This window comes from Pseudotenacibaculum sp. MALMAid0570, assembly GCF_040151415.1.
Taxonomy (GTDB): domain Bacteria; phylum Bacteroidota; class Bacteroidia; order Flavobacteriales; family Flavobacteriaceae; genus Polaribacter.
This window is the reverse complement of sequence record NZ_JBDKWF010000048.1, coordinates 173,015-288,357: the sequence shown is the minus strand read 5'-3', so window position 1 is coordinate 288,357 and position 115,343 is coordinate 173,015. Positions and strand designations below refer to the sequence as shown.

Genomic DNA, 115,343 nt, shown 5'->3' with positions numbered 1-115,343 from the left:
GAAGAAAACTGGTTTAATAATTAAAGAAATGTTTAAGAAGCTAGAAATTACTTGTGATGAAGCCACAACCATCTGCGATAAAAACCAGTATGGCGAATCAACACTTTGGGAAAAAATAAAGCTAAACATTCATTTTCTGAAGTGCAGAATATGTGCGTTGTATACCAAACAGAACACAACGCTAACCAAGATTTATAAGAAAAAAGCAAAAGAAGATCAAGTAAAAACAACAACACGTTGTATGAGTAATGAAGAAAAAGAAAAGTTGCGAAAAGAGCTTGAAAAACTTAGTGTTTAAATAAAGAAAAACAACATTATAAAACGAAATTTAGTTCTCTAAGTTTCGTTTTTTTATACACTCTCACCAAGGGTTTTGTATTTTAGCGATTGAATACGATAATGAACCAAATGAATTTTTTACCTGAAAAAATAGATCAATATGTTGTCTCACACTCTCAACAAGAACCAGCAGTTTTACAGAAGTTGAGTAAAGAGACTTGGCAAAAAGTATTAAACCCAAGAATGCTAAGCGGAGCCTTTCAAGGAAGAGTTTTGTCGATGATTTCAAAGATAATTGCTCCAAAAAATGTTTTAGAAATAGGAACGTACACAGGATATTCCGCAATTTGTATTGCCGAAGGATTAAAAGAAGGAGGAACAATTCACACCCTAGATAAAAATGAAGAACTTGAAGATCTTCAAAACAAGTATTTTGAAAAGTCGGGCTATAGAGAACAGATTCAACAACACTTTGGAAATGCATTAGAAATCATTCCAACACTGAATGAAAAATTCGATTTAGTTTTTATTGATGCAGACAAATCTAATTACCCAAACTACTTCAATTTGATTATTGATAAAATGAATTCGGGAGGTATTATTTTATCCGACAATGTGTTGTGGAGCGGTAAGGTTATAGAAAAATTAGACCCTAAAGATATAGATACAAAAGCGTTGTTAGAATACAATCATTTACTGAACAATGATAATCGAATAGAAACAGTGGTTTTACCAATAAGAGATGGCTTAACAATTAGCCGAGTGAAATAATTACAGCCTCTTAATAGGACCTGTCATGTCATCAATATTGTCCTTAACCTCACTAATCTCTTTATTGATGTCTTTTGCTAAATCAGTATCAATTCCTTGATCTTTAGCACTCTCATTAATCTCTTTTTTAATATCGTTCGTAGCATTTTTAATCTGACTCATTCCTTTTCCTAAACCTCTAGCAATGTCTGGAATTTTATCTGCACCAAAGAACATAACTACCACTAACAAAATGATAAAAATTTCAGGCCCGCCAATAAATAAAAAAGTTCCCATCATAATCGGTACAAAGATAGTTATTTCTTTGTCAACATCCGTTTGATTTCATTTAACTTCATCAAGGCCTCAATAGGAGTTAAAGCATCAATATTCGTAGAAAGAATTTCTTCTCTAATGTCTTCTAACAAAGGGTCGTCTAGTTGGAAAAAACTCAACTGGAAATCTTCATGCTGCACTTCTTTTAAAGTGTCTTTTACTTCTTCTTGAGCATGGTTCTTTTCTAATTGTGTTAGAATTTTAGAAGCTCTATGAATTACTTGATTTGGCATACCCGCAAGTTTAGCAACATGAATACCAAAACTGTGATTGCTCCCACCAACAACTAATTTTCTTAAGAAAATAATAGTGTCTTTTAGTTCTTTTACAGAAACATTAAAGTTTTTAATTCGCTCAAAAGTTGTGGTCATTTCATTCAACTCATGATAATGCGTAGCGAACAATGTTTTTGCTTTTGAAGGGTGTTCATGTAGGTATTCGGCAATAGCCCAAGCGATAGAAATTCCGTCATAAGTAGATGTTCCACGACCAATTTCATCTAACAACACCAAACTCCTATTAGAAATATTATTCAAAATAGAAGCTGTTTCATTCATTTCTACCATAAAAGTAGATTCTCCCATAGAAATATTATCGCTGGCTCCCACTCTAGTAAAAATCTTGTCTACCATTCCAATTCTTGCATTCTGAGCAGGAACATAACTTCCCATTTGAGCAAGCAGAACAATCAATGCTGTTTGACGAAGGATGGCAGATTTACCCGACATATTAGGCCCGGTAATCATCATAATTTGTTGTTGATTCCTATTCAACACAATGTCGTTGGCAATATATTCTTCACCAATTGCCAATTGCTTTTCTATGACAGGATGACGACCATTTTTAATTTCTATATCAGTACTATCATCTACTATAGGACGCACATAATTGTTTTCGATTGCCAACTTAGCAAACGATAACAAGCCATCCACTTTTGCAATGGTTTGAGCATTTTTTTGAATTGGAACCACAAACCCAATGATATAGTTTACCAGCTCTGCAAAAAGTCGTTGTTCTAACTCCTGTATTTTTTCTTCAGCTCCTAGGATTTTTGTCTCATACTCTTTGAGTTCTTCCGTAATATAACGTTCTGCGTTTACCAGAGTTTGTTTTCTTATCCACTCTTCTGGAACCTTATCTTTATGTGTATTACGAACTTCAATATAATACCCAAAAACGTTGTTAAAAGCGATTTTTAAGCTAGGAATTCCCGTTCTTTCAGTTTCTCTGGCAAGCATATTATCTAAATACTCTTTTCCAGAGTTAGAAACTGCTCTCAAATCATCTAGTTCTTGAGAAACGCCATTAGCAATAGCACTACCTTTAGCAATATTTACAGGAGCATCATCAAACAACGTCTGTGTTACCTTTTCAATTACTTCAGAGCAATCTAGAAACTCACCTCCAATATATTTTACAGAAGTGTTTTTGCTTTGCAAAGCGGCTTCTTTTACAGGAAGAATTGCTTTTAAAGAGTTCTTTAGCAACACTACTTCTCTAGGAGAAACCTTTCCTGTAGCAACTTTTGAAATCAGTCGCTCTAAATCACTTATTTGCTGAATTTGATATTCACAAACCTCTCTAAAAGAATCATTCTCAATAATATACTTTACAAGTTCGTGGCGTTGTTGAATCTCTTCAATATTCTTTAAGGGTAAAGCCAACCAACGTTTTAACAAACGCCCTCCCATTGGAGAAATGGTTTTATCAATAATATCTAAAAGCGTTACGGCATTGTATGCCGTAGAATGGTATAACTCAAGGTTTCTAACCGTAAAACGATCCATCCACACATACAAATCTTCAGCAATTCTACTAATATTTTGAATGTGCTGTAGCTTGTTGTGTTGAGTTTCAGATAAATAGTACAAAACAGCTCCAGAAGCAATAATTCCTTCTGTTAATTCTTCTACTCCAAAACCTTTTAAAGAACTTACCTTAAAATGATTGTTCAGTGTTTCTCGACTGTAATCTTCTTGAAAACACCAATCGTCTAAGAAAAAAGTATAAAAACGATCTTCAAACAATTCTTTAAAACGCTGTTTATTTTGCTTTTGAACTAAGACTTCAGAAGGACTAAAGTTTTGCAGCAATTTATCTACATATTCTTCATTTCCTTGAGCTAATAAAAACTCACCTGTAGAAACATCTAGAAAAGAAACCCCAATAAGACGTTTTCCAAAGTGAACAGCTGCTAAGAAATTGTTAGATTTTGATTGTAAAACTTCATCGTTTAGTGAAACACCAGGAGTTACCAATTCTGTAACTCCACGTTTTACGATTTTTTTTGTGAGTTTAGGGTTTTCTAACTGATCACAAATAGCCACTCGTAAACCCGCTTTGACCAACTTTGGCAAATAAGTGTTTAAAGAGTGATGAGGAAACCCAGCCAAAGCTGTTTCACTTTCACTTCCCGCACCTCTTTTTGTTAAAATAATTCCTAGAACTTCGGCAGCTTTTTTAGCATCCTCTCCAAACGTTTCATAAAAATCACCAACCCTAAAAAGCAAGATGGCATCAGGGTATTTTACCTTGATGGAATTGTATTGCTTCATTAAAGGAGTTTCCTTTTTCCCTTTTGTTTTTGCCAAGTTTTTGGAATTTTTCAGTTAGTTTTACCGTCACTAACAATTAGCGTTTAAAGATAGAACTTTTTATGAGAAAACTACGGAATAATGAACTAGGTAGAATCTCTGTTGATGAGTTTAAACAAACTCAAAAAACACCTATAATTGTAGTATTAGATAACATCCGAAGCCTCAATAATGTGGGATCTGTTTTTAGAACAAGCGATGCTTTTTTAATCGAAAAAATCTACCTCTGCGGAATTACCGCAACCCCGCCTCATAAAGAAATTCACAAAACGGCTTTAGGAGCGACAGAATCTGTAGACTGGGAGTACAAAGAAGATACTCTAAGCTTAATAAAAGAGTTACAAAAACAAAATGTTGTGGTAGCCTCTATAGAACAGGCAGAGCAAAGCACTATGTTAGATTCTTTCACTCCAAACAAAGAAAAAAGATTGGCTTTGGTTTTTGGGAATGAAGTAAAAGGGGTACAACAAACAGTGGTTTCTGCATCAGATATTTGCTTGGAAATTCCGCAATTAGGAACCAAGCACTCTTTAAACATTTCTGTGAGTTGCGGAGTGGTTTTATGGGACCTATTTCAGAAAATGCGTTAATTTTTTTGATTTTATCAATCATTCTGCTAACTTTAAAGAACGTATTCCCCCTCTAATATTAACCCTAAAACGCAAGATTATGGAAAACAAAAAACTTTACAGAGAAACAATGATGATGGACTTTCGTTCTGGCGGAGGTGGCGGACAAGGCGGTTCTGGAGGAAACGAAGGAGGAACTGGCACCGGCACAGGTACTGGAACCGGAAAACCTTAAAAAACCCAAACACCTGAAAAGGTGTTTTTCCTTTTTATGAAACTATTCCCTATAATTTTTTTGATTTCAATTATTTCATTTGGGCAAAACCAAACACCTTCGAATGAAATACGAGATTCTATATTTTACTATTTAAACACCTCAGAAAATCAAACTAATAATTCGCTTAGAGCAATTCGCTTATCTAAGAGTATAAAAAATGATTCTCTATTATTTACTGCTTTGGTAAAGTATGGTTTAGCAGGCTACTCAAAAAAAGACACTACAGTATTAAAGAAAGCTTTCCTAAGTATAAAAGAGCTTCATAAAAAAAACAGAAACCCATATTTTCTTGCCAAAGAACATCATTTTAAAGCTCTTTTTTACAGAATTCAATTTAAACTAGACAGTTCTTACAGTTACTATCATAAGTCAAAAAACATATACAAAAAGATTGGAGACTCTACAGAAGTTGGTAAAAGACTTTTAAGCATGGGTATATGCAAAATGATGAAAAAGATTATGTAGGAGCTCAAAGCACAATTATAGAAGCATTAAGATATCTTGAGCCTCTTGATGAAATAATTAATACTGGAGATTGTTATAATGTTTTAGGAAACGCGTTGGCAAATATTGGAGAATATGAAGAAGCTAGAAATAATTATGTTAAATCAAGGATAATTTTTTCAAAAAGCTTAGATACAATCTTTAAGACAGGTTGGGAATTATATTTAATTAATAATATAGGATATACGTATTTACTTGATAAAAGCTATAAAAAAGCAAAGAAATATTTTGAGGAAGGATTGAAGCATAAAAATATTGAAAATGACTATCCAAACCATTATCAAGTTTTGTTAGGAAACTACAGTGATTGTATTTATGAATTAGGTCAACCAGAACAGACGTTTAAAAATTATAAAGAGATTCTTAAACTGAGAGAATTATCAAACAACTTATATGGACAGAGTCTTTCTCACAATGGTATAGCTTACTATTATGAAAGAGAAGGAGAAAAAGGAAAAGCATTATATCATGCTAAAAAGGGCTATTATATAGCAAAGAAAGTCAATAACAACTACACACTGCTCTCTGCTTTAACCAAGCTGGCCAACCTTACTTCTGGAGAGGAATCTAAAAGATATTTTAATGAATATGTATCTCTGAGTGATAGTTTAAACAATAGAGAACGCTATTTAAAAAACCAATTTGCAAAGGTTCGGTATGAAACTGAGAAAAAAGACAAAGAGAACGAGCAATTAAAAATTGAAAAAGAAGAAGAAGCTAAAGAAGCTCAGCGTCAACGACAGCAAAAAATTATAGGATGGCTTGTTTCTTTGGTTGCTATTTTAGGACTTGGATTTAGTGCTACTTATTTTAGAGCTCGAAGAAAAAAATTAATGTACGAAGCCCAATTGCAAAAAGCCTCTGTTCGAGAAGAAGAACGCCAACAGATTGCAAAATCATTACATGATGAAGTAGCAGGAGATCTGCGAATGCTGCACCAAAAACTATCTAAAACAGATCTAGACATAGAAGCTAAAAGCATTGAAAAAATCAAAGAAAACGTGCGCAATCTTTCGCACCAATTGAGTAGCGTAAGTTTTGAAGAGGTTTCTTTTAAAGATCAAATAATCAACTTAGTTTCGGATGCTTTTTCTCCGAATTTTAGAGTTTCAGTTGAAGGAATTGATGATGTTTTGTGGAAAGAAATTAACAGTCAGATTAAAAGAACTCTGTACTTATGCATTCGCGAAAGTCTTCAGAACACACTCAAATATGCCAACGCAACAAAATTTTTTATCAGCTTTTCGCTAGAAAAGAAAGAAATCCTAGTACATTTGAAAGACAATGGAAAAGGATTTGAGCTAGGAAAGAAGAAAAAAGGCATTGGTTTAAAGAATCTCAAAGAACGTGTTGAGGAGATTCAAGGTTCTTTTCATATCGAAAGCTCAGATCAAGGAACAAAAACAACTGTAAGTATTCCAATAAATGGGAGATAAAATTAGAATTCTTGTTGTTGATGATCATCAGTTGATGATTGAAGGAATTGTGGGAGCTTTGCAACAGCACGGCGATTATGATATTACAACCTGCAATACCTGTGACACCGCTTTTAAAAACTTACAAGAAGCTGAAACACCTTTTACGATTTTATTTACCGACCTTAGTTTTGAAAATCAAACGGATGAAACCGAACTTGATGGTGGTGAAGCTTTGATTCGAAAAATCAAAGAAAATGAGATTGCTGTAAAAATAGGAGTTGTTACAGGTCATACCGAAACCAATCGGGTCTTTAATGTGATTAACAACTTAAATCCAGATGCATATATCTTAAAAAATCACTGTTCTGGCGACGAATTGAATTTTGCCATTCAGCAGATGATGAAAGGCGAACAGTTTTACACGCATGAAATTCACCAAAAAATCATGAAGCGAAATATTGTTCAAATACAAATGGACGAAATTGCGATTCAAATACTGAAAGAACTTCCTAGACAAACCAAGATTGTTAACCTAGAAGGAAAGATAAAAAAATCAGATGGGAACTTTATGAAAATAAGAGCCATTGAGAACAAATTGGCCAATCTTCGAATTGATTTAAATGCAAAAAATAACACAGACCTTGTGTTAAAAGCTAAAGAGCTGGGAATCATCGATTAATCCGCCATCTGCGGAAATCCACATTTTTATCTGCGGAAATCCGCAATGTCACGTCTTTTACTGTTTATAAGTTTGTTACTCTGAATGTTTTTAAAATAATTCAAACAGGGAATATTGCTGGTTACTCTAGGGGACGGTAATCAGAAAAAGGAAAAAGGAAAATGCCTCTCGGTGCAAACTGGGAGGTTTTCTGTTTTTAGAAATGAAGCATCATTTTTGCAATCATAAAGAATAGAAAGATTCCAAAAATATCATTACTGGTAGTAATAAAAGGACCGGTAGCAATTGCAGGGTCTATACCTCTTTTATCAAGAACAATAGGAACAAAGGTTCCAATTAGTGCAGCTACAATAATTACACACATCATAGAAATGGCAACGGTAAAACTTAATTGAGTGTCATAGCCCATTATAACAGAAACTGCAATCAAAAGAACTCCAAGAACAAAACCATTAATTAAGCTTAATCCAACCTCTTTTAAGAGTCGTCTCCATAAACTTCCTTTTACGGTATCGTTTGCTAAACCTTGTACTATAATTGCTGATGATTGTACCCCTACATTTCCAGCCATAGCCGCAATTAATGGAGTAAATAAAAACAGCTCTCCATAACTTTTCATCGCTTCATCAAACCCTTCCATAATAAGAACACTTCCCAAACCACCAAACAACCCTAGAATTAACCAAGGTAAACGAGCTTTTGTTAATTCAAAAATAGTGTCATCGGCTTCAACATCCTCAACAATACCTGCTGCTAACTGGTAATCTTTATCGGCTTCTTCTTTAATCACATCTACCATATCATCAATAGTAATCCTTCCCAAAAGAACAAGGTTGTCATCAACCACAGGAATGGCTTCTAAATCATATTTTCTCATCTTGTTAGAAACCTCATCTAAATCATCGTTGACGTTTACATAATCTACCTTAGGAATATAAACCTCAGAAATAGCGGTTTTTGTAGAAGCAATTAATAGGTCTTTTAAAGACAAACGACCTTTTAGTTTTTCATCATTATCTACCACATAAATAGAGTGAACACGAGTAACCTCTTCTGCTTGAGAACGCATTTCTCGCACACATTTTAACACAGTCCAATTTTCGTTAACTCTTACCAATTCTTTTGCCATTAAAGCACCTGCAGTATCTTCATCATAAGAAAGCAGCTCTTCAATTTCTTTAACATGTTCTTCGTCTTCTATCTGAGACATTACTGCTTCCTGTCGCTCTTCAGAAAGCTCTCCAATAATATCAGCAGCGTCATCGGTATCAAGCTCTTCAACTTCTTCGGCAATTTCTTTAGCTGAAAGGTTTTTTAAGATTTCTTCTCGAACATCATCATCAACATCCATTAAAACCTCAGAGGTTTTTTCGCTATCTAATAATTTGATGATGTATACAGCTTGATCAAAAGAAAGGTCGTCAAGAATTTCAGCAATATCTGCGTGGTGCATTTCTTCAAAATAAGAAACCAATGCAGAATCATTCGCTTCTTCTATATAAGAAGTAACTGTTTCTAAAAGTTCTTTGGTGATTTCAAACGACATGACTTGCGATTTTTTGCGTGAGTTCTATAAACTCATTTACAGACAATTGTTCTGGACGCATCGCAAATATAGTATCTTCTTTTAAGGTATCCGAAAGATTGAAAGATTTTAAACTGCTTCTCAGCATTTTTCTTCGTTGGTTAAACGCTGTTTTAACCACTCTAAAAAACAGTTTTTCATCTACTGGAAGCGAGTAGTTTTTTTTACGTGTTAAACGTATTACCCCAGAGTCTACTTTAGGCGGGGGATTGAATACAGATGGAGGAACTGTAAAAAGATATTCAGCATCAAAAAAAGCTTGTGTAAGAACAGATAAAATTCCATAGGTTTTACTTCCCTTTTTTTCTGCAATTCTTTGAGCAACTTCCTTCTGAAACATTCCAGAAAACTCAGGTACAACATCTCTGTTTTCAATAGCTTTAAAAACAATTTGAGAAGAGATGTTGTAAGGATAATTTCCAATAATAGCTACTTGTTCTCCTTTAAAAAAAGTGGATAAATCTTGTTTTAGAAAGTCTCCTTCTACAATTTGAAATCTTTCTTCAGAAGTATTTAGGTTGATATGTTCTTTTTTAAAATCATCATTCAAGAAAACAACAGATTCTGAGTCTAGTTCCATTACCGTTACTTTCTTAACGTTTTGAAGCAAGTACTTTGTAAGCACACCCATTCCAGGACCAATCTCTAGGATATTATTATACCCTTCACCAACTAAAGAATCTGCAATTTTTTTTGCAATGTTCTCATCGGTAAGAAAATGCTGACCTAAGTGCTTTTTTGCTTTAACAGACATATCTAGTTGCTTACACTTGTAGGATAAAACTCGTTTACAACCTTTAATTCGGTTCTAAATGCGACCATTTTATCGGCAAATCTTCGCATACCATCACTACGAAGTTTAGGAGCATCAACCCTATAGTATTCGTCTAAATCTTCACGGGTTTTTGCTGTGTACTGAACAGAATAAGTAACCCCACCCATTTCTTCTTCTACAAGAACTTGGGTAAGCTTAGCTGAAACAAACCTTCCTGTGCCCAAGACGTCTTGTATATGATCTTTAATCCACACAAGCCACTCATCATGAACACTGTCGTCTATGTTAATAGTTACGTTGTATATATACATACTTATTTAATGCGCTAATTTTAAAATATAATAATGTACCAAATCTTATGGATTCCACTACTACATTGATGATTTGTTTTATTCAACTAGTTGATAGAATCTCCTCTTAATAACCTGTATTTTCTCCTTGCATCTACAAGGTGGATACTAGAAGGATATTCAAAAATAATCTTTTGGTAGTATTCTTTTGCTTTTTCAGGCATATTTAATTCGTTGTTGTACAATTCTGCAACCAGATAGTAGACATCGTCGTTAAGAATTCCTTCTGGATCAAGAGCAACAACCTTTGCTAAGGTGAGTAATGCTTCGTCAAACTTTTTTAATTTGATTAAGATATGAGCTTCTTTAAAAAGAGCTTCGTCTTCAACAGGAAAACCTTGATATTTTGTGTGAATTTTTTTTAGAATAGCTAAGGCTTCACTGTCTTTATTTTGGTAAGCAAGTAAATCGGCTTTGGCATATTCTTTCAATCCAGATGGGATAGAGTCTTTTGGTTCATTATCAGAAATGACTAAAAACAAATCTACAGCATCGTTTGCAATAAGCTGAGTGGTTGAGCCTTTTAAAACTTTTAACTGAGCCATAGCCCATTTAAAATCTCCCTTAAAATAGGAGGTTTGCGCAACTTTAAAACGAGCCTGTTGAGATAGAGGATGATTCTTTAACTTGGTTTGCACTTGAGAAAAGTAAATCAACGCTTTATTAAACTTTCCAGTAAACACCAAAACCTCGCCTATTTTTAATTTGATTCTAGCCTGCTGGAATTTAGATTTAGAAAACCGCAAAGCATTTTCTAGAACAGACTCTGCTTGGGTAGGATTATTCTTTTTAAATGTTAGGAAATCGGCATATTCTATTTGAATCGCAATAGTATTAGAATTAACACCATAGGTTTTTAGCACTTTTTCGAAGTGATTAAGAGCTTTGTCATCTTCTGTTTTTACAGCAATTCTTAACAGAAACAATTCGGCATTCACCTTTTCATCAATAAAGTTTGTGTTTTTTAAAATGAAGGAAAAACACTCTTTTGCCGCCTCAAAATCATTGTCGTTATAAGCTATCTTCCCTAATGTATTCATATTGTCTAAATACTCTGGATTCCTTTTAAACAAAGCCTTCTCTTGAATAAAGGATTTACTGTATTCTTTTTGTTTGGCAAATAACCAACTTAGGAGCTCATTCCAGACATTCTTGGGATTACTAATAGACCTTCTAAGCAAAGATCTTTTTAATGAGATGTTGTTTTTATTCGTAGGGTCGTCTGTAATATATCTGCTAGACAATCGCTGTACAGTTCCAATATAATTTTCGTTTTTGTTAACTAGTTCTATATAGGAATCAAACATTTTTTCAAAATCTCCTTTTTCTCCATAAATCTGTGCAATCTGAAACTGATAGTTTGCATTATTGTTCAATTCCATCGTCTTTTTATAGGAAGCAATAGCGTTATCTAAAGAATTATTTTGTCGAAACATCCGGCCAATAATACCTCCTAAACTAGGATTTGTATTAATTGCGTTTAAAGCAATGTCATATTCTTTTTTTGCCAACTCTAACTTCTGTTGTCTTTCATAATTGTAACCAATTTCAACATGCAAATATTTTTGAGCAGGATTTCTTTCAAGAGTAGATCGCAAAAGATTTTCTGCTTTTTGATATTGATCTGTTTCTTGGAAGCAAGTTGCTAATCTTTTTAGGTAAGTGGTGTTAAAAGGATTCTTTTTAAGCAGAGATTCATAAATCTGAGCAGCTTTTTTATACTCTCCTTGACGAAAATAATCTTCCCCCAACATAAAATTGTTTTGAGAGTAGGATAAACCCGCAAGAAATAAGGCGATTATGAAAAAAAACTGCTTCATATAAAATCAAAGATAGGCAAGATATATGTTAATTTTTTATTAAACCATTATGTTTTGATTCATTGTTTTGTAACATTTTGGCACAATAATTGTCTTAATAGTAAATAACCAATCGAAATTAAAATGAAAGACTTAACTAAACAATACGAAACTGCCAAACAAAACTCAATAGAGTTTATGAGAATGGGACAAATAAGCGACTACTTAAATGCGTTGCTAGAAATGAATAAATACAAAAGATTAATGGTTGCTGTTGCAGCGAATTAATTAATCATATCAAAACCAGTATAAGGAATCAAGACTTCCGGAACTTGAATTCCATTTTCGGTTTGATAGTTCTCCAAAATCCCTGCCAATATTCTAGGCAAAGCCAATGCGCTTCCATTAAGCGTGTGTGCCAATTGACTCTTCCCTTCTTTATTCTTAAAACGTAGTTTTAAGCGATTCGCTTGAAATGTTTCAAAGTTTGAAACAGAACTTACTTCTAGCCATCTATCTTGTGCGGTAGAGAATACTTCAAAATCATACGTTAAAGCAGAAGCAAAAGTAACATCACCACCACACAAACGTAATATTCTGTATGGTAATTTCAATTCCTCTAATATTCCTTTCACATGGTCAACCATTCCCTCTAAAGCATTGTAAGAATTGTCAGGATGTTCTACTCGAACAATCTCCACTTTATCAAACTGATGTAAACGATTCAAACCTCTAACATGAGCTCCGTAAGAACCAGCTTCTCTTCGAAAACAAGGAGTATATGAAGTACAAGCAATCGGGAAATCTTTTTCCTGTAATAAATCTCCTCTAAAAATATTTGTCACAGGAACTTCTGCTGTAGGAATTAAATACAGGTCATCAGCCCCAATATGATACATTTGACCTTCTTTATCAGGAAGAGATCCAGTGCCAATACCAGAAGCTTCGTTTACTAAATGAGGCACTTGATATTCTTCATATCCTGCATCGATATTTTTGTCTAAGAAATAACTGATTAAAGCACGTTGTAATCGAGCTCCCTTTCCCTTATAAACCGGAAAACCAGCACCTGTAATTTTTGTTCCTAATTCAAAGTCGATGATATCGTATTTCTTTGCTAATTCCCAATGAGGAAGAGCCCCATCATGAAGTGTTGGAACCTCTCCATGTCTTGAGATTTCTTCATTGTCTTCATCAGATTGCCCATTAGGAACTGAAGTATGAGGGATGTTAGGAATCTGAAATAGCAAGCTTTGCAATTCTTCTTCAGCAGTATTTTTTTCTTGCGATAATGTTTCTTTTTGTCCTTTAAGCTGACTTGTTTTTTCTTTTACAAGATTTGCTTTTTGAACTTCTCCAGCTTTAAATAGTAATCCTATTTCTTTGGATAGTTTATTGGATTCAGATAATACATTGTCTAAAGAAACTTGAGCTTTTCTTCTTTTTTCATCAGTAGATAAAACCTGCTCAATTAGTTCTTCTGCATTTGCAAAATTACGTTTAGCCAAACCTTGCAAAACGGTGTCTTTGTGATCTCTAATAAACTGAACCTGTAACATAATCGTGTTTCTTAGTTAAGGCGTCAAAGATAAAGTAAGTGAGTTAATATAACAATCTATAGCGTAAGATTGTTTTTAAGAAAAAACATAGAGTTTTCTTTATCTTTTTTAAGTTGAATGATCAAGTCATCAACAGTATTAAATTTTTGTTCTTCTCTAAGAAAATAAAGTAATTCTATCTTCAGAGATTTTCCGTACAAATCACCGTTGTAATCGAAAAAATGAGCTTCTATTGTTTGATGTTTTCCATCCAAAGTAGGCCTATAGCCAATGTTCATCATTCCAAAACAAGTACCAGCATCTTCTAGAATAGCCTTGACAACGTAAACACCGGTCTTTGGAATCAGTTTGTAATCTTCTTTAACATCAATATTAGCTGTTGGAAACCCAATTTTCCCACCTAGTTTTTTACCATTAACAACCGTTCCATTAATCATGTATTGATATCCCAAATATTTATTGGCGGTTTTTAAAAGACCATTATGAAGAGCATTGCGAATTTTTGTTGAACTTACAGAAACATCATCGATATCCTGAGCAGGAATTTCTTCTACATCAAAATCAAAGAGCTGACTATACTCTCTTAATTGATCTATATTCCCTTCTCTGTTTTTACCAAAATGATGATCGTAACCAATAATAAGCTTTGAGGTATTAAGTTGGTTAACTAAGATGTCTCTAACAAAATCTAAAGCAGTAAGCCTTGAGAATTCTTTGCTAAAAGGATGTATAATCAAGGAATCCAGCCCCATTTCTTCTAATAAGGCCGACTTTTCTTTTAATGTGTTTAAAAGCTCAATAGAAACATTTTCTTGTAAAACCATTCTAGGGTGCGGAAAAAAAGTCAATAAAACAGACTCTTTTTTATGTTCCTTCGCAGATTGAATTAGTTTTTTGAGAATTTTTTGATGTCCTATATGAACTCCATCAAATGTTCCTATGGTCACAAAACAATCCTTTTGAGAAATAAAGTCAGAAATAGAATGGACTATGTTCAACTTGAGTAAAAATTTGAGAGCAAAGTTACAATCATAAATGGTATATACCCAATGATTTGAAATAATAAAAATTTCATAAAAAAACCTCTAAAACCCTTGTCATATCTCAAAAAAAAGGCGTTTTCGTTACACAAATCAAAAAAAATTGTATTTTCGTCTGAGTTAACAAATTAATTTACATTATGATAAAAAAGATAATTTTTTTTGCATTTGTAATGTTTAGTTCAGCCGCTATGGTTGCTCAAACAACAATTACAGGAACTGTAAAGGATGCAAAAACGGGGGAGACACTTTTGGGAGCGAATATCAAAGTAACTGGAAAAGCTGTTGGAACTACCACAGATTTTGACGGAAACTTTACGCTGAAAGTGAATGAAACACCGCCTTTTACGATTGAAGTTTCTATGCTAGGATTTCAGACAGTAAAAGTTGAGATTACAAAAGACAAACAGGTAGTTGACGTATCATTGACCGAAAACGCAACAGCTCTTGATGAAGTAGTTGTATCTGCTTCGAGAACTCCTGAAAGAATTTTAGAATCGCCCGTAACTGTTGAAAGGCTTGACGCTAGAGCTATTAAAAACTCGACTGCTCCATCTTTCTATGATGGGTTAGAAAACTTAAAAGGAGTAGACATCAACACAAATAGTTTAACATTTAAGTCTGTAAACACTAGAGGTTTTGCAACATTTGCTAACACAAGATTTATGCAATTGGTAGACGGAATGGATAATTCGTCACCTGCATTAAACTTTGCTATTGGAAACCTTTTAGGGATGTCCGAATTAGATGTAGCTACAGTTGAAATACTTCCAGGAGCTTCTTCGGCTTTATATGGAGCCAACGCGTTTAATGGAATTATGTTCATGACCAGTAGAAGTCCGTTTGACGATCAAGGAATTAGTGTTTCTCACAAAAGAGGGTATACTTCTCAAGAAGCAGCAGGAACCAATGAGTTTACAGAATACAATGCTAGAATGGCCTATGTGTTTTCAGATAAGTTTGCTGCAAAAGCAACATTATCAGTATTAGACGGTACAGAATGGTTTGCTACAGATTATAGAAATACACTGAACGGAAGCTATGTTGCAGGAACCAGAGCTACAGATATCAACTATGATGGTTTAAATACTTATGGAGATGAGGTTTCTACGAATATTAGAGGAGTAGCACAAGCATTGATAGGATTAGGAGTTTTACCTTCGGGAGCAGATGCTTTAGTACCTAGCGTTAATGTAAGTAGAACTGGATATGAAGAAAGAGATTTAATGACTTATAATGCTAGAAGTGTAAAGTTCAACACAGCATTTCATTATAGACCTTATGGAGACGACCGTTTAGAATTGATTTGGAATTCTAAAATTGGTAGAGGAAACACAATTTACCAAGGATTGAATAGATATAACATTGCTGATTTCTTCTTAGCGCAACACAAATTAGAAGTAAGAGGGAAAAACTTCTTTTTAAGAGGTTATATGACTACTGAGGATGCAGGAGATTCTTACGATACTCGTTTTGCTGCGATCAACATCAACAGAAGATGGAAAGATGACAACACTTGGTTTGGAGAATATGTAGGAGCCTTTGTTCAAGGAACATTAGGAGGTTTATTACCAGCACAAGCACATGTATTAGCAAGACAAACTGCTGATACAGGAAGATTGGTTCCAGGAACTCAAGGGTTCCAAGATGCTTTTGATGCTGTTACAGCTGACCCTAATTTAACCACAGGATCTAAGTTTCAAGACCAAACAAAATTGTATCACGCAGATGGAAACTATAATTTTAGAGACATCATTGATTGGGGTGAAATTCAAGTAGGAGGTTCATACAGAAAATACTCTTTGAATTCTAACGGAACAATCTTTACAGATTTTGATGGACCTATTAACTATAGTGAGTATGGGGTTTATACTCAACTTCAAAAGAAGTTTATGGAAGAAGAGCGTTTTAAGTTAACAGCTTCTATTCGTTATGATGGAGCTCAAAACTTTGACGGAAATTATTCTCCAAGATTATCGTTGGCATATGCAGCTGGCGAAAACAAAGAACATAACTTTAGAGGGTCATTCCAAACAGGATTTAGATATCCAACTACTCAAGATCAATATATCGGATTAGATGCAGGTAGAGCCTTATTAGTTGGTTCTGCACCAGAAAACTTAGATAGATATACAAGTTCTCCATTGCCAGTTAGTGGAGGAGGGCAAGCATTTACAGGTTCTGCAACTGTACAGTTATCAGGAAGAAGCGCTTATGAAAATGCTTTCTCTTTAGCTTCTGTAAGTGCAGGAACGCCAACTGCAGTAAATACTCCTTTAGTTGCGCCTGAAAAAGTAACAGCATTTGAACTAGGATATCGTGGAGTACTTGATGTAGAAGGAAGTAAAGTAAGTGTTGACTTAAGTGGATACTACAACTCGTATGAAGACTTTATCGCAACAAGAACTGTTTTAGTTCCTTACTATGGGCAAGCTGGAGACAATGCATTATCGCTTTTAGCGCTCCAAAATGGAGATTTTAAAGCGTTCTCTGCTTACACTAATTCATCAGCTGATGTTACTTCTTACGGAGCAGCAATTGCTATTAATACCAAAATATTAAATGGAATTAACGTAGGCTTAAACTATACTTATTCTAAGTTTGATTTTGATCAAGCATCTGACCCAGATTTTGAGCCTTCATTTAATACACCAGAACATAAAGTGAAGTTGCAAATTGGTAAACAAGAGTTGTTCAAGAACTTTGGCTTTAATGTAAATGTTAGATGGCAAGATGAGTATTTGTGGCAATCTACATTCCATGACGCAGTTATCGATTCTCGTACAGTACTTGATGCACAAATCAATTATACTGTTCCAAAAATCAAATCTGTATTCAAATTAGGAGGAGCTAACTTAACAGGCCAAGAGTACTTTAGTGCGCCTGGTGTTGGAGCAATTGGTTCTCAATATTATCTGTCTTGGACAATTAATAACTAAACTAAAGAAAGATGAAAAAAATTAAATATATATTCTTAATGGCGTTGACAGCAAGCTTTATCGCTTGTGATGTAAATAATGATCTTGATGAAATTCCTGCGGAAGTAGTTGTGTTGCCTACACCTACAGCAGGTTCTGCAGATTTCTCAAATTTTGTTTCTATTGGAGCTTCATTTACTGCTGGGTTCTCTGATGGGTCTGTTTTTTTAGCAGCTCAATCTAGATCTTTCCCGAGCATAATGGCTAGTAAAATGGCTAATGTTGGAGGTGGATCGTTTACGCAACCTTTAGTTAGCGATAATGTGGGAGGATTGTTATTCCTAGGAACTCCGATTTCTAATCCAAGATTGTTTTTCAATGGAGCCGGACCAGCGGTTTTACCAGGAACTCCAACAACTGAGGTTTCCAATATATTAACAGGACCATTTAACAACATGGGTGTACCAGGAGCCAAAAGCTTTCATATGGTAGCGCCAGGCTATGGTAATGTGGGAGGAGTTGGTGTCTCTGCCAACCCATATTATGTGAGAATGGCTTCTAGCCCAGGAGCTACTGTTTTAGGAGATGCCGCTGCGCAAAACCCAACATTCTTTACCATTTCAGAAATTGGAGGGAACGATGTATTAGGGTATGCTACTTCTGGAGGAACAGGAACTGTTCAAACAGGAAATCCAAACCCTATTTCATACGGACCTAATGATATTACAGACCCAGGGCTTTTTGCTCAAGTATTTACTAGTATGGTAACGACAATGACAGCAAACGGAGCGAAAGGAGCTGTGGTTACTGTGCCTTCAATCGTAAATCTTCCGTTCTTTACAACAGTACCATATAATGCTGTGCCATTAGATGCAGCAACAGCAGCTCAATTAAATGCAGCCTATGCTACGTACAATGCAAATTTATTACCCGCTATAACGGGTGCAAATGCTTTAGGAGCATTAGGAATGACTCCTGAAGAAATTGCGGCTGAAGCAGCTAGAAGAACAATCAATTTTACAGCGGGTCAAAACGCTGTTGTAATTATTGATGAAGATTTGACAGACCTTACAGGAATTAATCCATTGCTGGCTAGTATGAGACAAGCTACTGCAGACGACTTTTTAGTACTAACGAGTTCTAGCTTTATTGGAACTACTGTTGGCGGTAACCCTGCATTAATTAACGGAGTTAGTGTTCCTTTAGCAGATAACTGGGTGTTAACTCCAGAAGAGCAAAATAATATTCAAACAGCAACAGATGCCTATAATGCAACTATTATTGCGGTTGGAAACGCTAATGGACTAGCAGTAGTTGATTTAGACGGATTGTTAACGGAAGCAGCAACTTCAGGAACTCAATTTGATGAATTTACAATGACAACTAGCCTTGTGTTTGGAGGAATGGTAAGTTTAGATGGAATTCACTTAACTTCTAGAGGATATGCTCTCATGGGTAACAAGATCTTGGAAGCTATTGATGCAACTTACGGATCTAATTTTGTAGCCTCAGGAAATGTTGCAAAAGCAGCAAATTATCCTACGAATTACCCTCCAGGAATTTAATCTGAAAGAGAATAAATAACAATAAAAAAGCGGCTTACTAGCCGCTTTTTTATTGTTTTACAATACTCTGTAAGTATTTTAAAAGTTCCTCAAATTCTTTTGGAGGGTTGTCATCATCAAAGCCTTGACTCTTATAAGTTGTTCCTTTAGCCGTTATTTCAAGTGTGGCATACATGGCGCCATCAAATTGATGCTTTTTAGAAGGAGCTTCTACCTTATCTATGTTTTCTAGATTAATAGAATTGAGAATGCGATAAATAGTCTTATAGTTTTTTTTATATAGGGTTTTTGACAAGACTTCTTTTTGATTTTGAAAATGCTTTAATTTCCCTTGCTCTAAAATAATTTGTTCAGAACTACCACGGGTATAAGCTTCATAATTTATTTTTTGAAAGGAAGTCATTTCTATAGGTGGCGGACACCCAAAAAGAAACAAACAACAAAAACCTACTAAGACAAATGTTTTTTTCATGAGTTGTTTTTTGTAAATATAAAAAAAGACGCCTAAAAGACGTCTTTTTAAAGTAGTTAGTTGATTTTTAGAGATTAATTCCCTGCAATTGCAGCTCTAGCTCCACCAGAAGCAAAAAGAGCTCTCATACGTGATTTTTGACCTTCTGTAAACATATACATGCAATCATCATTTACGTAATCCATGTAGTTCATTGTCATATCAGTTGAACGACAATGAGAAGTTGGGTACGTTGGGCACCCGTAATTTGGTCTATCAGATCTTGGAGTATCAGAAACAAAATCATCTCTGTTACATCTACCATCTCCCCAGATATGACGTAAATTTAAATAATGACCCACCTCATGAGTTAGTGTTCTTCCTCCGTCAAACGGAGCAGAAACATAACCTGTAGTTCCAAAATACTGAGGAGACACAACAACTCCATCTGTATTAAGATTTCCTCCAGGGAACTGAGCATATCCTAAGATACCCCCACCTATATTACATACCCAAATATTTAAGTGAGTACTAGGGCTCACAGGAGGATAAGCAGCTTTAACCGCATCGTTTGTTCCCCAAGAAGTTCTTGAATCAGAATGTCTAAATACTCCAGCTAATGAAAATGTAATTTCAGAATCAGCAGCAACACCAGCAAACTCAGAAGGAATTTGATTCGCATCGTTGTTAGCTTTTCTAAAGTCGTCATTTAAAACGTTCATTTGAGAATTGATTTGAGTACTGCTAATGTTTTCATTAGAATTGCTATATACTACATGAACGTACACAGGAATATTAACAACACCTAATCCATCATCTCCTCCGGTTCCACCGTCGCCGCCATCGCCGCCGTTACCGCCACCGCCGTTTCCATTTCCATTTCCATTTCCATTTCCCGGTTTTCCAGCAGCTAAATACTTTCTAGTGTTGTATTCTATATCATACATTTTTTTGTACAGATCAGGATCTTTCTCTAGCATTCTGTTTAAAACTTGCATTGAATGACATTGTTTTCCTTCTGTAGGACTTTTATCTGTTCCATCACTGTGAACATAAAAGTCAGACATGTCAATACTTTGTTGAGGTTCAAGTACTGTTTCGGCATCATCTTGACACCCAATAAAAAGAGCAGTTGCAATAAGCAACAAACCATAAACTTTTTTCATTGTTGATTAAATTTAGTTAGTAAATAAGTTAGTTGAATAAAATGTGTTAAAAAAGTTAAAAAACAAAAAGAAGATAAATAAGTCTGTTTAATTTTTAACATATTACCAGCTATTTGTTTAAATTTTTAAACACATCGCAATATGAAAAAAATATTTATTTCTTGCAATACCCTTTATTGGGGATGATTTTCTTCCCCTTTTTTAGGGAGTTGTTAAAGAAAGTTTTGAATTAAGAAAGCATCATTATAGCTTTTTTCAAAGCTTCTATAAAAATGTCTATTTCTTCTTTGGTATTGTAAAAAGCAAAAGAAGCTCTAACAGTACCTGGAATTTGGTAAAAATCCATAATGGGTTGGGTACAATGATGTCCTGTTCTTACAGCAACACCAAGCTTATCTAATATAGAACCAATATCGTAAGGGTGAATTTCACCAACATTAAACGAAATTACAGATGTTTTGTTGGATGTTCCATAAATCGTAACACCATCAATTTCTTCAAGTTTTTTGGTTCCATACTCTAATAACTCTTGCTCATAAGCGGCAATTTCATCTAGCCCTATAGAATTCATATAATCTATAGCTACTCCAAAGGCAATACCGCCACAAATATTTGGAGTTCCTGCTTCAAATTTATGAGGTAACCCCGCATAAGTTGTTTTTTCAAACGTAACGGTCTCTATCATTTCTCCTCCGCCTTGATATGGAGGTAATTTTTCTAACCATTCTTGTTTACCGTACAGAAAACCCATTCCAGTTGGACCACAAACTTTATGAGCGGAAGCAACATAAAAATCTACATCCAGTTCTTGAAAATCAACTTTCATATGAGGAATAGATTGTGCACCATCAATTAAGACAGCAGCACCAACACTATGCGCTTTTTCTATAATCTCTTTAATAGGGTTAATAGTTCCTAAAGCGTTGGAAATATGATTACAAAAAACAAGTTTAGTTTTACTAGATAGTAAGTTCTCATAGGCGTCTATCATCAAAGCCCCTTCTTGATTCATAGGAATTACCTTAAGCTTTGCACCTGTTATTTCGCATAACATTTGCCAAGGAACAATATTTGAATGATGCTCTAAAGCAGAAACAATTACTTCATCTCCTTTCGCAAGCAATTTAGAAAAGCCTGAAGCAACCATATTAATACTGTGGGTAGTTCCAGAAGTAAAAATCATTTCGTATGCTTGACGGGCGTTAAAATGTTTTTGAAGAATAATTCTTGCTTGCTCATATTTATCTGTTGCTTCTTGACTTAACGAATGAACGCCTCTGTGAATATTGGCATTGTAATTCGAGTAGTAATCAACAATAGCATCAATAACTACTTTTGGTGTTTGAGAAGTAGCAGCATTGTCAAAATAGACCAATGGCTTTCCGTTTACCTGACGTTGTAAAATTGGAAAATCTGCGCGAATTTTTTCTACTGGAAACATCCTTGTTGTTTTGTTTTACAAAGGTAGGTTTTGAAACGCAAAATTTACAAGAAAGCAATCATTTAATTCCTATTTTTGTAGGAAATCAAATGGTTTATTATGAAAATCTTAAAGCGAATTCTTCTTCTTTTGGCAGTTACATTGATTCTTGTAGTCATTATTAACTATCCAAAGCTTAATATTTTATCAGGCTTTTCAGCAAAGAGCACAAGTTCTTCTGTGTTTTTAGCGAACAGAACATTAGCTTTTACAGATTCTACCGACAATAATTTCTCGCCTGTAAACTTAGCAACTGATAAAGTTAACTTAGAAGAAAAGTATGCAACATCTTCTGCTTTGGGATTACTTACACGAAAAGCGGTTTATAGAGAAGGTTTGGGAAGTGTTTTGGTTACTAAAGATTACGATTCTAGTAAACAACCATTAACCCCTCAAAGAAATAGGTTAGAGAATAACAAAGCCTACCCTTATGGGAACGTTACTCAGAGAGACACTATTTTTAGTGAAATAAACTATCAGCAACTGAACACAGCTGTAAATTCTCTCTTTAAAGATGTTTATGAAACGAGAGCTGTATTGGTTATTTACAAAGATCAAATTATAGCGGAACAATACGGAGAAGGATTTACTAAAGATTCTCGAATACTAGGTTGGTCTATGACCAAAAGTATTATGAGCACCATATATGGAATCATGCAACATCAAGGAAAGATTAATGTTCAAGACAAAGCTCCAATTTCTGAATGGCAGAATGATGACAGAAAAGAAATAAGCATTCATAACTTACTTCAGATGAATAGTGGTTTAGAATGGGACGAAAATTATGATAAAATCTCTGATGTAACCAAAATGTTGTTTCTAGAAAAAGACATGACTGTGATGCAACGCGAAAAACCGTTAACAGGAAAAATTAATGCTTCCTGGAATTATTCTTCTGGAACGTCTAACTTATTATCTGGAATCTTACGACAAGAATTAGGCTCCCATCAAGAATATTTAGACTATTGGTACAGAGAATTGATAGACAAGATCGGAATGAACTCCATGGTTATTGAAACAGATATGACAGGAAATTATGTAGCCTCTTCTTATGCATGGGCAACGCCAAGAGATTGGGGAAAATTTGGTTTACTCTACTTACACAAAGGAAACTGGGACGGAGATCAGGTTTTTGCTCCTGAATGGACTGATTATGTAGTAGAACCAACGCCTACTTCTAATGGTCGTTATGGAGCACAGTTTTGGTTAAATGCAAAATCTAGATTTCCAGATGTTCCTACAAGCATGTATTTTGCTGATGGTTATCAAGGACAAAGAATCTATATTCTACCTGAGCAAGATTTAGTAATCGTACGGTTTGGCCTAAAAAAATTCAATGAGAACTCCTTTCTAAAAGGAATTCTCACTGCAATAGAATAGTTAATTACTAATTCTATTATGATTGTTGTTGGTTTGCTGGAACAAAAATATTCTTCAAACGATTGATCAATCCTTTCAAGAGGCTAAAGATTGCATCTGAAGAAAACCCTCCAATTAACGCTAATAGACTCTTGTTAAACAGATTAATATCATCTGGGTTCTTAATATATACAGACAAAATTTCTGACATAAAAAGTCCCGCAATAACTCCTAGTAAAATTTGAGCAGCGTAAGAGATGGTATCTTCAGGAACTAAGGTTCCTTTTTTGATAGAGGTGGTTACATCTTTTAACAAAAAGAAAATAACCCCCAAACCAGCTACAGAAGCTAAATATCCTAAATTCAATAAAAGAGATTTCCCATGATTGCTTAAGATACCTTTGTCTAAGGAATCATTATTTACATCGCTTGAATAACTTGTAGCAACAAACATTGCTAGAAAAAGAATAGCTAAAATCATAAGATTCCTTGTTAGTGGAATTTTATTAAAAATAGATTTACCACTACCTTCTTGGTGCATTTTCTTAGTAAACTCTATAGACTTTGGTGTTGCAGGAGCTACATTTTCACACAATAGGTTGTGTGCATTAATTAAGTCATCAACAGTGCTATCTTGAATCAAAGCATTTACCTCTGTGTTTACAGTAATGCCATTATAAACAGCAAAACCTAACATATTATTGATTTCAGTACTCATTTCATAAATAACATCCTGAGAAATTCCTGGGATATCCGGTCCTTTAGGAGCGGCTTTAGTAGTCTTTTTTGTAGTGGCTGCAGAAGCTGTTGTTGTTTTAGCAGTTGATGTACTTTTTGGTGTTGGTGTAGGGGTGTTTTTCGGTGTTGGTGTATTAGTAGTTGCCATAAGGAAAAAGTTTAGTCCTTAAAAATACAGAGAGGTAAAAACAAAAAAACAGGTATTAACACCTGTTTTTTTATTTATATGTTTTTACGTAATCTAAATATCGAAACCAATATTCACATTAAGTTTGCTGGCAATAATTCGTGTAATTCTTTCTTTTACTTCAGGAATTTTAACACTTTCTAATACTGTATTTGCAAAGGCATACATTAATAGAGCTCTCGCTTCTTTTTTAGGAATTCCTCTTTGTTGCATGTAAAACAATGCTTGGTCGTCTAACTGACCAATTGTACATCCATGAGAACATTTTACATCATCAGCAAAAATTTCTAATTGAGGCTTTGCATTTATGGTAGATTTATCACTCACTAAAACATTGTTGTTTTGCTGATAAGCGTTTGTTTTTTGAGCTTCTTTCTCTACAATTACTTTACCATTAAAAACACCAGTAGAACGTTCATCATAAATTCCTTTGTAGTCCTGATGACTTTCGCAATTAGGTTCAATGTGATGTACTAATGTATGATGGTCTACATGTTGTTTTCCTTCAATAATAGTAACTCCTTTTAAAATCGAGTTGACATGTTCTCCTTTTTGGAAGAAATTAAGATTATTTCTGGTAATATTTCCTCCAAAAGAAAAGGTGTGAACTGAAACCGTACTTTCAGATTGTTGTTCAATAAAGGTATTATCAATCAATGAAGCTGTAATCTGATCGTTTTGTACTTTGTAATAGTCAACAGTAGCGTGCCTATCAGCAAAAATTTCAGTTACAGAGTTTGTTAAAACCGCATTCTCTGTCAAACTTTGATGGCGTTCAATAATTTGAACATGTGCATTTTGTTCTACAACAATTAAGTTTCTAGGCTGAACCATTGTAGAGCTCTCTGAACCAGTTGTAAAATTGATAATCTGAATGGGTTTTTCAACTTCAGTGTTTTTTGGAATGTGAATGTAAGCCCCTTCTTTTGCAAAAGCAGTATTCAAAGAAGTTAAATTGTCTTGTTTTGCAGCTTTATTAAAATAATTCTCAATAATAGCCTTGTATTTTGACTTTGTTAATGCTGAAGACATTAAGCATACATCAATAGCATCATGAGTAGTTTCTGAGAGAAACGAGCTGTATTTACCATCGATAAAAATAACCTTATAGGTGTCAATATCGTGAATAAAAAACTTCTTAACATCAGCCAAGCTTACTGCTTTTTCCTTATCAGGAAAGATGCTGTAATCTTCTTTTAAAATCGAGTTTAAAGAAGTGTATTTCCAAGCCTCCATTTTTTTTGTTGGAAAGCCAACTTTCTCAAAATTCTGAAATGCTTTTGATCGTATTTCATGAATATCAGAGTTGATGTTTACGCCATCTTCAAAAGCAACATAAGAAGAAACTAATTTTTCTTTTAAATCCATCTGATAGTTTTATGAGACAACTTCTTCTTTAATCCAATCGTATCCTTTTTTCTCAAGCTCAAGAGCTAAAGAAGCATCCCCTGTTTTTACAATTTTACCATCGTGTAACACATGTACAAAATCAGGAACGATATAATCTAACAGACGCTGATAGTGAGTAATTACGATTACAGCATTGTCTTTAGACTTTAATTTATTGACTCCATTTGCTACAATACGCAACGCATCAATATCTAAACCAGAATCGGTTTCATCCAAGATGGCTAACTTTGGCTCTAACATCGCCATTTGAAAGATCTCATTACGTTTCTTTTCTCCTCCAGAAAACCCTTCATTTAAAGAACGCGACAAGAACTTTCTATCGATTTCTAATAACTCAGATTTTTCACGAATCTTTTTCAACATATCTTTCGCTGGCATTTCTTCTAAACCTCTTGCTTTTCTAGATTCGTTGATTGCAGTCTTTATAAAGTTGGTAACTGTAACACCTGGAATCTCTACGGGATATTGAAACGACAAAAAGATTCCTTCATGAGCTCTTTCTTCAGGAGCTAAATCACTAATATCTTCGCCATCTAATTCAATATTTCCTTCAGTAACTTCATACTCTTCTTTACCAGCAACAATAGAAGCAAGTGTACTTTTTCCTGCTCCGTTTGGCCCCATAATAGCATGAACCTCACCAGCATTAACTTTTAAATTCAAGCCTTTTAATATGGCTTTCTCTTCTACTTCAGCATGTAAATTTTCAATCTTTAGCATGTCTCCTTAATTTATTTTTGATTTACATATTTTTTAATGCGAACAAAATCAGCAGGCGAGTGCTGAATGAACACATTTGCGTTTTTCTCTTTTGCGAAAGCCTCAAATTTATCCATGCTTTCTAAAGTTTGTTCAACGTTATAGTTAAACGATGGAACTCCACGAGTTGCTCTATTTTCCTCAAAGTGATAAAGATCACCTGTTAGTAAAATAGGTTGTTCTAAACCTAAATCAACATACAAAACTTGATGACCTACAGTATGACCAGGCATCGATTTAATGATAACGGTACCATCACCAAAAACATCATAATCTCCGTTTAATTTTTGAACCTTATCTAAGTCTTTTACCGCGGGATCAATTTTTGTTGAATCTCCACGAACTGCATTGTACTCAGATTCTTGAACCAACCAAGTAGCGTCTTTCATTAGGTTGGCATGTCCTGTATGATCGAAATGTGAATGCGACATCGCGAAATACGTAAAGTCTTCTATTTTAAATCCAATAGAAGCTAATTGGTTTTTTAATGAATCAGGTCTTCTTACAGTAAACGCTCCAGGAGGCGGAGTAATGGGTTCTGCTAAAACTAATTGTTCTGGCAAACCAGCATCCCACATTAAATTCCCCTTTGGATGCGAAATCACATAATAGGCATCTGTAAATTGTTTTGTTTGACCTGTATATGTTGAGTCTTGAGAAAACAAGTCTAGTTTGTTAACTAAAATTTGACCGCCTTCAAGCGCATACAACTTTACCTTAATTGTTTGTTTTTTTTCAGCGTCTTTACAACCAATAAGGCTAACAGCTAATAAAAGGAAAAGAATTTTTTTCATGGTTAGTTTTTGTTTATCCGACACTACCTTCTAAGCTAATTTCAAGAAGTTTCTGAGCTTCAACAGCAAATTCCATCGGTAATTTATTTAACACCTCTTTACTAAATCCATTTACAATCAAAGCAATGGCCTTTTCTGTATCAATTCCTCGTTGATTACAGTAGAATAATTGATCTTCACCAATCTTACTAGTTGTTGCTTCGTGTTCTATTTGAGCGGATTTATTTTTAGATTCTATATAAGGGAATGTGTGGGCACCACATTCATTTCCCATCAATAAACTATCACATTGTGAAAAGTTTCTTGCATTTTCTGCTCGAGAATTGATTTGAACCAACCCACGATAGCTATTTTGAGATTTTCCTGCCGAAATTCCCTTAGAGATAATTGTTGATTTTGTGTTTTTTCCAAGATGAATCATCTTAGTTCCGGTATCTGCTTGTTGGAAATTATTAGTTACAGCAATAGAATAGAATTCTCCTACCGAATTGTTTCCTTTTAACACGCAGCTTGGGTATTTCCAAGTTACGGCTGACCCCGTTTCTACTTGAGTCCAAGAAATTTTTGCATTGTTTTCACACAACCCTCTTTTAGTTACAAAATTGAAAACACCACCTTTACCTTCGCTATCTCCAGGGAACCAGTTTTGAACCGTAGAGTATTTTATTTCAGAATCATCCATAGCGATTAGTTCAACCACTGCTGCGTGTAACTGATTTTCATCTCTTTGAGGGGCAGTACAACCTTCTAAGTAACTTACATAACTTCCTTTATCCGCTACAACTAAAGTTCTTTCAAACTGACCAGTTCCTCCTTCATTAATTCTAAAATATGTAGACAATTCCATTGGACATCTCACTCCTTTTGGAATATAACAGAAAGAACCATCAGAGAATACAGCTGAGTTTAATGCGGCATAGAAGTTATCTTTTGGCGGAACTACAGATCCAATATATTTCTTTACCAATTCTGGATATTCTTGAATTGCCTCAGAAATAGGCATAAAGATAATTCCTTTTTCTGCTAAGGTTTCTTTAAAAGTAGTTGCAACAGAAACAGAATCCATTACAATATCTACGGCAACATTTGCCAATCTTTTTTGCTCTTCTAAAGAGATTCCTAGTTTTTCAAAAGTAGCTAACAATTCTGGGTCCACTTCATCTAAACTATTTAGTTTAGGCTTTTGCTTTGGCGCAGAATAATAGGCAATGTCTTGAAAGTTAGGTTTTTTATATTGAACGTTTGCCCATTCAGGCTCTTCCATTTCAGACCAAATTCTAAAAGCTTCAAGTCGCCATTCAGTCATCCATTCTGGTTCATTTTTCTTTTTAGAAATAGCACGAACAATATCTTCATTCAACCCTTTTGGAAAGGTTTCACTTTCTATATCAGTATAAAAACCATATTCGTATTCTTTGGTTTTTAATTCTTCTCTTAAATCATCTTCAGTATACTTACTCATTTTCAGCTATCAATTATCAATGAACAATTATTTATTAGAGAGAGAAACTTTCTCCACAGCCACAAGTTCTATTCGCATTAGGGTTGTTAAATACAAATCCCTTCCCGTTTAGACCTCCTGAATATTCTAGAGTAGTTCCTACTAAGTACAAAAAACTCTTTTTATCTACAATGATTTTCACATTGTTATCTTCAAAAATCTTATCGGTTTCAGACTGATTTTTATCAAAGATTAAATCGTAAGAAAGCCCAGAACAACCACCACTTTTTACGCCAACGCGAACAAAATCGGTAGTTGCATCAAATCCATCATCAGTCATTAATTCAATGACTTTCTTTTTTGCTTGATCAGATACTTTAATCATAATTTATATAGATTAAATCTAAATTGTGGTTGCAAAGATACGATATAAGTCTGAAACCACCATCCAGACTTACATTAGAATGATTTATTTTGCTATTGTAGAAATTGATTAGTTCTGAAAGGCAGGATTGTTTACAAAATCGTTGTCTGTTAGGGTCAATAAAAAAGCCTTCAAATCTGCTTTATCCTGGGCAGAGAGCTGTACTCCTCCTTGACTCACCTTTTTCATCAAAGGGTCTATTGTTGGAGAGTTTTTTAAGCCCTCACTATAATGATTGATGACTTGTTCTAAAGTAGTAAATCGCCCATCATGCATATAAGGAGCGGTAAAGGTTAAGTTTCTAAGCGAAGGAGATCTGAATTTACCGTTGTCATTTGGATCTCCAGTTACAGCCCCTAAACCAAGATCTGTAAATGTTTCGTCTAAACCGTTATTATGAAAATCGTTGTCTGTCCACAAAGGATTGTTGTCACTTCCATGGCAATGAAAACAATCGCCGCGATCTTCATCCATAAATACATTGAAACCATTGAGTTCTTCTGGAGTTAATTGTGCGTTTCCTAATAAGTATTGATCGAATTTCGAGTTTCCTGAAATCATGGTTCTCTCAAATTGTGCAATGGCTTTGGTAATAAGCGTAGAGTCTATTGTTGAGGTTCCAAATGCTTGAAGAAATAAAGTTGGGTATTGCGAATCTTGTTGAAGTTTGCTGGCTACAGTTGTCCAATTGCTGTGCATTTCAATAGGGTTTCTCACAGGTTCTAATGCTTGTCTTTCTAAACCTAACTCTTTACCTCCCCAAGTAAAGCGGTCACCAAAATTCCAAGCTAGATTGAATAGGGGCATCGAATTTCTTGTTCCAAAAACACCATCAATTCCATCACTAAATCTTGTATCATCAGTAAATGCATTGGATGGATTATGACAACTAGCACAAGATTGAGAATTATCTCCAGAAAGCCTTTGGTCAAAAAACAATTTTTTTCCAAGGGCAATTCCTTCTTCAGTTAGAGGATTGTTGGTTGGAATTACAGGAGCAATTAGTCTTTGTTGAAATAAATCAGGAATATTTAAAGAAGCAGAAACAGGAGTATACACATCATCGTCTCCACCTGAACTTGAACTCGAACAAGATGCGAGTAAAAGTGTTAAAAGAAGCAAGATTAGATGGTTTCTCATAACTTTATTGTGTAACTCCAACTAGGCTAAAAACATTTGAGCCATTAGCGCTAATCATTTGTTGTGCGCTAAAATTCATCATCAACCCTGTATTCAGAGTATTCAAGTCCCATAAATTTGGATTTGAAAACCAGTTGTAAAGATCTACACCGACATTGATTGTTGTAGCGCCTTGAACTGTTACAGCCCCTAAACTAACTACAAAGGAAGTGTCTTCAAATTGCAGATTATTAGGGTCTGTTGTATCTACTGCTCTTATTGCGTGAAAGTTAAAAAGGGCTTCTGCTGTTGTATTATCTATATATTTCCCATCAAATTGCATGTAATGATACCCTCCTCCAAGCATTCCAGGAACATTAAAATTAGCTGTGTTTAAATCTTGATAAACTCCATCTGTATTATCATCATCACTAAATCCAAATCGGAAAGTAACATTGGTGTAGTTTCCTGGTAAGATAGATGCAGCCGTTGTAAAAGAAAGGTTTTCATTGTTGGTTACATCCACTAAAACATATCCTTCTAAGGTAGTTACAGTTCCGCTTTCGTGCGTTAAAACAATATCAGAAATTAAATAGCGAAGTCTTTCAATACTTAACTGCTCTCCATTTTCATTAGTGAATTTAATATCGTTAAAGTCTGCATTGGTAACATCAGTAGTTTGCCAAGTATGATTAAAATTAAACACAATGCTTACTGGGCTTACAATAACATCATCATTGCTACTGCAACAGCAAAACACCGTGATACAACATAAAAATAAAAGGAGTTTGTTTTTCATTTTTTAATTCAATTTGATAATTAAAAGATCGGTAAAACCTTTGTTTTCTAACAGATCTCCGTTTGAGCTGCTGCTTTCTCCAACAGCAATAATTGATCCGTTTAAAAGCTCAACAGCATCGTAAGCAAAATCAATTTCTGACCCACCAACAGAGCGTTCCCAAACAAGTTGTCCATTACTATCAACTTTTACAATCCAAGCATCGTTTTGTCCTTGATTATTAGCTACTAAACCATCAGAACTTCTTGAACTACCTGCAATAATAAAACCATTATCACTTGTTGATTTTACAGATCTAGGAACGTCAAAACCAGACCCTCCAATTGATCGATTCCAAATAAGATTTCCACTATCAGACATTTTAAAGAGCCAAAGATCTGCGGCGCCATTATTTAAAGAAACATCTTGATCAGAACTTCTAGTATCACCGACTACTACATAATTTCCATCACTAGTAGGAGCAATCCCTCTAGCTTCATCTATTTCCATACCTCCAAAAGATTTTTCCCAAACTAAATTTCCTGAAGCTGCTGTTTTTACAAGCCAAAAGTCGTATGTTCCTTTATTTCCAGAAATATCTACATCATTGCTGTCTGAAGAACCCGCTATAATAAATTCATTGTTTGAGGTTTCTATAACTCCATTTGGAATATCTGTAAAAGACCCTCCAAAGTAACGAGACCAAGTCAAATCACCGTTTTGAGTGACTTTTATTGCCCAATAATCTCCGCCAGCATGTCTACTACTATTTCTCCCTGCATTTCCTAAACCTCCTGATGCCGTTACATCTAGAACACCAATAATAAGAAAATGGTTGTCTTTGGTTTCTATAATTGAGATTCCTTCATCAGCTCCAGAAAAGCCAAAGGTTTTTTGCCAAGAAAGATTTCCTGAAGCATCTGTTTTAATGAGCCAAAAATCTCTAAATCCATTGTTGGAAGTTACATCGCCATCAGAACTTGCTGTATATCCTAAAATTGCAAAACCGCCATCTGCAGTTTGTATGAGGGACTTACCTCTATCATCATCAGAACCACCATAGGTTTTGCTCCATGTTAGATGGGTGTTTGCATCAAATTTCAACAACCAGAAATCAAAACTCTCATCAAGCTTATCGGTTATATCACCATCCATGCTTTGCGTATATCCTAAGACAGCAAAACCTCCATCAGAAGTAGCAATAACAGATTGACCAACATCATTCTTTGTTCCCCCATAGGTTTTTGCTAATTCTAAAGAACCTGTAAAAAGATTGTTAGGACCACTTATAATATTACCCTGATCAGTACAACTTACGATTGATATTAGTGAGATAAAGAAGAATATTCTTTTCATTTTAGGAACCGCTTTTTCTTATGATAAAGAATCCGCTATCTGTATCGCTAACAATGATGTTACCGCTTGCAAAATATGGGTAAACATTCCAAACACCATCGAAAGAAGTATTGTTGTTGTTTGGATTTGTGTCAAAGAAACCAACTTCTGTCATATTACCGCTAGAAATATTTGTAATATCAATAATTCGCACTCCAGCAGAATAATTAGACAAAAAGAACAAGTCTCCTTTTACATATCCATTATGATCGATGGCTGTAGTTGGACCCAAATAATCCATATGGTGTGTTGGATTATCGAGATCGTTAAAATCAAAAACAACAGTTCTTGTATTAATACCGAAATCTCTTTCATCCAGTTCATCCCCCAGAAGAAAATATCGCATATCTTCAGTAAACCAACCTTGATGTGTATATCCAATATTACTATAATTGATTGTTGAAATTCGAGTAGGATTACTTTTGTCTGTAACATCTATAATGACCACTTCATTTTCATTGCTTCCTATTAAAATTTCTTTTCCTGTATGATCGGTATCTGGACCATTATAGGTTATTACTTGGGCATCGTGAGAATAAGCATCGTTTGCATATCCTCCTGCAGCTATCGGATTTAATGGATCTGAAATATCTACAAAATGAGGCCCGCCAGAAAAAGTTCCAGTTCCAACAGCATAAGCATATCCGTTAGCCTCATTGATAACAATATTATGAGCATTTCCAAAACCCGTATAATGTGCATCTGAAGAAAATGTTAGAGGGGCATTATTTGGATCAACATTTCTTAAACGAGTTAGGTCAAAAACTTGCATCCCATGTCCCGAAGCCTCACTAACTATAAAAGCGTAATTGCCATAAGTTTTTACATCGCGCCAAGTACTGTTATTTGTTTGTGTTGGGAGCTGACCTAAATTTACAGGATTAAGAGGGTCTGAAATATCAATAAAAGAAAGACCTGTGCTTGTACACATTAAAGCGTATTCTTTTTGAGTGTTAGGGTCTGTCCAGCCCCAACAATCATTACCAGAAGCTCCTATTCCGCCTAAAGTTGTAAGATCTATATGAGCAACTAAATCATAATCATTGCAAGGATAAATTCCTGCCATACCATTTTCACAAGGTGATAAAACAGTAATAGGGTCGGGGTTTAAATCTATTGCGTTAGGGTCTATAACATCAGATTTGTTGCAGGAGATTAATAAGCTTAGACTACATATGAGAAGAATCGCTTTTTTCATGATATTACCTTAAAATGAGTTTTTTTGAAATAATCGCATTGATCTTTACAAGATATATTCCTTTTGGTTGATTCTCAACAGGTAAAACGTATTCAGTCTGATTTATATTTTGTTTGGAGAAGACTTTCTTTCCAAGAATATTATAAATAACTACAGAATTAATTTGCTCGTTTTGTTTTGATCGAATTATTGGGTTTGATTCTGCTGGGTTTGGAGAGATTGAAAAACGATCACGAAAAGTTTCTTGTGATGTACTTAAAGTACCACTTTTTCTAACTACGAAAAGACCTCTTTCAATATCATTAATAATAATATTTCCACTAGCAAAATATGGATAAACGCTCCAAGCACCATTAAATCCGGTACCATTATTTGCTGGAAATGTATCGAAATATCCTATTTCAGAAAGCGAATTAGTAGCAGCTCCAACATTTGTTAAGTCCAATACTCTCATTCCTGCTCTGTAGCTAGCCATAAAAAATTCGTTTCCTTTCACATATCCGTTATGGTCTATTGCTGTTGAAGGTCCAGAATATGTAGAAGATTGCACAGGGTTGTCTAAATCTTGAAAATCAAAAACAATGGTTCTGGTATTAATTCCAAAGTTTTGTTCATCTGCTTCATCTCCTAAAAGGAAATAACGCTGATCATCTGTAAACCATCCTTGATGTGTATACCCTAATTGAGAATACGCCAAATCAGAAATCTTGACAACATTGTTTTTGTCGGTTACATCCAAAATAACAATTTTAGTTTCGTTGCTTCCGATTAAAATTTCTTTTCCAGTATAATCAGTGTCAGGGCCGTTATAAGTCACAACTTGTGCATCATGTGTTACTCCTTCATTGTTATAATTTCCAAGATTTGTAGGATTCACGGGGTCAGAAATATCAACAAAATGAACACCTCTTCCAACATTTTTGCAATCTACCAAATAAGCAATACCATTGGCTTCATTTATAACAATATTATGGCAACTTGTTACATCATTATATACTGTGTCAGGTGAAAATGTTTGTGGAGAGGAAACACTTCTTAACCTTGTAAGGTCAAAAACTTGCATTCCATGAGAGCCAATATTATCAGCAACAATAAAAGCATGGTTGTTGTATATTTTCACATCACGCCAAAAACTAGTGTTTCCGTTTTGAGTATCTATTCTTCCCAAGTAAATAGGATTTAGAGGATCCGAAACATCAACAAAAGCTGTACTGTTTGTCATTGCAGCAATTGCATATTCTTTTCCTGTTGTAGAATCTGTCCATCCCCAAATATCACTTCCTTCAGGATTTCCTAATGTATTGGCTAAAGTAGCTACAGGAACATGTGATAAAAGGTCATAATCATTACAAGGATATTCTCCAGCAAAACCTCCAACACATGGAGTTTGAGAATAAGCGTTTACACATAGGCATAATCCTATGAATAAGAGTAATTTGTGTTTCATATTAGAGGCTTGTTACATACAAAGGTAACAGATTAGGACAGAAAAACCCTAAAACAACTTTATTGAGTTTTATTTGATGATTGTTTTTAAAGATGTGGCTATCTTTGCGCCATGTTAGAAGATAAAAATCAGTCGAGAACATCATTGTCTGAACTAGGAGAGTTTGGGCTTATCAATCATATTACAAAACACTTTAAAATAAACCATTCAACTACTGTAAAAGGAGTTGGTGATGATGCAGCAGTTTTGGATAGCTCTGAACAGCAAACAATTGTTACTACAGATTTACTAATTGAGGGCGTTCATTTTGATTTAAGCTATATGCCATTAAAACATTTAGGATACAAATCTGTAATGGTTAATCTTTCGGATGTTTATGCCATGAATGCTAGCGCAGAACAAATTACTGTTTCTTTAGCTGTTTCAAACCGGTTTCCTTTGGAAGCCATTGAAGAGTTGTACTCTGGAATTCAATTAGCTTGTGAGACGTATAATATAGATTTAATTGGTGGCGATACGACTTCATCAACAAAAGGAATTTTAATCTCTGTAACAGCAATTGGTAAAGCAAACAAAGAAGAGGTTGTTTATAGAAACGGAGCAAAAGAGACTGATTTAATTGTTGTTAGCGGGGATTTAGGAGCTGCTTATTTAGGGTTACAAGTTTTGGAGAGAGAGAAACAAGTTTTTCAAGTAAACCCAAACAGTCAACCTGATTTAGATAAGTACACATATTTAATAGAACGACAGTTAAAGCCTGAAGCAAGAAAGGACATTCCAAAATTATTAAAAGAAATGGATGTCAAGCCAACCTCGATGATTGATATTTCTGATGGATTATCTTCTGAAATTATGCATATCTGTTCTCAAAGTAAAGTGGGATGTAAAATTTATGAAGATAAAATTCCTTTAGATCCACAAGTAATTTCTACATGTGAAGAGTTTGATATAGATAGTACAATGGTTGCTTTGAGTGGAGGTGAAGACTACGAACTGCTTTTTACCGTTTCTATTGATGATTTTGACAAGGTTAAAGGAAACCCACATTTAACGGTAATCGGACATATTACTGAGCAAAACCAAGGAATGAATTTGGTAACGAGAGCCAATCAAGAATTGGAATTAAAAGCCCAAGGTTGGAATGCATTGCAAGAATAGATCTATTCTTCTTCGCCTAAAACTACAATCGCCTTTTTACCGCCTTTAATAGTACCTACTCTAAAATCTTCAGGATATTTATCTAAAATACTGTCGATTAATTCTTGATTAAAAGAAGAATCAATGTTTTTTTGAACTCTTTCATAACTCATTCTTGTCCAATTTCTAGATAAAATATATTGGCGAATTTTAATCGATGCATTTTCTATTTTCTTGTCTTTAGACTGATAATGCTTCATAACAATTAAAGTGAAAACATAAGCCAAAACTAAAATCAAAAGTATAAGAGAATTTTTGCCCCATAAGTTATTGTCTATCTGTTTTAAGACAACAACCCAACTACCCAAATAAATAGGAAGAATAATTAGTGAGGTGAAAAAAAGTTCTCCAAAAGAAGATTCTCTTACGATATCTATAATAGACTTTGCTTCGTTAATTTTCATGATTTCTAGGAAGTTAGAATCTCAAAATTAAGAAAAAAGGAATGCAAAATAAGTTAGTTGAACTTTAATATCCACCAATAATCACATTATCTAGAATGAAGAAAGCTATCAAGAGTAAACTAGATAAAGTGATTATGGTTAAGAGTGGATTTTAATCTTTTCCATAGGTTTTTGTTACAACTAACCAAACTTCTATACTAGATAGATGTTTGTAAGTTGAAAAGGTTGCGTGAAAAAATTAAATATTTTTTAAAAACGTTTTTAGCGAAGCAGTTAATTCCTCTTTGTTTTCAACGTGACTCATATGTCCGCCTTCTAGAACCACATATTCAGCATTTACACTTTTGGCCTCTGTTGTCACCTCTGCAGAATTTAAAACAGGATCTTCTTTTGCAATAACATAAAATGTAGGAAAGGGTCCGTTTTGAACCACAGAAGTTCTATCAGGACGAATTCTCATTCCTTCTTGAGCTGCTATATAGCCTTGTATAGGAGTTTGTAAAGCTTCTTTTTTTACCCTGTCAACTTCCATAGAAAATGCAGCAATACTTTCAGGTTTAAAAAGATTGGCAACAGACATTCTCACCATATTTTCAAAATTGGTTTGAACCATCTTATTCGCTCTTGCTCTTAAATCTTTTCTGTCTTGATCATCTTCAGTAGCGGTAGAATTCATTAGGCAAAGACCTTTTACCATTTTTGGGAATTTTTCAGCAAAAGCCAGCGAAACATAACCTCCCATAGAATGACCTATCAAAATAGCTCTTCTAATTCTAATTGATTTTAAAACTGAGTAAACAACTTCTGCCATAAGCTCCATAGAATGAACATACCCTATACAATCTGTTTTGCCATGTCCTAGCAAATCGATAGTGATTACTCTATATGTTTTTGTAAGATCCTCTTTTATAAAATCCCACATATAACGATTCTCTAAAAAACCATGGAGTAAAACCACAGCACTTCCTTTTCCTTCATCAGAATAGTGAATTGGAGTATTCTTAAAAACAACGGTGTTTTGCATGGCACAAAAATATGTATCTTTCCAAAGCTTTTTGATAAGAAAAAGGAATAGTTTTCTTTTTGATTAAAACGATATCAATGAATAAGAACAAAGAAGTTTGGATTACAGGATTTGCATTGTTTTCTCTGTTTTTTGGAGCAGGAAATTTGTTGTTACCTCCATTATTAGGATATAATTCTGGAGACCAATGGTTTTGGGTGGTTCTAGGTTTTGTGATTACCGCTGTTTTTATTCCAGTTTTAGGAATTTTAGCACATGCAAAATTACAAGGTACCATGTTTGATTTTGGCAAAAAAGTATCACCTGCTTTTAGCTTTGTGTATTGCATTTTAGTATATATGATCTCAATAGCAATACCATCTCCAAGAACAGCATCTGCATCACATGAAATAGCAATCTATCCTTTTTTTGAAACCACTCCTTTACTTACTAGTAGTATTTATTTTGCCTTGGTTTTAATCTTTGTTTTAAATAGATCTAGGATTATTAATTTGATTGGTAAATACCTAACACCACTTATTGCGATTATTATTTTTTTGGTCATCGGAATAGGGTTGTTCTCTAGTGGAGGAGGAATGAACGCCTCAATTTTTAAAACACCAATTGTTGATGGGGTTCTAGAAGGGTATCAAACTTTTGATGCGATTGGAGCCGTTGTTGTGGGAGGTGTTATCATAATTTCCTTAGGACTAAAAGGAATAAACTCTTCAGCAGAAAAAAAGAACATTATAAGAAAATCTGGTTTTATAGCTGGAACAGGGTTGGCGGTTATCTACACGGGATTGATTGCTGTAGGAGCCTTTTATGGATCTGAAATTTTTGTTGATGGAAGTTTAAGTAATGATATGCAAAGAGCCACTTTGTTGAGAGGAATTAGCACAGCTACTTTAGGAAATATAGGAACTGCTTTTTTAAGTGTACTTGTTGCGTTGGCTTGCTTTACAACTGCAGTAGGAATTGTCACAGGAACCGCGGACTATTTTAAAGGATTATTTAATAATTCTCAAAAGGCGTATACCATCACAGCAATAATTGGTTGTTTGGCAGGAATCTTAGTTGGACAAATGGATTTTCACACAATTATAGTAATAGCTTTACCTGTATTAATGTTGATTTACCCGATAACAATTGTTTTGATATTTCTGAATGTTTTACCAGAAAAATGGGCATCTCAACTAGTGTTTAGAGGAGTTGTTCTTGTTACAATTGTGTTTAGTATTCCAGATTTTCTAGGGTTTGTAGGATTAAAGGAAAACATTTCAGGAATTACAGAAATGATTCCGTTGAGCTCTCATCACATGGGTTGGGTAATTCCTGCAGTTTTATCACTTGTATTGTTAAATCTGAAAACTTTTACGACTAAGCAACCACAAATGAGCTAAACATTTCTTTATGGCTGTTCAGGAAGTTGCCACATATCAATATAAAGACACATTTTCTTTAAGTATTGTTGATTTTGATAAAGCCTGTGTTGTTAGTGAACAAGAACAGGTAAATTACTATACAATTTTTTGGGTCAAAGAAGGAAAAGGAACCTATCACATCGATTTTAAAGAATATTCTTTTGAAGACAATGTTCTCTTCTTTTTGTCGCCAGGCCAGATCTTTTCTGTAGATTCTGAAAAAGTGAAAGAGGCTTACAAACTAACTTTTGCTAGAGATTTCTACTGTATTCAAACCCACGATAAGGAAATTGCTTGCAATGGAGTTTTATTTAATAATGTTTACGAAACACCTTTTGTAAAACCTTGCGAAGAAGATATTCGGAAACTAGATTTTATTCTAGAAAACCTAATTGAAGAATTTAAGTTACAAGAAACCGCTCAGTACGATATGCTACAATCGTATTTAAAGCAATTTATCATTCACTCTGTACGAATCAAAAAGGAGAATCATATTCTTAAAGAAGATACAGAGACAAAACTCTTTAAAGATTTTAGCACGTTAGTAGATCAAAATTTCAAAGAGATTCATTCTGTATCAGCGTATGCATCACGTTTAGGCTTATCTCCAAAATCGTTAACGAAGCATTTTCAAAAGATTGGAACAGACACTCCAAGCGATTTTATTAAGAATAGAATCATTTTAGAAGCCAAACGAAAATTAATTTACACAGACAATTCTGTAAAGGAAATTGCTTTTAATCTTGGCTTTAATGACCCTGCCTATTTTACGAGATTCTTTACAAAAGCTACTCAAAAATCACCACTTCAGTTTAAAAAAGAGTTCAAAAACTAGTTTGTCCAAACACTAGGAACCTTTGTCCATTTTTAGAGAATACTTCTCATCGCATCTTTGTACCGTAATTCAAAAACAATGAAGATGATTTCAAAAAACAATACAAGCTGTCCGAATTGCTGGGGTTACCAGGAATACGATTGCAAAGAAGTCATTCAATCCAAATTGAATGCATACTAAATACAAATAAATAATACTAAAAAGATAGAAATTATGAGTACAAGAATTGAAACATTAAATCCAGCAACGACGACTGGAAAATCAAAAGAATTATTTGATGCAGTTCAAAGTAAATTAGGATTCATCCCTAATCTGATTAAAGTATTTGGAAACTCTCCAGCTACTTTACAAGGATACTTAAGCTTAGGTGAAATTACCTCAAGCGGAAACTTTAGCAACAAATTTAGAGAGCAATTAGCATTGGCAATTGCAGAAGAAAATTCGTGTAATTATTGCTTGTCTGCACATACTGCAATAGGAAAGTTAAACGGATTGTCTGAAGAACAAACAGAGCAAAGCAGACAAGGACTTGCGACGAATGAAAAAGAGCAAACTGCGTTACAATTTGCACAAGCAGTTACAAGAAACAGAGGGCAAGTTTCTTCTGAATTGATTCAAGCAGTTAAAAATGCAGGATATACAGATGGAGATATTTTAGAGATTGTATTGAATGTTGTTTCCAATACATTAACAAATTATGTAAATCACATTGCAGAAACAGAAGTGGATTTTCCATCAGTAGAAGCAGGAAAATTTGCAGTAACACAATAAGGAATGAAAAAATTAATCGCAGTAATCGTATTGTTTGTTGGGTTTGCATTTACAGCAAACGCACAAAAAGTGAAGACAGTAGCTTTAGAACAAACCAAAGGAGAATTTACACAAAAGCAAATTACATTATCTGAAGGAACCTACATTTTTGAGATTGCAAATAATCATGTAGGTCATGATGTAGGATTTGTACTGGCGCCTAAGTCAGATACAAAAAAGCATATTAAAAATGCCTATGTGACTAAGCCTGTGAAAAACAATTCAAAATCAAAGTCTAATAAAGTGACTTTAAAAAAAGGAACCTATGTATACTTCTGTCCCTTGAATCCAACACCGCAGTATACATTGATTGTAAAGTAAATTGGCGTCTACTTTGCATAAACGAAGAACCACACTCATTGAGTGTGGTTTTTTTACTTTGTTAGAGTTGAAGTTCATTCTCTATAAGCTCTTTTAAACCAGTTCTATCTCCAAATGAAGAAAAAATAATCTTCCCCGATCTATCTACAAGAATATATGTAGGACAACCAATTACCCCCAGTTTGTTTGCTAATTGTTTTCCTTTGAACAAAGCAGGCTCTTTTAAATTATACTTCTCTACAAAAGACCTTACATCGCTTTTCGAGTGATCTTGAATTTCAATATTTACGATATTGAGATTCTTACCATAATTAATGTTTAATTCGTCAATAAAATGTTTAGAACTAACAGATCCGGCACATCCAACAAAAAAGAATTCATATAGAGTTAAGGAGTTATTAAAGTTTTTATTTGACAGGCTTTTACCTCTGATACTTGACAATTGCCAATCTGGAAAGTATTGTCCAATATTTCTGTTTAACTTATTCTTTTCGCGCAAACGATATTCTTCACCAGAAATAACAATATATTCTTTTCGAGGATTATATTGCCACAATGCAGGATTAATGTCAAGTTGAATATCACTGTAGGAAAATTCCATAGCGCCATCTTTGTTTTTAAGCGCCCAAACAAGAGGAACATGATCACCTTTGCGAACAATTAGATGATACTTATTTGTTCTTCCATGTGTATCATAGAGTTTTCCTCCTAGAATATGTTTTTGTATTTTGAACTGTATGCTTAGAGCAGGAATGTCAGCAATCAGAGTATCTGATGTATGTAAAGAGGTCATTGTTGAATCTTTTATAATCAAAGGCAAGCTTTTTCTAAGATCAAAAAGATTAAAGTATAAAACAATATTACCATAAAGTATAGGCACTTGAGCTTTAGGAGACTTTATAATGGTTTTAGTTTTTGACTTTATTTTAATTAAAGTGTCTCCTATAGCTAATCTTTCAAAACCTTCCTTATCTTTTCTTGGAAATCGTTTTGAGTAAACGTTAGCCCCTAACTCATTCTTTTTTGTAAAATCAATTGCTTGTATTCCAGAATACGAATAGTTTGAACTTTCAGATTCATATCCTTTTTGCTCAAAGTTAAAATTATATTGAATCTTTTTGATTTGTTGCAAATCATTTGAAACCTTAGTTAAAATCTCTAAATCGGTTTTCTTTTGACAACTTAATAAAAATGTAAATGCTAATAGACAAAATAGATGCTTCATGTTTAGTTTTCGGTTAGTTAAATGGATTTATATTAGAGTTTAATACGATCCATTAGTAAGACGTCGCGAATAAAAAAATGTCGCAGAAAAGATTTTCTCTATTTGTATAGCCTATAAAACTTAAAAGCTTTGGGCCACTCTTCTCTAGGTTTAAAAGCTATGGCAACCTCTTCATTGTTTAGAGAAGATTCAGTAAGAATCACATTATTGTCATAAGTTTTGGCTTTTTCAAATTCTTTTTCAGTCACTTTACAGATAACCTTGTAAAAAGTTCCTGAAACCCACTTTTGAGTTTCAGGATCGTTTTCAAATTTTAAATAAGCAGCTAGTGATGCATGTGCGGTTGCCAAAGGTGCAATCCCTTTCGGGAGGTTTTCCTTGACAAGAATATACATTTTCATAAAAACCAACTAAGAATTCATCAAGTCTTCTATTTCATTCGCTTCAATAGGAATGTCTTGCATTAAGTTTACCGGCTCACCAGTTTTTTGAATCACAACATCATCTTCTAAACGCACTCCAAAACCTTCATCTGGAATGTAAATACCAGGTTCTACTGTGAAAACCATATCAGGTTGCATTGGCTCGTGAAGCAAACCATAATCATGTGTGTCTAATCCAATATGGTGTGATGTACCGTGCATGAAATACTTCTTGTAAGCTGGCCAATTTGGGTCTTCGTTTTGCACATCGGCTTTATCTATAAGTCCTAAACCTAATAACTCAGAAGTCATGATTTTACCAACTTCTATATGATATTCTTCCCAAATAGTACCCGGAACCAACATTTTAGTAGCTTCTTTTTTTACATTGTTGACAGCATTGTATACTTGTCTTTGACGATCAGTAAATCGCCCAGAAACAGGAATGGTTCTTGTCATATCTGATGAATAGTTAGCATATTCAGCGCCAACATCCAGCAATAATAAGTCACCTGCTTTACATTGTTGATTGTTTTCTATATAATGTAATACATTGGCATTATTACCACTAGCAATAATCGGAGTATAAGCAAATCCTTTAGATCTATTTCTGATAAATTCATGAATAAATTCTGCTTCAATTTCATATTCCCAAACATCAGGTTTTACAAAATTTAAAATTCTTCGAAAACCTTTGTTTGTAATATCGCAGGCGTGCTTCATCAAATCCAACTCTATTTGATCTTTCACAGATCGCAATCGTTGTAAAATAGGATTACTTTTTGCTACAGAATGCGCAGGATATTTTGCTTGTAACCATTTGGTAAAGCGATCTTCTCTGGTTTCTGTTTCTACATTGGCTCTGTAATGCTCATTTGTATTGATGTATACCGTATCACATAAAGACATAATTTCAAACATAATCTTTTCTAAATCTTGCAACCAGAAAACTGTTTTTATTCCAGAAGTATCAAAAGCAGCTTCTTTGGTTAATTTTTCTCCTTCCCATACAGCAATATGTTCGTTAGTTTCTCTTAAAAACAAGACTTCTCTATACTTCTCTTTTGGGCAATCTGGAAATAAAACCAAAATACTTTCTTCCTGATCTACACCACTTAAATAAAAAATATCACGATGTTGTTCAAAAGGCATTGTGCTATCTGCACTAATAGGATAAATATCATTAGAGTTAAAAACAGCAATGCTGTTTGGTTTCATTTGAGCAGCAAAATTCTTACGATTCTTAACAAAAAGAGAAGAGTTGATACGATTGTATTTCATTGTTTTTTTGATTTAGAAGTTTGATCTTTTCAAAAATAAAGAAAACAAGAAATTTAAAATGCAGCCAAATGGCACTATTTTGTTTTTTTTCGAATTCGAGACATGTGTCTTTTCGAAATTCCTAAAAAAGAAGCGAGATAATGTAGAGGAACTTCCGATAAAAGTTTAGGCTCATTTTGCAACAATTTTTTATAACGCTCTACAGGAGTTAGGGTAAGTAAATCGATGCGATAATCGTCTATAAGGAAGATTTGCCGTTCAATTAGATTGAAATAAAAGGTATAAAAAGCAGGATTATTTTTCATAAGTGAATGAAAAGAATCTACACGAATTACCCACAAACTAGAGTTGACTAAAGCTTTAATGTTTTTTCTGGATGGAGTCTTTTGTAAGAAGCTTTTTAAAGCAGAAGTACACGAATTTTTTAAAGCTAAGTATGTTGTTTTTTCGTCTTCAATAATATCTATAGAGTGTTGCAAAACCCCGCTTTCTATAAAGCAGAAAAAATCACAGACACTGCCTTTTTGAACTAAAAATTGATTTTTCTCTAATTCCAAAAAAGAAAAAGAATGTATGATTTCTGGAATATGTTTTTCTAAATCTTTTTGATCAATAATTTCTCTTAAAAATGAGGGAAAATTCGATTTAAGAACATCCATTTCAACTATTGTTTTGCCAAAGATACTTTTTTTCGAATCGTGTAAAATAGAAAAGAACCCACAGATTGTGGGTTCTTAATAGAATTTTTATGTAAAATCGCGTATTACTTTTTTATGAGTCCAGCAATAAAGAGTATCACTACTGCTCCAATAACCCCAGTAATAAGATCATTTACTATATCTCCTGCAAAATCAAAACTGATTCCTGCAATCCCGAAAAGCCAACTTCCTACAAATCCCCCAACAATACCTAAAATAATGTTGATTAAAATTCCAAAACCGCCGCCTTTCATAAGCTTTCCTGCTATAAAACCAGCAACAGCTCCAATTAAAATACCGTATAACATAGTATAAAATTTAGTTAGTTAATAAGTTCTAATGTAAGTAAATAAAATCTAAAAATAAAGAAGAGTTATTAACATGTAGTTGAAAAACAAGGGGTTAGAAATGGTTTTTAGTTTTTTCTATTTGGCTTTGGGTCCTCGTCAATAGGTGTAATTAGTTGATAATCGTAAGAGAAAATTAGTTTTCTCAATTTGTGATAATCTCCATTAGACGGAAGTTTTATTTTTCCAGATAAAATGTCTTTTCTTATTTCTTTAAGGTTGATAACAGTCCATTGATCTTTCTTTGCAAATTGAGTTAATAAAGCAAGCCTTCTAAAACTTCTTTTATATTTTTCAAAGTTATTTTGAATCCCTTTTTCTGTTTTTGAATAAGAAACCCAAGTATTGATGGAAGTACTATTCGTTTTGCTTTTTTGGGCTAGCTCTTCAGTTAAGTGCCCCACATCAAAAGCACCATTTGAGATTAGTTTTGAAGCATGCAAACTCCCTATTTTTGTAAACACTTTTGGACGTTTTTCTTTTTTTAAAGCTTCTTTGTATTTTTTCATAAAGTTATTTCGGATATAGCTAATACGATCTGCATGTGAATCATTTCTCCAATGAATATAGATATCCCAACTAATTTTCATGTTGTTAATAATATCTTGTGCTTTTTTATTTGACTTCTCGAAAGCACTAAAAAAATCCTGTACAGCTTTTTCCTTCTTAATTAACGGATAAGCATTGTCAATTTTCTTCTGAACCTCAGCAATAAAGTGTTGATACATTGCTTGTTGAGCCAATTGTTTTAATTGATTGACTTTTTTATACTTAGAAGTGTTTTTTACAGTAGTTACCATTTCATCCATTAAGAAAAATGGAGAAAAATAAAATTCCTGATCTATTCCCCATAAATGCATTCCATTTTCTCTTGCTATTTGAAGAAATTCAGCATCACTTACACCATCAAAAAAAGGAATTGGTACAGCAGTATCTTTCCCTTGGCTTACAGAATATCTGCTGTTAAAAGCATATAAGTTTTTCACTGTCTCAGAAGCAGGTGATGATAACTCAGACAACTTTTGAGCAGAATTTGGTCCCACTTCAATAGCAAAATAGTTAAAACCAGCCTTCTTTAAAAGAGGCATAAATGCTTTTATAATAGTTGATACTTGTTCAGATCCATGAGTTTCACCATAATTGATAAATTGTGAGGACTTTATCATTCTTTTTAAAACCTTCGCTCCTGAACCTTTTAATTCATTATTCTCAATAGTAAAATAGTTAGTGTGTTTTTTAAGGTAATCTGAAGAGATAGTTTGAGCAGAAATATGACAGCTAATAATAATAGCAACCATAAGAATAAGTAGATGTTTCATTTTTTTGTGTTTAATGTTGATAATCAATTCTGGTGCAATTTTAAAGGAGAAACATTTTGTGATAGAGAAGATTAAACCAATGCCAAAAAAAACGGGATTAAAAAACTTTTTCACTCAACAAACGAGTTGGTTGTGGTAAATAGAAAATTCGTAAGATAAAAACGCTACTTTGTCAGAGTAAACACCAAAAACTAAAAAGACATATTAGTTTTGTAAGTATGAAATGGAATCAAGAATTAAAATATAATATTCTCTTTGGACTTCTTTTTGTCTTAGTAGGCGAGACATGGAACTTGTCTGTCGAGATGTTTTTTAGCGGTACTTCAGATCGTTGGAATCAGATTAACCTTGGAGGTTTTTTACTGTTCATTACGTTTAATATCGCCTACTTTACTGTTTATGCTCTAAATTATTTGGTTTTCGCCCCTAGATTTTTGAAACTTAACAAGGTACCACATTATATTCTTGCCTTTTTTATCATGGTTCTTTGTTTTGCAGCAGTTCGGTTCTTTCTAGAAGAAATTGTTGGCTACCATTTGTTTGGAACGCATAATTACAATCTTAATAGAGATAATATTGTTGCAATTTATTTGATTGATAGTACAGGTTATACATTAAGACCTTGTTTGTTTAGTAGTTTGATGTATTTGTTTTTTAGATATAAAGAAAACACTAAGCTTGTCAATCAGTTAAAAATACAACAACAAGAAGCACAAATGGCAATGTTACAATCGCAAATAGGACCTCATTTCTTATTTAATACGTTAAACGGGTTTTATTCTGATTTGTATGATAAAAATCCAGAAGAAGCAAAGGGCATTTTAAAACTATCCCAATTATTAAGGTATATTACCTATGAAGTAAAAGAAGATTTTATGCCGTTAAAAAAAGAGATCGCCTTTATCAAAGACTATCTTTATTTTTATAACAAGAGATATGAAGATAATTTTTACTTAAACTTAGAAATCAAAGGGAATATTAAAGAACAAAAAATCCCATCGCTAGTGTTAATTCATTTTATAGAAAATGTCTGCAAACATGGTGTAATTGATGATAAAGAAAACCCAGCTAAGGTTAAAATTATTATTGAAAAAGATGTGATTAAAGTTGCGACAGAAAATAAAATCAACACCTCTGAAAAGTATATGGACAAAGGAATTGGAACAGAAAATATTAAAAGCCGAATGAAGATTTTGTTTAAGGACAATTACGAGCTTACTTATAACTCAAAAGACAATTATTTTAGTACGTATTTAAAAATGCCACTATGAAAAAAGAATTCACATGTATTATAGTAGATGATGAACCGCCAGCAATTAGATTATTAGAAAAATATGTTGGAAAAGTTGGGTTTTTAAAACTAGAGAAGACCTTTAACAAGTCATTACAAGCATTGAGTTTTTTAGAGAATAATCCTGTTGATCTTGTTTTTTTAGACATCCAAATGCCAGAAATCACAGGAATTCAATTATCAAAAATCATTAATAAAAAAACACATATTATTTTCACAACGGCTTATCCTGAATTTGCTCTAGAAAGCTATGATGTTTCTGCAATTGATTATCTGCTAAAACCAATTGAATTTGAGCGTTTTTACAAAGCAGTTAAAAAATTACTACCTAAAGAAAACGAATCAGTTATAGAGAAGTCGAATGAAAAAGAATATATTTTCTTTAAAACAGACGGGAAGAACAAATTTGCCAAGGTCTTTTTGAAGGATATTTTATTTGTACAGGGATTAAAAAACTACGTAGCAATTCAACAAAACTCATCAGAGATTATTACATACAATACCCTAAAAAATCTCAAAGAAATGCTCCCAAAGAAAAACTTTATTCAAATTCACAAGTCATATATTGTGTCTATAAAACATATTGATAGCATCGAAAATGATGCTATTTGGATTCAAGACAAGCAGTTGCCTATTGGAAATACCTATCGAAAAGAGTTTTTTGAAAAAATCAACCAAAACGAGTTGTAAAAAACGTAACAATCTTGACTTTTTTGTTGGATTTACAGAAATTCATTCCCTGCTTTTTTTCTTACCGATGAAAATTGGTAAATTCATGCGTTCAAAATCAAACCCAAATGAAATTCTTATTCAAGTATCTATTGTGCTTTTTTTCAATCTACGCATTAGCACAACAACCCGCAACCAAAGCAAGTATCGTTCAACAATCACTTGCTGATAAAGAAAAGTTAACACAAAACTCAATAGTTAAAAACATCTCTTTTACAAACATTGGCCCTACTATTATGAGCGGCCGTGTTGCAGATATTGATGTAAATCCCAATGATCCAACAGAATTTTATGTAGGATACGCTTCAGGAGGATTATGGTACACAAACAACAACGGAACAACATTTACGCCCGTTTTAGACAATTCTCCAACTCAAAATGTAGGTGATATTGCTGTAGACTGGAAAAATGGAACCTTATGGGTTGGAACAGGAGAAAAGAATTCTTCACGTTCTTCCTATGCAGGAATTGGAATCTTAAAATCTACAGATAAAGGAAAAACTTGGAAAAATGTTGGGTTAACAGACTCACATCACGTCAGTAGAATAATTATAAATCCTAAAAATCCAGATGAAGTTGTTATTGGAATTATTGGTCACTTATACTCTCCAAATGCTGAAAGAGGAATTTACAAAACAACAGACGGAGGTAAGACTTGGAAAAAAACATTATTTATAAATAATGACACGGGTATTATTGATGTTGTTTCAGCTCCTAACAATTTCAGTGTTATGTACGCAGCTTCTTGGGAAAGAGAACGAAAAGCATGGAATTTTGATGGAGATGGAAAACATTCTGCTATTTACAAAAGTACAGATGGAGGGAATACTTGGAAAAACATATCTAATAACAACGGATTTAGAAATGGAGATGGTGTTGGAAGAATTGGATTAGCTGTCTACGATGAAAACACAGTATATGTTTTACACGATAGTCAATTTAGAAGAAAATCAACCGGACCTAAGAGAAACAATTCTGGAAATTTGACCAAAGAAGACTTTAAAACCATGTCTGTTGACGAATTTTTAAAACTAACAGACAAAAAGTTAAATACATATTTAAAAACCAATGGTTTTCAAGAAAAATACAGAGCTGAAAATGTAAAACAAATGGTACGTGCTGGTTCGGTGAAACCAGTAGATCTAGCAAAATATTTAGAAAATGCTAATTCTTTATTATTTGACACTCCTGTAGAAGGAGCTGAGGTTTTTTTAACCACTAATGGCGGGAAATCTTGGAAAAAAACACATAAAGGACACATTGAAGGATTGTATTATTCTTATGGATACTACTTCGGAGAAATACGAGTTGACCCTCAAGACAAAAACGGAATTTATGTGCTGGGAGTGCCTATTTTGAAATCGAAAGATGGAGGAAAGTCTTTTACATCTATTAGTAGAGAAAATGTACATGCCGATCACCAAGCACTATGGGTGAACCCTAAAAGAAAAGGCCATCTTATTGACGGAAATGATGGAGGATTAAATCTTTCTTATGACGATGGTGAAAGTTGGGTGAAACTAAATAACCCTTCAGTAGGTCAATTCTATGCAATTTATGCTGACAATCAGCAGCCTTATCAAGTATATGGAGGATTGCAAGACAATGGAGTTTGGACCGCATCAAACAATGCCAGAATTAACAAAAGATGGCATCAAACAGGTCAAAACCCATACAAGTCTATCATGGGAGGAGATGGAATGCAAGTGCAAGTAGATGATAGAAATCCCAACATTGTGTTTACAGGATATCAATTTGGAAATTACTTCAGAATTGACCGTGAATCAGGAAGAAATAAATACATTCAGCCCAAACATACTTTAGGAGAAAACCCCTATCGATTTAATTGGCAAACACCCATTCATTTGTCTAGACACAATCAAGACATTCTATATTTAGGAGGAAATAAGCTACACAGAAGTTTAAATCAAGGAGATACATGGGAAACAATTTCTGAGGATTTAACAACAGGAGGAAAAAAAGGAAACGTAGCCTACGGAACTTTGACCACAATTTCAGAATCCCCATTTCAATTTGGATTGCTTTATGTTGGTTCAGACGATGGATATGTACATGTATCAAAAAATGGAGGAGGTTCTTGGGATAGGATTTCTAATTCCTTTCCAAAAGATCTTTGGGTAAGTAGAGTGATAGCTTCAAAGCACAAAAAAGAACGTGTTTATGTAACCTTAAACGGTTACCGTTGGGATGATTTTACCGCTTATGTTTATGTGTCAGACGATTATGGTAAAACATGGAGAAATATCTCTAGCAACATTCCAGCTTCGCCAGTGAATGTAATCCGAGAAGATTCTAACAATGCAGATTTATTGTATGTTGGAACAGATAATGGTGTATATGCTTCTTTAGATAGAGGTAAAAGCTGGTTCCCTTTCCAAAAAGGATTGCCAAATGTTGCAGTTCATGATTTGGTTATTCAACCCAAAGCAAAAGACCTTATTGTAGGAACTCACGGAAGAAGTTTATATAAAGCAAACATTGCTTTTTTACAATTAATGAACAAAGCATTAACAGATAAAGAAGCACATATTTTTACGGTTGCTAATATTAGAAAAAGAGGAAATTGGGGAAGCTCTAGAAGTCAATGGTCGCAACCTTTTACTCCTCAAATGACAATTCCTTTTTACACCAAAGGAAGTAAAAAGGTGACAATAGATATTTACCATGGAGATATCAAAGTAAACACAATTGCGTTACATACTGATAATGGTTACAATGAAGCTAAGTTTGATGTTTCATTCTCAAAAAAAGGAAGAAAGAAATACATGAGTAATTACAAAGATGCATCTGTTAGAAAAGCACAAAATGGAGTTTACTATTTACCTAAAGGAAAGTATACAGTTAAGATTGGCGATGCAAAAGGAAGTTTTGAAATAAAATAAAGACAAACACAATCAATCATAAAAAAGGCGCAAAATATAGTAGCGCCTTTTTTTATGCGCAGATATGTTAAAATAAACTTAATTAACATTTTGAAACTCTTTAAGAGCCTTTATAAAGAGTTAGATTCGCGAGGTCAAATTTTTTGAAAACCAACCGATGTTAAAGAAAGTGATCTTTTCTTTGACCTTTCTATTGTCACTAATGACATATTCTCAAGAAAAGTCAGAAGACCTCAGAATATTTATTGATTGCGATCGATGCGATAACCAATATATCCGACAAAATCTAGGAAATGTAGAGTTTGTTAGAGATCAAAACCTAGCAGAAGTCCATTTATTTTTTACTACCCAGCGCAACGGAAGTGGCGGAACAGAGTATGTTGTAGATTTTATTGGGAGAGAATCATATGCAGACATCAAAGACAGGTTGAGTTTCAACACCAATGCCACAATGACCTGGGATGAAGTAAGAAACTTAACGCTTAAATACATCAAATTAGGCTTGGTACGTTATTGGATAAAGGCAGGTAAAATAGATGCGATTACCATTAATGTTGAAAACAATTCCAAAGAAGAAGAGAAGATTGTGGAGAAAACAGAAGACAAAGATCCCTGGAATTACTGGGTGTTTAGAGTGGGAGCTAATGGAAATTTTAATGGCCAAGAGACGCGAAGAAATAGTAGGATAAACGCTAGTATGTCTGCCAGACGAGTAACTGAGAAAAACAAGCTCTTTATTAGAATTGGTTATAACGAAAACAGAACGGTTATTGAATTTGATGGAGATGAATCCATTACTTCAAGAAATTCCAAAAGTTTAAATATCAATGATGCAATTAGCATTAGCGATCACTGGTCTGTAGGAGCTTTTGCTCACATGAGAACATCAATATTTAGCAATTTGGATTTCTCATGGGGATTTAGACCTGCCATTGAGTACAACTTCTTTGATTATGCAGAATCTGCAAAAAAGCAAATCACACTTTCTTATAATAACGGAATTAGATACAATGATTATATAGAGCTCACAGTTTTTGGGAAAAATGAAGAGTATTTGTGGGAACACCGTTTAGCCTTAGGAGCCAGTATTAACCAAAAATGGGGAAGTCTTTCAGGGCAAGCTTCTTTTGATCAGTTTTTACAAGACTTAAGCCTTAATTCTTTGAACTTTCGTATTAATGCAAATGTTAGAGTGTTCAAAGGATTTAATTTCAATGTAGGCGCTCGTTATAGCATAACAAACAATCAAGTAAACTTATCTGCAGGAGGTGTTACTCTTGAAGAACTTTTGTTAAATCAACAACAATTGCCCTCTTCGTTTAATTATGGGTTAAATATAGGTTTCAATTATACGTTCGGATCTATCTACAATACTATTGTAAATCCTAGATTTGGGTTTTAACTTTAGCCCACCTTCTTTCAGTAACAAGAATCATTCTAAATACTGAGTAAAATAAGGTTCAACGTTTGCGCATCAAACGATTGAGCCTTACCTTTGTATTGATTAAAAATTAACGACAAAAATGAGTGGACTTCTCAACTCTTCAATAGGAAGAAAGTTTGCCATGGCTCTTTCGGCACTCTTTCTGATGATTTTTCTTTTACAACATTTTGCCATCAATATTCTTTCAGTTTTTAGTGCTGATGTTTTTAACGAAGCATCACATTTTATGGGAACTTTCTGGGCGGTGCAATATTTGCTCCAACCTGTATTGATTTTTGGAGTGATATTTCACTTTGTGATGGGATTTGTATTAGAAATCAAAAACAACAAAGCACGTCAAATTAAGTATGCAAAGAACAATGGAGGCGCAAATTCATCATGGATGAGCAGAAACATGATTTGGAGCGGATTGGCAATTTTAGCCTTTATCGTATTACACTTTATCGATTTCTGGATTCCTGAAATCAACATCAAATACATAGATGGAGATATGTCGGGACTACTTGATCCTAATGTAGCCGATAGTGGATTTAGATACTATGAAGAATTAGTTCATAAATTCCATAGCCATGCTAGAACCATTGCATACTGCGTTGCATTTATTTTTTTAGCGATGCACTTATTGCATGGATTCAATTCGGCTTTCCAATCAGTTGGAGCAAACAATAAGTATACAAAAGCATTAAAAGGATTTTCAAAAATCTATGCTATAGGAATTCCTTTAGGATTTATTTTCATAGCATTGTTTCATCATCTAAAACAGATTTTATAGGATGGCTTTAGATTCAAAAATACCTCAAGGACCACTAGCAGATAAGTGGACAAAACATAAAAACGAGATCAACCTTGTAAACCCAGCCAATAAGCGTTTAATAGACGTTATTGTTGTTGGAACAGGATTAGCAGGAGGTTCTGCTGCTGCAACCTTAGCAGAACTAGGATATAATGTAAAAGCATTTTGCTTTCAAGATTCGCCAAGACGTGCGCACTCTATTGCAGCACAAGGAGGAATTAATGCAGCAAAGAACTATCAAGGAGACGGAGATTCAACTTACCGATTGTTTTACGATACGGTAAAAGGAGGAGATTATCGTTCTCGTGAGGCCAATGTTTATCGTTTGGCTGAGGTTTCTGCAAACATCATCGATCAATGTGTGGCACAAGGAGTTCCTTTTGCACGTGATTATGGAGGATTGTTAGACAATCGTTCTTTTGGAGGAGTTTTGGTATCAAGAACCTTCTACGCAAAAGGACAAACAGGTCAGCAATTATTATTAGGAGCTTACTCAGCAATGAATCGTCAGATTGGTCGTGGTAAGATCAAGATGTACAACAGACACGAAATGTTAGATGTTGTTGTTGTTGATGGAAAAGCACGAGGAATCATCACTCGTAACTTAGTTACTGGAGAGATAGAACGTCATTCAGCTCACGCCGTTGTGTTAGGAACGGGTGGTTACGGAAACGTATTCTTCTTATCAACCAACGCAATGGGATCAAATGTAACTGCTGCTTGGAAAGCACACAAAAGAGGAGCTTATTTTGCAAATCCTTGTTACACACAAATTCACCCAACCTGTATTCCAGTTTCAGGAGATCATCAATCAAAATTAACATTGATGTCTGAATCTTTGAGAAATGACGGACGCATTTGGGTGCCAAAAAACATGAAAGACGTTGAAGCAATTAGAGCAGGGAAATTAAAACCTACTCAGATTGCTGAAGAAGATAGAGATTACTATTTAGAAAGAAGATACCCAGCCTTTGGAAACTTAGTACCACGTGACGTGGCTTCAAGAGCAGCTAAAGAACGTTGTGATGCTGGTTATGGAGTAAATGCAACAGGAGAAGCAGTGTATTTAGATTTTGCATCTGCTATTCAACGTTACGGAAAAGAGCAAGCACAAATCAGACACTTAGATCAAAACGATGCTGCTTTGGTAAAATCATTAGGGCAAGAAGTAGTTAAGAATAAATATGGAAACTTGTTCCAAATGTATGAGAAGATTGTAGATGAGAATCCATACGAAACTCCAATGATGATTTATCCAGCTGTTCACTATACCATGGGAGGTGTTTGGGTTGACTATAACCTACAAACTACTGTTCCAGGATTGTATTGCATTGGAGAAGCAAATTTCTCTGATCACGGAGCTAACCGTTTAGGAGCATCAGCATTAATGCAAGGTTTAGCTGATGGATATTTTGTTTTACCCTATACAATTGGAGATTATTTAGCTGATGATATTAGAACAGGACCTATTTCAACAGATTCACCAGAATTTGAAGAAGCAGAAAAGAATGTTCGTGAAACCATTGATAAATTAATCAATAACAAAGGAAAACATTCTGTAGACTATTTCCATAAACGCTTAGGAAAGATTATGTGGAACAAAGTTGGAATGTCCCGTAATGAAAAAGGACTCAAAGAAGCCATTGAAGAAATTTCTGCATTACGTCAAGAATTTTGGAATGATGTTCGAATTCCAGGTGAAGCAAATGAGTTTAATGAAGAATTAGCGAAAGCCGGAAGAGTTGCCGATTTCTTAGAATTAGGAGAACTATTTGCAAAAGATGCATTACATAGAAGCGAATCTTGTGGCGGACACTTCAGAGAAGAATCTGTTGAAGAAGACGGGCCTCAAAAAGGAGAAGCCAAGCGTGATGATGAAAACTTTACCTATGTAGCTGCTTGGGAATACAAAGGAGAACCTAAAGATGCGGTCTTACACAAAGAAGACTTAGAATTTAACGATATAGAATTAAAACAAAGATCATATAAATAGGAAGGATATGAATTTAACTTTGAAGATTTGGCGTCAGAAGAACGCTAGCGATAAAGGAAAAATGGTAGACTATCAAATTGCTGATGTATCTCCAGATATGTCTTTCCTTGAAATGTTGGACGTTTTAAACAATCAGTTAATTGAAAGCGGTGATGAACCAGTTGCTTTCGATCATGATTGTAGGGAAGGAATCTGCGGAATGTGCTCTCTTTACATCAATGGAGAAGCTCATGGTCCAGATAGAGCAATTACTACCTGTCAATTACACATGCGAAAGTTTAAAGATGGTGATACAATTTATATCGAACCATTTAGAGCGAAAGCATTTCCAGTAATTAAAGATTTGGTTGTAGATAGATCTGCTTTTGATAGAGTACAACATGCTGGAGGATTTATTTCTGTAAATACTTCAGGAAATACACAAGATGCAAACTCAATTCCAATTAACAAACACGATGCAGATGCTGCTTTTGACGCTGCAACTTGTATTGGTTGTGGAGCTTGTGTAGCTACTTGTAAAAACTCTAGTGCAATGTTATTTGTATCGGCAAAAGTTTCTCAATTTGCTTTATTACCACAAGGACAAGTAGAAGCTACAGATCGTGTATTAAACATGGTAAAACAAATGGACGAAGAAGGATTTGGTAACTGTACCAACACAGGGGCTTGCGAAGTAGAATGCCCTAAAGGAATCTCTTTAGAGAATATTGCCAGAATGAACCGTGAATATTTAAGAGCGAGTTTGAAAGGATAATAATAAATGTCACCTCGAGCGCAGTCGAGAGGTTTCTGATATATAAAAAACCCAAGCAATTTGCTTGGGTTTTTTTACTTCCTCCCAAAATCAGCCGGAATCTCACCCCAAGCTTTGGTCTCCCATTTGATAATAGGATTTTGATAAGAGTTTTCTTTCAACCATTTTTCAGCACGAGTAATTAAATCGAGTAATTCTTTATTTGAAGAATCAAATGCAATGTTGGTTCTACATTCTTTCTTTTTCACCCAAGACATTGCAATTTTAGAATCAGAGTAAATAGGCATTTTATGTAGACCTTTCTTTTTAAGTAATGCAATGCCGTGAACCAAAGCTAAAAACTCTCCAATATTATTTGTTCCACCTTTGTATGGGCCTTTTTTAAAAACTTCTTGCTTGTTAGAATTCAAAACGCCGCGATATTCCATTTTGCCAGGATTTCCACTACAGGCTGCATCAACAGTTAATGTATTTTCAATAGGAGAGCCGTATTTGGCTTTTTCAGCAGCAGATAAAGTAGGTTTTTTAGTAGTTTTCCCCTTGTAGTCTTTATAACTTTTTTTAAATGCTATGTCTGCTTCTTTCTTCTCAGTAAAAGATTTGTATTGAGCACCTTCAAAGCCTTGGACTAATTTTTTTACTCTATCCCAAGAAGTAAAAACACCGGTCTCTTTTCCTTTCCAAATAACATAGTATTTCTTCTTGGCCATATATATATTTTGATATATGAAATAAGAATCAAGATCGTCTTGACTCCTAAATCGTGATTCTAATAATGTTTATTTATCACTAGTAAGTATTGTTTCTTCAATCACTATAGGAAAATGCTCATATTCTAAAACATGAATTTTATTTGCAATATCTTCAGGAGAATCTTGACTATCAATATTAGTTTTTGCCTGAAAAATAATAGCACCTTCATCATAATCTTCATTCACATAATGAATGGTAATTCCGGTTTCTGACTCTCTATTTTCCTTTACAGCTTTATGCACATTCATACCATACATGCCTTTTCCGCCATATTTTGGAAGTAGCGCAGGATGAATATTAACCATTTTATCGGAAAAAGCAGCAATAAAGTCTTGTGGAATCTTCCATAAAAAGCCTGCTAACACCAAAAAATCTGCATGTAATTGCACATCGTGAAGAACTCTGGAAGAATCATAAAAAGCTTCTCTAGAAAACCAAACACAAGGAACATTTAATCGTTGACAGCGTTCAAAAACACCAGCTTCTTTTTTATTACAATACACTTTAGAAACCCTTATAGAATCTGAGTTCTGGAAGTATTTGATAATGTTCTCAGCATTGGTTCCTGAGCCCGAAGCAAATATGGCAATTCTTTTCATGGAGATTCAATTCAGATACAAAAGAAAGAATAATAAATGAGATTGTAATTTTTCTACAACGATTTCGACAAAAATTGTCTATTTTTAAAACTCATTTTTTCGGTAAAAATTCGTTTAGAATAATAAGATTTGTATTTTTGCCTCGATTTTAAATTTAAAAATTACAAATTATGTCAGACATTGCATCAAGAGTAAAAGCTATTATCGTTGACAAATTAGGAGTAGACGATAACGAAGTAACTGCAGAAGCTAGCTTCACAAATGATTTAGGAGCAGATTCTTTAGATACTGTTGAGTTAATCATGGAATTCGAAAAAGAATTTGATATTCAAATTCCAGACGACCAAGCTGAGAACATCGGAACTGTTGGTCAAGCAGTTAGCTATATTGAAGACGCTAAAGGTTAAAACTAACACCTATTTTATATGCAATTAAAACGAGTTGTTGTAACTGGACTTGGTGCATTAACACCTATTGGAAACAATATTCAAGAATATTGGGATGGCCTAACTAACGGAGTTAGTGGGGCTGCGCCTATAACACATTTTGATGCTACCAAGTTCAAGACTCGTTTTGCATGTGAAGTCAAGAACTTTGAGGTTAGAGATTTTATCGACCGAAAAGAAGCTCGTAAGATGGATAAGTTTACGCAATATGCAATGGTAGCTTCAGATGAAGCTATTGCAGATGCAAAACTAAACTTAGACGAGGTTAATAAATTACGAGTAGGAGTAATTTGGGGAGCAGGAATTGGAGGCTTAGAAACATTCCAGAACGAAGTTTTAAACTATTCTGAAGGTGATGGAACTCCAAGATTCAACCCTTTCTTTATTCCAAAAATGATTGCAGATATTGCCCCAGGAAATATTTCCATTAAAAATGGATTTATGGGACCAAATTATACTACGGTATCTGCCTGTGCATCTTCAGCAAACGCTATGATAGATGCTTTAAACTACATTCGATTAGGACACTGTGATGTTATTGTTACTGGAGGTAGCGAGGCAGCAGTAACTATTGCTGGAATGGGAGGTTTTAATGCTATGCATGCCTTATCTACCAGAAACGATAGTCCAGAATCTGCATCAAGACCTTTTGACGCAGAAAGAGATGGCTTTGTTTTAGGGGAAGGAGCTGGGGCTATTATTCTTGAGGAATACGAACACGCGAAAGCTAGAGGAGCAAAAATTTATGCTGAAGTAATTGGAGGAGGAATGTCTTCTGATGCTCATCATATGACCGCACCACATCCAGAAGGAATTGGAGTAATTGCTGTAATGAAAAACTGCTTAGAGAATGCAGGAATTAATCCAGAAGAAGTAGATCATATCAATACTCACGGAACATCAACTCCATTAGGAGATGTTGCAGAGCTAAAAGCTATTTCTGAAGTATTTGGTGATCATGCAAAGAATATTAACATCAACTCTACAAAATCAATGACAGGTCATCTATTAGGTGCCGCAGGAGCGATTGAATCAATTGCTTCTATTCTTGCCATTGAACATGGGATAATACCACCAACAATTAACCATAGTGTGGCTGATGAAAATATCAATCCAGATTTAAACCTTACATTAAATAAAGCCCAAAAAAGAGATGTAAAAGTTGCAATGAGCAATACATTTGGATTTGGAGGGCATAATGCATGTGTTGCGTTTAAGAAAATCGACTAAACTTTAATGAATTTTATTCGCAAAATAGTAAAACCGTCTTCTAAGGGAAATGACGAGGGTTTTTACAATGCTATGCGAGAATTGTTAAACTTCTATCCTAAGAAAATAGAGTTTTACGAAATGGCTTTTACCCATCGATCTTTAAAAAAATTAGATGGTAAAGGAGAGCCCTTCAACTACGAGCGACTAGAGTTTTTAGGCGACGCTATGTTGGGTTCTGTAATCGCTTCATATTTATATAAAAAAGTTCCAAGAGGCACTGAGGGGTATTTAACACAAATGCGCTCTAAAATTGTTAGTAGAGATCACTTAAACGAATTAGGAAAAGACCTTGATTTAATTCAGTTTGTCAAGAGTAATATTTCTCAAGACAATGTAGGAGATAACATACACGGAAATATTTTTGAAGCACTAATTGGGGCTATATATCTTGATAAAGGATATAACTATTGTAAGAAATTTATTTACGAGAAAGTAATTACTCCTTATGTAGATATACCAAAATTAGAAGGTAAAATTACTAGCTATAAAGGACTTATTATTGAGTGGTGCCAAAAACAAAAGAAGAAGTATCATATTGATACCTATGAAGATACTGGAAATGAGTCTGTAAAACACTTTAGCGTTAAGATTAGTATCGATGGAGAACAAATTGCTAAAGGAAGAGCAACCTCAAAGAAAAAAGCCGAAGAACAGGCTTCAAAAAGAGTCTATTACACTTTCCAAAAACAAATAGACAATCTGTAGTTCGATAACGATTTCGTGATTTTTTGCCGAAAGTTTTAAAACAATCAGTAATTTTGTTAGTTAGGGCTCAGACCAGCAAGTAACATAATTATAAGATATAATGCAGGTTCATTCATTAGGGTTAGAAGATTTTTGCGAAGACAATTACACACTAATTGGCATACATACTGCATTGGAAGATTTTAAACTAGCTTATCTTTTAAATAACAATTTAAACACACGTTTTTCTCGAACAAATTATAGTTTAGATTTTGAAACGGGCGACACAAAAGCTTCTTTTTCTATCTATGATTATACGAATGAGAAATATGATTACGAATGGTATTTGATTGCAAATAGTTATAAAGAAGAAAGAATCAACGAGTCAGATACACTTGCATTAGCAACAGAAACAAAAACCTATTTAATTCCTGAAAAGAAAAGAGTTGACTATTTTATAAAAATTGTAGGGGAATCAAATAAAGAGTTAATTACCAAAACAGTTGATAGGATAAATACAATTAGTAATATAGTTACATCCTACACCATAGAACCAAACACATTAAAATCGAAAGAATTTTTAATTTTTTAAGCATGCCTTCAACCAAAAAAACAAAAATTGTTGCAACATTAGGTCCAGCAACAAATAATAAAGAAATCATTAGAGAGCTTGCATCTACAGGCGTTAATGTTTTTAGAATCAACTTTTCGCATGCAGATTACGATATAGTTAAAGAGCGTGTAAAACAAATTAGAGAGGTTAACAAAGAAAATAATTACAATGTTGCCATTTTAGCAGATCTTCAAGGACCAAAATTAAGAGTTGGAGTGATGGAAGAAGGCGTTGTTTTAGAAGAAGGAAGCGAGTTTATTTTTACAACTGAAGAATGTATAGGAACAAAAGAGAAAGCCTATATGACCTACCAAAGTTTTCCTAGAGATGTAAAAGAAGGAGAACAGATTTTAGTAGATGATGGAAAATTATTGTTTGAAGTAATTTCTACTGATAAAAAAACTAAAGTAGTAACCAAGGTAATAGTAGGAGGAGTTCTGTCTTCTAAGAAAGGTGTAAATCTTCCTAATACCAATATCTCTTTACCGGCTCTTACCGAGAAAGATAAAAAAGATGCAATCTTTGCTCTAAGTTTAGAAGTAGATTGGATCGCATTGTCTTTTGTAAGAACTCCAGAAGATTTAAGAATGTTACGCGATTTAATCAAGCAGAACTCATCTTATAGAGTGCCTGTAATCGCCAAAATAGAAAAGCCTGAGGCTGTTGAAAATATTGACGCATTAATTCCTTATTGTGATGGGTTAATGGTGGCAAGAGGAGATTTGGGAGTTGAAATTCCGATGCAAGAAGTTCCTTTAATTCAAAAGAAGCTTGTAATGAGAGCTAAAAAAGCTCGTATTCCGGTAATTATTGCAACTCAAATGATGGAAACCATGATTGACAATTCTGTTCCAACAAGAGCCGAAGTAAATGATGTTGCAAACTCGATTATGGACGGAGCAGATGCAGTAATGTTATCAGGTGAAACCTCTGTAGGGAAACACCCTGTAAGAGTAATCCAAAAAATGAGCGAAATTATTTTAGGAGTTGAAAACTCTCCTTTAATTAAAGTTCCAGTGCAACCTCCACATATTAGAACTAATCGATTTATTACCAAATCTGTATGTTATCATGCAGCATTAATGGCTAATGACACTGATGCAGCAGCTATTTGCACCTTAACCAATAGTGGATATACTGCTTTTCAAATCTCTGCTTGGAGACCAAGAACACATGTTTTGGCCTTTACAACAGAAAAAAGAATTCTCGGAAAGCTGAATTTACTTTGGGGAGTGAGAGCTTATTTTTACGATGAAGATTTAAGCACAGATGATACTGTGAAAGATATCAATAGAATTGTAAAAGATAAGGGCTATGTCAAACAAGGAGATTTAGTTATAAACCTCACTTCTATGCCAGTTGAAGAACGCGGAATGGTAAATACATTACGCGTCTCAGAAATCAAATAAAATCATAATTTTAGTTGGAGTGCACTAATGATTGCATCATTTGTTACAAAAGGCATAGGCATCATCTCTTCGGATCTTGGTTGAATTGTAAAGTCTGAATTACTTAACAAATCGTCAGAAATTTCGTTGATAATGATTTCTGGAATTTCTTCCAAGCCTAAAGTCATTTGTAAACGCAATTCGGTATCCTGGTTTCCAAAATGATAAATTAAGAAAGAACCTCTAGATCTATATTCATTTCCTTTATTGATAAGAATTGTATTTGCAACAAGTTTTTGAAAAACAATACGTTCTTTTGTTACCAGTTCTAGTTTTCTAATTTTTCTCTTAGGTTTTATTACTAGGTCAACAATTCTACTTTGATTAATTACAGTATCACTTTCAATAATAACCTCTGCTGTTGGAACAGTAACATAATCAGCTTTCTTATGATAACTAAAACGTGTATTGTATTTACTTTTTGTATTAGCAGTAACAATACCACCTTTTGTAGGATTGTCTCCTAATTTCTGATTAATAAATGGATCTAACACTTGGTTATAAGTTCCCCAAAAAGCTGTAGAGTCAGCAACATTTTGTATGTAAACCAAGCTGTTTGGTTTTTTCTTGGTAGAAGTGAATCCAGAATAGTAAGTAGCAATTGAAAAGAAAATAATTGCTAATACTCCTGCAAGCTTGCTAAAAGCTCTTCTAGATTTTGATGCATTTATTACTGGAATCAATAACCCAAAAAGCAAAGCAATAACAATACCGCTAACATAAAGGATTTTTAACCCTAAACCTACAGGAAACATTTTTACTAATGGAGCGAGTATATATACTGAAGGAATAGATAAAAAAGCAAACAATATTGGTCTAGAGATTTTTTGAGAGTTGGTAAAAATAGAAATAGCTAAAATAATCTCTGCAATAAGAACAGGAATGATTAAAAAACCAGCTCCTTTAAAATCTTCAGGAATAATAAAGTTAATAATGAGCCAAACTGTAATAGGGGCTATGAACAAACTAGTTACGTTTTCTTTTTTGGTAAAGTACTTATATACCCAAAAAAGCAACCACACATTTAAACAGGCAAAAGCAATAATATACCAATAACCATTATAAGTGAAACCATGTAAAATATCAGCATAACCACAGTGAATACTAGTGATAACCATCCACAAAACATAAGAGACTCCGCCACAAACTAGAATAGATAAAACAGAAGGGATAAACCCTTTTAGAATCTCTTTAAGTACCAGTTTATTGAGAACAATTCCAAAATATACAAGAACAAGCAAGAGAACTGCAGCAATAATCAACATAGTATTTACCCATGCAAAAGGATAGGATAACATTTTTAAAATTGGAAAGTTCACATACACATCATCAACATCACTATTGAGGTTATTAAGATTTGAATTCGCGAAGTAATTCAAAGTATTTGTTATATAATCCGCTTGATGAGCCAATGTGGTTCTATCCAATCTCTCAAAGGTGTCTTGCATTGTGTGATAATCGAAATGATCGCCTATAAAAGCAAAATTGAAGCCATTGATATTTCCATTTTCTCTAAAAACTGTTAAATCTGTATCGTTAGGTAATTTTTTATAAATACTATATAGTAATGAGTTTGATACCGGGTATCCAGAGTTTGCTTTGATGAATTCTGAAATCATCTTACTGTTTTTACCATTGGTTTCCATCAACATATAACTAGGTCCGCCACTACCACGTGCTTCAAAATTAAGAACAAGACCTACATCACTTGCCCAAGGATGGTGATCTACAAATGCTTTTGCTCCTAACAGTCCCAATTCTTCAGCATCAGAAATTAAAATAATAATATCATTTTTAGGCTGTTCTCCTTTTGCTAAAAAAGCTCTTATACCTTCTAATATTGTAACAACACCAGATCCGGCATCACTAGCACCTATAGCTATATTGGGATTAGAGTCATAATGAGATAAAAGCAAAAGCGCCTTACCATCTTCTTTTCCATCAATTTTTGCTAAAACATTTTCTACAGTAGTTCCTGCTACCCATTTTTCATTGATGACTGTTTGAGTTTGAACAAAAGGACTTAATCCTAGTTTTTGGAGTTCACTAAGCAAATAATCTTGAACTCTCTTATGACCGGGAGTTCCTACATGATGTACTTCTTTGCTAATATTTTTTAAATGAGATAAAGCATTTTCTATAGAAAACTCAGTTTCATTTTTTGGACTTTTAACCGTTATAGGTTTTTGATCGTAAAATCCCCAATAAGCACCAAGAATAATAATTAAAAAAGAGATGAGCGAAGTATATTTTTTCATTCGGAAAAGATTTTCATAAAAGTAAGAAATTAAAAATTCTAACAAGAATTATTGTAAACAGTTTAAAATCAGTAACTTTAAAGAAGACTAAACTTTTTATTATGGGGATTATAAACTTTCAGGGGAAAAGAGATAAGGCGGCATCTCAGCCAGTTGAACAAATATTGGTGTCGGATTATATGACAACCAAACTAATTACATTTAAACCAGAACAATCTGTTGAAGAGGTTATTGAAACTTTAATTAAGAATAGAATTTCTGGAGGCCCTGTAGTAAATGAAAAGAATGAATTAATTGGAATTATTTCTGAAGGAGATTGCATCAAACACATTTCAGAGAGTAAGTATTATAATATGCCTATGGACAATAGTCATACGGTAGAGAAGAATATGATTTCTCAAGTTGAAACGATTGATAAAAACATGAACATCTTTGATGCAGCCAACAAATTTGTAAGTTCTAAAAGGAGACGTTTTCCTATTGTAGACAATGGAAAACTTATCGGTCAAATAAGTCAAAAAGATGTTTTAAAAGCGGCTTTGAAAATGAAAGGAAATCGCTGGAAGTAATCTTACAAGTCTCTTTTAATCAATAAAAAAAGCTCGTTTTCCAACGCTAAATACCCTTGATCATACACATAAAAATAAGTGTTCCCAGTTTTGGTTGTGTAAATGGATGTAAATAATTGAAAATCGAACCCTTTATCATAGAGTTTTGTTCGAGATACTTTTGTTTTTCCTTTAGCATTAAGCTCTGTTAAAATCTTATAATTTTTACGAAGGCGATTATTAATATTGCGGATTAAGTTTTTACTGTCTTTATTAACCTTGTTGTTGTATGAGTTTCTACAATAGTCAGAGCAGAACTTTTTGTCGGTTCTCCCCTTTACAACTTCTCCACATTCTAAACATTCTCTAGTTTCCATACTTTTCTTTTTTTAATTCATACCAATTGCATTTTATATCAGAGTATATGAATTCACTCACTAAATGCAGTCCTATTTTTTTCAACACTCTGTTTGAAGCAATATTCCTGGCTTCAGCAGCTCCATAAATAATATCATAATTCATAGCCTCGAAACCATATTTTAATGTTGCTATTGAAGATTCAGTTGCGTAACCTTTTCCCCAAAACTGAGGGAGGAACCTATATCCAATATCAATAAATTGATCAAAACCGTTAATCATTTCGTTCTCTCCTTGGTTCAATTTAAGTCCAGACCAACCGATAAATTCACCTGAACTTTTTTCAATAGCAGCAAAACGACCAATACCTCTTTGGTTGTATTGCTGTTGAATAAAACGAATCACTTTTGCAGCTTCTTCTCTTGTTTGAATGGGTTTATTCCCTAAGTATTGGTGCACCTTAGGATTAGAATCTAAAGCAAACATTCCTTCAAGGTCTGTTTCCAGTAATTCTCTTAAAATTAAACGTTCTGTTTCTAAATAAAATCTCATGTTTTTAGAATTGAAATATATGCTGTCCAAGGACCAACTTCTTTTTTGTACTGTTTTGCCATTACTCTTGCTATTTGAGAAATATGTCCAAGATCGTGAGTAACCCAAGTAGCTAATAATTGTTTTGCAGTTACCTCTCCAAACTCTGGATGGATTCCTTTTTTTTCGAGATCATTTTCAGAAAGATTCAAAGACTTTACTAAAGCAATGTTTTCTTCTCTAAGGATTGTAAACTCATGCAAAAGATCCTGTAATGATTTTCCTTTAGAATTTTCAAACTGAGCAAATCGATCAAAAGGAAGAAAATGCTTGTCATCTTCAAATAAGATTTTGTTTAACCTCTGAATCCAATCTGTTTTTTCACCGTGAATTAAATGCCCAACTACATCGAAAGGAGACCAAGTCTCTTCGCCTTCGTTAAAAAAAATCCAATTATCTGATAAATCCTTTAAAAAAGAATTCAATGTATCAGGAGTTTGCTCTAAAACTTCCAAAGCCTTATGAATGCTAAATTTTTGCATACGACAAATATAGAAAATATCCATTTACAAACGATTACAAATATTTACAACCGAAAGTAAATGCTTTACAACCGAGTTTAGTTTGCTTGTCGATGCATCTTTGCCATGTCAACGAATTGCTGAACATTTCAGTATACCAAATGACAAAAGGTTCTGAGAGAGACTCAGAATGTATCTTAACTGTTAAAAAGTAGTAGAATTTAAGGGTTACAAACTCAGGAAAATGAAACTATTAAAAAAAAGAAAATTATGAACGCACTTAGAAACAGAGTACAGTTGATTGGAAATTTAGGAAATGAACCAGAAGTTATCACTTTAGATAGTGGTAAAAAATTAGCAAAGTTTAGCATTGCTACCAATGAAACCTATCGAAATGCGAAAGGTGAAAAAGTAACGGATACGCAGTGGCACAATGTGATTGCTTGGAACAAGACTGCCGAGATTATAGAGAAATATGTACAAAAAGGAAACGAAGTGATTGTAGAAGGAAAGCTGACTTCAAGAAGCTATGACACAAAAGAAGGAGAGAAACGATACATTACAGAGGTTGTATGTAATGAATTGTTGATGTTAGGAAGTAAATAGTGGGGAGATTTGCTATGAAAGGAAAGCCGCTCTCCTGAGAATTTGGGATGAGAGGCTTTTGTTTTTATAAGGCTAAATGACCAATTATATATTTTACTATTAAAAATAAGCCCTTATTTCATTATTTGTTTTAAGTGATGTTCAATATGATCAACATAATCGACCATCAAAAACCTTAAGTCACAGAATTTATCTTTTTCTAGCTGGACTTTATAATTCAGTGTTTTTTCCGTTTGCTTTTTTATTAAATACAGAATTCTAAGATTGATTGAATTCCAGAACTCGGAGATTTCCTTAATGTCAGCATTTTGATAATCATTAGCCTTAACCAAGGCATTCTGATTATATTGTCTGATTGGATAAGGCTTGTTTTCAAACTGAATTTCAGTAAACCTCTGGAGGTTGTTAATTCCCGAATCAATTAAATGCCCTAGAATTTCTTTCTTGGACCACTTGCTGACAGATTCTTTTCTGCTCAATTCCAGTTCAGAAGATTGAGTTAAATATTCTAAGCCTTTTTTTAATAATTGTTCTAGTTTATTAGCCGTTTCAGTCATTTATGAAATTGTTGATAATCCTATTTTAAGGGAATATTTCTAATAGTTTAAAAGCTCTTCAATTTTAGCTTTTACTTTCCCTGTGGAAGGAATCATAGTTTGTTCTAAAGTAGAATTTAATGGTATTGCAGGCATGTTTTCGCTACCAATGGTCATTACTGGAGCATCTAAATAAGCAAAACATTCTTCTTGTATTTTCCCTGACAGAGCCCTTGCAAACCCTGTTGATGAAGGCTCTTCAGTAACCACCAAACACTTGCCGTTTTTCTTTACAGATTTCATCACCGTTTCCTCATCTAGAGGATATAATGTTCTAAGGTCTATGACCTCAATAGTATCTTGCATTCCTAATTCTTCGCTTGCATTCATAGCCCAATGAACACCCATACCATAGGTAATAATTGTTAAGGTTTCTTCATCTTCTTGTTTCCAAATCTCTTGCAGAACCCAAGCTTTTCCAAAAGGTAAGATGTAATCTTCTACGGGTTCAATAGATGTTGCTCCTAAAGTTCCAGGAACTTTACTCCAATACAATCCTTTGTGTTCTAAAATAACCACTGGGTTTGGATCGTAATACGCTGCTTTTAGCAATCCTTTTAAATCAGCTCCGTTACTTGGGTACGCAATTTTAATTCCTCGAATATTTGTTAGTACACTTTCTACTGATGAAGAATGGTAAGGCCCACCACTTCCATACGCCCCAATAGGAACTCGAAGAATCATACTCACTGGCCATTTACCGTTTGACAGATAGCAACTTCTGCTTACTTCTGTAAACAATTGATTCAAACCTGGCCAGATATAATCTGCAAATTGTACTTCAACAATAGGTTTTAACCCTACTGCACTCATACCCACAGTAGACCCTACAATAAAAGCTTCTTGAATAGGTGTGTTAAAGACACGATCATCTCCAAATTTCTGAGCTAAAGTGGCTGCTTCGCGAAAAACCCCTCCTAATCTTCCACCAACATCTTGACCGTAGAGCAAACATTCTTTATGTTTTTTCATTAGCTCCTCTACAGCAAACAAAGCGCAGTCTACCATAACTACCTTATCGCTTCCGTTGGGAGAACGATCACCTGTTTCTTCTGTAATTGAAGTCGGAGCAAAATCGTGTGTAAATAAATCTTCTGGAGAAGGATCTTCTGCTTTGATTGCTTTTTCATAGTCTGACTTGACTTTCTTTTTTGCAGCTTCTTCAATGTCTTCTACTTCTTTTTGTGTAAATCCGTTGTCTAACAATTGTTGCTTTAAAACAGGATATGGATCACGAGAACGAGCTTCCTCTAAATCGTCTCGGTACCATTCCATACGCACTCCGGAAGTATGATGATTTAACAAAGGAACTTTAGCATGAACTAAGAAAGGTCTGCGTTCTGTTCGAATCGTATGGATTACTTTTTCAATCTCATTGTAGCTTTCTATAAAGTTGGCTCCATCAATAGAAATAGCATCTAAACCATGAAATCCTTGAGCGTACTCAAAGGCATTTTGAGATCTTGTTTCTTCTGCATTGGCAGAAATATCCCAACCATTGTCCTGCACTAAATATAAGATGGGAAGTTGTTTTAAAGCAGCCATTTGGAAAGCTTCAGCAATTTCTCCTTCGGTAACAGATGCATCACCTAAAGAACAGACAGTAATCGGATTGAGACCTCTCGACTCAGTTCGGGGTGACATTTTTGCTGCTGCATCTTCAATGTTTTGTAATTCTTTGTATTGCATTCCCATGGCAGTTCCTGTAGCAGGAATGGCTTGCATTCCTGTTGCAGAGGATTGATGAGGTATTTTAGGTTTATCATCATCTTTTAAACTTGGGTGAGAATAATAAGTTCTTCCGCCAGAAAATGGGTCTTCTTTCTTAGCGAGTAATTGCAACATTAAATCATAAGGCTCTAAGCCAAATGATAACAACATGGCATCATCTCTATAGTAAGGAAAAGCAAAATCTTGAGGTAATAATTGCATTCCTATTGCAGTTTGAATAGCTTCATGTCCACGAGATGTAGCATGCACATATTTAGAAACCACTTTAAAGTTCTCTTCGTATAATTCTGCCATGGTTTTGGCAGTACAGAGGTTTGAAAATCCTTTTTGTAAAACTTCTTTCTTCATTAAGCCAATGCCTTTTCTACTTTAATCATCCAGTTGAATGGGTCTTCAATTTTTCCTGTTTTGATGGCGTTTAATGTGTTGTTTACATCTAATCCTACAGGGCTTTCATTAGAAACATGAATGGTTTTGTTGTTCATTCCTATTTCTTGAATATAGGCAATACCTACTGCAGTTCCTGTTCCGAATGCTTCTTCTAAAGTGCCATTGTTAGAAGCTTCTTCAATTTCATCAATAGTAATTGGTCGTTCTGTTACCTCAAATCCTTTGTGTCTGAGTAAGTCAATCACACTCATTCGGGTTATTCCATCTAAAATAGCTCCATCTCTTTTTGGAGTGATAAATTTACCATCAATCTTGAAGAAGATATTCATTGTTCCTACTTCTTGAATGTATTTGTGCTCTACAGCGTCTAGCCACAAAACTTGATCATATCCTTTAGATTTTGCGATTTCAGTTGGTCTTATAGCAGCTGCATAATTTCCAGCAGCTTTAGCTTCTCCTGTTCCACCAATCATGGCTCTTATGAATTTAGTTTCTGCATATAATTTGATTCTTTTTGTAAAAAAAGGACCTGCAGGTGAAGCCATAATGATGAATTTATAATTGTTAGCAGCTCTCATTCCAATAAATGGTTCATCGGCATACATAAAAGGGCGTAAATACAAAGCACTTCCTTCTTGTGGAGGAATCCAACTTTTTTCCAATGCTACAAGTTGTTTTAATCCTTCTACAAATAAGTCTTCTGGGAAATTTGGCATTCCCATTCTATCAGCACTAAAGTTCATTCGTGCAGCATTTTTATCTGCTCGAAATAACATCGGAACCCCGTTAGTGTCAACAGTTGCTTTCATTCCTTCAAAAATGGCTTGACCATAATGCAAAGCCATTGCTGCTGGGTGTGTAGGAATTAACTCCAAAGGTTCAATTCTCGGAGTTCCCCATTTTCCATTAGCATAATCACAAATAAACATATGGTCTGTAAAGGTGGTTCCTAGAGGGATGTTGTTGAAATCTAAAGAGTCTACTTTAGACTTTGAAACTTTTTGTACTTGTATATTGTATGACATAATTATAAGATTCTATCTGTATCAAATTGTTCTAATTCATCAGCAACACGGCGTAAAAAACTACCACCTAAATAACCATCAACAACACGATGGTCAAAAGAGAGTGATAGATACATCATGCTTCTTATGGCAATTTCATCTCCTGTTGCAGTTTCTATAACTTCAGCTCTTTTCTTAATAATTCCTAAGGCTAGAATTGCTACTTCAGGTTGATTAATAATAGGAGTTCCCATAACACTTCCAAAGGTTCCTACATTAGAAATAGTAAAAGTGCTTCCTTGAATATCATCAGCATTTAATTTGTTTTCTCTTGCTTTTCCAGCAAGCTCATTCACATTTTTAGCTAAATCTTGTAGATTTTTAGTGTCAGCATTTTTTACCACTGGAACAATTAGATTACCACTTGGTAATGCAGTAGCCATTCCTATATTGATGTTTTCTTTGACAATAATGTTTTCTCCATCTACAGAGACATTAATCATTGGAAATGCTTTCACAGCTTTGGCGACTGCTTCTACGAATAGAGGAGTGAAGGTTAGTTTTTCGTTGTACTTCTCTTGAAAAGCGACTTTATTTTTGTTTCTCCACATCACCATTTCTGTCAAATCAGCTTCAACATAAGCTGTTACGTGTGGAGATGTGTGTTTAGAATACACCATATGATCTGCAATCATTTGACGCATTCTATCCATTTTTACAATCTTACCAGTTCCTTTATCTAGATTTAATTGTGGAATTCTGTAAGCAGTTGGGTCAGGTTGAGCAGTAGGTTGTACAAATTGCGCTGGTCTCCCATCTTCAATATATTGGAATAAATCACTTTTTCTAAGTCTTCCATCTTTGCCGGTTGCAGGAATACGAGCTAACTCTTCAAAGCTAATATGTTGTTCTTTTGCAATAGATATAATGAGGGGAGAAAAGAAAGTATTATTGTTTTGCTGAGCTTTTACAATAGCTTTTTTAGGCTTCTTTTTAGCTTGAGGTTTCTTTTCTGTTTTTAAATTTGCTTCTTTTGTTTTTAACTCTTTTTTTTGAGTTTTTAATGATTTGTCAAGTTCTATAATGGCAACAGTTGCTCCAATTTTGATAATGTCATTTTTCTCAAAAAGAAGTTTTTTTATGACTCCGGAAACTGAAGAAGGCACTTCAGAATCTACTTTGTCTGTAGCAACTTCCAACAACATTTCGTCTTCTTCGATTGAATCACCAACATTTTTAAACCAACCTAAGAGTGTAGCCTCGGTAATACTTTCTCCTAGCTTAGGCATTTTCATCTCAAATTCCATAAAAAACAGCTGATTTTATAAGGGAATAAAAATACAAAATATGATGATTTATAAATATTAAAGTGGGTTAAAGGAAACTAATTAAGAATATTATTCTTTAATATAATTAATTTTAATTGTTTTATTCTTTTTTTCAATTATATTTAACTCACAAAAGAATATTTTATCATGAGGTTAGATAATTTAGACATTCACATTATGCAGATTCTACAAAAAGATTCTGATAGGACCATTAAAAGTATTGCAGAAGAGTTAGGAGTTTCTACTACACCTATTTTTGAACGGATTAAGAAGTTAAAGAAAGAAGGATATATTTCTAATTATGTAGCGCGGTTGGATTATAAAAAGCTAGGATTAAAACAATTAGTATTTGTTGGGATTACTTTACAAGGACATACGAGAAGTTATTTGGAAAAATTTGTAAAAGAAATTCAAGGATTTCCTGAAGTTATAGAATGCCATCGTGTAAGTGGAAACTTTGACTATTTACTAAAACTAGTTGTGGAAGATATAGAGTCTTATGAAAAGTTTATTATAACCAAGTTGACGCTACTTCCTTATTTAGGAAGCGTACAAAGTTTGATTACACTATCAACAGGAAAAGAAACTAACGAAATTGACTTGGATAAGTTATTGGTTTAAGAATATTAATTATTCAGTATTCGTCATTTTTTAAACTGCTCTCGTAGGGTTTTATAGATTTCTTCCTGCTTAGGTCTGTTTCTAGGAACTTGGCGCAGAGGTTCAACTTCTTTTAAACTCTCATGACAGTCTTTAGGTAATTGCTGGTATAGCTGAGTTCCTTTGGTTTTCCATGCAATCATATCATCAGTCACATCTTTAATTACCTTGGCAGGGTTTCCAACAACCAAGCTTCTTTTTGGGATTTTGGTTTCGGCTTTTACAAAAGCCATAGCTCCCACGATACTTTCATCTCCAATTTCTGCATCATCCATGATTACTGTGTTCATTCCTACCAATACATTTCTTCCAATATTGGCCCCATGAATAATGGCTCCATGACCTATATGAGCACTCTCTTTTAGGGTGATGGATTTTCCTGGAAACATATGAACTGTGCAATTCTCTTGTACATTCACCCCATCTTCTAGAATGATTTGCCCCCAATCACCTCGTATAGCAGCTCCAGGGCCTATATAGCAATCCTTACCAATGATCACGTTACCGGTAACCGCGGCTAAGGGATGTACAAAACTAGACTCGTGTATTACAGGGATGTATCCTTGAAAACTGTAAATCATTCTACTTATTTAAATCCTTTCAATTTTTCTTTTGTAAAATCAGATAAGACCAATCTACCACTTGTTTTTGCTCTGTCTGCTAAGAGAGTATCCCAATCATCGGTTCCTTTCCAAAAAACTTTCTTCATTTCCATCATGGCTTCTGTGTTGTAGGTACATAAATGTTCTGCAGTGATTTTTACCGCTTCATCTAACTCTTCTGTACTTTCATAAACATGAGTAAACAATCCTTTTTGTTTTGCCCATTCTGCTGGATAAAAAGAATTTGCATCAATAGCTATTTGCGACATTGCGCTCAATCCCATTTTACGTTCTATAGCTGGCCCAACAACAAAAGGTCCAATTCCAATATTCAATTCGCTTAACTTAATTGCCGCAAACTTGGTTGCCATACAATAGTCTGTAGAAGCTGCCAATCCAACTCCGCCGCCAACAGTTTTTCCTTGAATTCTTCCAATGATAAATTTTGGACATTTACGCATAGCATTAATCACATTCGCAAAACCAGAAAAGAATACTTTTCCTGTGGCTTCATCATTAATATGAATTAATTCTTTAAAGCTAGCTCCTGCACAGAAAGTACGATTTCCTCCACTTTTCAAAACAATAACTTTTACTTCATTGTTTGTTCCAGCATCTGTGATGGTTTGTGCTAGCTCAGCTAAAATATTTCCTGGTAGCGAATTATGAGCAGGGTGAAAAAACTCAATGTATGCTACTTCGTTTTCTATGGTTTGTTTTACGTAGGGTTGTGTCATAATTATAGTAATCCAAATTGATTAAAGTGATGATTAAAATGTTTTCTATGGAATAAATTCCACTCATATCTATTTAAATGACCAAACACAATATTTTTTAATGTTGCTTCTGGATGTTCTTTAAAATAGGTTTCATAATCATCATAAGCTTCTAGTAATTTTTGTTTTGCTGTCTCTAGGTTTTCATGCTTTAATGTTTCTAGTTCCTTCTCTAAACGTTCAGGTGCACTAAAATTTCTTGGCATTGGCTCATAATTGTATAAGGTAGCATGAACTTTTTCCATTATTTTTTCTGGAGTAGAAAATTCAAAATCTTGAATTTCACCGGAAGATATTCTTGTTGAATATTCTAAATGTTCTATCATATGCTGAGGAGACATTGTTCCCCACAAAGGTTTAACGCTGTCGGTTAATTTATTAAGGCAAGCTTGAATAGTTTGTTTATTGATTTCTGTAAACATCTCTTGCTTCTTTTGCACCATGGTTAAAATGGTAGCAATGGCAACCAACTCATCTTCAGCATCAAAAACTTCAACAAACCATTTTACTATTCCGCTAGGATGCTCTGCATTGGCAACGTCTCTGTCAACTTTTTGCTTACATGTTAAACGCACATAAACGGTATCGTTGTGGTATAATGGACGCAGAAATCTGCATTCTTCCAATCCGTAATTTGCAGAAACAGGTCCTTTATTTGGATATACAAATAACCCTGCAGCTGCTGAGATGATGAAATATCCATGTGCAGTTCTTTTTTCAAAGATGCTTCCGTCTAAAGAAGTGATGTCAGTATGCGCATAGAAATGATCCCAAGTCAGATTAGCAAAATTGATGATGTCAGTATCTGTAATAGTACGTTTATGCGTTTTTAACGACATCCCCGGCTGAATGTCTTCCCAATGATACTTAAATGGATGTTGTTCTGCTTCTTTGTATTTTGCATTGGGTTGATAGATTCCGGTAATTTCTGTCAATGTGGTAGGTGAACCTTGAATGGCAGTACGTTGTAAATAATGTTTCACACCTCGCATTCCACCCATTTCTTCACCACCTCCAGCACGTCCAGGACCACCATGAACCAAGGTTGGTAATGGAGAACCATGACCTGTACTTTCTTTAGCGTTTTCACGATTTAACACCAAGATTCGTCCGTGATGACTCGCTGCATTTACCACATAGTCTTTGGCAATTTTATCATCAAAGGTGGCAATAGAAGATACTAACGATCCTTTCCCCATTTGGGCTAGTGTAATAGCTTCATCTAGGGATTTGTATGGCATAATGGTGCTTACTGGTCCGAAAGCTTCTCGTTCGTGAACAGCAGTGTTTTCAAATGGATTGTCTGCCCTCAATAAAATAGGACTTATAAAAGCTCCTTTTTTTGCATCGGCTCCAATGGTTTCTATTTTATCCAAACTTCCGTATACAATCTCTGCTTCTTTGGCAATATCTTGCACAGAATTGCGAACAGCTTCTACTTGTTGTTTGCTAATTAAAGACCCCATTCTAACTTCTTTCAATCTAGGATCTCCAATGGTGACTTTATCTAAAGCTTTTCCGAGGGAAATTTGTACATCTTCCACTAATTTCTCTGGCACAATGATACGGCGTATAGCTGTACATTTTTGCCCAGCTTTCACGGTCATTTCTTTACGAACTTCTTTGATAAAGAGATCAAATTCTGGTGTTCCAGGAACAGCATCTTCCCCTAAAATAGAAGCATTCAATGAATCGGCTTCCATAGTAAACGGCACAGCTTCTTGAACAATTCTCGGGTGTGCTTTTAAGATTCTTCCTGTTGCAGCTGAACCTGTAAAAGTTACTACGTCTTGAGATTCTACTGTATCTAAAATATTTCTAACAGTTCCGTTTATGATTTGCAAAGCGCCTTCGGGTAAAATTCCAGAATCTATAATAACTCTTGCAACGGCTTCTGCTAAATACGATGAAGATGGTGCTGGTAAAACTACAGCTGGCACTCCAGCCATCCAGTTTACGGCACATTTCTCTAGCATTCCCCAAACGGGAAAGTTAAATGCATTGATATGTACAGCGACTCCTTTTTTCGGCACCATAATATGATGTGCCATAAAACGACCTCCGCGAGACAAGTCAATAGGATCGCCTTCTACATGGTAGGATTGATTAGGAAAAAGCTTTCTTAAGGATGCATTGGCAAATAAATTACCAAAACCACCTTCGATATCTATCCAACTATCAATTTTTGTTGCTCCAGTTCTATAGCTTAGATCGTAAAATTCGTTTTTGCGTTTTGTAAGATACAATGCTAACTTTTTTAGCATATTTCCCCGCTCTTGAAACGTCATTTTACGAAGGACTTCACCTCCTTTGGTTCTTCCATATTGAAGAATCTCTGGAATATCCAATCCATCAATTGCAATATTGGAAATAACCTCACCAGTAATGGCATCATATACTGGAGATCCCTCTTCTTTCCCTTCTTTCCATTGTCCTAGAACATAGTGTGGAATTTTAGTCATAATTTTAAATTTTATTGTGGATTCCGTTTTGATACAGAATGACAAATCTTTTAAACTCGTTCAATAATTGCGGCATATCCTTGTCCAACACCTATACACATAGTAATTAGCGCATATCTTTTTTGTTGCTCATGTAACTCTAAGGCTGCTGAATAAGCAATTCTTGCTCCGGTTACTCCCAATGGGTGCCCGATAGCAATAGACCCACCGTTTGGATTCAATCTAGAATCGTCATCTGCTAAACCCCATGCTCTTGTACAAGCTAAGGCTTGAGCTGCAAACGCTTCATTTAATTCAATGATATCGATATCATCCATAGTCAATCCTGCTTTTTCTAGTGCTTTGTTAGAAGCTTGTACAGGACCAATTCCCATAATTCTTGGCTCTACGCCAACCACTGCTGAACTAACAATTCTTGCTAATGGCTTTAGATTGTATTTTTTCACAGCTGCTTCAGAGGCTACAATTGTAGCTGCTGCTCCATCGTTTAATCCTGATGAATTTCCAGCTGTAACAGAACCCCCTTCTTTCTTAAAAGCGGGTCTTAATTTTGCTAAAATTTCTTTCGATGTTGTTGGTTTTACAAACTCATCTTTTGAAAACAGAATTGGATCTTTTTTGCGTTGTGGAATCTCTACTGTTACAATTTCTTTTGCTAAACGTCCATTTTCCTGAGCTTTAGCTGCTTTCATTTGACTCCAATAGGCGAACGCATCTTGATCTTCTCTAGAAATATTATATTTTTCTACTAAGTTTTCTGCTGTATTTCCCATTCCATCTGTTCCATACATTTTGTGCATTTTAGGGTTGATGAATCTCCACCCAAAACTTGAATCATACATTTTAGAATCGTTTCCAAAGGCACTTGAAGGTTTCGCAACAACGTAAGGCCCTCTGGTCATATTTTCTACTCCTCCAGAGATAAATAAATCTCCATCTCCAGCTTTAATGGCTCTATTGGCATGGATAATTGCCGAAAGTCCAGAACTACACAAACGATTTACAGTTTCTCCAGGAACAGTAAATGGCAATCCAGCTAATAACGAGGACATTCTAGCAACATTTCGATTGTCTTCACCAGCTTGATTAGCACATCCCATAATTACATCATCGTATGCTTCTTTTGGGATATTAGGATTTCTTTTTACCAATTCTTCAATCACAAGAGCCCCTAAATCATCTGTTCTTACAGCTGATAAAGTTCCTTTATAACTTCCAATAGGTGTTCTTATTCCATCTATAATATATGCTTCCATGTAAAAATTAAATGTAGAACTTTGAATACTAAATATCGAAGTAGACTTAAGATAAACTTCACTATTCTTTTATCAAAATTCTGTTTTTTTATTGTTATTATTTAACCGAATCTAACTTCATTATTCAGTGTTTAATATTCGGTATTATTATTCTATTCCTGCCAATCTTTTTGCGTTCTATAGACTACTCCTTTGAACAAAGCTACTAGTTCATTACCTCTTTTAACTTCAACTACGTTAAAGCCTAATTTGTTATTTACTTTTTCGATGACACATTCTGCAATCAATTCATCGCCTTCTTCCAAAGCTTCAATATGATTGATGGATGTTTCTATAGAAACAGCATATTTTCCATGCGTATTAGATGTAAATCCAAAAGCAGTATCAGCTAAAGAGTAACTGATTCCGCCATGGGCAAAATTCATGCTATTCAACATTTCTTTACGAATGGTCATGGCTACTTTTACGCGACCTATTTCACTTTCTAATATTTGAATGCCAAGCCATTGACTATAGGCATCTTGATTTAGCATTTTGTATGGAATGTCTGCTCCGTTCATTAGAAAAACGTTTTATTTTCTTTTTTCATTTTCCTTAATAGTGGTGAACAACGATATCTATCTTCATGATATTCTGCATATAATGTGTCTAATTGTTCTACACACCAACTGATTCCTTTTTCATCAGCCCATGCCAACAAACCATTCGGGTAATTTACTCCCTTTGTCATCGCGTTATCTATATCTTCTGCAGATGCGATGTTTAAAAATAACGCATCGGCCGCTTCGTTGATTAACATGACCAATACTCGATCAAAAATTTGTTGAGCCAATTCTTGATCTTCTTTTGGAGCTGGTTTTGTTGCTCCTTCTGAGTATTCATAATATCCTTTCCCTGATTTTCTTCCTAAATATCCAGCCTCAGCGAAGCGTTTTTGGGTAAAAGCGGGTTTGTATCTAGGATCGAAATAGAACGCTGTAAAAACAGTTTCGGTTACAGTATAATTTACGTCATTTCCGATGAAATCCATCAGTTCAAAAGGCCCCATTCTAAACCTTCCTAAAGTTTTTAAACTCCAATCGATGGTTGCAAAATCTGCAATTCCTTCTTCATATATTCGAAGTGATTCGCCGTAAAAAGGTCGTGCGACACGGTTCACAATAAACCCAGGTGTGTCTTTGGCAACTGCAACAACTTTTTTCCAAGAAGTAATGGTTTCTACCGACTTGTCTAACACTTCTTTTGATGTTTGAATAGCTGGAATTACTTCAACCAATTTCATTAAAGGCGCAGGGTTGAAAAAGTGAATTCCAACACAACGCTCTGGTTTTTGCAATGATGACGCAATAGATGCGATAGACAGGCTTGAAGTGTTAGAAGCTATGATACAATTATCAGACACGTATGTTTCAAGTTCTGAAAACACTTTTTGTTTGATATCTAAGTTTTCAACGATAGCTTCAATCGTAAGATTGGAATCATGTAAATCTTTTAGTGAATTAACATAGGAAATATTTCCTTGAATTCTTGATTTCTCATTCTCATCAACTCGACCTTTTTCGATCAATCTATTCAATACTTTTTCCAAAGCTAATTTACTTTTGTCTAAAGCATTTTGATTGGTGTCGTATAATTTCACCTTGCAACCTGAAGTAGCTGCAACTTGCGCAATTCCACTTCCCATGGTTCCTGAACCGATAACTCCTACGTTCATTTATTGTCCTTTAAAGTTTGGTTTTCTTTTTTCTATAAAAGCGGCTACTCCTTCAGCATAATCTTCACTTTGCGCTGCTTCTATTTGATATTTTGATTCCATTGCCAACTGCTCTTCTAGAGAATTGGACATAGATTTATTGAATAATTCTTTAATCATCCCAAGTGCTTTAGTTGGCATGTTTGCCAGTTTTAAAGCAAGCTTATTAGTTGTTTCTTGGAATTCTTCAGAAGGAATATATTTATAAATCATTCCTAGTTTTTCAGCTTCTTGAGCTCCAATTTTATCTCCTAACATAGCTAATGCTGAAGCTCTTTGAAACCCAATTAATCTTGGTAGAAAATAGGTTCCAGCGCTATCAGGAATCAACCCAATTAAACTAAATGCTTGGATAAAACTAGCTTTTTCATTGGCTACAACGATGTCACAAGCCAATGCTATATTAGCCCCAGCACCAGCAGCAACACCATTCACTGCAGCAATTACGGGTTTTTTGATTTCACGAATTCTTGTGATAATTGGATTATAATGTTCTTCTAATATTTTTCTGAAACCAGGATTGATCTCAGGAGTTGTGACTTCTTTTAAATCTTGACCAGCACAAAAGGCTTTTCCATTTCCAGTTAAAACAATAGCTCTTACTTCTTTATTTTTTTCACAAGCATCAAGAGTTTCTTGTAATTTTAAAGCCATTTCACGATTGAAGCTATTAAAAACTTCAGGTCTATTCAATGTGATAGAAGCCACCTTGTTTTCTATATGTAATTTTATTGAATTCATATTCATTTATATATAATATCGAATACTAAACACTGAATAATGAAGTAAATTCTTAAGGATTTCATCATCCATGATTCTCTATTGGAGATTCTTCATTTTTTCATTTCAAACATTTAAAATAATCGAATGGTTCTTGGCAATCATCACATTTAAACAATGCTTTACATGCAGTAGAACCAAACTGACTTACTAATTTTGTATTCTGAGATCCGCAAATCGTACATTTTACTATACGTTTATCTTCTAACAGAGCAGCTTTATCCGAAATTGGATCTAGAGGCGCTGCAATACCATATTCTTCTAAAGCCTTTCTTCCTTTTGGAGTAATCCAATCGGTAGTCCAAGCAGGAGAAAGTACTAATTCTATAGTTGATTGGTATCCAAAGTCTGATAACGCTTTTTGAATGTCATCTCCTATTACATCCATTGCGGGGCAACCGCTATAAGTTGGTGTAATTTGTACTTTGACTACCTTATTTTCAATAGTAGCAGAACGAACAACTCCCATATCCATTATGGATAAAACCGGAATTTCTGGGTCAGAGACTTGTTCCAAAATAGGAATCAATTCTTTTGTTATTTGCTGTTCTGTAATCATCATATCTTAATATTCAATGTTAGGTATTCATCATTTTTATTACCATTCCATATTAGGATAGGTACGTTGCATATATTGCAAGTCGCTTAATAAATATCCTAAATGTTCTGTGTGTATACCTTGTTTTCCTCCTTTTTGAAACCATTTTGTTTCAGGAACATTCAATGTTGCTTCTGTTAAAACTTGAGACACTTTTTGCATATAGACATCCTTGAATTTTGTTACATCTACACCAATACCTTCTTCAATCATTGCTTTGTCTGCATCTGTTTGATGAAATAGTTCATCTGTGTAAGTCCATAAGGCATCAACTCCTGCTTGCATCTTAGCTTGACTTTCTTTTGTTCCATCACCTAATCGCTTTACCCAATCAGAAGAAAAACGTAAGTGATAACTTACTTCTTTGATTGATTTTTTAGCAATTGCCGCCAAAGTTATGTCGTGACTTTTTTCTAGTTCTTGCAATAGCAATAAATGATAAACATCGAATAAAAATTGTCTTGCCATAGTGTGTGCAAAATCTCTGTTAGGTTGTTCTACCAACAAAAGATTTACATATTCGCGTTCTCTACGTAAAAAAGCAATATCGTCTTCTGTAGTACCCTCACCTTTTATCTTAGCAGCATATTGATAATAACTTCTTGTTTGACCAAATAAATCTAGAGATATATTAGTGCAAGCAATATCAATTTCTAAGCTTGGGCCATGACCACATAATTCACCTAAACGTTGACCAAGTATTAATGAATTGTCTGCAATACCTAATATGTACTTGTATAAATTTTCTTTCATTACATGTGTTTTACTTCGTCAGGTAAATCATAAAATGTTGGATGGCGATATACTTTATCTTGAGCAGGCTCAAATAATTCTCCATTGTTTTCTGGATTAGAAGCAGTAATGTTTTTTGATTCTACAACCCAAATACTCACACCTTCATTGCGTCTTGTGTATACATCTCTAGCATTTTCTAAAGCCATTTCTGCATCTGCAGCATGGAGGCTTCCAAAATGACGATGTTCTAGTCCGTTTTTACTTCTTACAAATACTTCCCAAAGAGGCCAGTTTTTTTTCATTTTATACGGCTTTATTTATTTTTTTGTTTTCTTTCTTTTCGGCATATGCCATAGCTGCATCTCTTACCCATTCTCCTTCTTCCCAGGCAGTCACTCTTGCATTCATTCGCTCTTTATTGCATGGGCCATGACCTTTAACTACTTGCCAAAATTCATCCCAATCAATCTCACCGAAGTCATAACTTTGGCGTTCTTCATTCCATTTTAAATCCGGATCTGGAACTGTTAATCCAATTAAATCTGCTTGTGGAACTGTTTGATCAATGAATTGTTGACGTAATTCATCGTTAGATTTTCTTTTCAGTTTCCATTTCATCGATTGTTCTGTATGAACTGACTCAGCATCTGTTGGTCCCAACATCATTAAGCTTGGCCACCACCAACGGTTTAATGCATCTTGTGCCATTTCTTTTTGCTCTGGTGTTCCGTTGGCTAATTTTACCATAATCTCATAACCTTGACGTTGGTGAAAACTTTCTTCTTTACACACTCGAATCATAGCTCTAGCATAAGGGCCATATGAAGTACTACAAAGCGGAACTTGATTGATAATAGCAGCACCGTCTACAAGCCAACCTATAGCGCCCATATCTGCCCAAGTAATAGTTGGATAATTGAAAATACTTGAATATTTTGCTTTTCCTGAGTGCAGTTGATCATATAATTCATCTCTAGAAACGCCTAAAGTTTCACAAGCACTATAGAGGTACAAACCATGACCGGCTTCATCTTGAATTTTTGCCAGAAGAGCCACTTTTCTTCTCAAGGAAGGAGCTCTTGTGATCCAATTTCCTTCAGGAAGCATTCCAATAATTTCTGAATGTGCATGCTGTGAAATTTGTCGGATATGTGTCTTTCTATATTTCTCAGGCATCCAGTCTTTAGCTTCAATTTTTTCATCATGTGCAATACGTTCTTCAAATTGAGCTTCTAATGTTTTAATTTGTTCTTCACTCATTTTTCTAGGTATTAGTGAATAGTTTAAAGGGTATTAGTTTTTAAACATCAAAATCTACCACTACTTTTTCAGTAGTTGGAACTGCTTGACAGCTTAATACTAAGTTTTGTTTTACTTCGCTTTCTATTAAAGCGTAATTGATTTTCATTTCAACAGAACCTTCTACAACTTTACATTTACAAGTACTACACACACCTCCTTTGCAGGCAAAAGGCAAGTCGGCTCCAGCAGCTAAGGCTCCGTCTAAAATATTATCAAAATCATCATCCATTACAAAATGGAATTCTTTTCCTCCATCTATAATAGTTACTTCGGTTCCATCTACTTTTTGTTCTAGAACTTCAGCAATATGTTGGCTGTCTTTGTCCGAATCTCCAGAAAAGAACAACTCATAGTGAACTTTTTCTTTATCTAATCCTGCTTCAACTAAATGATCTCTAATCAAGAAAATCATTTCTTGTGGACCACAAATAAAGCAATCACTGGTGTCTTCAATATCGATAAATGTTTTTGTTAAAACGTTTAATTTTTGTGTATCAAATCGACCATTTAAAAAAGGAATATCTCTTTGTTCTTTGGTTAGAAAGTAAAACACTTGAAATCTTCCAAAGAACTGATTTTTAAGACGTTCGATTTCTTCTTTAAAGATAATTGATTTTACTGTTCTATTTAAGTAGAATAATTTAAATGTGCTTTTTGGCTCAGAAAGTAAATGTGTTTTTATAATAGAAAGCATGGGTGTGATTCCACTTCCTGCTGCAAAAGCAATATAGTTTTTTGAGGCACTCTTTTCTACTTCAACAAAGAAACTTCCTGAAGGTTCCATAATTTCTATTTCATCTCCAACTTTTAACGTATCATTGGCATAGCTTGAAAAAACACCTCCAGGTATTTTTTTCACTGCCACTTTCCATTTTTTCTCTAAAGGACTAGTGCAAAGAGAATACGAGCGACGGATATCTTCTCCGTTGATTATTTTCCTAAGAGTCAAATACTGACCTTGAATAAACTCAAAAGTTTTTTGTAAATGTTCTGGAATATCAAAAGTAATGGAAACGGTGTCTTTAGTCTCTTTTACTATTTCAGCTATTTTTACTTGGTGAAACTCGGCCATTAATGAATAGAATTGTTTTGTTTTTACTCCAAACTAACACTTGTTAGTTTTAATGTCAAAATTACAAAATTTATTTTAATGGTTTTGTATTCCGCTGATAAGAACTTGATTAAGATTTTTAGTTAATTCTTCTGCTGTAAGACCTTCTTTTTTGGGAATCCATAGATATAATGACCTTAAGGTAGAAAGTATAGAAAAGACTGTTATTTCTGCATTGGTGTTTATGATTTCACCTGTTTTAATGCCTTCTTTAATAATATTTCTAAAATTGTTTTCATAGCTGTTTCGAAGTTTTAAATAATATTCTAATTCTTCTTCTAAATGCATCCAATCATTATTTAAAGCCCCCATGCTATAAGGATTTTTATAGGCAATATCTACGTGAAGTGCCACAATCTTTTGAAGTTTTTCTATGCTAGTTTCTTTTGAGGAGCAAACAATTTGCATTTTATCTGTAAACTCTTCTGCAATAGATATTATGATAATTTTTAAAAGATCTTGTTTTGATTTGATATGATTGTATAGGCTAGCAGCTTTGATATCTAATGCTTTAGCAATATCCCTCATAGTAATTGCGCTATATCCTTTTTCTTTAAATAGTTTTGCTGCAACTCTTACTATTTCATCTTTCCTTTTTTCGTTTTTTGGAATTGCCTTTTTCATAAGGTTCTATTTTTACAAAGCTCTTTAAAATTGTTATATAAGAATCTAACATTATAATTCTTTTGTAAAGTAAGAAATAAAGTACCATTAAAAAAAGCCACTTTTAAAAAGTGACTTTTTGCATCAATAATAAGATTAAAATTCCCCCAAACTTTAACTATTACTTTCTAATTTACTTTATGATGATACAAAGGAATAGGTAAGAGAATCGATTTACAACTTTTGTTCGTTGAATGGGAGAATTAGAGTTTAAAAATGAATTTTTTTAAAATTGAATGAAATAAGTTGCGTGAAATCCGAAAAATAAGTTACCGTCTCTAAAATTAAAGTTTCTTAAAGATCTAGTAATAAATGCATCTTCTACAAAATGTGGAGTATGAGTAAGTTTAAATTGAAGCATTAAGTCACTTAACTCCCAATTTACACCTAAGGCAAAAGGATTGTATGCATTTATAGATTGAATAGGATTTGCAACATAATAGTATTCACCAGCAATAGAAACATGTTTCCCAACTTTGTATCTGGCGCCAAAACCCATGGCAAAATGACTTTGATCGTCTCCTGGCCAAAAAACAGTATTTCTTTTGATATATGTTGGAGACAACTGAAATGAAAAATTTCGGGTAAACTTTCTTGCAATTAATAGTTGCGTTGTAAAAGCAAGTTTATCACTAAAGTTATTATTTGGAACCGCTATATATGCAGATCCGCTACTACTATTATAGGTGGCGGTTTGTAATAATGTGATGCTAATTTTATTACCTCCATTTTCTTGTTGTTGGAGTAAACGATATTTGAAAAACGTATCGTAAATATTCCCTACTGAAGAGAAACCAACACCAAATGTTAATCGATTAGACAAACCATATTCTAAACCAAATCTTGCTGACATTCTATCTGCAACAAATGAATTACTCTGTGTTGCAGGTGTGTTCCAATATCTAGTCATCGCAGAGATCTCAAGTACATTTTTCTTCCTTGTTTCTACAGAATGTCCTAAGAGGATTCGGGTAGCCTTAAACGTAGCAATTGTGTAAAAAGGTTTTGTAGAAGTCTCTTTATCGAGAATATCTAAGAGTGAATCTTGTGCTTGAGAGTTTTCAACGAAACCAATACAAATAAAAAATGCGATGATGTTGATTTTAGTTCTCATAAGGTTCGAATTGGAAGTTAAATGAAACTTGAATCTTTTTGGCAATATTTGCAGATAATACTTTGGGGACCTTTATGTTGTGGTCTTTAATGCTTACCTCAAGATTACCATCAATTTTATAGAAATTGTTTTCTTTAACAATATTTACTTTCACTTCAATGGGTTTTTTTACATCTTTTAAAGTAAAATCTCCTTTTACAATTCTTGTTTGTTGTTTTTCGTTAGGTGAGAAGTCGATGATTTTCCCTTGAAGAATTGCATGAGGATATAAATCAGATTCTATATAACTTTCGTTAAAATGCTCATACATTAAAGATTTTTTGAATTCAAAAGCACGCATTAAAACTCGCACAACAATGTTGCCATTACTAGAGTCTAAAACACCTTGAGCAGTAGTGTTTGTTGCTTGAATATTTTCAACGGGAGTGTAAGAGAAAAAAGTGATTTTTCCTTGCCGTTCAATAAATTTCTCTTCTTTTTTAGTAATGGAGCTAAAACAGATGACTAAAAAAAATAGAAGTAATTTTTTATTCATAGATTGTTTTGGTCAATAATGATGCAATTTAATAATATTGCGTCTAATAAGACACCTTTAAAGACTCCTTTTAAAACAATAGTTTCACCGGGAGATAGATTTACAATATTTGAATTTTGATCGTTTTGCATTTTACACAGAACATAACGATCTTTTTGATGACTAGTTAATAATAATGTGTATACACCTTCAGTTAGCGTCATTTTTTTCAAAACACCTTTTACTTCAATTGCTTTGTCTACAAAGTTTTTAATATTAGAATGATTAACACTATCAAAAAGAGACACAAATTCTGTTGAAGTTAACTTAGCATGTGTGTCAATAAATCTAGTATTTGGAGTTGTTTTATTTGCGTAAATAAGTACCATCATCATTGCTGTAATAATGATGATGGTAGAAATAAATCCAGATTTTTTAAGAAGCTTCTTCAACTCAAATAAAGAATTTTCATTTGTATACAATTGTAAAAGTAGAATACTTACTACTTATAAGCTTCATTTTTAATAGAAAAACAAGTTGAAAAGGAAAATTTAAAGTTAAAAAGGAGCTGAAAAGGTTTAGAGTTATGCGTTTTGACAATCAAAATTGTATTTTCGTGTGTAAGAATCATTTACAAACACCAACCACGTGAAAAATTACAGATATTATATTTACACTGTAGTTACGCTTTTTATTTTTTCTGTTTTAGCTACTTTTCTAGGATTTCCATACATCTCTAAAATTCAGGGTGTTCAGCTTTTAGAGAATGAGATTGTTGCTGCTCAGCAACAAGCAAAACAGATTTCCATGATGGCTGGAGGTGCTTATGAAAATCAACTAGATAAAAGTAAAATAGCAGAAAGTATTCATAAATCTATTGAAGGTACTGAAGACCACAACATTTTCTTATCTGTTATTGATTGGTCTAACAATATTATTAGCCATCCAGATATTACACTTGTTGGTAGTAAAAACATTGATGAAGGAAGTGCAAGAAATATGGAAACTGCACCTGTAGCTGATGATTTGTATGAATTGATTTTGACTTTTAAAAAATCTGAATCTGAACAAACAGAAATATTGTACACAACCGCTATAAAAAATACAGGTTGGATTGTGGTGGCCTATGTAAATATTTCAAAGGTGGTTGATCAACTAAATCAACAAAAAAATCAAATGTATTTGATTTTTTGTCTTATGATGCTAGTATTAACCATAGTTGTTTTGGGGATTGTAAGAATTATTACGGGATATTATGAAAATCAGTTAAGCCTCAAAAACCTAAAGTTAGAAGATGGTGTTTTAAACTTAACAAAACTGAATGACTCTCTAGAAAACTATCAAAAGAAGTTAAACGAAATAACATCTTTTAAGAACGCTGAGGCTCCTACAATTGAAACTGTAAAAGAAAAGGAAAAACAAAGAATTCTTACTTATGTAAGAAATGAACTCATGCCTGTGTCTACTGAAGATATTGGTTATATATATGTAGAAAATACAATTACGTATGTTGTTCAGAAAGACGGGAAGAGGTCTACAACTAGTGAAAGCTTAGATCAAATTTATTCTTATTTAGATGAGAAATCTTTCTTTAGGGCTAATAGACAAATTATTGTTGCTATCTCTGCAATTAATAAGATTATAAAATTTGGTAACAGCAAACTTAAAATACAAGTAGATCCGCCTTCGGAGATTGATATTATTATCGGAAAGAATAAAGCCGCAGCTTTTAAGCAATGGTTAGATTTATAAATAAAAAAAACCGCTTTTTAAAAGCGGTTTTTCCATCTTTAAACAAACCCTCGAGAAGTTACTCTCGAATTAACTTTACTGTTTTTGTTCCTAATTCTGTATTGATTTTAGCTAAGTAAATTCCACTTGCTAAAGATTCTACAGAAATGCTAGCTGTATCACTATTATAGTTTTGTGAAACAACTCTTTTTCCTAAAACATTGAATACTTCAATGGTTCTAATAGTGTTGTTAGGAACTGTTATTTTCCATTCTGTTGAAGAAGGATTTGGATATATTTTAGATTCAAATAAACTTTCGTCTTTTGTGCTTAATGTTGTGTTTTTGTGGAAATAAATATTATCTAAATAAATATCCACAGATGTTGAATTATCTGCTCTTGCTGCAGAAATAACAATTTGAGCAATTGCATTTCTAGAAAGATCCGCAGGAGCACTAGCTGCAACAAAATCAGCTAAAGCAACATCAAGAGATTGCCAAGATCCAGCTACAGCTGTTGGAATAGTTTGTATTGCACTTGTTTCACCAGCTCCATTACTGTGATTAGATAATTTAATACTTAAAGTTTGTCCCGGAAGTAAAGTGCCTGAGATATAGTAATCTAAGTGGAAGTGAGTAAAACTGGTAGCATCAAAAGGAGAAGATGCCGCAAAATCAATTCCTGCAAAGACTTGACCTGATTCAATGTCCATTAACTTAGTAGCATTAGAAGCTACAGTAACATCATTTATTCTTGCTGAAGAAGGTCCCCAGTCTGGTCCCCAGTTATCTACAGTAACATCTGAATATGCATCACTAAATATTGAAACAACATCAGCTGCAGTTCTTGCAGGAGGTGTTGGTGCTGCAACAGTTGGCGCGGCAGATATTGTAAAGTTAATCGTATAGTCTTGCATGGTAGTTCCATCAGGAGCTGTTACAGTTACAGTTGTTGTTCCAGGAACACTAGCAGCAGGTGAAACGGACACATTAGAAGAGCCTGATCCAGCTTGAGTCGCTGTTCCTGTTACTGTAGGAACTGCTGTAGTTCCGTTAGGCAACTCTACATTGTATGTATAATTAGTAGACACAAATCCAGCTACAGTGTTTCCGTCTACTTGTAAGTCACTTAACGTAGCGTCTGTTGTTGTGTTTGTAGGGTTTTTCCAGAAATAAATATTGTCTACATAGATGTCGAATGGTGTTGCATTTGCAGATCCATCAGAATTAAACTGTCCGTCAAATTTCAATTGAAAAACAGAGTCCCATATCATACCAGTAAAGTCTCCTTTTGCTAGATCTACACTATTCCAAGAACCTGGAGTGATTGGAACTTCTACAAGAAACTCACCAGTCCCAGTTCCATTATTAATTGGGCTAAATTTTACCATTCTACCAGTCACTGAAGCTGGCACAAATATGTCTATATGTATAAATTCCATAGCAGAAGCATCTTGTGTAGCTATTTCAGTTCCTTGATAGTTAAAGTTAGGATAAGCTATGATTAGATTACCTGTCCCTGGGTCATAAGAACTATTAACTTGTGTGTGTCCAGATTGCCCCCAGTTAGGATCAAAATTATTTACAGTAATATTTGTATATGCGTCACTAAAAATTGAGATAACATCACCAGCATTTCTAGTAGGTGGATCTGTAGCATTTGTAGTTGGAGCTTGCCCAAACGCAAATGCTGAAGTTAAGATTAAAAATAAAAGTGTAATTTTTTTCATATTGATATAATTTTAAAGTGTAATTTAAAAAGTTGATATTCAGGTAAATATAAAGTATTCGTTTTGAAGGTCATTCAAAAAGACCACAACAAAAAACATACAAGCTGTAAAGGTTGTGAATTTTGAATAATATTTCATAATTAACTGATTAATAGATTGTTAAACATATTTTAATCGAAAAAATCATAGTTTTTTAACATCAATGTTGTGGTAAAGTATAGTTATTTTTACCACAACAAAACTGGTTTTAGAATTTTAATTGTTCGTTTTTATCCCAAATTCCCCAAAAAGCTCCTACATCTCCTTCATCTCCTACTTTCCATGATTCATCAAAAGAAGAGAAGTAAAATATTTCAATATCTTCTTCTTTAGACCATCTTTGTGTATTGATAAAATATTTCATGGCATTTTCTTCAGAAGGAAAAGCTCCTTCCAAATTTGTTCCTTGACTTGGCCAACCCGTTTCAGAGATGATTACTCTTTTTCCATTTCCTGCACGCAACGCTCTGTTGTACATATCTTTCATGTATAACAATGAATAATCCTGATCACAACCTTCCCAAAAAGGGTAACAGTTGGCTAAGATTATATCACAGGCTTCAGTGATTGCAGGTCGCTCTGTAAATTCATAATATGCATCTACATAGCCAACAGGAATCTCGTCTGGAATTTCTTTTTTTGCTCTGTATATGAAATCTAATAGTTCTTCTTCGTTAAGATCACCACGATACATGACTTCATTTCCAACAGCAGCGATATCTACAAAGCCTTGTTTTGAAAGCTCAACTAATCCTTGAACTTCTTTTTCATTAACCTCTGGATCATCTCCCAACCATGCTCCGACAAGTGTTTTCATGCCCATTTCTTTGGCAATCTTTGGAATGAGTTCATTTCCTTCTGTACAGGAAAAAGAACGAATCCACTTTGTATAGGGTTTCATAATTTTTAGCCTCCTCCTCACTTGTTCTTCTGTTAATTGATCGCCTGGTTCTTGACCTTCTTGATATGGGCTAGAACACAAACCATGCATTCCAGATTTAAGAACTTCTCTAAATAACTGCTTTAGTTCATCTAAAGATTTATTTGAATAATCAATATTAGCTAGTGCTAAAAATTTTTCTTCTCTTATTGACATAATTAAATTAAGTTGATTGAAATAGTTTTATAATTCTCCTCTACGTTTTACTAGTATTTCTTTAATCTCTTTTGCTCTGGTTTCGCTTAAGTTATATTTCCACATGACCCAAACCGCTAAAGCAGCTGTAGCAGCAGGAACAACAATATCGGCAATTCTAAGGTTATTCATTGTTTCTACAGATTGCTCAGATACATTTGGATCAAACCCAACTATACTTAAAATAACCCCTCCTAAAACTAACGCTATTGATTGTCCTATTTTTACCATTAACCAATAAATAGCCCCAAAGGTTCCTTCTTTACGAGGCATTCCGTTTTCTAATTCATCTAAATCACAAACATCAGCAGTCATACTCATCATTAAGGTAAATAAGCCTCCCATTCCAAAAGCAAATAAAGGAATAGGTAAAAATATCAACCATGGGATTTCACTTCCAGGTTCTATACTGAACCAAGACATTCCAATATTATCAAGCACAGGGTTTAATGATTCAAAAATAGAGCCAACACCAGAATTTAAGCTTTGAGCTAAATTGGTGTCGTTGAATTTTTCATTCAGTTCTTTATCAAATCCCCACCATTTTAATATGTAACCTATAATTGACAATATTGTAGAAATTATAAAGGCTTTCTTTTTTCCCCATTTATTAGCCATTCTTGAAATAATTGGAATCACTATAAATGCAGTTATCATTGCATTTATTGTATTGAACCATGCAGGCCAAGTACCTGCTAATTCATAACTGCCGTTGTACATATAAAAAACAATGATGAAAACCCCAAAAGCAGCTACTAATTGAAACCCATTAAAGACTAAAAACGTAGCTCCACATAGTTTCATAAAAGGCTTGTTTTTTGAAACTTGAACAATGCCTTTCCAGAGCTCTTTCAGATTAGAACCTAAAGTCTTTAGATTTATTTTTTGTCTATTTTCCATATTTGCAGAATCTATTCCTCTACAGAAAATAGCTGGTAAAATTCCAAAAACTATACACATTGCACCTACAATAAGTGCCATAGTACGAACACCTTCCGTTTGTGTATTAAATGTATCTGTATCTGGAATAATTACGTACAGCCAAGGTACAATCATCCAAGCAATTTGCCCCATAGTGTTTGAAAAAGCCATTAACCTTGTTCGTTCATTATAATCTGAGGTCATTTCATATCCCAATCCAACTAAAGGGGTAGCAAACATAGTATTACCAATTAGAAAAAGTAACTGTATTACCATAACATGCCAAATGATGTAAGATTGTGAAGCATTATCATCAAGTTGCCACATTAAAAAGAAAAGAATACCACTTATAATTGCTCCAACAAATATGTAAGGCCTCCTACGCCCCCATTTTGATTTGGTGTTGTCAGAAATGAATCCCATAATAGGATCGGTAATAGAATCAAATATTCGAGGTAATCCTCCCAAAAGACCTGCCCATAAAGGGTCTATACCCCAAGCTGTTAGAAGGAAAAACTGGATAAAAACACCAAGAGTACCAGGCAAGATATTTAATATAAAGTGCCCAGCACCAAATGCTGCTTTTTGCCCAATAGGAACTCTATCTTTAGCTGCGGTTTTAATTTTTGACATAACTATAGGTTTTTATTAGTTGATCATGATTGTTTGAATAGCCTGAGCACTGATAGATATTTTCTTGCTTTTGTCTCCTAGAGAGAGATCAAAGCTCTTTGCTATTTCTCCTTGATTGAATACTACAACAGCAATACTGCCATCAGGGTTTTTTGCTGCAGTTACCATCAGATCGTCATCAGAGTTATCTACATGAATGACTTCTGCTTGAGGTCTTATATATTTACTAAAATGTACCATCGTGTAATAGATGGGAGTATAGTATACTTCGTCTTTTTCTGGGTCTACAATAACTGGAGCAACACACCAGTTTTTAAACCAGTTTGGCCCACCTTGGGTATCTAAAACCATGTTCCAATCTACCCAACCATCTACCCAGTTATTTAAGCAACCAATAATATCTCTTGCATAACGATTTACAGGAGAATATTTAGGATGTAAGTGCTTGTCTTCTGGTCTGGCCCAGTCCCAACCCCAATCGGTTGCTTCTTTTCTCCAATACCAGTCGTCGTCTTTCCATTTTGGAACCTCTGAGTCTACACAACCTTCAGTTTCAATTAGGTATTTATTTGGTGCTTTTTTGTGTGCGTATTGTAAGGCTTCTGGAAAGAAATCATAAGTACTTTCATACCAATGAATAGCTGTACCATCAAAGTATTTAGATGAGTTTTCATCTCGGTACATTTCATCTACCCATTCTTTTAAACCAGCTCTGTTTTGATCATATCCTAAGATAATTTTATCGCCATATCCATCAGATTCTAATTTTGGTCCTAAGTGAAACTCAACAAAATCAGTCATTTCTTTTGGTGAGAAATGCATGCTTTCCCAGTTGTTTCCGTTTCCGTGAGGTTCGTTTTCAACAGTAAATCCCCAAATATCAATACCTTCTTTTTTATAGGCATCTAAATATTTAGAGAAGAAAAGCGCCCATGTATCATAATACTCAGGTAATAATTTACCACCAACCCAACTATTATTATCTTTCATCCAAGGAGCTGCAGACCAAGGTGAAGCAAAAATTTTAAAGCCATCTTCTGAAGCTGCCATAGCATCTTTAATCATTGGGATTAAGTCGTCCAAGTCTTCTTTGATGGTGAAGTGTTTTAATTCTTTATCTCCTTCAACAGGTGTATACGAATAGTTGGTTAGAGAAAAGTCACATGAATTCATGTGTGTTCTCGTTAATGAATAGTTAGCTCCATCTTTACTGAAGTATGCTTGAATGATGTTATCACGATTTTCTTTGCTTAACTTGTTTAATAGATAAGCTGAAGATTCTGTAAAAGCACCACCAAAACCTGAAATGGTTTGATATTTTTTTTCAGGGTTTAACACAATGCTTGCAGCATTTTCTGAAGGTGTAAATTCTGAAATGGGCGTTAGACTATGTCCACTTCTAGAAGTTTCAACAACAGTTACATCTAATGATGATTGATTTTTAGTACAAGCTGCAATTGTAATGAGTATCAGCATAAATAAACTAAATTTTCTAACGAGTTTCATAATTTGAATTTTAATGTGTTAAGGATACTTCCTTTTTCTCAGGAGGTGTTAATACACCAATCATTAAAGAATCTTTGTTTCCATTAAACGTTTTGGTGATTGGGTTCCCGTTTCTTTTAAGTCCTTTAAAAGTTCCTTTGTCAACTTCTTTCCAGAGAGCAAATTTTGCTTTTCCATCTACTGTGATTAAACCGAAATGATTCTCAGAACCTTCAGAGTTGTGAGCATCTTTCCAAGGCTCATCAAAAGCTTCAAAATAGAAGCATGAAATACCAGCTTCATTAGTCCATTCTCTTAAATGATTATAGTAAGCTGCTTCTTTGTATTCGTCTGTTGCTCTTGATCCTGTTGGACCATATAGTCCATTTGAAACAGTAGCCCAACCTGTTTCTCCAATATGAACAGGTTTGTTAACCCCTAAGCTTTTCATATAGTCTGAGACAGCGTTGTATTGATTCATGGCAAATTTCTTTGCACGTAACATGGCTGTATCTATTTTTTCTTGATTGGTAAGATCTTTGTCTTCTTCAGGAGATTGCCAGAACTCTGGATTATAATGTGAGTTGTGGTATGCATAGGTATGCATAGAAATGTAATCAACGGCTTTAATTAAATCTTCAAGATCTTTTACATGATAGCTTTTGTCACCACCGCCCCAAGAAGAGAAATCGTCTGAACTTGTTATCCAAAGGTCTTTCGGAAGCTTTCCTTCTTTTTTTAAGTTTTGTAAATGATTCACCCATTTTAAAATAACTCTTGGTTGAACATAGTAACTAGCGGCCCATTTAACCATTGCTTCGTTTCCAACGGCAATTATTTTTACGATATCAGGGTATTCATTTGCCAAGGCTACAGCTCTTGCAATCTCTCCTTCGTTTTGCTCGCTTTCTGCTTCATGATCAGGAGCTTGATTGGTCCATGCATTTTTACAATCTATCCAAGCACCTAACATTACATACATCTCAAAAGTTGAATCTTCAGCTTTTAATTCAGTAATGGCTTTTAGCAAATTTGAAGCTTGAGCTAATTGAACATTGTATGTACGTAACACTTTAATGTTTAGTGCTTGAAGAATTTTCATGTCTTCTTTTAACTCCGCTATTGTTGGTTGAAAATCTCTAGAAGTTTTTCTATACCCACCATAAGAAATGGCTTGATATTCTGGATTTCCTAATATATCTTTCGCTGTCACTTGACTTCTTTCTTTAGTTTTAGTACTATCACAAGACCACATGAATATTGAACTGATAAATGCTAATAAATAAACTTTCTGTTTCATGGGTTTGTACGTTTTTATTTTAATTGACTTTTTTCTATATAAGCAATGATTTGATTTACTTTTCCTGTTCTTTGGAATATTAAATCACTGGTTTCATTATCAATTTCTAAAGAGTTATATTTTTTAACACTTCCATCAGTGAAATGAATTTCTAATCCATTTCTTTCAGCTATTTGATAAATAATAGGAACCTGACAGTAAGTAAACCCTAAAGAATTGTTTTTTAATTGAATTGATTTGTCTTTTCCAGCTAAGCCTATGTAGTTAAATGTCTTTTCGTTTTTGATGAATTCATTCTTTCTTAATAAGCAAGGATAAAAACATAGTTTTCCTTTTTTCACAAAAATTCCTAATTCACCAAAACGAGATAAGATGTCCTCTTTTACCTGACCAGTCATACCGGGCTGTTGAGCTCCTTTTCCTGCAGGAGTATGAGAATAAGGATCTGTTGGGAAAGCTCCGTATAATGAAGGAGATTTATGAACTCCTATTCCTTCATTAATTTCATAAAAATGTTCTAAAAGATGACCTACAGTGATCTCGTTTTCTCCATTGTTAACAGCTTGAACCGAACATTCTTGTACTGCTAATAATAGTTTAGAAACCATATGCCAATAAATAGACCCTAATCCTTCATAGCCATAGAAAGTACCTGATCTTCCAGTAAACTCTTTATGATTAAAGACTTCCTCAAAAATGTCTAAAACTTTTTTCTTATCAGAGGTAATTAAGTCGCTATATTTTTCATGAAGGCTGTTTAATTCTTGAGAAAGGTCTTCGGCATTTCTAAAGCTTCCATTAAAGTGGAACTCTCCATTGATATCCTTTTGAACAATTCTGGTATTTCCATCATCCAATAACTTTGATAATAAGGTGGATGATAAAACAGCATCCTCAGAAATAGTATTTCGATCTAAGAACCCTTTTAATTCTTTGTATGGATATAGTAAATAGCTGTATTGATCAGGCCTGAATAATTTGCTGGCTTTCATTGCATTTAATACGTCAAGCACTTGTTGAGATGACAAGTAACCTGAACTTAATGCAGCTACCTGACCTTCTAACATTTCATATAAGTAAGAAATGGAAATAGAATTATCGTCATTAACTGTCATTAAATTGTATGCGTGGTATAAATTATCTTCACGCTTGTTAGCATCAATAGAGTGTTCTAAGAAAGCTTTACTTAAGTCTACATATTTCTTTAAGTCTTCTGTAGAAAGTGTGTCTTTTCTTCCTGTAAATGCGTGGTTGTATACTTGTTCTCTAAAATGGCTTCCTGCTTGTCCAAGAGAATCTAAGATTCGTTTTTTATTAACGTCATTAATAGCTCCTTCTAATAAACTTTTATTGCTTTCGAAAGTGTTTAAAACTTTATGGAAGAATTCTAATACTTCATTTGAAACCTCAACATCTGAAGTGTTGTTTTCAGCTAATACTTCTTGAAAGAAATTAAAGAATCTACGCAAGTAATAAAGAGTTACCATAGAAACACCATTTCCTACTAAGGCGTTGTTGGCATCGTTCCATTCTGGACGCTGTGTATTCATCCAGATTCCTCCTTCAGGAATAAAGTTGGATAGTTTTGCTAATGAAGTTGCTAAGATCTTCTCAATGAAATTTACTTTTACGATAAACCTGTTTTCATCTCTTAATAATGCTCCGTCTGCACCTAATTCTTCGCGTTCTCTTCTAATTTTTGCATCTAAATCTTCATCAAAGACAATAGTGTCTTTAGGATTTTCTAATAAATCTTGGTAGGGTTTAATTCTATAAGGAACGTTTGCATAAACAAACAAATCTTTAGTAAAGAAACTTTCTAATTTTCCTGGCTTATGATCGTGAATAAACTCTAAGAATTTTAATAGATAGATGATTTGGTGATCTCCCCAATATCCAATATATGACCAAGGGTCATCTGGCTCAATAGTTTCCCAATCAAAACCACCTTTAGTAACACGATAAGGATTATATCCATCAAAAGTTGTCGCGTTTAAGAACTTATGAATCATGCTCTCGATATACTCAGGATAAGAGTGAGCTAAAGCTTCCCAATTTTGGAAAATATCTCTCCAGTTTCCTTCATAGTCTAAAATTTTAGAGCCGTCGATTTCACTTCTAGTATTGATTGAAAATTTATTCCAAGGCCTACTAGGATCTCCGTGCCTACGACTAAACTTTAAAGGCATATACTCTAAACACAAGCGTCTGAAGTTTCTATCTTCACTTTGAGACGCAATCTCCTTTAACTTTTCTAAAGTAAAAACATCAGGAAGATTTCTTAAAATACTTTCAGATTTACGAGCTACTTTTTTGTTCGCATTAGATAAGTATTTTTCAAAATCCCATTTTTCAATATTATAGTTATCGTCAAAGATTCCACCTCTCATGATGTTGAAAAGCGTGTTAGAATAATGACGTGTATCTCTTTGATTGTCTGCAGAGCATTGCAGCCCATCTGAGGCAGCATTTAATTTTATTAATCTTTGTGTACCTAAAGAGATATCTTGATTAACTTTTTCTTCAACAGCATTGTCTTCTCTGATGTGTTTTGATAAAGCAGCAATGTCTGAATGGTTGTAATTTACATTGGCAAGAATCATCCATTCTTTCGAATCATTAGAGGAAAGTGTAATTTCAGAGCTTACAAAGTATGCGCCTTTTTCTGCTTTTACATCTACTTCTTGCTGAACAGATTGTCCTTTTCTAAAATTTCTAACTTGTAATGAAGAAAGTAGGTGAGTTGGATTGTCTAAACCTAATGACCAAGCAACATTTGCGGTTAAAGCTTCACTAGCTTCAGCCTTGTCTACAAGAATAGCGCTTAATGCATAAATTCCTAAACCAGATGATACCTCTAGTTCATTACGTTTATATGCATCAACCAAATTACTTGAACGATTTTGTAAATCACTTCCCACATTAGCAGGAACGATATTTTGGATTCCGTCTAACAACTCAACAGTTACCGGGTTATCGGAAGTATTGATGAGTTTTGATTTTTTAATAAAACCATATTTATTACTAGAATTCCATTGATATCTGAAAACTAACTCTAGATCATGATTGATTTCCTCAAAGATGATTTTATTACCATACTTATTCTTGTATAGATTTTGAGTTGTAGAATAGCTGCCTAAAGATCTAATTGCTAAAGGCTCCCACATATGTTCTTGGTTATTCTTATGAACTTTAAAAATAGATTTGCTTCCAGTAATATCTGCAGATTCAGTTATTTTATCATCTGTGTAATATGGAAATAGAGCATATTCAGAATTTTTTCTTCCAGCTGTTAAACCGCCATTGCTTGAAACAAACATCCAGTGATTAGAGTCGCTCACAATGCTCATAAAGAAAGGACGCATTTGATCGCTATTTGAAATCTTATAAAACAACTCATTGTCAATTTTTAATGACTTCAAAGAGATTTCTTTATCCATATTTTCTATATCTTTCATTAATATCGTATCGCTTATCATTTTACTATACCTTAGTTAGTAATCGTGTTCTTAAAACTTAGTTATTGTTTTCTAGGAAGTGATCAAATCGATTTAGAATCGACTTGATCTATTGTTCCCTAGTTATTGATTTTATTAGTTTTTGTTTTATTCGTATGAGTAGACTCTTACATAGTCTACGTACATGGTTTGCGGAAATACTGTATTTGCCGAAGGGTTTCCGGAGAAAGCTCCACCTACAGCTACATTTAATATGATGTAGAAAGGCTTGTCGTTATATACCCATTCACCAGTAACATCTTCTGGAGTAATCTGATTGTATAGTACGTCATCTACATAATAGTTAATGTAATTAGGACCCCATTCTATTCCAAAGACATGGAAATCAGTATCAAATCTTCCGTTTGGTAATTCGTAGCTTTTTGTTATTGCATTTCCAGCAGAATACCCTGGTCCGTGTACAGAACCATGAGTAATAGTTGGCTCTGAACCACGATTTTCCATGATATCTATCTCGCCATTCTGAGGCCAAACAACAGTGCCATTATTATCATCTCCTAGCAACCAAAATGCAGGCCATAAACCTTGCCCCCAAGGCAATTTAATTCTGGCTTCAAAACGACCATAAGACTGTTGAAATAATCCTTTTGTTAAAATTCTAGCGGATGTATAATTAGAACCTTGAAATTGTTCTCTAACAGCTGTAATTTTTAGCATTCCGTTTTCAACAACAACATTTTCAGGTCTATCTGTATAATATTGCAGCTCATTGTTTCCCCAACCAGGAATTCCTTGTGCAGTTCCATCTCCAATTTCGTAGGTCCAGTTTGCTGAATCTGGAGCTCCATCTGTATCAAAGTTGTCTTGCCATGTTAAATTGGTAAAGTTTGTCACAGTCTGAGTTTCATTTGTTTCACAGCTAAAAAGAACTAGAATCATTAGCGCGAAACTATACTTAGAAACTGTTTTTATTTTATTTATGTTTTTCATAATCTTAATTCTTAAAATTTGCATTCCTATTAGTTGTGGAAATACATATTATCTATAAATACATCGGTAACTTCAAAAGGTTGACCAACTAAAATGTATTGAGCAATATTTGCTGTTGAGGTTAATCCTGTAAAGTCACTTAAAGGAATATCTAAACTCACCCATTCTCCTTGAGCAGGAGCAGTAATAACAATTTCATGTTCAGAGTCATCACCACCTCCAAAGGCACCGTCTGGACCAAAGTCAACTAATTTTATGTTGAATGATGTAAAATCTGGAGACCAGACGTCTAAATGGAAATGTGTCATTGATGAAGCATCTACTGTAGCTGAAGTTGTCTCAATACCCACAAATCCAAGGTTTTCGTATTTCTTCACATCATCACCAGCAACAACATCATCTGTTAAAACAGTTGCAGCAGCTGACCAAGGAGTTCTAAATGTATCTACAGTTACGTTAGTATAAGCATTGCTAAATAATGAAACAACATTAGCAGCAGGATGCGTAGGAGTAGGAGCTGCTACTGTTGGAGTTGTAGGAACTTCATAGAAATAAATATTATCTAGATAAAAATTGGTAAGATTGGTTCCTAAGTTTTCATAGATAATCAACCCTAAATTGTTTTTATTTGCTAAAGCTAATGGGATGTCTACACTCACCCAAGTATCACCTTGTAGTGTTGATGTAGTTAAAGTAGTTTCTAAATTAGTATCATCACCACCACCATCAGCACCATCAGCACCAAAATCTCTAATTGTAATTTTTAATTGTGCTCCAGGATCAATTGTACCTGGAACAAAAACATCAAAGTGAGCATGTGTCATAGAAGATCCGTTTACTGTTGGATTGCTAAAACTAGTTCCCACAAAATTGAAGTTTGTATAGTTTAATACATCATCTCCGTTTACAGAGAAGTCTTCAGATCCAGTAGTTTGAAAAGGTGCCCAATAACCATTGTAATAATCAACAGGAACATTAGTGTAGGCATTACTAAAGATTGAAATTACATTAGCTGCATCTCTCGTAGGAGTTGGAGCAGGAGTAAAGTTTCCTAAAGATTGTAGTGTTAATGAACCAGCAGCATCAATTCCATTTAAAGAAGCTGTTATTGTAGTTGTTCCTCCACCAACAATAGAAATTTGACCAAGCTCATCTACTGTTGCAACAGAAGTATCAGAAGAAGTAAAAGTAAAATAGCTTGGAGCTGCATTTACTGTTATATCTTGACCATTTCCTAAATTGAAGGTTTGAGCAAGTCCATCTACACTTAATGATCCACCAATAAAACTTTGAGCATTAACATCATTTCCGTTATAGATAGCTGGTCTTGGTTGCGCAACGTTTCCTAATTTTTCGAATTTGATTTCATCAAACCATAATACATATCCGAAACCTCCTGTAGCTTGTGTTCCTGCAGCATACCAGAATACACCTCTTTCTTCTATTAGTTTTGAAGCATCTGGTATTGGAATAACATATTTTGTCCAGTTGGTTCCAACACTTAAATTACTAGCTGAAACTTGATATTTGTTTTCGAAAAAATCCTGACCAAATCCAACAGCATCTAGAGTTACTCCTTGAGAAGCTTTTGCATAAAAAGTAATTGCATCATAACCTGATAAATCTCTACCAGCACCATCAATTCTTAAAATTGCACCTGCATAATTTCCTGTTGGGTCATTTGCGTTTGGCACATCCACACGATAGGAAGCAGAGCTTTCAAATCCTTCGTTATTATCAACTGAGAAAGCATCTAGTTTAGAGTCTGCAAAAGGAAGATAAAAATTGCTTCCTAAACCTACTGGAGCATCTGTAAACACTTCTGCAGTAGTTGCAAACGTTGCTAATACAACGTCATCTGAAAGATCTCGTTCACAGCTTACTAATGTCATCACCACCAACGCCAAAGGAAGGTAGATCTTTGCTTGAATATATTTTACTGTTTTCATTTCTTATTTTTTATTTTCCAATGTTAATGTGTATGTAAGTCCTAATCTCCCATTCAGAACCATTTGGGAATCCAACAGGACTTAACGGTGGTACCCCAAATTGTGGTGCTGCTAATGGAGAATAACGTGGTGAGAATTCATTTAATGATCTCCATGTTCCACGAATTCCAACAGTTGTACTTGGTAAAACAAACCAATCTGGTTTTCCTAATGTTGTTGAGAAGTCTAGCATCAACTGTAACGGGAATGTTAAGTTGAAGTCTCTATGATAATCAAAAGGACCCCAATCGTTCACTTTTACCTGAGCGATGGTTTTGGTCTTTTTATAAATCATTCTAATGTCACCTCCAAACCTAGTAATGGTTCTATCAGAATCTCCATTAGCTTGACCGTTTCCATAGTAAAAGTTTCCAATTACTCCAAAGTCAGGATTGATTTTAGAAACCATTCTAGAATGAACTTCCCATAAGTCTTGAGCAGGAGCAGAGTTTGGAAAAGCGAAGAAAGAACGATTTGCTAAGAATCCAATATGCGCATCCATAGTGGTTGGCAAGTGTCGGTATACAAAACCAAGATTCATTGCAAATTTTGCATCTTCAGCTCTATCATTATCCCATTCGTACATCCATGATCCAGGAGTTGGGTCATAAGTGAATAAAATTTCTCCAGCTGTGGTTTCTCTATTCCATCTTACTGCAAAAGGATCGTCAATAACATTACGTAACCTTCCAGGAGCCGCAACACCATTTGGCATTGGAGCTACTAAAGGTTTTTGCCATAAGAAGTTAGGTGCAATTTGAAGATTTCCTTTCGTGTAGGTAAATCCGGTTAAGAAGTTAGATAAGTTTCCACTTCCAATATCTTTTAGTTTCCATCCTGTGAATGTTTGTGTTTGATCTGCACCACCATTGGCAACAAGTCCTGCAACACCTCCTTGAGCATACCAGTTGAAAATACCTTTTTGATAGGTAAGCTTTGCTTTCCATCCCCAGTTATCTGTAGATTTAACTCTATCTACAACTACATTTCCATTTGCGTCAATATCTTGATAGCTTGTTCCATTTAATGGACTTCCAGCCCAAAGACCTCCTAATGTAAATTCAACATTTCCAAACTTTCTTTCGAATACTAGAGAAGCTCTCTCTGTTGGGAATGCAGGAATGATACCACTTCGTACTTGATTAGCATCAAGAACACGTTGTCCTGTGGTAGGATCTATTTGGATGTCTGTTTGAAAATCTCTGTGGTAGATTCCTGTAACATCCCAATGTCCTAGTTTTTTATGATATTTTAATAAGGCAGTTGGATTTGCTCCCCACCAAAGTTGAGGTCCAATAGCTGCTTTTAATCCTTCAAATTTTCCTTTACCGTCTACTTCAAATCCTAAGATTTCACCTCCGTAAATATCTAAGTTAGGACCATAGTTAGCTTCAGGATATAATCCAAAGAAGTCTCCTTCATATCCCCAGTGGTAATGCCCAGTTCTATAGAAACCTCTTAACACGAAATCTTCAGCATTCCACTCAAATTCGGCATTGTAAACATTAACACGATTTACATCATTTAAGACTACATTTCCATTATCAGTGTTTACTGTAACAGGTCTTGCTCTATTTTCATAAAAGATTTCATCGATTGGGTTTTGAGCAACTCTTCCAATTACATTGAAGTTTACATTTGCTCTCATATTTGGAGAAGGGTTTCCTTCAAATCCGATAAAGTATGATTGCATATGATCGAACCCTAATTGATTTGGAAATGAGTTTGCATCTGGTTCGGCAGTATCAGGAGTAGTAAGTAAGCTACCTCCAGTTTGGAAAGTTGTAAATCTAGCTTGTAAATTACTTACTCTTAATTTAGAACCGCTTCCACCACCGCCTAAAGCAGCTTTATCTCCACGAGCTCTTAGTACAGCATCCATTAAATTAATACCTTTAAAGTGTAGGTCTAAAGATTCTGTATTTGATCCTAAAGTATAAGGATTGAATTTATGAGCTTCTTTCAAGGCATAATATGCAGCTCTTGGATAAAGATCATATAAACCTCTTTCATTTGTTGGCCCTTTTGCGCAAACTCCAAACCATTCTTCGTTCATGTTGTTTTTTCCAGGAGCTAAATCAATCGGATATCCTCCGTTAGCCCAAGAAGCATTGTTATCATGTACGTCTAAGTTTTTAGTTTGACCAAATTTCCACCACCCATCACTAAATTGGAAAGTAAAACCTCCGATAGAGTTTTCTTCTTTTCCCATTCCAGCAGCATTTTCATAAATCTCTTTCCAGTTTCCTACCATGTAATAGGCTTGAGATTTTTGATCTTCAGCGTTGTTAATTGCATTGAAGGCGTCAGCTCCAAACTCTGTAAACATTACAGGTTTATTTAGCTTCTCTTTTACAACCTTAAATAAATCTGTAAAAGAAACCCCACGATAAGAATTTACTCCATAGATATCTACATCTTTACATTCTTCGGCAATAATGTCAATAAATAAAACGTCTCCATTACAAATTGCAACTGGATGAGATGAATCTGCTGCTTTCATAATTTTGGCAGCTTCATTCATTAATCGATACATTGGTCTTCCACGGTTTTCTCCTACTGCATTTCTTTGATCTTCTTCATCTGGAAAATCTTCAGTTTCTGCACCTGCCCAGAAAAGCCCATAATTATTTTCGTTTCCTAATAAGTACATTAATAAACCTGGAGTGTTTCTGTACTCGTTTACTAATTTCGTAACTTCTGATATTAATAATTCTTGAGTGTCTTTATTTGAATAATCAGTTACTGGTACCCAAGCTCCATTAATGGTTAATCCGTATCTACCAAAAGAATGGTTTAGCATTGTATAAATTCCATAGTTTTCGTAGATGTATTGAATCCATTTTGGTTGAACACCTGTATACATTCTTACTGTATTAACTCCCATGTTTTGTAGTAACCCCATTTCTGCATCTAAAGCAGCTTTTATGACATCGTCTGATTGATTCCATAAACTGTAGGAAAAGTTGGTTCCAATTGGGAAGTAATCCCAGTTCATACCATTGATCATAAAGTCTGCTCCATTTACTTTCAGCTTCATTCCGCTTGAGTCTTCGTTGACAGAAACCTTAGCACTTTGTGCAAACATGAGGGATGTGCTAAGTATGAGGATCAGCGTTAAAAGATTGTTTTTCATATTGTTAAATTTTAGTTATAGGCATATCGAAATATGCTTGAAAGTAAATTTAACGTTAAGAATTAATGATTTCGAAAATAAAACCTCAATAAAAAATATACATGAAAAAAAAATCAGCAATAAATTGAGGAATTATTAAAACAATCCCTTTAATGATGAGGGGTTAATAAAGGAAATGTTGTGTGAGGATAAGCAAATAAATAGTAAATGTTGTAGTGTTGTATAGGCGTTTTAACAGTATATTAAGTTTATAAGTGTAAAATATAACTGGACAAACTTACTTCATGAGGTAAATTCATCTTTTTACGCAGACGATATCTCTTTACTTCTACACTTCTAGTAGAGATGTTTAGTAATGGAGCTATTTCTTTAGACGATAGGTTTAATCTTAGGTAAGTACATAATCTTAAATCATTAGATGTAAGATTGGTATGTTGCTCTTTTAGTTTTTTAATAAAGTCTTTATCGGTATTGTTAAATGCTTCCTCAAAAAGTTTCCAATCGTCAGTAGTATTAAGGTTCTTATTAATCAATTTTACAACTTTAGTAACATCTTCTAAATCTTTAGTTGAGCTTAATTCTTTCTTGATAAGTCCAAGAAGCTCATTACGTTTAACTAAATTCATTGCAGACATTCCGAGTTCTCTGTTTTTTGATTCAATGTCTTTTTCTAACTCTAAGTTTTTGAAATGCATTAATTGTTGCTCATTTTCTAATTGCTTGATTTCTAGTTCTTTTTCTTTTTTTAGCAATAATTTTCTACGTTGTTTTTTATAATATCCTCTATATATTAAATGGATAATAACTACCAAAATAAAGCCAGCAATACAATAAATAATAACCGCAAAAGGTTTTAGATACCAAGGTTTTTCTATAGAAAATTCATAACGAGCAATATTAGAGGTTTCAACATCTCCAACTTTTGCCCTTGCTTCAAAGATGTAATCTCCATAAGGGAGATTTTCAAAGAAAGCTTCTGGATTTGTTGACCAACTAGTCCAGTTATCATTAAAGTTTACTAATCGATATTGATATTGAGAAGGTAAATATTTACTATAATCGGTTACACTAAAAGAAAATGAAACATGATTTTCTTTATTTTTAAGAACAGATTCCTGTGTAAGATCTAATGCTTTCGTAGAGGCGTTTAACTTATGAGCTTCAATGGCATAAATTGTAATTTGATAATCATCTTTATCATTAGCATTTAATTCTGTAATAATATAACCCCCAGTAGTTCCAATTAAATACTTGTCATTTCCAACATATAAAATGTTTTCATATCCATCTTTAGTTTCTCTTATGTTGCCAGACAAAGGCAAAGACTGTAAAACATGATTAGAGCTTAGTTTTCCTCTTTCAGCATACGTAATGTTTTGTTTTGTAAAAGCAAATAGCTTATTGTTGGCACTAACTAGCTTTCCAGAAATATAATCTACTGATTGATTTAATTTGCTAAAAAGAGTGTCTTTGATAAAGTTTTTTGAAGCTGTGTTATAAATAAAAACACCGCGATTGGAACCATAAAAAACACTGCCTTCGTATTTTGTAAGGCTAGATTTTATAGATTTTTCTATTTTTAATTTCGAAAAATCGAGTACACGTTTATACTCTTTATCGATAGACAATCGATAAACCCCTTTATGCTCGTGATTAACTAATAACTCTTCAGACTGAGTAAACTCAAGATATCTAGAGGATATATTATAGCCATCTAGTTTGTTTTTTAATTGCCAATTATTATTGCTCTTTTCTAATATATAAAGACCATTGTAATTTCCTTGAATTAACAAGTTGGGTTTGTCTTTTATTTCTTTGATTTGCCAGGTTCCAGTTATGTCAGAAATTTGATTAGCGTTTCCATTTTTAATAACAAAAGTTCCTTTGTCATGACCGCAAAAAACAGTGCCTTTTAATTTTTGTAGGCTCCAGACTTGCCCTTCAGTTCCTTTGACAATCTTGAATGATTCTTTAGTATTGTAATTTTTATAGAATAAACCTTGATTAGTTCCTAAGTATAAAATATTGTTGTCTAAAAGTGTTGTATATACAGTTCCCAAAACACCCTGATTGTCTTTAAAAACTCTAAAGGGAGCGTTAAAATTAATATTGCTAATACCGTGATCCAAACCAAGCCAAACATTGCCATTTTTATCTTCAAACAAAGAAAGTACAGTGTTGTTACCTAAACCCATTCTTTGGTTAACCTCGAGAGAAATTTCTTTTTTGGAATTTATATATAGAACACCATTGGAAACTGTACCTAAAAGGAAGTCTCCATTTCTTAACTGAATACTATTGTAGATGCTATATTGAGATAGTTTTAGGTTGAGAAGTCTATTCCAAGGAACAAGATTGTTTCCTGCTTCAATAAAGAACCCTTTTTCTTTGGTTTGATAGAGTAAACGGCCATTTTCTTTAAAGATATTGACAACAATTTCGTTTTTCAATAATGGATTATTAGTAACCAGAACTTCTTTACCGCTTTCAATTTTATAGATTCCTTGATTTATTTTCTGAAAATAAATAGTTTCTTCTACTTTGTACGCTTTTATAATAGTAGTCTCAGAATTAATAATTGAAAAGCTCTCATCTTTCGTATTATAGATATATATTCTGTCTAACGATTGGAAAATAATCCAATGCTGAAGTTCTAAAATGCTCCAAAACTCTTCATCTTCCAACAAATCGATACCTTTTTCTTGAGAAATAGAAGTGTATTTAAAAACACCGTATTCGTTTTTTGTCCAATACCCAAAATCCATGTAAGACCCTGTATAGATTCTATCATTTATAACTTTTACAGATCTTTTTATTGATGAATTTGTAGACTTATAAAGTTGCCATTTTGCACCATTGTATACTAAAAGGCCTTTATTGTTTGCAAAATAAATTGACTGATCTGAACCCTGATCTATCGCCCAGTTTTGGTCTTCTGCTCCGTAGGTTTCAGGCATAAAAACCTCAATTGGAGGGAATTCTTGAGCCGAACTGATAAATTGAATCAAAAAAGCAACGAATAATATGTAATTTTTAAACCTCATTAGCTGAAATAATAATAAACTCCAATAACAATAATACAAATAAATAAACCAGCTTTTTTTGCATAAGGCCAAGGTTTAATGTCAACTTGTTGTGTATAAGATTGTACGAATTCTTCTTCTCTTGGAAATTTTCGTCCTATAAAAAGCATAATGGCAATATTTAAAATAAAAAGAATTGCCATAATATCTAAAAAATGCAAGCCAGTAAAAACTTTAGGGAAGTAAGCATCAACAAAAATATAAGTTACATATAGTACAACTCCAGAGATAAGTCCAACTTTTGCAGCAATTGCAGGGACTTTCTTTGTTAAATATCCTACTAAAAATATTGTTAGAATTGGAATGCTATATATACCATTTACTTTTTGCAAATAATCAAATAAACTGTCTTGCCCTAAAAGTAAAGGGGCAATACACATAGAAGCAATAGCTAAAAGGACACCAAATAATTTTCCGTATTTCACTATTGTTTTTTCATCGGCTTTTTTATTGATGTGCTGTTTGTAAATATCAATTCCAAAAAGCGTTACAGAACTATTTAAGACACTATTAAAAGAACTTAAGATAGCACCAAAAAGAACTGCTGCAAAGAAGCCAATCCATTCGGCAGGAAGAACTTTGTTAACAAGCATAGGGTAAGCTTGATCTGCAGTTTCTAAATTCCCATCAAATAAATGAAATGCAATGATTCCTGGTAAAACAACAATGATTGGACCTAAAATTTTAATAAAGGAAGCTAGCAAAAGGCCTTTTTGCCCTTCTTGTAGGTTTTTAGCTCCTAAAGCTCTTTGAATGATTTGCTGATTTGTGCCCCAATAAAATAATTGAACAAGCATCATCCCAGTAAAAATTGTGTAAAAAGGTACAGGATCTGATGCATTACCCATAGATTTAAGTTTGTCTGGGTTTTCTGTTGTTAATGCTGATAAACCTTCAAAAAAACTTCCATCTCCAATAAGTGTAATTCCAAATAAGGGAATTAAAAGGCCACCAATGAGTAAGCCAATTGCATTGATAGAATCAGAAATAGCAACAGCTTTTAAGCCACCAAAAATTGCATAGATAGAACCAATAATTCCAATACCCCAAACGCAGATCCATATAGACTGGGTGTGTGAGACACCTAATAAATTGGGAATGTCAAACATCCCACTAATTGCAATAGATCCAGAGTATAGAATTATAGGAAGTAACACAACTACATAACCCGTTAAAAATAATCCGGAGACTAATGTTTTTGTTGTTGTGTCAAACCTTCTTTTTAAAAACTGAGGAATGGTTGTTAAACCTCCTTTTAGGTATCTAGGCAATAAAAATATTGCTGTAACAACCATTGCAATAGCAGCAAGGGTTTCCCAAGCCATTACCGAGAGGCCATTTGAGTAGGCTTGGCCATTAAGTCCAACTATTTGTTCGGTTGAGAGATTGGTAAGTAATAATGAGCCAGCAATAACCCCTGCAGTTAAACTGCGGCCTCCTAAAAAGTAACCATCAGAGGAATTTTCATTTGTTTTTCTTGTTGCTAAATAAGATATGATTGCGACTAAAAAAGTGAAACCTACAAATGAAAAAATACTTAACATGCAAACCGATGTTTAGGGGATTATGAAAGTAAATATATAAAAAATAAGGGCGTATTGAATTTTTGTATGGTTTTTTTACCAATCATTTTAGAAACACAACATCAATGTTTTTTTAAACAAAACCATAAAAAAGAGCTACACATTTTTGTGTAGCTCTTTGTATCAAATTAAATTCAAAGTTTAATGAAGTGTTATAATTTAATCTGTTGTTATGATAAACCACCAATCAAATTGGCCATTTCCATCTGTTGTTCTTAAGAGCATTTCATTTGGAAGTGATCGATCAAAAATTTGATATTGATGATTTCCTGATGTATAGTATCCAATAAATGAAGAACCAGTTAAGTTGATAGTTTCAACTCCGTTAGGAGCTGTTAACGCCCAACTTCCGCTATAATCATCAAAAGGAAAGTTTAGAACGTCAGCACCATCAATAGTTCCTGCTCCTGAATTTCCTAAATCATCATAAATAAGTGGATCTCTACCAAAAATTGTTCCTGTAGGATCGTTTCCTCCTGCATCATTTGTACTATCTGTAATGTGCATAAATGTTCCATCTGCATTAAAAACGTATCTGTCGTCATACATTCCAACTCCGGCTTTTTCATCTATACCTGCCCCATACCATTCAGTAGGAACAGTTCCACCAACTGGGCCTAATCCAAAATGTCCAGGCTTTTCAGATTTTATTCTCCATGTCTTTGATGTTCCTCCATGAAGTTTGTCTGTTAAATCTGCTGGAGGTGAATAAGTTGATAGCACTTCTACTTGAATGCTTGCGCTTGATGTTACACCAGCAGTACCTGAAGCTACTACAGTTACTGTATATGTATTCAGTCCTAAAATTGCAAAGTTATAAGTATGCCTTCCTGACGGAGCTGATGTTTCGCTTCCATTGTATACAAATGTGTAAGAAACAGCATTGTTTGCTGTAGCAGTAAAATGTACTACTCCAGAACCATCTCCATTCGGATTGGCAGCGTCTGCTCCTTCTATTACAGCAGTTATTTGAATATTGCTAGGTGCAATAATATCTCCAAACTCTTGATCTTCGTCTTGACAACCTACGAGAACAATAGATGTCAACAAAATCAAACCTATGATATATTTAAATTTTTTCATAATTATACTTTTATCTAGTTCGTTAAGGTATACTCGTCAAAATAATAAAGACTATCATCTCCTGGATTTCCAAAATCAAAGAAGATAACAACTCTTACATAATCCCCTGCTGGTGCCCCACTAAAATCATATACTAATTCTTCCCAAGCATTGGCAACAGAAGTATTTAGATCTTGTTCGTAAGTTACACTGGCATCAGCATTTTCTAATTTCACTTTCACAACAACGCCATTTTTAGGAGACCAAGTCTTAACACTAATTTTAGAGTAAGTATTAAAGTCTAATGGACTTGCCACTTCAAAGAAAGTTCCTGCCCATACCTCAGAACCATTAGTTTTGGTCAGTTTAGCGACATTAGCAGTAGTGTTTACTCCAGTTGCATCTGGATTAGCAACTACTTCAGTTGCAGCAATATTTCCGAATACTGTAAATGTAGGCGCAGTTCCTTCGAAATCTTGGAATGATAATGGTGCTGGGCCTCCAGAATCGTCTATAAGCGCTATTTCATCGTAATAATAAAGGCTATCATCTCCAGCATTTCCAAAGTCAAAGAAGATAACAATTCTAACATAATCTCCAGCTGGTGCTCCACTAAAATCATAAGTTAATTCTTCCCAAGCATTAGCAACCGTAGTATTTAAATCTTGTTCATAAGTTACACTTGCGTCTGCATTTTCAAGTTTTAGTTTTACCTGTGCTCCATTTTTAGGAGACCAAGTTTTCACACGAATTTTGCTGAAATTTGTCAAATCAAGAGGGCTTCCTACTTCAAAGAAAGTTCCTGCCCACACCTCTGAACCATTAGTTTTGGTCAACTTAGCTACATTGGCAGTAGTATTTGCTCCTGTAGGATCTGGGTTAGCAACAACTTCAGTTGCAGCAATATTTCCGAATACTGTAAATGTAGGTGCAGTTCCTTCAAAATCTTGAATACCACTTACTACAGTACTACTTGGAGATTTGTAAAAATAAATATTATCTATAAATACTGTTCCTGCAGCCCATGGATCTCCAACAAATTTTAATTGGTGGATATCAGCAACAGTTAAACCTTGATCTGTAAAATCTGAAATTGGAATATCGATTGATGTCCACTCACCAGCAGTTAAATCAGACCACACTGGTTTTTCACCATTGGAAACGCTAATTAAAGAAGTCTCTAGTCTAGTTATATCAGCATTAGCACTAGTCCAAACATCTAAGTGAATGTATTCCATTGCAGACACATCTTGAGGAGCTCCAAATTGAATACCTTGATAGCTTAAGTTTGTATATTGAAGCATGTCATCACCATTTAATGTGAATGTTCCCCAGCTACTTCCTTGTCCAGCTTGCCCCCAGTCAGGGAAAGTATCAGTTCCAGCTACATTGTCATACTCTGAGCCATAAATAGAAATTACATCTTGTGGATTTCTAGTTGGAGGTGTAGCAGCTGAAGCAATAGGTTGTAAAATTTCAGTTACCTCAAAATCTTCTGTATATTCTGTGGTTTGAATAGCAGCTCCTTTTACAACAATTCTAAGACTATAAGTACCTGGATTTGTATAAGTGTAAGAAACTGTTTCACCAATATTTGCAGTAGCTACAGGATCTGTAATTCCAGGTTCTCCTGAGTAAAAATCGTACGAAACAGCATAATCAGCTGTAACTGTTACATTTACTTGCTTAGATATTGCTGCGTCATTTTCTATTGTGGTTACAAGATTAGAAGGCGCCATAAAAGAAACTACTAATGGAACTGTTGCTTCTGTTACGTCTTCTTTAATATTGAATGCTCTAATAGTAACATCGTAATTACCTTCAGCATATGTGTGTTCTACACTTTCTCCAGCTAAAATGGTTACGTTGTCGGAACCATCACCAAACACAACTTCGTAAGAATTAGCTCCGTCTGCATTTGGAGTAATTGTAACAACTCCTGTATTATCTTGAGTAACATCAAATGTAGCAGATACATTTGTTGGAGGCGCTATTGTATCTAGAAAATCTAGATCTCTATTTTCATCACAGCTTATAATAACTAAGATGATGAATACTGTTTTGAATATATTTTTAATAAGTTTCATATTCATAATTTTAATATCCAGGGTTTTGAGCCCATCTGTTACCAGTTAGTTCAATCTCAATTTGTGGAATAGGGAACAGTTCGTGTTTCCCAGCCACAAAACCATCAATTTCAGTAGCAGCTCTACCTGTTCTAACTAAATCGAAAAATCGATGTCCTTCACCTACCAATTCTAATCTTCTTTCATTGTAGATGTCTTCAGTTAAAGCAGCTCCTGTAGATGTAACATCATGTAACAAATCTCCAAAAGCTCTTCTTCGTACTCTGTTAAGATATTCTTGAGCTCTAGCATCACTGATACCACCTCTATTTAGTGCTTCAGCAGCCATTAACAGAACATCAGCAAAACGAATAGCTCTATAATTATTAGGATTGGTTAAATTTAAATCAGGTTGTGCTCCAGCACTTCTAACTCTAGGAATGTACTTTCTGTTGAAATATCCTGTATGTTCAAATCCAGTACCAAAAGTAGCACCAGTTTGAGTTGCCCAAGCATCGATATCTAAAATAGCTACATCTCTTCTTAAGTCGTCTGCATCAAAAGCATTGTAAGCTTCAGCTACAGGAACGTTAAAACTAAATCCGGAACTAAAGAAAGGTCCTGCATAGTTTCTAATTCCACTGAAACCAACAGCTACATTTCCTTCACTACACTGTAAGCATCCAAACCCAGCTCCTTCAGTATCTGTATATTGAACTTCAAATACAGATTCTATGTTGTTTTCACCAGCTTCTTCCCAAATAGTAGCATAATCGGTAACCAAATCGTATGGTCCGGTTGAGATTAGGTTTTCTAAAACTTGAGCGGCTTCGGCAAATTTATCTTGATACAGATATGCTTTACCTAATAAAGCTTGTGCCGCACCTTTTGTAATTCTACCTGCTTCAGCTTGAGTTGCAGGTAAATTATCAGCTGCAAAAATAAGATCAGCTTCAATTTGAGCGTACACGTCTGCTTTAGGACTTCTGTCTAGAGCAAATTGATCTCCAAATTGAATTCTTTGATCAACAACTAAAGGAACATCTCCAAACCACTTTACCAATTCAAAATAGTAGTAAGCTCTTAAGAAACGTGTTTGAGCTAATACTTCAGTTTTCCCTGAAAAATCTGTCTTATCTTGAAATTCCATAATATAGTTGGCTCTATTCACTCCAGACCACATCCATCTCCATACATCTCTGATGTTTGAATTTACTGGTGTGTGAATCATATCGTCTACTTGCTGAATTCCAGGTACATCTGTTGCGCTTTCGCCACCAGCAAGGGTATTGTCTGATGCAATTTCACCTAACATCACATTTATATAAGTAGATTGCAAAATGTCATAAGCTCCTATCAATGCATTTTGATAGTCTTGTTCATTGTTGAAAAAGTTTTCTGAGGCAACAGCCGTAGGATCAACATCTACAAAATCGTCACTACATGCATTAAAAGTCAAAGCTAAAAATGCTACAATGATTGCTATTTTTATATTTAATTTTTTCATTTTCTTCATTTTTAGAAATTAACATTTATTCCTAATAAGAAGGTCTTAGGCGAAGGGTAGAAACCTTGGTCGATTCCAGCACCAATTGGATCTCCTCCTGATCCAGTAGGATCAAAACCTCTATATTTTGTCAATGTGAAAAGATTGCTGGCTGATAAGTAAACACGAAGTTTATCAAAACCAGGTCTCTTTAAAAACTCTTCTCCAAAACTATATCCTAATTGGATGTTTTGAAGTCTTACAAAAGAACCATCCTCAACATAAAAGTCTGAGAACAAACTATTGCTTGTAGCACCTGTTGTTACTCTTGGAAAACTATTGCTAGTTCCAGGACCAGTCCAACGATCTAAGTAGTATACAGATCTATTGGTTAAAGGTTGATTTCTTTCGTAGTTACGAACAATCTCATTCCCCATAGATGCAAAAGCATACATGTTGAAGTCGAAATTCTTATAATTTAATGAGAAGTTTAATCCCATAGTTACATCAGGAATTGGATCTCCGATATAGGCTCTGTCATCTGAACTGATTACCCCATCTCCATTACGATCGATGTATCTTAGGTCTCCAGGAGCAGCATTCGTTTGAGTTGCATGAGCATCTACTTCTGCTTGTGTTTGAAAGATACCGTCGGTTTGTAACCCGTAGAAATATCCTATTGGAAAACCAGCTTCCATTCTAGAGATATCATTTTCTTGACCAACTCCAAAAGTTCCTCCAAAGACTACACCAGAATCACTACCAACAAAAAGAACTTCATTGTCTAATGTTGTAAGGTTATAATTAATGTTAAAGTTAAAATCGTCATTAACCTCTTCTTTATAGGAAATAGAGAATTCAACACCTCTATTTCTTACTGTACCAGCATTTACCAAAGGCACTGCCGATCCCGGAGCATTTGATCCTAATAACCCTGATACTTCTGGGTTTACTAAAAGATCTTCTGTTTCTTTACTAAAGTAGTCTACAGTAATATCTATTTTATTAAATAACCCAATATCTAATCCAAAATCTAAAGGTTTTTGTTTTTCCCATCTGATTTCAGGATTAGAAATAGCACCTAGAGCTTGTCCAAAAGTTAATTGGTTATTAAATACATACGTTGCTTCACCTGTTAAAAGGGAAACAAATCGGAAACTTTCAATTCTAT

At 34.2% G+C, this 115,343-nt stretch carries 104 protein-coding genes (2 of these 104 running past the window's edge); 33 read left to right on the top strand and 71 right to left on the bottom strand.

The features are described from left to right. The 3 genes from AAON49_RS09515 to AAON49_RS09505 form a co-directional block, all read left to right on the top strand. Positions 1 to 24, top strand: partial view of a sigma-70 family RNA polymerase sigma factor gene (locus AAON49_RS09515; protein WP_349554288.1) — the 3' portion only. Its footprint begins 552 nt before the window's first position; 24 of the gene's 576 nt are visible here — the last part of the coding sequence; its start codon lies off the left edge, out of view; it ends in the stop codon at positions 22 to 24. Between the two features lie 4 nt (positions 25 to 28). Next, a complete protein-coding gene (locus AAON49_RS09510) occupies positions 29 to 298 on the top strand; it encodes a hypothetical protein (protein ID WP_349554287.1) in 270 nt (89 codons plus the stop codon). 110 nt (positions 299 to 408) lie between these two features. Continuing rightward, the gene (locus AAON49_RS09505) at positions 409 to 1,050 is read left to right on the top strand and encodes an O-methyltransferase (RefSeq protein ID WP_349554286.1); all 642 of its coding nucleotides are present in this window, start codon (positions 409 to 411) and stop codon (positions 1,048 to 1,050) included. On the opposite strand, the gene AAON49_RS09500 is transcribed toward AAON49_RS09505, so the two are convergent. Both AAON49_RS09500 and mutS read right to left on the bottom strand, forming a co-directional pair. Beyond that, a complete protein-coding gene (locus tag AAON49_RS09500; RefSeq protein WP_349554285.1) occupies positions 1,051 to 1,329 on the bottom strand; it encodes a Sec-independent protein translocase subunit TatA/TatB in 279 nt (92 codons plus the stop codon). Between the two features lie 17 nt (positions 1,330 to 1,346). After that, positions 1,347 to 3,956, bottom strand: coding sequence for a DNA mismatch repair protein MutS (gene mutS, locus AAON49_RS09495; protein WP_349554284.1), 2,610 nt, complete (start codon positions 3,954 to 3,956; stop codon positions 1,347 to 1,349). Between the two features lie 65 nt (positions 3,957 to 4,021). Between mutS and AAON49_RS09490 the strand changes: the two genes are divergently transcribed. The 5 genes from AAON49_RS09490 (at position 4,022) to AAON49_RS09470 (ending at position 7,406) form a co-directional block, all read left to right on the top strand. Further along, positions 4,022 to 4,549, top strand: coding sequence for an RNA methyltransferase (locus AAON49_RS09490; RefSeq protein ID WP_349554283.1), 528 nt, complete (start codon positions 4,022 to 4,024; stop codon positions 4,547 to 4,549). Between the two features lie 79 nt (positions 4,550 to 4,628). Continuing rightward, positions 4,629 to 4,763: a hypothetical protein gene (locus AAON49_RS09485; protein ID WP_349554282.1), complete on the top strand. Its 135-nt coding sequence runs from the start codon at positions 4,629 to 4,631 to the stop codon at positions 4,761 to 4,763. Positions 4,764 to 4,823: 60 nt separating this feature from the next. Then, positions 4,824 to 5,270 carry a hypothetical protein gene (locus AAON49_RS09480; RefSeq protein ID WP_349554281.1) on the top strand — a complete coding sequence of 149 codons (447 nt, stop codon included), beginning with the start codon at positions 4,824 to 4,826 and terminating at the stop codon, positions 5,268 to 5,270. Beyond that, entirely contained in the window at positions 5,243 to 6,745 is a 1,503-nt protein-coding gene (locus AAON49_RS09475) for a tetratricopeptide repeat-containing sensor histidine kinase (protein WP_349554280.1), read from the top strand. The genes AAON49_RS09480 and AAON49_RS09475 overlap by 28 nt, the downstream gene beginning before the upstream one ends. Continuing rightward, on the top strand, positions 6,735 to 7,406 hold the full coding sequence (locus AAON49_RS09470; protein WP_349554279.1) for a response regulator: 672 nt from the start codon (positions 6,735 to 6,737) through the stop codon (positions 7,404 to 7,406). Before AAON49_RS09475 ends, AAON49_RS09470 begins: the two co-directional genes overlap by 11 nt. Before the next feature lie 196 nt (positions 7,407 to 7,602). Here AAON49_RS09470 and mgtE read toward each other — a convergent pair whose 3' ends face one another. The 4 genes from mgtE to AAON49_RS09450 form a co-directional block, all read right to left on the bottom strand. Then, positions 7,603 to 8,952 carry a magnesium transporter gene (mgtE, locus tag AAON49_RS09465; RefSeq protein WP_349554278.1) on the bottom strand — a complete coding sequence of 450 codons (1,350 nt, stop codon included), beginning with the start codon at positions 8,950 to 8,952 and terminating at the stop codon, positions 7,603 to 7,605. After that, on the bottom strand, positions 8,942 to 9,745 hold the full coding sequence (gene rsmA, locus AAON49_RS09460) for a 16S rRNA (adenine(1518)-N(6)/adenine(1519)-N(6))-dimethyltransferase RsmA (protein ID WP_349554277.1): 804 nt from the start codon (positions 9,743 to 9,745) through the stop codon (positions 8,942 to 8,944). Before rsmA ends, mgtE begins: the two co-directional genes overlap by 11 nt. Positions 9,746 to 9,747: 2 nt before the next feature. Then, on the bottom strand, positions 9,748 to 10,077 hold the full coding sequence (locus tag AAON49_RS09455) for a DUF4286 family protein (protein ID WP_349554276.1): 330 nt from the start codon (positions 10,075 to 10,077) through the stop codon (positions 9,748 to 9,750). Between the two features lie 86 nt (positions 10,078 to 10,163). Further along, positions 10,164 to 11,936, bottom strand: a complete 1,773-nt coding sequence (locus tag AAON49_RS09450) for a tetratricopeptide repeat protein (RefSeq protein WP_349554275.1) — start codon at positions 11,934 to 11,936, stop codon at positions 10,164 to 10,166. Between the two features lie 123 nt (positions 11,937 to 12,059). On the opposite strand from AAON49_RS09450, the gene AAON49_RS09445 reads away from it, so the two are divergent. Beyond that, positions 12,060 to 12,203 (top strand): hypothetical protein, encoded by a 144-nt coding sequence (locus AAON49_RS09445; protein ID WP_349554274.1) that lies wholly within the window; start codon positions 12,060 to 12,062, stop codon positions 12,201 to 12,203. Here AAON49_RS09445 and serS read toward each other — a convergent pair. Together serS and AAON49_RS09435 are read right to left on the bottom strand one after the other, a co-directional pair. After that, entirely contained in the window at positions 12,200 to 13,474 is a 1,275-nt protein-coding gene (gene serS / locus AAON49_RS09440; protein WP_349554273.1) for a serine--tRNA ligase, read from the bottom strand. The genes AAON49_RS09445 and serS overlap by 4 nt on opposite strands. A gap of 56 nt (positions 13,475 to 13,530) precedes the next feature. Continuing rightward, positions 13,531 to 14,472: a bifunctional riboflavin kinase/FAD synthetase gene (locus AAON49_RS09435; RefSeq protein WP_349554272.1), complete on the bottom strand. Its 942-nt coding sequence runs from the start codon at positions 14,470 to 14,472 to the stop codon at positions 13,531 to 13,533. Positions 14,473 to 14,654: 182 nt separating this feature from the next. On the opposite strand from AAON49_RS09435, the gene AAON49_RS09430 reads away from it, so the two are divergent. Further along, positions 14,655 to 17,453 carry a TonB-dependent receptor gene (locus tag AAON49_RS09430; RefSeq protein WP_349554271.1) on the top strand — a complete coding sequence of 933 codons (2,799 nt, stop codon included), beginning with the start codon at positions 14,655 to 14,657 and terminating at the stop codon, positions 17,451 to 17,453. Positions 17,454 to 17,464: 11 nt separating this feature from the next. Then, the gene (locus AAON49_RS09425; RefSeq protein ID WP_349554270.1) at positions 17,465 to 18,997 is read left to right on the top strand and encodes an SGNH/GDSL hydrolase family protein; all 1,533 of its coding nucleotides are present in this window, start codon (positions 17,465 to 17,467) and stop codon (positions 18,995 to 18,997) included. Between the two features lie 49 nt (positions 18,998 to 19,046). On the opposite strand, the gene AAON49_RS09420 is transcribed toward AAON49_RS09425, so the two are convergent. The 3 genes from AAON49_RS09420 to AAON49_RS09410 form a co-directional block, all read right to left on the bottom strand. Continuing rightward, positions 19,047 to 19,469 carry a hypothetical protein gene (locus tag AAON49_RS09420; protein WP_349554269.1) on the bottom strand — a complete coding sequence of 141 codons (423 nt, stop codon included), beginning with the start codon at positions 19,467 to 19,469 and terminating at the stop codon, positions 19,047 to 19,049. Positions 19,470 to 19,543: 74 nt separating this feature from the next. Next, the gene (locus tag AAON49_RS09415) at positions 19,544 to 20,614 is read right to left on the bottom strand and encodes a zinc metalloprotease (protein ID WP_349554268.1); all 1,071 of its coding nucleotides are present in this window, start codon (positions 20,612 to 20,614) and stop codon (positions 19,544 to 19,546) included. 229 nt (positions 20,615 to 20,843) lie between these two features. Next, positions 20,844 to 22,055: an aminotransferase class V-fold PLP-dependent enzyme gene (locus AAON49_RS09410; RefSeq protein WP_349554267.1), complete on the bottom strand. Its 1,212-nt coding sequence runs from the start codon at positions 22,053 to 22,055 to the stop codon at positions 20,844 to 20,846. 99 nt (positions 22,056 to 22,154) lie between these two features. Between AAON49_RS09410 and AAON49_RS09405 the strand changes: the two genes are divergently transcribed. Next, complete coding sequence (locus AAON49_RS09405; protein ID WP_349554266.1) at positions 22,155 to 23,474, top strand: serine hydrolase domain-containing protein; 1,320 nt, start codon at positions 22,155 to 22,157, stop codon at positions 23,472 to 23,474. 16 nt (positions 23,475 to 23,490) lie between these two features. Here the strand turns inward: AAON49_RS09405 and AAON49_RS09400 are convergent, their stop codons facing one another. The 11 genes from AAON49_RS09400 to AAON49_RS09350 all read right to left on the bottom strand — a co-directional run bounded on the left by AAON49_RS09400 (position 23,491) and on the right by AAON49_RS09350 (position 35,143). Then, the gene (locus AAON49_RS09400; RefSeq protein ID WP_349554265.1) at positions 23,491 to 24,339 is read right to left on the bottom strand and encodes a hypothetical protein; all 849 of its coding nucleotides are present in this window, start codon (positions 24,337 to 24,339) and stop codon (positions 23,491 to 23,493) included. Positions 24,340 to 24,432: 93 nt separating this feature from the next. After that, positions 24,433 to 25,746 (bottom strand): Fe-S cluster assembly protein SufD, encoded by a 1,314-nt coding sequence (sufD, locus tag AAON49_RS09395; RefSeq protein ID WP_349554264.1) that lies wholly within the window; start codon positions 25,744 to 25,746, stop codon positions 24,433 to 24,435. 9 nt (positions 25,747 to 25,755) lie between these two features. After that, entirely contained in the window at positions 25,756 to 26,508 is a 753-nt protein-coding gene (gene sufC / locus AAON49_RS09390; RefSeq protein WP_349554263.1) for a Fe-S cluster assembly ATPase SufC, read from the bottom strand. Between the two features lie 11 nt (positions 26,509 to 26,519). Next, on the bottom strand, positions 26,520 to 27,341 hold the full coding sequence (locus AAON49_RS09385; RefSeq protein WP_349554262.1) for an N-acyl homoserine lactonase family protein: 822 nt from the start codon (positions 27,339 to 27,341) through the stop codon (positions 26,520 to 26,522). A gap of 13 nt (positions 27,342 to 27,354) precedes the next feature. After that, a complete protein-coding gene (gene sufB, locus AAON49_RS09380; protein WP_349554261.1) occupies positions 27,355 to 28,803 on the bottom strand; it encodes a Fe-S cluster assembly protein SufB in 1,449 nt (482 codons plus the stop codon). 34 nt (positions 28,804 to 28,837) lie between these two features. Next, complete coding sequence (locus AAON49_RS09375) at positions 28,838 to 29,167, bottom strand: HesB/IscA family protein (protein ID WP_349554260.1); 330 nt, start codon at positions 29,165 to 29,167, stop codon at positions 28,838 to 28,840. Positions 29,168 to 29,275: 108 nt separating this feature from the next. Continuing rightward, on the bottom strand, positions 29,276 to 30,346 hold the full coding sequence (locus tag AAON49_RS09370) for a cytochrome-c peroxidase (protein ID WP_349554259.1): 1,071 nt from the start codon (positions 30,344 to 30,346) through the stop codon (positions 29,276 to 29,278). A gap of 4 nt (positions 30,347 to 30,350) precedes the next feature. Further along, entirely contained in the window at positions 30,351 to 31,124 is a 774-nt protein-coding gene (locus AAON49_RS09365) for an MbnP family protein (protein ID WP_349554258.1), read from the bottom strand. A gap of 3 nt (positions 31,125 to 31,127) precedes the next feature. Continuing rightward, positions 31,128 to 32,459 carry a hypothetical protein gene (locus tag AAON49_RS09360; RefSeq protein WP_349554257.1) on the bottom strand — a complete coding sequence of 444 codons (1,332 nt, stop codon included), beginning with the start codon at positions 32,457 to 32,459 and terminating at the stop codon, positions 31,128 to 31,130. Between the two features lies 1 nt (position 32,460). Next, positions 32,461 to 33,696, bottom strand: a complete 1,236-nt coding sequence (locus AAON49_RS09355; RefSeq protein WP_349554256.1) for a choice-of-anchor B family protein — start codon at positions 33,694 to 33,696, stop codon at positions 32,461 to 32,463. Between the two features lie 4 nt (positions 33,697 to 33,700). Beyond that, on the bottom strand, positions 33,701 to 35,143 hold the full coding sequence (locus AAON49_RS09350) for a choice-of-anchor B family protein (RefSeq protein ID WP_349554255.1): 1,443 nt from the start codon (positions 35,141 to 35,143) through the stop codon (positions 33,701 to 33,703). A gap of 111 nt (positions 35,144 to 35,254) precedes the next feature. Between AAON49_RS09350 and thiL the strand changes: the two genes are divergently transcribed. Next, positions 35,255 to 36,301 carry a thiamine-phosphate kinase gene (gene thiL / locus AAON49_RS09345; protein WP_349554254.1) on the top strand — a complete coding sequence of 349 codons (1,047 nt, stop codon included), beginning with the start codon at positions 35,255 to 35,257 and terminating at the stop codon, positions 36,299 to 36,301. 2 nt (positions 36,302 to 36,303) lie between these two features. Here thiL and AAON49_RS09340 read toward each other — a convergent pair whose 3' ends face one another. Both AAON49_RS09340 and AAON49_RS09335 read right to left on the bottom strand, forming a co-directional pair. Next, on the bottom strand, positions 36,304 to 36,744 hold the full coding sequence (locus tag AAON49_RS09340; protein WP_349554253.1) for a hypothetical protein: 441 nt from the start codon (positions 36,742 to 36,744) through the stop codon (positions 36,304 to 36,306). Positions 36,745 to 36,982: 238 nt separating this feature from the next. Further along, a complete protein-coding gene (locus AAON49_RS09335) occupies positions 36,983 to 37,768 on the bottom strand; it encodes an alpha/beta fold hydrolase (RefSeq protein WP_349554252.1) in 786 nt (261 codons plus the stop codon). Between the two features lie 77 nt (positions 37,769 to 37,845). Between AAON49_RS09335 and brnQ the strand changes: the two genes are divergently transcribed. The 4 genes from brnQ (at position 37,846) to AAON49_RS09315 (ending at position 41,137) form a co-directional block, all read left to right on the top strand. Then, entirely contained in the window at positions 37,846 to 39,150 is a 1,305-nt protein-coding gene (gene brnQ, locus AAON49_RS09330) for a branched-chain amino acid transport system II carrier protein (protein ID WP_349554251.1), read from the top strand. A gap of 10 nt (positions 39,151 to 39,160) precedes the next feature. Continuing rightward, entirely contained in the window at positions 39,161 to 40,006 is an 846-nt protein-coding gene (locus AAON49_RS09325) for a helix-turn-helix domain-containing protein (RefSeq protein ID WP_349554250.1), read from the top strand. A gap of 213 nt (positions 40,007 to 40,219) precedes the next feature. After that, a complete protein-coding gene (locus AAON49_RS09320; RefSeq protein ID WP_349554249.1) occupies positions 40,220 to 40,777 on the top strand; it encodes a carboxymuconolactone decarboxylase family protein in 558 nt (185 codons plus the stop codon). Positions 40,778 to 40,780: 3 nt separating this feature from the next. Then, positions 40,781 to 41,137 (top strand): cupredoxin domain-containing protein, encoded by a 357-nt coding sequence (locus AAON49_RS09315; protein ID WP_349554248.1) that lies wholly within the window; start codon positions 40,781 to 40,783, stop codon positions 41,135 to 41,137. Between the two features lie 61 nt (positions 41,138 to 41,198). Here AAON49_RS09315 and AAON49_RS09310 read toward each other — a convergent pair whose 3' ends face one another. The 6 genes from AAON49_RS09310 to AAON49_RS09285 form a co-directional block, all read right to left on the bottom strand. Next, on the bottom strand, positions 41,199 to 42,362 hold the full coding sequence (locus AAON49_RS09310; protein WP_349554247.1) for a TlpA family protein disulfide reductase: 1,164 nt from the start codon (positions 42,360 to 42,362) through the stop codon (positions 41,199 to 41,201). A 98-nt stretch (positions 42,363 to 42,460) separates the two neighbouring features. After that, positions 42,461 to 42,763: a hypothetical protein gene (locus tag AAON49_RS09305; RefSeq protein ID WP_349554246.1), complete on the bottom strand. Its 303-nt coding sequence runs from the start codon at positions 42,761 to 42,763 to the stop codon at positions 42,461 to 42,463. A gap of 9 nt (positions 42,764 to 42,772) precedes the next feature. Continuing rightward, a complete protein-coding gene (locus AAON49_RS09300) occupies positions 42,773 to 44,065 on the bottom strand; it encodes an aminopeptidase P family protein (protein ID WP_349554245.1) in 1,293 nt (430 codons plus the stop codon). A 74-nt stretch (positions 44,066 to 44,139) separates the two neighbouring features. Beyond that, a complete protein-coding gene (locus AAON49_RS09295) occupies positions 44,140 to 44,724 on the bottom strand; it encodes a Crp/Fnr family transcriptional regulator (protein WP_349554244.1) in 585 nt (194 codons plus the stop codon). 104 nt (positions 44,725 to 44,828) lie between these two features. Then, a complete protein-coding gene (locus AAON49_RS09290) occupies positions 44,829 to 45,071 on the bottom strand; it encodes a GlsB/YeaQ/YmgE family stress response membrane protein (protein WP_349554243.1) in 243 nt (80 codons plus the stop codon). 107 nt (positions 45,072 to 45,178) lie between these two features. Continuing rightward, positions 45,179 to 46,429: a hypothetical protein gene (locus AAON49_RS09285; protein WP_349554242.1), complete on the bottom strand. Its 1,251-nt coding sequence runs from the start codon at positions 46,427 to 46,429 to the stop codon at positions 45,179 to 45,181. Between the two features lie 218 nt (positions 46,430 to 46,647). Here AAON49_RS09285 and AAON49_RS09280 point away from each other — a divergent pair, with 218 nt between their 5' ends. From AAON49_RS09280 to AAON49_RS09250, 7 genes are all read left to right on the top strand, one after another. Continuing rightward, positions 46,648 to 47,700 carry a sensor histidine kinase gene (locus tag AAON49_RS09280; RefSeq protein WP_349554241.1) on the top strand — a complete coding sequence of 351 codons (1,053 nt, stop codon included), beginning with the start codon at positions 46,648 to 46,650 and terminating at the stop codon, positions 47,698 to 47,700. Continuing rightward, a complete protein-coding gene (locus AAON49_RS09275; RefSeq protein ID WP_349554240.1) occupies positions 47,697 to 48,410 on the top strand; it encodes a LytR/AlgR family response regulator transcription factor in 714 nt (237 codons plus the stop codon). The genes AAON49_RS09280 and AAON49_RS09275 overlap by 4 nt, the downstream gene beginning before the upstream one ends. Before the next feature lie 107 nt (positions 48,411 to 48,517). Beyond that, complete coding sequence (locus tag AAON49_RS09270; RefSeq protein ID WP_349554239.1) at positions 48,518 to 51,352, top strand: VPS10 domain-containing protein; 2,835 nt, start codon at positions 48,518 to 48,520, stop codon at positions 51,350 to 51,352. Positions 51,353 to 51,554: 202 nt separating this feature from the next. After that, the gene (locus AAON49_RS09265) at positions 51,555 to 52,754 is read left to right on the top strand and encodes a hypothetical protein (RefSeq protein WP_349554238.1); all 1,200 of its coding nucleotides are present in this window, start codon (positions 51,555 to 51,557) and stop codon (positions 52,752 to 52,754) included. A gap of 121 nt (positions 52,755 to 52,875) precedes the next feature. Continuing rightward, positions 52,876 to 53,568, top strand: coding sequence for a succinate dehydrogenase cytochrome b subunit (locus tag AAON49_RS09260; protein ID WP_349554237.1), 693 nt, complete (start codon positions 52,876 to 52,878; stop codon positions 53,566 to 53,568). Between the two features lies 1 nt (position 53,569). After that, positions 53,570 to 55,582, top strand: coding sequence for a fumarate reductase/succinate dehydrogenase flavoprotein subunit (locus tag AAON49_RS09255; RefSeq protein ID WP_349554236.1), 2,013 nt, complete (start codon positions 53,570 to 53,572; stop codon positions 55,580 to 55,582). Positions 55,583 to 55,589: 7 nt separating this feature from the next. After that, complete coding sequence (locus AAON49_RS09250; RefSeq protein ID WP_349554235.1) at positions 55,590 to 56,336, top strand: succinate dehydrogenase/fumarate reductase iron-sulfur subunit; 747 nt, start codon at positions 55,590 to 55,592, stop codon at positions 56,334 to 56,336. 74 nt (positions 56,337 to 56,410) lie between these two features. Here the strand turns inward: AAON49_RS09250 and AAON49_RS09245 are convergent, their stop codons facing one another. Together AAON49_RS09245 and purN are read right to left on the bottom strand one after the other, a co-directional pair. Further along, the gene (locus AAON49_RS09245) at positions 56,411 to 57,046 is read right to left on the bottom strand and encodes a ribonuclease H1 domain-containing protein (protein WP_349554234.1); all 636 of its coding nucleotides are present in this window, start codon (positions 57,044 to 57,046) and stop codon (positions 56,411 to 56,413) included. 69 nt (positions 57,047 to 57,115) lie between these two features. Next, complete coding sequence (gene purN, locus AAON49_RS09240; RefSeq protein WP_349554233.1) at positions 57,116 to 57,688, bottom strand: phosphoribosylglycinamide formyltransferase; 573 nt, start codon at positions 57,686 to 57,688, stop codon at positions 57,116 to 57,118. A gap of 170 nt (positions 57,689 to 57,858) precedes the next feature. Here purN and AAON49_RS09235 point away from each other — a divergent pair, with 170 nt between their 5' ends. From AAON49_RS09235 to pyk, 5 genes are all read left to right on the top strand, one after another. Continuing rightward, a complete protein-coding gene (locus AAON49_RS09235; protein ID WP_349554232.1) occupies positions 57,859 to 58,095 on the top strand; it encodes an acyl carrier protein in 237 nt (78 codons plus the stop codon). Positions 58,096 to 58,113: 18 nt separating this feature from the next. Further along, complete coding sequence (fabF, locus tag AAON49_RS09230) at positions 58,114 to 59,364, top strand: beta-ketoacyl-ACP synthase II (protein WP_349554231.1); 1,251 nt, start codon at positions 58,114 to 58,116, stop codon at positions 59,362 to 59,364. 6 nt (positions 59,365 to 59,370) lie between these two features. After that, entirely contained in the window at positions 59,371 to 60,111 is a 741-nt protein-coding gene (gene rnc / locus AAON49_RS09225) for a ribonuclease III (RefSeq protein WP_349554230.1), read from the top strand. Between the two features lie 100 nt (positions 60,112 to 60,211). Continuing rightward, a complete protein-coding gene (locus AAON49_RS09220) occupies positions 60,212 to 60,682 on the top strand; it encodes an IPExxxVDY family protein (protein WP_349554229.1) in 471 nt (156 codons plus the stop codon). A gap of 2 nt (positions 60,683 to 60,684) precedes the next feature. Beyond that, positions 60,685 to 62,112, top strand: a complete 1,428-nt coding sequence (gene pyk / locus AAON49_RS09215; RefSeq protein ID WP_349554228.1) for a pyruvate kinase — start codon at positions 60,685 to 60,687, stop codon at positions 62,110 to 62,112. 2 nt (positions 62,113 to 62,114) lie between these two features. On the opposite strand, the gene AAON49_RS09210 is transcribed toward pyk, so the two are convergent. Continuing rightward, positions 62,115 to 64,409 (bottom strand): M20/M25/M40 family metallo-hydrolase, encoded by a 2,295-nt coding sequence (locus tag AAON49_RS09210; protein ID WP_349554227.1) that lies wholly within the window; start codon positions 64,407 to 64,409, stop codon positions 62,115 to 62,117. A gap of 101 nt (positions 64,410 to 64,510) precedes the next feature. On the opposite strand from AAON49_RS09210, the gene AAON49_RS09205 reads away from it, so the two are divergent. Continuing rightward, complete coding sequence (locus tag AAON49_RS09205) at positions 64,511 to 64,978, top strand: CBS domain-containing protein (RefSeq protein ID WP_349554226.1); 468 nt, start codon at positions 64,511 to 64,513, stop codon at positions 64,976 to 64,978. A 2-nt stretch (positions 64,979 to 64,980) separates the two neighbouring features. Here the strand turns inward: AAON49_RS09205 and AAON49_RS09200 are convergent, their stop codons facing one another. The 3 genes from AAON49_RS09200 to AAON49_RS09190 are packed head-to-tail and all read right to left on the bottom strand — an operon-like array spanning position 64,981 to position 66,387. Next, entirely contained in the window at positions 64,981 to 65,334 is a 354-nt protein-coding gene (locus AAON49_RS09200) for a hypothetical protein (protein WP_349554225.1), read from the bottom strand. After that, on the bottom strand, positions 65,324 to 65,866 hold the full coding sequence (locus tag AAON49_RS09195; protein WP_349554224.1) for a GNAT family N-acetyltransferase: 543 nt from the start codon (positions 65,864 to 65,866) through the stop codon (positions 65,324 to 65,326). The genes AAON49_RS09200 and AAON49_RS09195 overlap by 11 nt, the downstream gene beginning before the upstream one ends. Further along, positions 65,863 to 66,387: a DinB family protein gene (locus tag AAON49_RS09190; RefSeq protein WP_349554223.1), complete on the bottom strand. Its 525-nt coding sequence runs from the start codon at positions 66,385 to 66,387 to the stop codon at positions 65,863 to 65,865. Before AAON49_RS09190 ends, AAON49_RS09195 begins: the two co-directional genes overlap by 4 nt. 249 nt (positions 66,388 to 66,636) lie before the next feature. Here AAON49_RS09190 and AAON49_RS09185 point away from each other — a divergent pair, with 249 nt between their 5' ends. Next, positions 66,637 to 66,972, top strand: coding sequence for a single-stranded DNA-binding protein (locus AAON49_RS09185; RefSeq protein ID WP_349554222.1), 336 nt, complete (start codon positions 66,637 to 66,639; stop codon positions 66,970 to 66,972). A 113-nt stretch (positions 66,973 to 67,085) separates the two neighbouring features. Here the strand turns inward: AAON49_RS09185 and AAON49_RS09180 are convergent, their stop codons facing one another. Genes AAON49_RS09180 through AAON49_RS09165 form a run of 4 tightly spaced genes read right to left on the bottom strand, consistent with a single transcriptional unit; the run spans position 67,086 to position 72,000 of the window. Beyond that, on the bottom strand, positions 67,086 to 67,529 hold the full coding sequence (locus tag AAON49_RS09180; protein ID WP_349554221.1) for a DinB family protein: 444 nt from the start codon (positions 67,527 to 67,529) through the stop codon (positions 67,086 to 67,088). Between the two features lie 39 nt (positions 67,530 to 67,568). Continuing rightward, positions 67,569 to 69,647, bottom strand: coding sequence for an alpha-ketoacid dehydrogenase subunit alpha/beta (locus AAON49_RS09175; RefSeq protein ID WP_349554220.1), 2,079 nt, complete (start codon positions 69,645 to 69,647; stop codon positions 67,569 to 67,571). Further along, positions 69,647 to 70,714, bottom strand: a complete 1,068-nt coding sequence (locus AAON49_RS09170) for a branched-chain amino acid aminotransferase (protein ID WP_349554219.1) — start codon at positions 70,712 to 70,714, stop codon at positions 69,647 to 69,649. The genes AAON49_RS09175 and AAON49_RS09170 overlap by 1 nt, the downstream gene beginning before the upstream one ends. A 2-nt stretch (positions 70,715 to 70,716) precedes the next feature. Then, positions 70,717 to 72,000, bottom strand: a complete 1,284-nt coding sequence (locus tag AAON49_RS09165; RefSeq protein WP_349554218.1) for a dihydrolipoamide acetyltransferase family protein — start codon at positions 71,998 to 72,000, stop codon at positions 70,717 to 70,719. 168 nt (positions 72,001 to 72,168) lie between these two features. On the opposite strand from AAON49_RS09165, the gene AAON49_RS09160 reads away from it, so the two are divergent. Next, positions 72,169 to 72,642, top strand: coding sequence for an Lrp/AsnC family transcriptional regulator (locus tag AAON49_RS09160; RefSeq protein ID WP_349554217.1), 474 nt, complete (start codon positions 72,169 to 72,171; stop codon positions 72,640 to 72,642). A 23-nt stretch (positions 72,643 to 72,665) separates the two neighbouring features. On the opposite strand, the gene AAON49_RS09155 is transcribed toward AAON49_RS09160, so the two are convergent. The 16 genes from AAON49_RS09155 to AAON49_RS09080 all read right to left on the bottom strand — a co-directional run bounded on the left by AAON49_RS09155 (position 72,666) and on the right by AAON49_RS09080 (position 86,799). Further along, positions 72,666 to 73,262 carry an acyltransferase gene (locus AAON49_RS09155; RefSeq protein WP_349554216.1) on the bottom strand — a complete coding sequence of 199 codons (597 nt, stop codon included), beginning with the start codon at positions 73,260 to 73,262 and terminating at the stop codon, positions 72,666 to 72,668. Positions 73,263 to 73,267: 5 nt separating this feature from the next. After that, a complete protein-coding gene (locus AAON49_RS09150) occupies positions 73,268 to 74,020 on the bottom strand; it encodes an enoyl-CoA hydratase/isomerase family protein (protein ID WP_349554215.1) in 753 nt (250 codons plus the stop codon). 2 nt (positions 74,021 to 74,022) lie between these two features. Next, on the bottom strand, positions 74,023 to 76,521 hold the full coding sequence (gene paaZ / locus AAON49_RS09145) for a phenylacetic acid degradation bifunctional protein PaaZ (protein WP_349554214.1): 2,499 nt from the start codon (positions 76,519 to 76,521) through the stop codon (positions 74,023 to 74,025). Between the two features lie 50 nt (positions 76,522 to 76,571). Continuing rightward, positions 76,572 to 77,777, bottom strand: a complete 1,206-nt coding sequence (gene pcaF / locus AAON49_RS09140; protein WP_349554213.1) for a 3-oxoadipyl-CoA thiolase — start codon at positions 77,775 to 77,777, stop codon at positions 76,572 to 76,574. A 152-nt stretch (positions 77,778 to 77,929) separates the two neighbouring features. After that, positions 77,930 to 78,337, bottom strand: a complete 408-nt coding sequence (locus AAON49_RS09135) for a PaaI family thioesterase (RefSeq protein WP_349554212.1) — start codon at positions 78,335 to 78,337, stop codon at positions 77,930 to 77,932. Further along, positions 78,337 to 79,491 (bottom strand): 3-hydroxyacyl-CoA dehydrogenase NAD-binding domain-containing protein, encoded by a 1,155-nt coding sequence (locus AAON49_RS09130; RefSeq protein WP_349554211.1) that lies wholly within the window; start codon positions 79,489 to 79,491, stop codon positions 78,337 to 78,339. The genes AAON49_RS09135 and AAON49_RS09130 overlap by 1 nt, the downstream gene beginning before the upstream one ends. Beyond that, the gene (locus tag AAON49_RS09125; RefSeq protein ID WP_349554210.1) at positions 79,492 to 80,271 is read right to left on the bottom strand and encodes an enoyl-CoA hydratase-related protein; all 780 of its coding nucleotides are present in this window, start codon (positions 80,269 to 80,271) and stop codon (positions 79,492 to 79,494) included. A 100-nt stretch (positions 80,272 to 80,371) separates the two neighbouring features. Then, on the bottom strand, positions 80,372 to 80,872 hold the full coding sequence (gene paaD, locus AAON49_RS09120) for a 1,2-phenylacetyl-CoA epoxidase subunit PaaD (protein ID WP_349554209.1): 501 nt from the start codon (positions 80,870 to 80,872) through the stop codon (positions 80,372 to 80,374). A gap of 36 nt (positions 80,873 to 80,908) precedes the next feature. After that, positions 80,909 to 81,661, bottom strand: a complete 753-nt coding sequence (gene paaC / locus AAON49_RS09115; RefSeq protein ID WP_349554208.1) for a 1,2-phenylacetyl-CoA epoxidase subunit PaaC — start codon at positions 81,659 to 81,661, stop codon at positions 80,909 to 80,911. Then, positions 81,661 to 81,945, bottom strand: a complete 285-nt coding sequence (gene paaB / locus AAON49_RS09110; RefSeq protein WP_349554207.1) for a 1,2-phenylacetyl-CoA epoxidase subunit PaaB — start codon at positions 81,943 to 81,945, stop codon at positions 81,661 to 81,663. The genes paaC and paaB overlap by 1 nt, the downstream gene beginning before the upstream one ends. Before the next feature lies 1 nt (position 81,946). Further along, positions 81,947 to 82,903 (bottom strand): 1,2-phenylacetyl-CoA epoxidase subunit PaaA, encoded by a 957-nt coding sequence (paaA, locus tag AAON49_RS09105; RefSeq protein ID WP_349554206.1) that lies wholly within the window; start codon positions 82,901 to 82,903, stop codon positions 81,947 to 81,949. Between the two features lie 40 nt (positions 82,904 to 82,943). Further along, positions 82,944 to 84,017: a 1,2-phenylacetyl-CoA epoxidase subunit PaaE gene (gene paaE, locus AAON49_RS09100; RefSeq protein ID WP_349554205.1), complete on the bottom strand. Its 1,074-nt coding sequence runs from the start codon at positions 84,015 to 84,017 to the stop codon at positions 82,944 to 82,946. A gap of 75 nt (positions 84,018 to 84,092) precedes the next feature. Next, the gene (locus AAON49_RS09095) at positions 84,093 to 84,680 is read right to left on the bottom strand and encodes a TetR/AcrR family transcriptional regulator (protein WP_349554204.1); all 588 of its coding nucleotides are present in this window, start codon (positions 84,678 to 84,680) and stop codon (positions 84,093 to 84,095) included. Positions 84,681 to 84,945: 265 nt separating this feature from the next. After that, the gene (locus tag AAON49_RS09090) at positions 84,946 to 85,833 is read right to left on the bottom strand and encodes a DUF5777 family beta-barrel protein (RefSeq protein ID WP_349554203.1); all 888 of its coding nucleotides are present in this window, start codon (positions 85,831 to 85,833) and stop codon (positions 84,946 to 84,948) included. Further along, positions 85,823 to 86,368, bottom strand: coding sequence for a YceI family protein (locus tag AAON49_RS09085; RefSeq protein WP_349554202.1), 546 nt, complete (start codon positions 86,366 to 86,368; stop codon positions 85,823 to 85,825). Before AAON49_RS09085 ends, AAON49_RS09090 begins: the two co-directional genes overlap by 11 nt. Then, positions 86,365 to 86,799 (bottom strand): OB-fold protein, encoded by a 435-nt coding sequence (locus AAON49_RS09080; protein ID WP_349554201.1) that lies wholly within the window; start codon positions 86,797 to 86,799, stop codon positions 86,365 to 86,367. Before AAON49_RS09080 ends, AAON49_RS09085 begins: the two co-directional genes overlap by 4 nt. Before the next feature lie 196 nt (positions 86,800 to 86,995). Here AAON49_RS09080 and AAON49_RS09075 point away from each other — a divergent pair, with 196 nt between their 5' ends. Then, entirely contained in the window at positions 86,996 to 88,099 is a 1,104-nt protein-coding gene (locus AAON49_RS09075; protein ID WP_349554200.1) for a LytTR family transcriptional regulator DNA-binding domain-containing protein, read from the top strand. A gap of 58 nt (positions 88,100 to 88,157) precedes the next feature. Here AAON49_RS09075 and AAON49_RS09070 read toward each other — a convergent pair whose 3' ends face one another. The 15 genes from AAON49_RS09070 to AAON49_RS09000 all read right to left on the bottom strand — a co-directional run. Continuing rightward, positions 88,158 to 89,807 (bottom strand): T9SS type A sorting domain-containing protein, encoded by a 1,650-nt coding sequence (locus AAON49_RS09070; protein WP_349554199.1) that lies wholly within the window; start codon positions 89,805 to 89,807, stop codon positions 88,158 to 88,160. A gap of 247 nt (positions 89,808 to 90,054) precedes the next feature. Next, positions 90,055 to 90,942: a glycoside hydrolase family 17 protein gene (locus AAON49_RS09065; RefSeq protein WP_349554198.1), complete on the bottom strand. Its 888-nt coding sequence runs from the start codon at positions 90,940 to 90,942 to the stop codon at positions 90,055 to 90,057. Between the two features lie 27 nt (positions 90,943 to 90,969). Further along, the gene (locus tag AAON49_RS09060) at positions 90,970 to 92,535 is read right to left on the bottom strand and encodes an MFS transporter (protein ID WP_349554197.1); all 1,566 of its coding nucleotides are present in this window, start codon (positions 92,533 to 92,535) and stop codon (positions 90,970 to 90,972) included. Positions 92,536 to 92,550: 15 nt separating this feature from the next. Next, positions 92,551 to 94,011: a glycoside hydrolase family 30 protein gene (locus AAON49_RS09055; protein ID WP_502942953.1), complete on the bottom strand. Its 1,461-nt coding sequence runs from the start codon at positions 94,009 to 94,011 to the stop codon at positions 92,551 to 92,553. Between the two features lie 40 nt (positions 94,012 to 94,051). After that, entirely contained in the window at positions 94,052 to 95,320 is a 1,269-nt protein-coding gene (locus tag AAON49_RS09050; RefSeq protein WP_349554195.1) for a glycoside hydrolase family 17 protein, read from the bottom strand. A 14-nt stretch (positions 95,321 to 95,334) separates the two neighbouring features. Next, entirely contained in the window at positions 95,335 to 98,799 is a 3,465-nt protein-coding gene (locus tag AAON49_RS09045; protein WP_502942939.1) for a 1,3-beta-D-glucan phosphorylase, GH149 family, read from the bottom strand. 126 nt (positions 98,800 to 98,925) lie between these two features. Next, positions 98,926 to 99,768 (bottom strand): glycoside hydrolase family 16 protein, encoded by an 843-nt coding sequence (locus tag AAON49_RS09040; protein ID WP_349554193.1) that lies wholly within the window; start codon positions 99,766 to 99,768, stop codon positions 98,926 to 98,928. Between the two features lie 29 nt (positions 99,769 to 99,797). Further along, positions 99,798 to 101,717, bottom strand: coding sequence for an immunoglobulin-like domain-containing protein (locus AAON49_RS09035; RefSeq protein WP_349554192.1), 1,920 nt, complete (start codon positions 101,715 to 101,717; stop codon positions 99,798 to 99,800). A 10-nt stretch (positions 101,718 to 101,727) separates the two neighbouring features. Continuing rightward, complete coding sequence (locus AAON49_RS09030) at positions 101,728 to 104,892, bottom strand: glycoside hydrolase family 2 TIM barrel-domain containing protein (protein WP_349554191.1); 3,165 nt, start codon at positions 104,890 to 104,892, stop codon at positions 101,728 to 101,730. A gap of 248 nt (positions 104,893 to 105,140) precedes the next feature. Then, entirely contained in the window at positions 105,141 to 107,900 is a 2,760-nt protein-coding gene (locus tag AAON49_RS09025; protein ID WP_349554190.1) for a helix-turn-helix and ligand-binding sensor domain-containing protein, read from the bottom strand. Positions 107,901 to 107,935: 35 nt separating this feature from the next. Next, entirely contained in the window at positions 107,936 to 109,519 is a 1,584-nt protein-coding gene (locus AAON49_RS09020; RefSeq protein WP_349554189.1) for a solute:sodium symporter family transporter, read from the bottom strand. Between the two features lie 198 nt (positions 109,520 to 109,717). Further along, a complete protein-coding gene (locus tag AAON49_RS09015; protein ID WP_349554188.1) occupies positions 109,718 to 110,641 on the bottom strand; it encodes a glucan endo-1,3-beta-D-glucosidase in 924 nt (307 codons plus the stop codon). A gap of 14 nt (positions 110,642 to 110,655) precedes the next feature. Further along, the gene (locus tag AAON49_RS09010) at positions 110,656 to 112,707 is read right to left on the bottom strand and encodes a phage tail protein (RefSeq protein ID WP_349554187.1); all 2,052 of its coding nucleotides are present in this window, start codon (positions 112,705 to 112,707) and stop codon (positions 110,656 to 110,658) included. A gap of 10 nt (positions 112,708 to 112,717) precedes the next feature. Then, complete coding sequence (locus AAON49_RS09005; protein ID WP_349554186.1) at positions 112,718 to 114,193, bottom strand: RagB/SusD family nutrient uptake outer membrane protein; 1,476 nt, start codon at positions 114,191 to 114,193, stop codon at positions 112,718 to 112,720. Between the two features lie 11 nt (positions 114,194 to 114,204). Next, a protein-coding gene (locus AAON49_RS09000) for a SusC/RagA family TonB-linked outer membrane protein (RefSeq protein WP_349554185.1) crosses the window boundary here: on the bottom strand, positions 114,205 to 115,343 show its 3' portion. Its footprint extends 1,876 nt past the window's final position; 1,139 of the gene's 3,015 nt are visible here — the last part of the coding sequence; the start codon falls outside the window, past its right edge; its stop codon occupies positions 114,205 to 114,207.

Excerpts from the sequence above, each read along its gene's own strand:
- AAON49_RS09160 (WP_349554217.1), top strand. The coding sequence starts at position 72,169 with ATGAGGTTAGATAATTTAGACATTCACATTATGCAGATTCTACAAAAA.
- AAON49_RS09045 (WP_502942939.1), bottom strand. The coding sequence starts at position 98,799 with ATGATAAGCGATACGATATTAATGAAAGATATAGAAAATATGGATAAA.
- AAON49_RS09270 (WP_349554239.1), top strand. The coding sequence starts at position 48,518 with ATGAAATTCTTATTCAAGTATCTATTGTGCTTTTTTTCAATCTACGCA.
- AAON49_RS09150 (WP_349554215.1), bottom strand. The coding sequence starts at position 74,020 with ATGACACAACCCTACGTAAAACAAACCATAGAAAACGAAGTAGCATAC.
- AAON49_RS09035 (WP_349554192.1), bottom strand. The coding sequence starts at position 101,717 with ATGAAAACAGTAAAATATATTCAAGCAAAGATCTACCTTCCTTTGGCG.
- thiL (WP_349554254.1), top strand. The coding sequence starts at position 35,255 with ATGTTAGAAGATAAAAATCAGTCGAGAACATCATTGTCTGAACTAGGA.
- paaA (WP_349554206.1), bottom strand. The coding sequence starts at position 82,903 with ATGAGTGAAGAACAAATTAAAACATTAGAAGCTCAATTTGAAGAACGT.
- brnQ (WP_349554251.1), top strand. The coding sequence starts at position 37,846 with ATGAATAAGAACAAAGAAGTTTGGATTACAGGATTTGCATTGTTTTCT.
- AAON49_RS09420 (WP_349554269.1), bottom strand. The coding sequence starts at position 19,469 with ATGAAAAAAACATTTGTCTTAGTAGGTTTTTGTTGTTTGTTTCTTTTT.
- sufD (WP_349554264.1), bottom strand. The coding sequence starts at position 25,746 with ATGGATTTAAAAGAAAAATTAGTTTCTTCTTATGTTGCTTTTGAAGAT.
- AAON49_RS09165 (WP_349554218.1), bottom strand. The coding sequence starts at position 72,000 with ATGGAATTTGAGATGAAAATGCCTAAGCTAGGAGAAAGTATTACCGAG.
- AAON49_RS09370 (WP_349554259.1), bottom strand. The coding sequence starts at position 30,346 with ATGAGAAACCATCTAATCTTGCTTCTTTTAACACTTTTACTCGCATCT.
- AAON49_RS09235 (WP_349554232.1), top strand. The coding sequence starts at position 57,859 with ATGTCAGACATTGCATCAAGAGTAAAAGCTATTATCGTTGACAAATTA.
- paaC (WP_349554208.1), bottom strand. The coding sequence starts at position 81,661 with ATGAAAGAAAATTTATACAAGTACATATTAGGTATTGCAGACAATTCA.
- AAON49_RS09205 (WP_349554226.1), top strand. The coding sequence starts at position 64,511 with ATGGGGATTATAAACTTTCAGGGGAAAAGAGATAAGGCGGCATCTCAG.
- AAON49_RS09315 (WP_349554248.1), top strand. The coding sequence starts at position 40,781 with ATGAAAAAATTAATCGCAGTAATCGTATTGTTTGTTGGGTTTGCATTT.
- AAON49_RS09010 (WP_349554187.1), bottom strand. The coding sequence starts at position 112,707 with ATGAAACTTATTAAAAATATATTCAAAACAGTATTCATCATCTTAGTT.
- AAON49_RS09405 (WP_349554266.1), top strand. The coding sequence starts at position 22,155 with ATGAAAATCTTAAAGCGAATTCTTCTTCTTTTGGCAGTTACATTGATT.
- paaB (WP_349554207.1), bottom strand. The coding sequence starts at position 81,945 with ATGAAAAAAAACTGGCCTCTTTGGGAAGTATTTGTAAGAAGTAAAAAC.
- AAON49_RS09290 (WP_349554243.1), bottom strand. The coding sequence starts at position 45,071 with ATGTTATACGGTATTTTAATTGGAGCTGTTGCTGGTTTTATAGCAGGA.
- AAON49_RS09200 (WP_349554225.1), bottom strand. The coding sequence starts at position 65,334 with ATGGAAACTAGAGAATGTTTAGAATGTGGAGAAGTTGTAAAGGGGAGA.
- AAON49_RS09060 (WP_349554197.1), bottom strand. The coding sequence starts at position 92,535 with ATGTCAAAAATTAAAACCGCAGCTAAAGATAGAGTTCCTATTGGGCAA.
- AAON49_RS09245 (WP_349554234.1), bottom strand. The coding sequence starts at position 57,046 with ATGGCCAAGAAGAAATACTATGTTATTTGGAAAGGAAAAGAGACCGGT.
- sufB (WP_349554261.1), bottom strand. The coding sequence starts at position 28,803 with ATGAGTAAGTATACTGAAGATGATTTAAGAGAAGAATTAAAAACCAAA.
- AAON49_RS09350 (WP_349554255.1), bottom strand. The coding sequence starts at position 35,143 with ATGAAACACAAATTACTCTTATTCATAGGATTATGCCTATGTGTAAAC.
- AAON49_RS09355 (WP_349554256.1), bottom strand. The coding sequence starts at position 33,696 with ATGAAAAAAGCGATTCTTCTCATATGTAGTCTAAGCTTATTAATCTCC.
- AAON49_RS09195 (WP_349554224.1), bottom strand. The coding sequence starts at position 65,866 with ATGAGATTTTATTTAGAAACAGAACGTTTAATTTTAAGAGAATTACTG.
- serS (WP_349554273.1), bottom strand. The coding sequence starts at position 13,474 with ATGTTACAGGTTCAGTTTATTAGAGATCACAAAGACACCGTTTTGCAA.
- rnc (WP_349554230.1), top strand. The coding sequence starts at position 59,371 with ATGAATTTTATTCGCAAAATAGTAAAACCGTCTTCTAAGGGAAATGAC.
- AAON49_RS09365 (WP_349554258.1), bottom strand. The coding sequence starts at position 31,124 with ATGAAAAACAAACTCCTTTTATTTTTATGTTGTATCACGGTGTTTTGC.
- AAON49_RS09335 (WP_349554252.1), bottom strand. The coding sequence starts at position 37,768 with ATGCAAAACACCGTTGTTTTTAAGAATACTCCAATTCACTATTCTGAT.
- AAON49_RS09310 (WP_349554247.1), bottom strand. The coding sequence starts at position 42,362 with ATGAAGCATCTATTTTGTCTATTAGCATTTACATTTTTATTAAGTTGT.
- AAON49_RS09170 (WP_349554219.1), bottom strand. The coding sequence starts at position 70,714 with ATGTCATACAATATACAAGTACAAAAAGTTTCAAAGTCTAAAGTAGAC.
- AAON49_RS09455 (WP_349554276.1), bottom strand. The coding sequence starts at position 10,077 with ATGTATATATACAACGTAACTATTAACATAGACGACAGTGTTCATGAT.
- AAON49_RS09020 (WP_349554189.1), bottom strand. The coding sequence starts at position 109,519 with ATGTTAAGTATTTTTTCATTTGTAGGTTTCACTTTTTTAGTCGCAATC.
- AAON49_RS09180 (WP_349554221.1), bottom strand. The coding sequence starts at position 67,529 with ATGACTGAAACGGCTAATAAACTAGAACAATTATTAAAAAAAGGCTTA.
- AAON49_RS09430 (WP_349554271.1), top strand. The coding sequence starts at position 14,655 with ATGATAAAAAAGATAATTTTTTTTGCATTTGTAATGTTTAGTTCAGCC.
- mgtE (WP_349554278.1), bottom strand. The coding sequence starts at position 8,952 with ATGTCGTTTGAAATCACCAAAGAACTTTTAGAAACAGTTACTTCTTAT.
- AAON49_RS09425 (WP_349554270.1), top strand. The coding sequence starts at position 17,465 with ATGAAAAAAATTAAATATATATTCTTAATGGCGTTGACAGCAAGCTTT.
- AAON49_RS09260 (WP_349554237.1), top strand. The coding sequence starts at position 52,876 with ATGAGTGGACTTCTCAACTCTTCAATAGGAAGAAAGTTTGCCATGGCT.
- AAON49_RS09385 (WP_349554262.1), bottom strand. The coding sequence starts at position 27,341 with ATGAAAAAAATTCTTTTCCTTTTATTAGCTGTTAGCCTTATTGGTTGT.
- AAON49_RS09220 (WP_349554229.1), top strand. The coding sequence starts at position 60,212 with ATGCAGGTTCATTCATTAGGGTTAGAAGATTTTTGCGAAGACAATTAC.
- AAON49_RS09475 (WP_349554280.1), top strand. The coding sequence starts at position 5,243 with ATGCAAAATGATGAAAAAGATTATGTAGGAGCTCAAAGCACAATTATA.
- AAON49_RS09250 (WP_349554235.1), top strand. The coding sequence starts at position 55,590 with ATGAATTTAACTTTGAAGATTTGGCGTCAGAAGAACGCTAGCGATAAA.
- AAON49_RS09295 (WP_349554244.1), bottom strand. The coding sequence starts at position 44,724 with ATGGATGTTCTTAAATCGAATTTTCCCTCATTTTTAAGAGAAATTATT.
- AAON49_RS09320 (WP_349554249.1), top strand. The coding sequence starts at position 40,220 with ATGAGTACAAGAATTGAAACATTAAATCCAGCAACGACGACTGGAAAA.
- AAON49_RS09255 (WP_349554236.1), top strand. The coding sequence starts at position 53,570 with ATGGCTTTAGATTCAAAAATACCTCAAGGACCACTAGCAGATAAGTGG.
- AAON49_RS09490 (WP_349554283.1), top strand. The coding sequence starts at position 4,022 with ATGAGAAAACTACGGAATAATGAACTAGGTAGAATCTCTGTTGATGAG.
- AAON49_RS09185 (WP_349554222.1), top strand. The coding sequence starts at position 66,637 with ATGAACGCACTTAGAAACAGAGTACAGTTGATTGGAAATTTAGGAAAT.
- AAON49_RS09050 (WP_349554195.1), bottom strand. The coding sequence starts at position 95,320 with ATGAAACAGAAAGTTTATTTATTAGCATTTATCAGTTCAATATTCATG.
- AAON49_RS09095 (WP_349554204.1), bottom strand. The coding sequence starts at position 84,680 with ATGAAAAAGGCAATTCCAAAAAACGAAAAAAGGAAAGATGAAATAGTA.
- AAON49_RS09085 (WP_349554202.1), bottom strand. The coding sequence starts at position 86,368 with ATGAATAAAAAATTACTTCTATTTTTTTTAGTCATCTGTTTTAGCTCC.
- AAON49_RS09130 (WP_349554211.1), bottom strand. The coding sequence starts at position 79,491 with ATGAACGTAGGAGTTATCGGTTCAGGAACCATGGGAAGTGGAATTGCG.
- AAON49_RS09325 (WP_349554250.1), top strand. The coding sequence starts at position 39,161 with ATGGCTGTTCAGGAAGTTGCCACATATCAATATAAAGACACATTTTCT.
- AAON49_RS09285 (WP_349554242.1), bottom strand. The coding sequence starts at position 46,429 with ATGAAACATCTACTTATTCTTATGGTTGCTATTATTATTAGCTGTCAT.
- AAON49_RS09300 (WP_349554245.1), bottom strand. The coding sequence starts at position 44,065 with ATGAAATACAATCGTATCAACTCTTCTCTTTTTGTTAAGAATCGTAAG.
- AAON49_RS09280 (WP_349554241.1), top strand. The coding sequence starts at position 46,648 with ATGAAATGGAATCAAGAATTAAAATATAATATTCTCTTTGGACTTCTT.
- AAON49_RS09340 (WP_349554253.1), bottom strand. The coding sequence starts at position 36,744 with ATGAAAATTAACGAAGCAAAGTCTATTATAGATATCGTAAGAGAATCT.
- AAON49_RS09265 (WP_349554238.1), top strand. The coding sequence starts at position 51,555 with ATGACATATTCTCAAGAAAAGTCAGAAGACCTCAGAATATTTATTGAT.
- AAON49_RS09190 (WP_349554223.1), bottom strand. The coding sequence starts at position 66,387 with ATGCAAAAATTTAGCATTCATAAGGCTTTGGAAGTTTTAGAGCAAACT.
- rsmA (WP_349554277.1), bottom strand. The coding sequence starts at position 9,745 with ATGTCTGTTAAAGCAAAAAAGCACTTAGGTCAGCATTTTCTTACCGAT.
- AAON49_RS09210 (WP_349554227.1), bottom strand. The coding sequence starts at position 64,409 with ATGAAAAAATATACTTCGCTCATCTCTTTTTTAATTATTATTCTTGGT.
- AAON49_RS09505 (WP_349554286.1), top strand. The coding sequence starts at position 409 with ATGAATTTTTTACCTGAAAAAATAGATCAATATGTTGTCTCACACTCT.
- AAON49_RS09445 (WP_349554274.1), top strand. The coding sequence starts at position 12,060 with ATGAAAGACTTAACTAAACAATACGAAACTGCCAAACAAAACTCAATA.
- AAON49_RS09470 (WP_349554279.1), top strand. The coding sequence starts at position 6,735 with ATGGGAGATAAAATTAGAATTCTTGTTGTTGATGATCATCAGTTGATG.
- AAON49_RS09005 (WP_349554186.1), bottom strand. The coding sequence starts at position 114,193 with ATGAAAAAATTAAATATAAAAATAGCAATCATTGTAGCATTTTTAGCT.
- sufC (WP_349554263.1), bottom strand. The coding sequence starts at position 26,508 with ATGCTAAAGATTGAAAATTTACATGCTGAAGTAGAAGAGAAAGCCATA.
- AAON49_RS09030 (WP_349554191.1), bottom strand. The coding sequence starts at position 104,892 with ATGAAAAACAATCTTTTAACGCTGATCCTCATACTTAGCACATCCCTC.
- AAON49_RS09410 (WP_349554267.1), bottom strand. The coding sequence starts at position 22,055 with ATGTTTCCAGTAGAAAAAATTCGCGCAGATTTTCCAATTTTACAACGT.
- paaZ (WP_349554214.1), bottom strand. The coding sequence starts at position 76,521 with ATGACTAAAATTCCACACTATGTTCTAGGACAATGGAAAGAAGGGAAA.
- AAON49_RS09510 (WP_349554287.1), top strand. The coding sequence starts at position 29 with ATGTTTAAGAAGCTAGAAATTACTTGTGATGAAGCCACAACCATCTGC.
- AAON49_RS09175 (WP_349554220.1), bottom strand. The coding sequence starts at position 69,647 with ATGAAGAAAGAAGTTTTACAAAAAGGATTTTCAAACCTCTGTACTGCC.
- AAON49_RS09055 (WP_502942953.1), bottom strand. The coding sequence starts at position 94,011 with ATGCTGATACTCATTACAATTGCAGCTTGTACTAAAAATCAATCATCA.
- AAON49_RS09135 (WP_349554212.1), bottom strand. The coding sequence starts at position 78,337 with ATGAACGGAGCAGACATTCCATACAAAATGCTAAATCAAGATGCCTAT.
- AAON49_RS09065 (WP_349554198.1), bottom strand. The coding sequence starts at position 90,942 with ATGTCAATAAGAGAAGAAAAATTTTTAGCACTAGCTAATATTGATTAT.
- AAON49_RS09360 (WP_349554257.1), bottom strand. The coding sequence starts at position 32,459 with ATGAAAAGAATATTCTTCTTTATCTCACTAATATCAATCGTAAGTTGT.
- pcaF (WP_349554213.1), bottom strand. The coding sequence starts at position 77,777 with ATGGAAGCATATATTATAGATGGAATAAGAACACCTATTGGAAGTTAT.
- purN (WP_349554233.1), bottom strand. The coding sequence starts at position 57,688 with ATGAAAAGAATTGCCATATTTGCTTCGGGCTCAGGAACCAATGCTGAG.
- AAON49_RS09155 (WP_349554216.1), bottom strand. The coding sequence starts at position 73,262 with ATGATTTACAGTTTTCAAGGATACATCCCTGTAATACACGAGTCTAGT.
- AAON49_RS09090 (WP_349554203.1), bottom strand. The coding sequence starts at position 85,833 with ATGAGAACTAAAATCAACATCATCGCATTTTTTATTTGTATTGGTTTC.
- AAON49_RS09275 (WP_349554240.1), top strand. The coding sequence starts at position 47,697 with ATGAAAAAAGAATTCACATGTATTATAGTAGATGATGAACCGCCAGCA.
- AAON49_RS09125 (WP_349554210.1), bottom strand. The coding sequence starts at position 80,271 with ATGAATTCAATAAAATTACATATAGAAAACAAGGTGGCTTCTATCACA.
- AAON49_RS09015 (WP_349554188.1), bottom strand. The coding sequence starts at position 110,641 with ATGAAAAAATTTAAATATATCATAGGTTTGATTTTGTTGACATCTATT.
- AAON49_RS09500 (WP_349554285.1), bottom strand. The coding sequence starts at position 1,329 with ATGATGGGAACTTTTTTATTTATTGGCGGGCCTGAAATTTTTATCATT.
- fabF (WP_349554231.1), top strand. The coding sequence starts at position 58,114 with ATGCAATTAAAACGAGTTGTTGTAACTGGACTTGGTGCATTAACACCT.
- AAON49_RS09305 (WP_349554246.1), bottom strand. The coding sequence starts at position 42,763 with ATGAAAATGTATATTCTTGTCAAGGAAAACCTCCCGAAAGGGATTGCA.
- AAON49_RS09040 (WP_349554193.1), bottom strand. The coding sequence starts at position 99,768 with ATGAAAAACATAAATAAAATAAAAACAGTTTCTAAGTATAGTTTCGCG.
- AAON49_RS09485 (WP_349554282.1), top strand. The coding sequence starts at position 4,629 with ATGGAAAACAAAAAACTTTACAGAGAAACAATGATGATGGACTTTCGT.
- AAON49_RS09375 (WP_349554260.1), bottom strand. The coding sequence starts at position 29,167 with ATGATTAAAGTATCTGATCAAGCAAAAAAGAAAGTCATTGAATTAATG.
- paaD (WP_349554209.1), bottom strand. The coding sequence starts at position 80,872 with ATGATGATTACAGAACAGCAAATAACAAAAGAATTGATTCCTATTTTG.
- AAON49_RS09450 (WP_349554275.1), bottom strand. The coding sequence starts at position 11,936 with ATGAAGCAGTTTTTTTTCATAATCGCCTTATTTCTTGCGGGTTTATCC.
- AAON49_RS09070 (WP_349554199.1), bottom strand. The coding sequence starts at position 89,807 with ATGAAAAAAATTACACTTTTATTTTTAATCTTAACTTCAGCATTTGCG.
- paaE (WP_349554205.1), bottom strand. The coding sequence starts at position 84,017 with ATGGCCGAGTTTCACCAAGTAAAAATAGCTGAAATAGTAAAAGAGACT.
- AAON49_RS09400 (WP_349554265.1), bottom strand. The coding sequence starts at position 24,339 with ATGGCAACTACTAATACACCAACACCGAAAAACACCCCTACACCAACA.
- pyk (WP_349554228.1), top strand. The coding sequence starts at position 60,685 with ATGCCTTCAACCAAAAAAACAAAAATTGTTGCAACATTAGGTCCAGCA.
- AAON49_RS09415 (WP_349554268.1), bottom strand. The coding sequence starts at position 20,614 with ATGAAAAAAGTTTATGGTTTGTTGCTTATTGCAACTGCTCTTTTTATT.